87 protein-coding genes, 2 tRNA genes and 2 pseudogenes (2 of these 91 cut by a window edge) are annotated in these 115,343 nt (G+C 70.5%); 56 read left to right on the top strand and 35 right to left on the bottom strand.

The genetic code is table 11. The features are described from left to right. The 8 genes from OG562_RS14770 to OG562_RS14735 form a co-directional block, all read right to left on the bottom strand. Positions 1-604: the 5' portion of an N-acetylglucosamine kinase gene (locus OG562_RS14770; RefSeq protein WP_266397516.1), read on the bottom strand. The gene continues 371 nt to the left of window position 1, outside the view; 604 of the gene's 975 nt are visible here — the first part of the coding sequence; it begins with the start codon at positions 602-604; its stop codon lies beyond the left edge, outside the window. Continuing rightward, positions 595-1,860, bottom strand: a complete 1,266-nt coding sequence (locus OG562_RS14765; RefSeq protein ID WP_266409267.1) for a 6-phospho-beta-glucosidase — start codon at positions 1,858-1,860, stop codon at positions 595-597. The genes OG562_RS14770 and OG562_RS14765 overlap by 10 nt, the downstream gene beginning before the upstream one ends. A 16-nt stretch (positions 1,861-1,876) precedes the next feature. Next, complete coding sequence (locus OG562_RS14760) at positions 1,877-2,782, bottom strand: carbohydrate ABC transporter permease (protein ID WP_266397514.1); 906 nt, start codon at positions 2,780-2,782, stop codon at positions 1,877-1,879. Further along, positions 2,782-3,723, bottom strand: coding sequence for a carbohydrate ABC transporter permease (locus OG562_RS14755; protein ID WP_266397512.1), 942 nt, complete (start codon positions 3,721-3,723; stop codon positions 2,782-2,784). The genes OG562_RS14760 and OG562_RS14755 overlap by 1 nt, the downstream gene beginning before the upstream one ends. Before the next feature lie 2 nt (positions 3,724-3,725). Beyond that, entirely contained in the window at positions 3,726-5,075 is a 1,350-nt protein-coding gene (locus tag OG562_RS14750; RefSeq protein WP_266397511.1) for an ABC transporter substrate-binding protein, read from the bottom strand. 162 nt (positions 5,076-5,237) lie between these two features. Beyond that, positions 5,238-6,404 carry an ROK family transcriptional regulator gene (locus OG562_RS14745; protein WP_266397509.1) on the bottom strand — a complete coding sequence of 389 codons (1,167 nt, stop codon included), beginning with the start codon at positions 6,402-6,404 and terminating at the stop codon, positions 5,238-5,240. A 360-nt stretch (positions 6,405-6,764) separates the two neighbouring features. Continuing rightward, positions 6,765-7,616 carry a hypothetical protein gene (locus OG562_RS14740; RefSeq protein ID WP_266397507.1) on the bottom strand — a complete coding sequence of 284 codons (852 nt, stop codon included), beginning with the start codon at positions 7,614-7,616 and terminating at the stop codon, positions 6,765-6,767. A 165-nt stretch (positions 7,617-7,781) separates the two neighbouring features. After that, complete coding sequence (locus OG562_RS14735; RefSeq protein ID WP_266397505.1) at positions 7,782-8,879, bottom strand: mechanosensitive ion channel family protein; 1,098 nt, start codon at positions 8,877-8,879, stop codon at positions 7,782-7,784. Between the two features lie 376 nt (positions 8,880-9,255). Here OG562_RS14735 and OG562_RS14730 point away from each other — a divergent pair, with 376 nt between their 5' ends. Further along, the gene (locus OG562_RS14730) at positions 9,256-9,792 is read left to right on the top strand and encodes an HNH endonuclease (protein ID WP_266397502.1); all 537 of its coding nucleotides are present in this window, start codon (positions 9,256-9,258) and stop codon (positions 9,790-9,792) included. 135 nt (positions 9,793-9,927) lie between these two features. On the opposite strand, the gene OG562_RS14725 is transcribed toward OG562_RS14730, so the two are convergent. The 5 genes from OG562_RS14725 to OG562_RS14705 form a co-directional block, all read right to left on the bottom strand. Then, complete coding sequence (locus tag OG562_RS14725; RefSeq protein WP_266397500.1) at positions 9,928-10,554, bottom strand: hypothetical protein; 627 nt, start codon at positions 10,552-10,554, stop codon at positions 9,928-9,930. Next, a complete protein-coding gene (locus OG562_RS14720; protein WP_266397498.1) occupies positions 10,551-11,882 on the bottom strand; it encodes a hypothetical protein in 1,332 nt (443 codons plus the stop codon). Before OG562_RS14720 ends, OG562_RS14725 begins: the two co-directional genes overlap by 4 nt. Then, entirely contained in the window at positions 11,879-12,649 is a 771-nt protein-coding gene (locus OG562_RS14715; protein ID WP_266409266.1) for an ABC transporter ATP-binding protein, read from the bottom strand. The genes OG562_RS14720 and OG562_RS14715 overlap by 4 nt, the downstream gene beginning before the upstream one ends. Before the next feature lie 86 nt (positions 12,650-12,735). Further along, positions 12,736-13,704, bottom strand: a complete 969-nt coding sequence (locus tag OG562_RS14710) for a zf-HC2 domain-containing protein (RefSeq protein ID WP_266397495.1) — start codon at positions 13,702-13,704, stop codon at positions 12,736-12,738. Further along, positions 13,701-14,306 carry an RNA polymerase sigma factor gene (locus tag OG562_RS14705; protein ID WP_266397492.1) on the bottom strand — a complete coding sequence of 202 codons (606 nt, stop codon included), beginning with the start codon at positions 14,304-14,306 and terminating at the stop codon, positions 13,701-13,703. Before OG562_RS14705 ends, OG562_RS14710 begins: the two co-directional genes overlap by 4 nt. Positions 14,307-14,522: 216 nt before the next feature. Between OG562_RS14705 and OG562_RS14700 the strand changes: the two genes are divergently transcribed. Next, positions 14,523-15,440, top strand: a complete 918-nt coding sequence (locus tag OG562_RS14700) for a phosphoribosylaminoimidazolesuccinocarboxamide synthase (protein ID WP_266397489.1) — start codon at positions 14,523-14,525, stop codon at positions 15,438-15,440. 35 nt (positions 15,441-15,475) lie between these two features. After that, complete coding sequence (locus OG562_RS14695; RefSeq protein ID WP_266397487.1) at positions 15,476-16,183, top strand: HAD family phosphatase; 708 nt, start codon at positions 15,476-15,478, stop codon at positions 16,181-16,183. 473 nt (positions 16,184-16,656) lie between these two features. Here OG562_RS14695 and OG562_RS14690 read toward each other — a convergent pair whose 3' ends face one another. Beyond that, on the bottom strand, positions 16,657-17,229 hold the full coding sequence (locus tag OG562_RS14690; RefSeq protein WP_266397486.1) for a transcriptional regulator: 573 nt from the start codon (positions 17,227-17,229) through the stop codon (positions 16,657-16,659). A 134-nt stretch (positions 17,230-17,363) separates the two neighbouring features. Between OG562_RS14690 and OG562_RS14685 the strand changes: the two genes are divergently transcribed. Then, positions 17,364-18,041: a hypothetical protein gene (locus OG562_RS14685; RefSeq protein ID WP_266397484.1), complete on the top strand. Its 678-nt coding sequence runs from the start codon at positions 17,364-17,366 to the stop codon at positions 18,039-18,041. A 49-nt stretch (positions 18,042-18,090) separates the two neighbouring features. On the opposite strand, the pseudogene OG562_RS14680 reads toward OG562_RS14685, so the two are convergent. Continuing rightward, a pseudogene (locus tag OG562_RS14680) lies at positions 18,091-18,294 on the bottom strand (IS256 family transposase); the annotation flags it as partial. Positions 18,295-18,497: 203 nt separating this feature from the next. Between OG562_RS14680 and OG562_RS14675 the strand changes: the two are divergent. From OG562_RS14675 to OG562_RS14650, 6 genes are all read left to right on the top strand, one after another. Continuing rightward, entirely contained in the window at positions 18,498-18,860 is a 363-nt protein-coding gene (locus tag OG562_RS14675; protein WP_266397482.1) for a hypothetical protein, read from the top strand. A gap of 840 nt (positions 18,861-19,700) precedes the next feature. Then, positions 19,701-20,036: an immunity 53 family protein gene (locus OG562_RS14670; RefSeq protein WP_266397480.1), complete on the top strand. Its 336-nt coding sequence runs from the start codon at positions 19,701-19,703 to the stop codon at positions 20,034-20,036. 249 nt (positions 20,037-20,285) lie between these two features. Then, positions 20,286-20,465 carry a hypothetical protein gene (locus OG562_RS14665; RefSeq protein ID WP_266409265.1) on the top strand — a complete coding sequence of 60 codons (180 nt, stop codon included), beginning with the start codon at positions 20,286-20,288 and terminating at the stop codon, positions 20,463-20,465. After that, positions 20,466-22,592, top strand: coding sequence for a 4-alpha-glucanotransferase (malQ, locus tag OG562_RS14660; protein ID WP_266397478.1), 2,127 nt, complete (start codon positions 20,466-20,468; stop codon positions 22,590-22,592). It abuts the gene before it with no gap. A gap of 69 nt (positions 22,593-22,661) precedes the next feature. Next, complete coding sequence (locus tag OG562_RS14655) at positions 22,662-22,916, top strand: hypothetical protein (protein WP_266397476.1); 255 nt, start codon at positions 22,662-22,664, stop codon at positions 22,914-22,916. Positions 22,917-23,436: 520 nt separating this feature from the next. Continuing rightward, positions 23,437-23,691 (top strand): hypothetical protein, encoded by a 255-nt coding sequence (locus OG562_RS14650; protein WP_266397474.1) that lies wholly within the window; start codon positions 23,437-23,439, stop codon positions 23,689-23,691. Here OG562_RS14650 and OG562_RS14645 read toward each other — a convergent pair whose 3' ends face one another. Beyond that, positions 23,692-24,303: a MarR family winged helix-turn-helix transcriptional regulator gene (locus OG562_RS14645; RefSeq protein WP_266397472.1), complete on the bottom strand. Its 612-nt coding sequence runs from the start codon at positions 24,301-24,303 to the stop codon at positions 23,692-23,694. 78 nt (positions 24,304-24,381) lie between these two features. Here OG562_RS14645 and OG562_RS14640 point away from each other — a divergent pair, with 78 nt between their 5' ends. Then, positions 24,382-25,341 (top strand): EamA family transporter, encoded by a 960-nt coding sequence (locus tag OG562_RS14640; RefSeq protein ID WP_266397470.1) that lies wholly within the window; start codon positions 24,382-24,384, stop codon positions 25,339-25,341. 128 nt (positions 25,342-25,469) lie between these two features. On the opposite strand, the gene pepN (OG562_RS14635) is transcribed toward OG562_RS14640, so the two are convergent. Then, the gene (pepN, locus tag OG562_RS14635; RefSeq protein WP_266397468.1) at positions 25,470-28,037 is read right to left on the bottom strand and encodes an aminopeptidase N; all 2,568 of its coding nucleotides are present in this window, start codon (positions 28,035-28,037) and stop codon (positions 25,470-25,472) included. A 112-nt stretch (positions 28,038-28,149) separates the two neighbouring features. On the opposite strand from pepN (OG562_RS14635), the gene OG562_RS14630 reads away from it, so the two are divergent. Further along, on the top strand, positions 28,150-28,644 hold the full coding sequence (locus OG562_RS14630) for a DUF1203 domain-containing protein (protein WP_266397466.1): 495 nt from the start codon (positions 28,150-28,152) through the stop codon (positions 28,642-28,644). On the opposite strand, the gene OG562_RS14625 is transcribed toward OG562_RS14630, so the two are convergent. Further along, positions 28,641-29,657 (bottom strand): aspartate-semialdehyde dehydrogenase, encoded by a 1,017-nt coding sequence (locus tag OG562_RS14625; protein ID WP_266397463.1) that lies wholly within the window; start codon positions 29,655-29,657, stop codon positions 28,641-28,643. The two genes, OG562_RS14630 and OG562_RS14625, sit on opposite strands and share 4 nt — an antisense overlap. Positions 29,658-29,866: 209 nt before the next feature. Here OG562_RS14625 and OG562_RS14620 point away from each other — a divergent pair, with 209 nt between their 5' ends. Continuing rightward, positions 29,867-30,388, top strand: coding sequence for an RNA polymerase sigma factor (locus OG562_RS14620; RefSeq protein WP_266397461.1), 522 nt, complete (start codon positions 29,867-29,869; stop codon positions 30,386-30,388). Between the two features lies 1 nt (position 30,389). After that, positions 30,390-31,199 carry a hypothetical protein gene (locus OG562_RS14615; protein WP_266397458.1) on the top strand — a complete coding sequence of 270 codons (810 nt, stop codon included), beginning with the start codon at positions 30,390-30,392 and terminating at the stop codon, positions 31,197-31,199. Positions 31,200-31,335: 136 nt separating this feature from the next. Here the strand turns inward: OG562_RS14615 and OG562_RS14610 are convergent, their stop codons facing one another. Further along, positions 31,336-34,647 carry a S8 family serine peptidase gene (locus OG562_RS14610; protein WP_266397455.1) on the bottom strand — a complete coding sequence of 1,104 codons (3,312 nt, stop codon included), beginning with the start codon at positions 34,645-34,647 and terminating at the stop codon, positions 31,336-31,338. 312 nt (positions 34,648-34,959) lie between these two features. On the opposite strand from OG562_RS14610, the gene OG562_RS14605 reads away from it, so the two are divergent. From OG562_RS14605 to OG562_RS14595, 3 genes are all read left to right on the top strand, one after another. Then, a complete protein-coding gene (locus OG562_RS14605) occupies positions 34,960-35,424 on the top strand; it encodes an NUDIX hydrolase (protein ID WP_266397452.1) in 465 nt (154 codons plus the stop codon). 286 nt (positions 35,425-35,710) lie between these two features. Beyond that, positions 35,711-37,492, top strand: coding sequence for a TIGR03767 family metallophosphoesterase (locus tag OG562_RS14600; protein WP_266397449.1), 1,782 nt, complete (start codon positions 35,711-35,713; stop codon positions 37,490-37,492). 181 nt (positions 37,493-37,673) lie between these two features. Then, positions 37,674-38,858 carry a glycosyltransferase gene (locus OG562_RS14595; RefSeq protein WP_266409264.1) on the top strand — a complete coding sequence of 395 codons (1,185 nt, stop codon included), beginning with the start codon at positions 37,674-37,676 and terminating at the stop codon, positions 38,856-38,858. 19 nt (positions 38,859-38,877) lie between these two features. Here OG562_RS14595 and OG562_RS14590 read toward each other — a convergent pair whose 3' ends face one another. After that, the gene (locus OG562_RS14590) at positions 38,878-39,336 is read right to left on the bottom strand and encodes a hypothetical protein (RefSeq protein ID WP_266397446.1); all 459 of its coding nucleotides are present in this window, start codon (positions 39,334-39,336) and stop codon (positions 38,878-38,880) included. Between the two features lie 92 nt (positions 39,337-39,428). Here OG562_RS14590 and OG562_RS14585 point away from each other — a divergent pair, with 92 nt between their 5' ends. Further along, positions 39,429-39,788, top strand: coding sequence for a MerR family transcriptional regulator (locus OG562_RS14585; RefSeq protein WP_266397444.1), 360 nt, complete (start codon positions 39,429-39,431; stop codon positions 39,786-39,788). Between the two features lie 167 nt (positions 39,789-39,955). Here OG562_RS14585 and OG562_RS14580 read toward each other — a convergent pair whose 3' ends face one another. Together OG562_RS14580 and pepN (OG562_RS14575) are read right to left on the bottom strand one after the other, a co-directional pair. After that, positions 39,956-41,017, bottom strand: a complete 1,062-nt coding sequence (locus OG562_RS14580; RefSeq protein ID WP_266397442.1) for a hypothetical protein — start codon at positions 41,015-41,017, stop codon at positions 39,956-39,958. Positions 41,018-41,286: 269 nt separating this feature from the next. After that, positions 41,287-43,890, bottom strand: a complete 2,604-nt coding sequence (gene pepN, locus OG562_RS14575) for an aminopeptidase N (protein WP_266397441.1) — start codon at positions 43,888-43,890, stop codon at positions 41,287-41,289. A gap of 137 nt (positions 43,891-44,027) precedes the next feature. On the opposite strand from pepN (OG562_RS14575), the gene OG562_RS14570 reads away from it, so the two are divergent. Together OG562_RS14570 and OG562_RS14565 are read left to right on the top strand one after the other, a co-directional pair. Continuing rightward, positions 44,028-44,690 carry a DsbA family protein gene (locus OG562_RS14570; RefSeq protein WP_266397440.1) on the top strand — a complete coding sequence of 221 codons (663 nt, stop codon included), beginning with the start codon at positions 44,028-44,030 and terminating at the stop codon, positions 44,688-44,690. A gap of 57 nt (positions 44,691-44,747) precedes the next feature. Further along, positions 44,748-45,524 (top strand): SAM-dependent methyltransferase, encoded by a 777-nt coding sequence (locus OG562_RS14565; protein ID WP_266397437.1) that lies wholly within the window; start codon positions 44,748-44,750, stop codon positions 45,522-45,524. A gap of 261 nt (positions 45,525-45,785) precedes the next feature. On the opposite strand, the gene OG562_RS14560 is transcribed toward OG562_RS14565, so the two are convergent. The 6 genes from OG562_RS14560 to OG562_RS14535 all read right to left on the bottom strand — a co-directional run bounded on the left by OG562_RS14560 (position 45,786) and on the right by OG562_RS14535 (position 52,368). Further along, positions 45,786-46,676, bottom strand: a complete 891-nt coding sequence (locus OG562_RS14560) for a TauD/TfdA family dioxygenase (RefSeq protein WP_266397435.1) — start codon at positions 46,674-46,676, stop codon at positions 45,786-45,788. Positions 46,677-46,690: 14 nt separating this feature from the next. After that, entirely contained in the window at positions 46,691-48,031 is a 1,341-nt protein-coding gene (locus OG562_RS14555) for an LLM class flavin-dependent oxidoreductase (RefSeq protein ID WP_266397433.1), read from the bottom strand. A 115-nt stretch (positions 48,032-48,146) separates the two neighbouring features. Then, a complete protein-coding gene (locus tag OG562_RS14550; protein ID WP_266397432.1) occupies positions 48,147-48,881 on the bottom strand; it encodes an ABC transporter ATP-binding protein in 735 nt (244 codons plus the stop codon). After that, positions 48,857-49,765 carry an ABC transporter permease gene (locus OG562_RS14545; protein WP_266397431.1) on the bottom strand — a complete coding sequence of 303 codons (909 nt, stop codon included), beginning with the start codon at positions 49,763-49,765 and terminating at the stop codon, positions 48,857-48,859. The genes OG562_RS14550 and OG562_RS14545 overlap by 25 nt, the downstream gene beginning before the upstream one ends. Before the next feature lie 5 nt (positions 49,766-49,770). Continuing rightward, on the bottom strand, positions 49,771-50,844 hold the full coding sequence (locus OG562_RS14540) for an ABC transporter substrate-binding protein (RefSeq protein WP_266397429.1): 1,074 nt from the start codon (positions 50,842-50,844) through the stop codon (positions 49,771-49,773). Positions 50,845-51,105: 261 nt separating this feature from the next. Beyond that, on the bottom strand, positions 51,106-52,368 hold the full coding sequence (locus tag OG562_RS14535; protein WP_266397426.1) for an ROK family protein: 1,263 nt from the start codon (positions 52,366-52,368) through the stop codon (positions 51,106-51,108). A 511-nt stretch (positions 52,369-52,879) separates the two neighbouring features. Between OG562_RS14535 and OG562_RS14530 the strand changes: the two genes are divergently transcribed. After that, complete coding sequence (locus tag OG562_RS14530; protein WP_266397424.1) at positions 52,880-53,461, top strand: biotin transporter BioY; 582 nt, start codon at positions 52,880-52,882, stop codon at positions 53,459-53,461. Between the two features lie 100 nt (positions 53,462-53,561). Here OG562_RS14530 and OG562_RS14525 read toward each other — a convergent pair whose 3' ends face one another. Then, on the bottom strand, positions 53,562-54,290 hold the full coding sequence (locus OG562_RS14525; protein ID WP_266397421.1) for an LPXTG cell wall anchor domain-containing protein: 729 nt from the start codon (positions 54,288-54,290) through the stop codon (positions 53,562-53,564). 179 nt (positions 54,291-54,469) lie between these two features. Here OG562_RS14525 and OG562_RS14520 point away from each other — a divergent pair, with 179 nt between their 5' ends. Next, the gene (locus OG562_RS14520; protein ID WP_266397418.1) at positions 54,470-56,161 is read left to right on the top strand and encodes a serine/threonine-protein kinase; all 1,692 of its coding nucleotides are present in this window, start codon (positions 54,470-54,472) and stop codon (positions 56,159-56,161) included. Here OG562_RS14520 and OG562_RS14515 read toward each other — a convergent pair. Beyond that, positions 56,148-57,632 carry an amino acid permease gene (locus OG562_RS14515; RefSeq protein ID WP_266397415.1) on the bottom strand — a complete coding sequence of 495 codons (1,485 nt, stop codon included), beginning with the start codon at positions 57,630-57,632 and terminating at the stop codon, positions 56,148-56,150. The two genes, OG562_RS14520 and OG562_RS14515, sit on opposite strands and share 14 nt — an antisense overlap. 218 nt (positions 57,633-57,850) lie before the next feature. On the opposite strand from OG562_RS14515, the gene OG562_RS14510 reads away from it, so the two are divergent. Next, positions 57,851-58,339: a ribose-5-phosphate isomerase gene (locus OG562_RS14510; protein ID WP_266397413.1), complete on the top strand. Its 489-nt coding sequence runs from the start codon at positions 57,851-57,853 to the stop codon at positions 58,337-58,339. A gap of 34 nt (positions 58,340-58,373) precedes the next feature. Next, positions 58,374-59,183: an Fpg/Nei family DNA glycosylase gene (locus tag OG562_RS14505; protein WP_266397409.1), complete on the top strand. Its 810-nt coding sequence runs from the start codon at positions 58,374-58,376 to the stop codon at positions 59,181-59,183. 7 nt (positions 59,184-59,190) lie between these two features. Here OG562_RS14505 and OG562_RS14500 read toward each other — a convergent pair whose 3' ends face one another. After that, the gene (locus OG562_RS14500; RefSeq protein ID WP_266397407.1) at positions 59,191-60,453 is read right to left on the bottom strand and encodes a GNAT family N-acetyltransferase; all 1,263 of its coding nucleotides are present in this window, start codon (positions 60,451-60,453) and stop codon (positions 59,191-59,193) included. Positions 60,454-60,616: 163 nt separating this feature from the next. Between OG562_RS14500 and OG562_RS14495 the strand changes: the two genes are divergently transcribed. Together OG562_RS14495 and OG562_RS14490 are read left to right on the top strand one after the other, a co-directional pair. Continuing rightward, positions 60,617-61,801 carry a PP2C family protein-serine/threonine phosphatase gene (locus OG562_RS14495; RefSeq protein WP_266397404.1) on the top strand — a complete coding sequence of 395 codons (1,185 nt, stop codon included), beginning with the start codon at positions 60,617-60,619 and terminating at the stop codon, positions 61,799-61,801. Positions 61,802-61,834: 33 nt separating this feature from the next. Beyond that, positions 61,835-62,269: pseudogene (locus OG562_RS14490) on the top strand (HD domain-containing protein); the annotation flags it as partial. Between the two features lie 111 nt (positions 62,270-62,380). Here OG562_RS14490 and OG562_RS14485 read toward each other — a convergent pair. Next, positions 62,381-63,601, bottom strand: a complete 1,221-nt coding sequence (locus tag OG562_RS14485) for an acyltransferase family protein (protein WP_266397401.1) — start codon at positions 63,599-63,601, stop codon at positions 62,381-62,383. 412 nt (positions 63,602-64,013) lie between these two features. On the opposite strand from OG562_RS14485, the gene OG562_RS14480 reads away from it, so the two are divergent. After that, positions 64,014-64,208: a hypothetical protein gene (locus OG562_RS14480; RefSeq protein WP_030779494.1), complete on the top strand. Its 195-nt coding sequence runs from the start codon at positions 64,014-64,016 to the stop codon at positions 64,206-64,208. A gap of 162 nt (positions 64,209-64,370) precedes the next feature. On the opposite strand, the gene OG562_RS14475 is transcribed toward OG562_RS14480, so the two are convergent. Continuing rightward, positions 64,371-64,441 (bottom strand) — tRNA-Gly (locus OG562_RS14475). A gap of 177 nt (positions 64,442-64,618) precedes the next feature. Between OG562_RS14475 and OG562_RS14470 the strand changes: the two genes are divergently transcribed. The 5 genes from OG562_RS14470 (at position 64,619) to clpX (ending at position 69,554) form a co-directional block, all read left to right on the top strand. After that, positions 64,619-64,695: transfer RNA gene (locus OG562_RS14470), tRNA-Pro, on the top strand. A gap of 212 nt (positions 64,696-64,907) precedes the next feature. Then, on the top strand, positions 64,908-66,311 hold the full coding sequence (tig, locus tag OG562_RS14465; protein ID WP_266397398.1) for a trigger factor: 1,404 nt from the start codon (positions 64,908-64,910) through the stop codon (positions 66,309-66,311). A gap of 352 nt (positions 66,312-66,663) precedes the next feature. Then, complete coding sequence (locus tag OG562_RS14460) at positions 66,664-67,269, top strand: ATP-dependent Clp protease proteolytic subunit (RefSeq protein ID WP_266409263.1); 606 nt, start codon at positions 66,664-66,666, stop codon at positions 67,267-67,269. A gap of 143 nt (positions 67,270-67,412) precedes the next feature. Continuing rightward, positions 67,413-68,093 (top strand): ATP-dependent Clp protease proteolytic subunit, encoded by a 681-nt coding sequence (locus tag OG562_RS14455; protein ID WP_266397397.1) that lies wholly within the window; start codon positions 67,413-67,415, stop codon positions 68,091-68,093. Between the two features lie 171 nt (positions 68,094-68,264). Next, positions 68,265-69,554, top strand: a complete 1,290-nt coding sequence (gene clpX, locus OG562_RS14450) for an ATP-dependent Clp protease ATP-binding subunit ClpX (RefSeq protein ID WP_020127826.1) — start codon at positions 68,265-68,267, stop codon at positions 69,552-69,554. Between the two features lie 99 nt (positions 69,555-69,653). Here the strand turns inward: clpX and OG562_RS14445 are convergent, their stop codons facing one another. Then, positions 69,654-70,670 carry a hypothetical protein gene (locus OG562_RS14445; protein WP_266397393.1) on the bottom strand — a complete coding sequence of 339 codons (1,017 nt, stop codon included), beginning with the start codon at positions 70,668-70,670 and terminating at the stop codon, positions 69,654-69,656. 136 nt (positions 70,671-70,806) lie between these two features. Here OG562_RS14445 and OG562_RS14440 point away from each other — a divergent pair, with 136 nt between their 5' ends. The 21 genes from OG562_RS14440 (at position 70,807) to OG562_RS14340 (ending at position 103,127) form a co-directional block, all read left to right on the top strand. Further along, positions 70,807-73,431, top strand: a complete 2,625-nt coding sequence (locus tag OG562_RS14440; RefSeq protein ID WP_266397391.1) for a valine--tRNA ligase — start codon at positions 70,807-70,809, stop codon at positions 73,429-73,431. A gap of 93 nt (positions 73,432-73,524) precedes the next feature. Then, positions 73,525-75,039, top strand: coding sequence for a folylpolyglutamate synthase/dihydrofolate synthase family protein (locus OG562_RS14435; RefSeq protein ID WP_266397389.1), 1,515 nt, complete (start codon positions 73,525-73,527; stop codon positions 75,037-75,039). A gap of 9 nt (positions 75,040-75,048) precedes the next feature. Then, positions 75,049-75,435 carry a DUF4233 domain-containing protein gene (locus tag OG562_RS14430; RefSeq protein ID WP_266397388.1) on the top strand — a complete coding sequence of 129 codons (387 nt, stop codon included), beginning with the start codon at positions 75,049-75,051 and terminating at the stop codon, positions 75,433-75,435. A gap of 64 nt (positions 75,436-75,499) precedes the next feature. Further along, positions 75,500-75,913, top strand: a complete 414-nt coding sequence (gene ndk / locus OG562_RS14425) for a nucleoside-diphosphate kinase (protein ID WP_266397387.1) — start codon at positions 75,500-75,502, stop codon at positions 75,911-75,913. Positions 75,914-76,158: 245 nt separating this feature from the next. Beyond that, positions 76,159-77,178, top strand: a complete 1,020-nt coding sequence (locus OG562_RS14420; protein ID WP_266397385.1) for a rod shape-determining protein — start codon at positions 76,159-76,161, stop codon at positions 77,176-77,178. A gap of 145 nt (positions 77,179-77,323) precedes the next feature. Then, positions 77,324-78,262, top strand: coding sequence for a rod shape-determining protein MreC (gene mreC / locus OG562_RS14415; RefSeq protein WP_266397382.1), 939 nt, complete (start codon positions 77,324-77,326; stop codon positions 78,260-78,262). A gap of 15 nt (positions 78,263-78,277) precedes the next feature. After that, positions 78,278-78,949 (top strand): rod shape-determining protein MreD, encoded by a 672-nt coding sequence (gene mreD, locus OG562_RS14410; RefSeq protein ID WP_266397379.1) that lies wholly within the window; start codon positions 78,278-78,280, stop codon positions 78,947-78,949. Between the two features lie 161 nt (positions 78,950-79,110). Beyond that, the gene (gene mrdA, locus OG562_RS14405) at positions 79,111-81,405 is read left to right on the top strand and encodes a penicillin-binding protein 2 (protein WP_266397376.1); all 2,295 of its coding nucleotides are present in this window, start codon (positions 79,111-79,113) and stop codon (positions 81,403-81,405) included. Next, entirely contained in the window at positions 81,402-82,601 is a 1,200-nt protein-coding gene (gene rodA / locus OG562_RS14400) for a rod shape-determining protein RodA (protein ID WP_266397374.1), read from the top strand. Before mrdA ends, rodA begins: the two co-directional genes overlap by 4 nt. Positions 82,602-82,773: 172 nt before the next feature. After that, the gene (locus tag OG562_RS14395; RefSeq protein WP_266397372.1) at positions 82,774-84,279 is read left to right on the top strand and encodes a CYTH and CHAD domain-containing protein; all 1,506 of its coding nucleotides are present in this window, start codon (positions 82,774-82,776) and stop codon (positions 84,277-84,279) included. A 115-nt stretch (positions 84,280-84,394) separates the two neighbouring features. Continuing rightward, positions 84,395-86,335, top strand: coding sequence for a TIGR03960 family B12-binding radical SAM protein (locus OG562_RS14390; RefSeq protein WP_266397370.1), 1,941 nt, complete (start codon positions 84,395-84,397; stop codon positions 86,333-86,335). Between the two features lie 49 nt (positions 86,336-86,384). Continuing rightward, the gene (locus OG562_RS14385; RefSeq protein ID WP_266397368.1) at positions 86,385-87,200 is read left to right on the top strand and encodes a S1 RNA-binding domain-containing protein; all 816 of its coding nucleotides are present in this window, start codon (positions 86,385-86,387) and stop codon (positions 87,198-87,200) included. Positions 87,201-88,014: 814 nt separating this feature from the next. Continuing rightward, positions 88,015-89,073, top strand: a complete 1,059-nt coding sequence (locus tag OG562_RS14380; protein ID WP_266409262.1) for a hypothetical protein — start codon at positions 88,015-88,017, stop codon at positions 89,071-89,073. A gap of 48 nt (positions 89,074-89,121) precedes the next feature. Next, the gene (locus OG562_RS14375; protein ID WP_266397367.1) at positions 89,122-89,886 is read left to right on the top strand and encodes a TIGR03936 family radical SAM-associated protein; all 765 of its coding nucleotides are present in this window, start codon (positions 89,122-89,124) and stop codon (positions 89,884-89,886) included. Between the two features lie 278 nt (positions 89,887-90,164). Further along, the gene (locus tag OG562_RS14370) at positions 90,165-94,544 is read left to right on the top strand and encodes a ribonuclease E/G (protein WP_266397365.1); all 4,380 of its coding nucleotides are present in this window, start codon (positions 90,165-90,167) and stop codon (positions 94,542-94,544) included. 486 nt (positions 94,545-95,030) lie between these two features. Next, entirely contained in the window at positions 95,031-96,146 is a 1,116-nt protein-coding gene (locus OG562_RS14365; RefSeq protein WP_266397362.1) for a DegT/DnrJ/EryC1/StrS aminotransferase family protein, read from the top strand. Beyond that, a complete protein-coding gene (locus OG562_RS14360; protein WP_266397359.1) occupies positions 96,143-97,168 on the top strand; it encodes a Gfo/Idh/MocA family protein in 1,026 nt (341 codons plus the stop codon). The genes OG562_RS14365 and OG562_RS14360 overlap by 4 nt, the downstream gene beginning before the upstream one ends. Then, positions 97,158-98,738 (top strand): glycosyltransferase family 4 protein, encoded by a 1,581-nt coding sequence (locus OG562_RS14355; RefSeq protein ID WP_266397357.1) that lies wholly within the window; start codon positions 97,158-97,160, stop codon positions 98,736-98,738. The genes OG562_RS14360 and OG562_RS14355 overlap by 11 nt, the downstream gene beginning before the upstream one ends. Further along, positions 98,735-100,384, top strand: coding sequence for a glycosyltransferase (locus OG562_RS14350; protein WP_266397355.1), 1,650 nt, complete (start codon positions 98,735-98,737; stop codon positions 100,382-100,384). Before OG562_RS14355 ends, OG562_RS14350 begins: the two co-directional genes overlap by 4 nt. 9 nt (positions 100,385-100,393) lie before the next feature. Next, the gene (locus OG562_RS14345; protein ID WP_266397352.1) at positions 100,394-101,677 is read left to right on the top strand and encodes a nucleotide sugar dehydrogenase; all 1,284 of its coding nucleotides are present in this window, start codon (positions 100,394-100,396) and stop codon (positions 101,675-101,677) included. A 172-nt stretch (positions 101,678-101,849) separates the two neighbouring features. After that, positions 101,850-103,127 carry a hypothetical protein gene (locus OG562_RS14340; protein ID WP_266397350.1) on the top strand — a complete coding sequence of 426 codons (1,278 nt, stop codon included), beginning with the start codon at positions 101,850-101,852 and terminating at the stop codon, positions 103,125-103,127. 182 nt (positions 103,128-103,309) lie between these two features. Here the strand turns inward: OG562_RS14340 and OG562_RS14335 are convergent, their stop codons facing one another. Further along, positions 103,310-103,912 carry an acyltransferase gene (locus tag OG562_RS14335; protein WP_266397347.1) on the bottom strand — a complete coding sequence of 201 codons (603 nt, stop codon included), beginning with the start codon at positions 103,910-103,912 and terminating at the stop codon, positions 103,310-103,312. Between the two features lie 366 nt (positions 103,913-104,278). On the opposite strand from OG562_RS14335, the gene OG562_RS14330 reads away from it, so the two are divergent. The 3 genes from OG562_RS14330 to OG562_RS14320 form a co-directional block, all read left to right on the top strand. Then, the gene (locus OG562_RS14330; RefSeq protein ID WP_266397345.1) at positions 104,279-105,814 is read left to right on the top strand and encodes a VCBS repeat-containing protein; all 1,536 of its coding nucleotides are present in this window, start codon (positions 104,279-104,281) and stop codon (positions 105,812-105,814) included. Positions 105,815-105,880: 66 nt separating this feature from the next. Further along, the gene (locus OG562_RS14325; RefSeq protein ID WP_266397343.1) at positions 105,881-109,621 is read left to right on the top strand and encodes a LamG domain-containing protein; all 3,741 of its coding nucleotides are present in this window, start codon (positions 105,881-105,883) and stop codon (positions 109,619-109,621) included. 177 nt (positions 109,622-109,798) lie between these two features. Then, positions 109,799-115,343: the 5' portion of a polymorphic toxin-type HINT domain-containing protein gene (locus OG562_RS14320; RefSeq protein ID WP_266397342.1), read on the top strand. The gene runs 1,415 nt beyond the window's last position; 5,545 of the gene's 6,960 nt are visible here — the first part of the coding sequence; the start codon lies at positions 109,799-109,801; its stop codon lies off the right edge, out of view.

Genomic DNA, 115,343 nt, shown 5'->3' with positions numbered 1-115,343 from the left:
GCTCGAAGTGCAGGGCTTCTATCAGGGCGTACATGGTGGGGAGGCCGAAGTGGGCCGGGAGGGTGTGGGAGAGGGCGGTCGGGCCGCCTCTGCCGTCGGCCGCTCGTGCCGCGTGCCAGATCGCCTCCTCGGCCAGGCCCCAGCCGCCGCCCCAGTCGCCGGAGAGGCGGCCCAGGGCCGGGAAGCGGGCGGTGCGGCCGTCGGGGCGCATGCCGACGCAGTTGATGCCCGCCCCGCAGACGACGGCCACGCCCCGGGGGTCGGCGACGCCGGCCCGCAGGATCGCGAAGGTGTCGTTGCGGACGTCCACGGACGTGCCCCACGCGCGTGTGTGCAGGGCCGCCGCCAGTTGTTCCTCCTCCACGGGCAGGTCGGCGTTGGCGAGGCAGGCCGAGACATGGGCCACCGAGGTGACGCCGGCCGCGGTGTACGCGCGCGTGACGGTGTCCGCGAGGTCGTCCACCGCCGCCTCGACCCCCACGGCCGGCGGGCGGAAGCCGCCGCCGCGGGCGGTCGCCAGGACCTCCCCGTCGGCGGCCACCACGGCGACGTCGGTCTTGCTGTTGCCCGCGTCGATGGCGAGGACACTTGCCGTCAGGCCCACGCGAGATGCTCCCGGTTGTGTGCGATCAGTCGGTCGGTCAGCTGCTCGGCGTATTCGTACTGGCCGATCAGGGGGTGGGCGAGGAGGGCCTTGTAGACCCGGTCGCGGCCGCCGTGCAGCGCCGCCGCCAGGGCGAGGTCCTCGTACGCCGTCACGTTGGCCATCAGGCCCGAGTACAGGGGGTCTACGGGCTCGACGGGCAGCGGGGTGGGGCCCTTCGGGCCGACGGCCGCCTGGACCTCGATCACCGCGTCGTCGGGGAGGAAGGGAAGCGTGCCGCTGTTCCGCGTGTTCACGACCTGGTACGGGCTGCCGGAGCCGGTCAGCAGGGCCGCCGCCAGGTCCACGGCCGCCTCCGAGTAGTACGCGCCGCCGCGCTTGGCGAGCAGCGCGGGCTTCTCGTCCAGCGTCGGATCGCCGTACATGGTCAGCAGTTCGCGTTCCATGGCGGCCACTTCGGCGGCCCGTGACGGCTTGGTCCGCAGTTCCCGTACGACCTCGTCGTGGGCGTAGTAGTAGCGCAGGTAGTACGACGGGACCACGCCCAGGCGGTCCAGGAGCGGGCGGGGCAGACGTAGGTCGGCGGCGACGGCGTCGCCGTGGTCGGCCAGCAGGCGGGGCAGGACGTCCTCGCCCTCGGGGCCGCCCAGCCGTACCGCGGTCTCCCAGGTGAGGTGGTTGAGGCCCACGTGGTCCAGGTGGACGTCGGCGGGTGTGACGCCCAGCAGGCCGGCGAACTTCCGCTGGAGGCCGATCGCCACGTTGCACAGGCCGACCGCCTTGTGGCCGTGTTGCAGCAGGGCGCGGGTGACGATGCCGACCGGGTTGGTGAAGTCGACGATCCAGGCGTCGGGGTTGGCGCGGCGGACGCGTTCGGCGATGTCCAGGACCACCGGGACCGTGCGCAGGGCCTTGGCCAGGCCGCCCGCGCCGGTGGTCTCCTGGCCGACGCAGCCGCACTCCAGCGGCCAGGTCTCGTCCTGTTGGCGTGCCGTCTGGCCGCCGATGCGGAGTTGGAGCAGGACGGCGTCGGCGCCGTCCACGGCCGCGTCCAGGTCGGAGGTCGTGACGATGCGGCCGGGGTGGTCCTGCTTGGCGAAGATGCGTCGGGCCAGGCCGCCGACCAGCTCCAGGCGTTCGGCCGCCGGGTCGACGAGGACGAGCTCCTCCACCGGGAGCGTGTCCCGCAGCCGGGCGAAGCCGTCGATGAGTTCGGGGGTGTAGGTCGATCCTCCGCCGACCACGGTGAGTTTCATTGACTGCATGTCTGGTTCAACCCTTCACGCCGGTCAGGGTGACGCCTTCGACGAACGCCTTCTGGGCGAAGAAGAACACGAGGATCACGGGGGCCAGGACCAGCACGGTGGCGGCCATGGTGAGGTTCCAGTCGGTGTGGTGCGCGCCCTTGAAGGACTCCAGGCCGTAGGAGAGCGTCCACGCGGCCGGGTTGTCGGACGTGTAGATCTGCGGGCCGAAGTAGTCGTTCCAGGCGTTGAAGAACTGGAAGAGGGCGATGGCGGCGATGCCCGGCTTGGCCATCGGCAGCACGACCTTCAGCAGGGTGCGCAGATCGCCGCAGCCGTCCACCTTCGCCGCGTCCACGTACTCGTTGGGGATGGTCATCAGGAACTGGCGGAGCAGGAAGATCGAGAACGCGTCGCCGAACGCCATCGGCACGATCAGCGGCCACAGCGTGCCCGTCAGGTCCAGCTGCTTCGCCCAGAACAGGTACATCGGGATGACGACCACCTGCGGCGGCAGCATCATCATCGAGATCACCAGCATGAGCGTCAGATTCCGGCCCCGGAAGCGGAACTTGGCGAGCGCGTACGCCACCGGCACCGACGACACGACCGTCAGGACGGTGCCGAGGCCGGCGTAGATCAGGGTGTTCTTCCACCAGGTGAGGAAGCCCGGGGTATCGAAGACCTTCCGGTAGTTGGCCCACTCCCAGGTGTGCGGGATCAGGTCCCGGCTGAGGGCCTGGGAGTCGCTCATCAGCGAGGTCAGGAACACGAACACGAAGGGGAGCGTGAAGAAGAGGGCGACGGCGATCCCGAGGGAGTGGACCGCGATCCACTCCAGGAGCGCCTTGCGGCGGGCGGTCCGTTCGGCGGGCGAGTCGGGGGCCTTCGGCTCCGCGGCGCTGTCCGTCGACCGGTGCAGTACTTGGGTCATCAGTCACCTGCCTGGATGAGACCGCCCCGGCGCCGCATCAGGAACGCGGTGAACGCCATCGACAGGGCGAAGAGGAGCAGAGCGACGACACACGCCGAGCCGTAGTCGAAGCGCTGGAAGCCGAGGTTGTAGATGAGCTGGGGGAGGGTCAGGGTGGAGTGCTCCGGGTAGCCGGGCTCGAACATGGTGCCCGCGCCCTGGATCACCCCCGAGGCGACCTTCCCGGCGATCAGCGGCTGCGTGTAGTACTGCATCGCCTGGATCACCCCGGTGACGACCGCGAACATGATGATCGGCGAGATGTTCGGGAGCGTGACGTAGCGGAAGCGCTGCCACGCCGACGCCCCGTCCAGCTCCGACGCCTCGTACTGCTCCTTGGGCACGTCGAGCAGCGCGGCCATGAAGATGACCATCAGGTCGCCGACGCCCCACAGGGCGAGCAGGGTGAGGGCCGGCTTGGACCAGGTGGGGTCGTTGAACCAGCCCGGCGCCGGGATGCCGATCTTCTCCAGGATCGAGTTGACCGGGCCCGTGCCGGGGTTGAGGAGGAAGGCGAAGGCCATGGTGGCGGCCACGGGCGGGGCCAGGTAGGGCAGGTAGAAGAGGGTGCGGAAGACGCCCGTGCCCGTCTTGATCTTCGTGATGAGCAGACCGACGCCCAGTCCGAACAGGACCCGCAGGCTCACCATGATGACGACCAGCCACAGGGTGTTGCGCAGGGCGGGCCAGAAGAAGGGGTAGTGCTCGAAGACGTACGTCCAGTTCTTCGTCCCGCTCCACGTCGGCGGCTTGAAGCCGTCGTAGTGCATGAACGAGAAGTAGACCGTCGAGATCATCGGGTACGCGAAGAAGACCGCGAAGCCGATCAGCCAGGGGGAGAGGAAGGCGAGGTTACGAAGCACCGAGCGCCGGTGCTTCGCCCGCAACGTGTGGGTGGCCATGGCTACTTCGCCTGCGCGATGTCCGTGTCGATCTGCGCGGCCGCCTTCTTCAGACCGGCCGTCAGGTCGCTGGTCGCGCCGCTCTCGTAGTCGTAGCCGAGCTGCTGGATCGTCGTCAGGTACACGCCGCCGTTGATCGACGCGGGGGACGAGGTCGAGTGCGGGTTCGACGCGATGTCCAGGAAGGTCTTGAAGCGCGGGTCGTACTTCAGGTCCGGCGACTTCAGGGCGGCCAGCGTCGAGGGCACGTTGTGGATGGCGTTGGAGAAGGCGACGACCGCGTCCGTGTTCGTCGTCATGTACTTCACCAGCTCCCAGGCCGCGTTCTGCTTCTTGCTGGTCGCGGCGATGCCGGCGATGGTGCCGGTGATGTAGCCCTTGCCGTACTGGTCCGCCTGGTCGTCCGGGACGGGCAGGGGCGCCACGCCGATCTCGAAGTCCGGCTTGGCGTCCAGGGCCATGCCCAGCCGCCACTCGCCGTCGAGCTGCATGGCCACCTGGCCGGTCTGGAACGGGTGCTTGGGGCCCCACTCGTCGCCGAGCGTGGAGCGGAAGGTCTCCAGCTTCTTGAAGCCGCCGAGCTCGTCGACGAGCTTCTTCTGGAGGGTGAACGCGTCCGCGACGGCCGGGTCCGTCGCGACGGTCGACTTGCCGCTCTTGTCGAAGTACGTCGGCCCGAACTGCCCCATGTAGTGCTCGGTCGTGGTCTCCCACCCGTGGTAGTTCGGCATGAAGCCGAGCTGCTTGTACGAGTTCCCCTGGGCGATCGTCAGCTTCTTGGCGTCGGCCTCGAACTCGGACCAGGTCTTGGGCGGAGCGGTGATGCCCGCGGCCTTGAACGCCGTCTTGTTGTAGTAGAGGCCGTACGCGTCGCCGAGCAGCGGTACGGCGCACCGGTCGCCGTCGAACTGGGTGTACTCGTTCATGGCCTTGGGGAAGGTCGTCGCCGGGTCGATGTCCGACTTCTTGAAGAACGGGTTGAGGTCGACCAGGGCCCCCGACGAGCAGAACTTGCCGACGTTGTTGGTGGTGAACGACGAGATCACGTCGGGCGCCTTGCTGCCGCCCGCCCGCAGGGCCTGGTTGATCTTGTCGTCGGTCATGTTGCCGACGACGTTCACATGGATGTTGGGGTGCGCCTTCTCGAAGCCGGCGACCAGGGCCTTGACGCCCTTCACCTCGTTCGGCGCGCTCCAGGCGTGCCAGAAGGTGAGGGTCGTCTCCTTGGACGCGTCGTCGGAGGAACCGGACGCGGACTGGCCGGTACAGGCGGTCGTGCTCAGGAGCAGAGCGGTGGAGACCGTGAGGGCAAAAGCCGCTTTTCGGGCTACTTCGGGTATGCGTGTGGGCATGACGGAGCCTTCCGGGAACGGGACGGTGAGGTGAAGGAAGGAGAGCGTGACGGGAGGAGAGCGTGAGGGGTGGGGCGTGACGGGAGGGGGCGGCGTGGAGGGGCGCCGTGAAGGGGTGGCGCCCAGGAGGTGGTGCGGAGGGGGAGGTCGGGGCGGGTGGGGTCAGCGGGAGGTGTCGAAGACCTCGTCGCGGGTGGCGGCCAGCGCGCTCTCCAACGCGCCGCGCAGCACGGGCCGTTCGATGACGTCGCCCATGACCAGCTTCGGCCGGGAGGCCGCCAGCTCCTCCAGCTCGGCCTGGACGAGTGCGCGCAGCACCTCGCCGCCGGCGGTCAGGGAGGCGCCGCTGAGGACGACGAGTTCGGGGTCGAGGACGGAGACGAGGGAGGCGAGACCGGTCGCGAGCCGGGTCGCGTAGGTGCGCAGCAACTCCCGGTGGGGGCCGGATTCCTGGTCGCCCGCCGCCCGCTCCACGAGGGCCGCGGCCACGTCGGCGTACGGTCCGGTCGGGAGGTCGGCGATGCCCAGCTCGCGGGCCAGCCGGGGGATCGCCTGCGAACCGGCGAGTTCCTGGTAGCCGCCGCTGTTGGCCTTGGTGACCTGGCGGACCAGGGGAGCGCCCGGCACGGGCAGGAAGCCCACCTCGCCCGCGCCGCCGGTCCAGCCGCGGTGCAGCCGCCCGCCGAGGACGAGCGCGGCGCCCAGGCCGCCCTCGTTCCACAGCAGCACGAAGTCCTCGTGTCCGCGGGCCGCGCCGAGCCGTTGTTCGGCCACGGCGGCGAGGTTGACGTCGTTCTCGTACTCGACGGGCATCGGCAGGGCTGCGGCGAGGTCGTCGAGCAGCGCCGGGGAGTGCCAGCCGGGCAGGTGGGAGGCGTAGCGCAGGCGGCCCGTGGTGGGGTCGAACGCGCCGGGGGTGGCGACGACGAGCCGGTGCACGTCGTCCCGGGTCAGCCCCGCGGCCTTCACCGCGCCGTCCAGGGCCTCGGTGACCTGTCGTACGACGGCCCCGGCGGTGTTCCTGCCGGGTGTGGGCACCTCGTAAGCGCCCACGGTCCGGCCGGTGACGTCGGCGACGGCGGCGAGGACGCGTTCGGGGGTGACGTCGAGGCCGGCGGCGTGGGCGGCGGTCGGGTTGACCTCGTAGAGCTGGGCGTTGGGGCCGGGGCGGCCCTCGGTGGTGCCGGTCGCCAGGACCAGGCCCGCCGCCTCCAGCCGGGCCAGCAGCTGGGAGGCGGTCGGCTTGGACAGGCCGGTGAGCTTGCCGATGCGGGTGCGGGACAGGGGGCCGTGCGCCAGCAGGAGGTCGAGGGCGGCGCGGTCGTTCATGGCGCGCAGGACGCGGGGGGTGCCCGGAGTGCCGGCGGGTCCTGTGGAACCTGCGGGTCCTGGGGTTCCCGGGGTTCCGCTGGTCCCTGCGGTTCCTCTGGTCCCTGCGGGTCCTGCCATGGGTTCGACACCTGCCTTTCTGAACTGCACAGCTTCTCAGTGACGTCGGACGCAAGTCCACATCCGGCCACTGTTAGGAAACTTTCCTATCGGCTGGAAGGGAACGTAAGCCCGGTACGAAGCGGGCGTCAAGGTGTGAAAAGAGAAACCGCCCTCCCGGCAACAGAGTCGTTACCTGGAGGGCGGTTCGGGTGCTGCTCAGATGCGGTGCGGGTACTGCGCGGGACTGCCGGCGGTCGGTCAGCCGGTGTAGGCCGGGGGGTCCACCTGGACGTAGTCGCCCGCGGTCGTCTTGGCCGCGGTGGTGGAGGTGCCGGCGAAGACGAAGCGGTAGTAACCGCTCTTGGTCGCCTTCGTGGTGGTGGAGAGGGCGCCGCCGGCGGCGGAGGTGATCCCCTTGACGTTCTTGTAGCTGCTGGTCCCCTTGGCCCGGAACTGCAGGGTCACCTTCTGGCCCTTGTACCCGGAGTACTTGCCGATGTCCCAGTTGGCGCGGGTCAGGCTGCCCTTGACGGTGAGCGTCTTTCCGGCGACCGCGGGCTCGGGGGTGGCGTTGACGGTGAGGTGGGCGGCGCGCTGCACCTTCGCCGTCGCCGAGTTGGCCCACAGGTCGTAGCCGAGCTCGAAGCTGATGTGACCGTCGGAGTCGTCGTCGTCCTGGTCGATACGGGTGTAGAAGCCCGCGGCCTTCCAGGTGCCGGCGTCGGCGGCCTCGTACAGGTTGTCCCACGGGTCGACGACCAGCGTCTGCGTGCACGACTGGGTCACCGTGGTGTCGGTGGTGGCCGTCGTGGCGCAGGTGGGCGCGGCGCTCGGCTCCAGGGAGTTGTCCTGGTCCTTGAGGGTGCCGCGGTAGAGCAGGACGCCCGCGAAGTTCGTCTTGTAGTCGATCGTCAGGTCGGACGGGCGGGTCACCGTGTACGTCACCGGCACCTTCACCTTGGCGGTGGTGCCGACGACGATCGCCTTGCCCTTGTTGACCGTCACCCCCGAGAAGGTCAGTGCCGGCGAGGCCGCCGACGCGGCGGGCGCGACCAGGACGCCCAGAGCCAGGGCGCCGGTCACACCGACGCCTATGGCGAGCTTTCTCATGTATCCCCTATCCCCACATTCGAGTCGGCCCCCCGGGCGACGTCGCGCTCCAGAACAAGGGACCGATGTGGGAGTGACGATAGGCGGTGCCGTGACGTGGGTGATAGGCGGGTGACCTGTGCAGGTGCTGAGCGAATGTCAGCGGCCGCCCTCGAGGAAGGGGGCCTACTTCGCCGGGGTGGCCCGCGGCTGCGCGATCGGTGTCGTCGCCGCCACCTGCGGCGAGTCCGCGTTGGCGAAGACCGACGGGGCCGCGACCGAGGCGGTCGGGTCGGCGAGGTCCTCCTCCGCGGTGGCGGTCGCGCCGCCGACGATGCGGATGTCGGCCGCGTCGAAGGCGCGCTTGACCCGCCAGCGCAGCTCGCGCTCGACCGAGAGGGACTTGCCGGGCATCGTCTTCGCGGAGACGCGCACGACCATCGAGTCCAGCAGCACGCTGTCCAGGCCGAGCACCTCGATCGGGCTCCACAGGAGCTCGTTCCAGGGCTCTTCCTTGCTCATCTTCTCGGCGACCTCGTCCAGTGTGGCCTTGACCCGGTCGAGGTCCTCGGCCGCCTTGACGGTGACGTCGACGCCGGCCGTCGCCCAGCCCTGGGAGAGGTTGCCGATCCGCTTGACCTCGCCGTTGCGGACGTACCAGATCTCGCCGTTGTCGCCGCGCAGCTTGGTCACGCGCAGGCCGACCTCGATGACCTCGCCGGAGGCGACCCCCGCGTCGATCTGGTCGCCGACGCCGTACTGGTCCTCCAGGATCATGAACACGCCGGAGAGGAAGTCCGTGACCAGGTTGCGCGCGCCGAAACCGATGGCCACGCCCGCGACGCCGGCGGAGGCCAGCAGCGGGGCGAGGTTGATCTCGAAGGTGCCCAGCACCATCAGCGCCGCGGTGCCGAGGATCAGGAAGCTCGCCACCGAACGCAGCACCGAGCCGATCGCCTGCGAGCGCTGAGCGCGACGCTCGTGGTTGACCAGCAGCCCGCCCAGGGTCGTGCCGTCGACCGACTCGACCGTCCGGTTCATCCGGTCGATCAGCTTGGTGATCGACCGCTGCACCACCACTCTGAGCACCGCCGCGACCACCAGGATCAGCAGCACCCGCAGCCCGATCGCGAGCCACGTCGACCAGTTCTGCTCGACCCAGCTGGCGGCGTTCGTCGCGCTCTCCTGGGCGTCCTGGAGGGACGGGACCGTCACGGTCGGCGACTCCGAGGGAGTCGGCGTCGGCGACGAACCGGCGGCCAGAAGGACGGCGGACAAGGACACGGCAGGTACCTCCAGGTGCTGCACTGCTCCGTCCGGTGCGGCGGGTCAAGGGCGACACGCGCTGCAAGGTCACGGAAAGGTCACCGGGCGGCCAGAACCACCACACTAACGGGGCATTGTGTGTGGTTCGGCGAGATGCGAGAAGGAGAGACAGGCCTCACTGAGTGTGCACAGGTCGCGCGGACACGCCGTGCGAGCAGGCCAGGTAAACAGGCCGTGTGAACAGGGTGTGATCCTGGGGATGCATCAGGGTGTGGTCGAAAACACTCCCAGCCCGTTACCGGGACATGGTGGCGCGTCCACCAGCCAAGAGGAGAGACTGACTGCAGATCGTCCCGGCGCGAGCCACGCGCCGCCGACGCCCAAGGAGGCATCCGTGCCGCATGTCCTGGTCCTCAACGCGTCGTACGAGCCGCTCGGCGTCGTACCGCTCCGCCGCGCGCTCGTCCTCGTCCTGGAGAACAAGGCAGTCTCCTTGGAGGAATCCGGCGCCTTCATGCACAGCGAGACCGTCACCCTCCCCGCACCCAGCGTGGTCCGGCTCAAGCGATTCGTCCGGGTTCCCTATCGGGGGCCCGTTCCTCTCACCCGTCGAGCGCTCTTCGCGCGGGACGGGGGCCGGTGCATGTACTGCGGTGGCGTCGCAACCAGCGTCGACCACGTCATCCCACGCAGCCGCGGGGGCCGACACGCGTGGGACAACGTGGTGGCGTCCTGCCGTCGCTGCAACCATGTCAAGGCAGACCGCCATCTCGTCGAGATCGGCTGGCGGCTGCGCCACAAACCCGCCCCTCCCTCTGGCCTGGCCTGGCGCATCATCGGCACCGGCCATAGGGACCCGCGCTGGCTGCCGTACTTGCAGCCGTTCGGCGCGGACGACGCCCTGGCCCGGATCGACGGCATCTCCGCCTGACGATCCGGGCTTCTTCATGCCCCGTGGCACCGCACCGGCCGGCACCGGCCCGCACCGGCCGGCACCGGCCCGCACCGGCCGGCACCGGAGGTACCGGAGGACCTGGCCACGGGGCCCTTCGGAGCGGGCGGCGTCTCACCGTCGCGGCCCTTCCGGGCGCGCTCCGCATACGGCGTACAGGGCCGTGCCCAGCACGAACGCCGTGCCGGCCGCCAGCCACGCGCCCTGCTGGTACCCCGGCTGCACGGGCCACGCCCACACCGTGACCGCCCGCCCGCGCACACCGTGCGACGCCAGGTACACCGCGCTGACGTAGCCGAACCCCGGCAGCCAGCTCAGCCGCGCGCCCACCAGGACCGCCGCGGCCGCCGTCACCCCGACACAGCCCAGCGTGTTGCGGATCATCGCCGGGGGCCCGAAGAGAAGATCGTCCCCGAGCACGGCGAGCGGCAGCAGCGCCGCCGCGAGCGCGGTCGGTCCGAGCAGCTGCGCCAGCCGCCGTCGCCACCACGGCCGTACCGCCGTACGATCCAACTCCTCGGACGCGGTGAACAGGCTCGCGCCGATCACCGCGGCGGCCAGCAGCGGGGCCAGCGCCACGATCGGCACCCGCCGGTACGGATCCAGATAGGCGTCCAGCCGACCCGCCGCCCACACGGCGAACACGGCCGTCCCGGCGAGCGCGGCGAGCGTGAGAGGAACGGCGCGGGAGCGGGCGTAGAGCCACGTGCCCGTGCCCGTCAGGGGGCGGGCAGCGCTCACAGTGCGGGCACCCCCTTCGCGTCGCAGTCGCGCGCCGTCGCGAAGTACGCCGACAACCAGGTCCGGCGCTCGTCCGCGCCCATCGCGGCCAGCCGCGCGCGGGCCGCCCGCCGTTGCGCCAGCTCGGCGCGGTCGGCCTTGTCGCCCTCGGCCGCCAGCTCGTCGAAGGTCGTCTGCGCGGGACTGGGCGCGAGGTAGTTCTCCACCGCGTCGTCCGCCCGGCTCACGCGCGCGTCCGGGGCCTTCGCGCAGTCGGCCCGGTTCTGCAAGGCCATCACGGCCTCCCACGCGTACCGCTCCGGGTTCGTCAGCCGCCCCCGGACGAACGACCAGCCCATCGGCGTCAGCATCGGCAGCTCCGCCTCGCCACGACGTGGCGACCCCGGGCGGTCCTCGAACCGCACCGGAAGGTTCCGTACGCCGTCCAGTCGGCCGGTGACTCCCGACAGGGCGGCCGTGACCTGCGGCAACAGTCCGCGGTAGCGGGCGTTCACACAGACCTGGGGCGTGGTCGACGTATCGCACACCTGACCGCGCCCGGCCGGGTTCGGCTGCCACAGCCCGTCCCCGGTCTGCACCAGCAGCACGCCCGCGGCCGTCGCCGCGGCGAGCGGCAACAGGGCGGTGTACCGACGCCGGGCCGCGTACGCCAGCACCGCGGCCGCCGCCAGCCCGCCCGTCCACACCGCCATGGCCCCCGGCTGCCACCCGACCGGAACGGTCCCCACCCCGACCGAAAAGGCAGGATCGAGCAGCCGCCCGGACCCACTGCGCGCAGACCCCACCACGCCCAGAACCACGAACCCGGCCATCGCCAGCACCGGCGCGGCCAGCCGCCACGGCACCAACCGCCCCACCACCTGCCCGGCCACCGCACCGCCCACGAGCGTCACCGCGTCCGCCGCGAGCAGCCCGACGTACGGCTGATCCCCGCGCGCATACGCCCAGGTCGCGACCATCGCCCCACCCGCCGCGACCAGATACCCCCCGGCCGCCCACAACCCCACCGGCAGCGCCGACACCAGAAACCGAGCCAACGGCCCCCGTACGGCCGTCCCCCACAGCTCCTCCGTACGACGCCGACGCTCCCGCCCGCCCTGCCAGCAGCCCGCGGCCGCCGCGAGGGGCAGGACGATCAGCAGCGCGTCGTGCAACTCCGAACGCGTCTCCGCCCAACCGCCCTGCCACCGGTCCGCCGACCCGCCCAGCAGCACGGCCACCGTCAGCAGGACGGCGAACCCGGCCCAGGGAGCGAAGCCGCGCAGGGCTTCGGCACGCAGTGCTTCGGCTCGCACCGGGACTGGCGCGACATCCGCTACGAGGGTCATCGCGCCGCCTTTGCGGTGGTGCTGGTGGTGCCGTGGGCGCGGTGGGCACGCAGGGCTGCCGTGTATCCGCGCTCGATGGGGTTGTCGCCGACGTCCTCGCCGGGCGTGCTGAGCGCGCTGAGGGAGGCGGGGGTGCCCTGGTAGGCGACCCGGCCCCCGTCGAGCAGGGTGACCTCCGTGCAGGCGGCGGCCACGTCCTCCACCAGGTGCGTCGAGACGATGACCGTGGCGTCGCCGCCCAGCTCGCGCAGCAGCTCGCGGAACTCCACCCGCTGCTCGGGGTCGAGGCCCGCGGTGGGTTCGTCGAGGAGCAGCACGGCGGGCTCGTTGACGATGGCCTGGGCGATGCCGACCCGGCGGATCATGCCCCCGGACAGCGTCTTCACCTTCGCGTCGATCCGGTCGCCGAGGCCGACGCGTTCGACGGCGCGCTCGACGGCGGCCGGGGTGTCCGCGGCGGGCATCTCCTTAAGCCAGGCCACGTACGCGACGAACTCCCGCACCGTGAAGCCCGGGTAGTAGCCGAACTCCTGCGGCAGATAACCGAGTCGAGCCCGCACCGTGCCACGCCGCCGCGCGTCGCCGACGTCCTCGCCGAGGATCTCCACCCGCCCGGCGGACGGCTGCGCGACGGTGGCCAGGACCCGGATCAGGGAGGTCTTCCCGGCCCCGTTCGGGCCGAGCAGCCCGTGCACGCCCCGGCCGAGGGTCAGGTCCACGGTGTCGAGGGCGAGGGTCTTGCGATGCCGGACGCGCAGTCCGGTCACTCGTATCGAACTCACGTCTGCTCCAGCCCTTCCAGGCCTTTGGATCTTCTGGATCTTTTCGGAGTCGCTCTGTGGAGTACGGCTCATCACCGGTCCAGCAGGCGGTCGTAGGCGGAACGGCGGGCGGCCAGCAGCACGGCGCACAGCACGGCCGCGGCAGCCCACGACGACTGGACGAGGGGCCCGTCGAGACACCGGTCGAGCTGATCGGCCAGCTGGACGAGCGGCCGGTCGCCGCGTGCGGTCAGCGCGGGGACGAGGACGACCCCCAGCCAGCCCCCGCCGATCACCGCCGTGGCGGCACGGCAGCCGACGTAACCGGCCAGGGCCAGCGAGCCCAGCGTCAACGCGAGCCCCGGCAACAGCCAGGCGGCCGCACCCGGAGCCCCGGATGCGGGCAGCAGCAGGCCGGCGAGGGTGAGCGACGGCAGACTGACCGCCAGAACGGCGGCCGTCCGCGTCAACATCAGCCGCAGCCCCCCGGCGGGCGTGGCCGCGGCGATCTCGTACAGCGGATCGGCGTACCGCCCGTAGGACAAGGCGACCCCGGCGACGGGCACGACCGGCGCGAACGCCAACAGCAAGGGCCGCACCCCGTCGACCCCGGCGACATGAGCCAGGCCGACGGCCCCGAGGGCGACGAACAGCACGGCGGGCAACCAGGCTCCACGAACGGCGGGGCCGGCGGCCCAGAGGAGGCGGGGGAGGCGGGGGAGGAGGGGGGAGGCGGTCGCCGGGGCTGAGGCTGGGCCGGTTGCCGGGGCCGCGGATGAGGATGTCGACGCGGCTGTCGACGTGGATGCCGACACGGATGCCGACACGGCTGTCGACGCGGCTGTTGGCACCAGCACCTCCGCCAGTACGGCCCCCCGCACCTCCGCCAGCACCACCCCCACCGCGCTGTTCTCCCGTACCGCCCGCGAGACGCGCTCCGCGCACCCGCCGCACCGCTCCAGATGCTTCTCCAGGGACCAGGCGTCCGCCTCGGGCAGGGAGCCGTCGGCGTAACGGGCGGCGAGGTCGTAGGAAGCGTGCCAGTTCTCGCCGGAACTCATGCCGGACCTCCCGTAGGGGTGGGGATGGGAGTGGACAGGGGGCTCGGGTTCAGGTGGGCGAGGGCGGCGCGGAGTTCGGCGCGGGCGCGCATCGCGCGGGTCTTGACGGTGCCCTCGGGGATGCCGAGCAGACGGGCCGCCTCCCGAGTGGTCAGCCCGTCGACGACGGTCGCGCGCAGCACGTCCCGCAACTCGGGCGAGATCCGGTCGAGAGCGGTGCCGACGTCGCCGAACTCCAGCCCGGCCAGCACCCGTTCCTCGGCGGAAGCGGCGACCGGCGAAGGCCAGTCCTCGACCGGGGCCGTCTCGACCCGCGCGGTCCGCTCCTGCACCCGCCGCGCATCGACGAGCCGCCGAGCGGCGATGGTCCACAACCACCCGCCGGCCTCCCCGCCCCCATGCCCACCCGCCGACCGCCACACGGTCACAAAGGTGTCCTGCAAAACCTCCCGAACCACCTCGCCGTCGGCACAACGCCGACTCAACCGCGCATGCAGCCACCCCGCATGCCGGTCGTACAACACCCCCAACGCCCCCGCGTCGCCACCCGCCACGGCCCGCAACAGCACCGCATCCGTATCACCCTCCCGGCGGCCCCTCATGGGGCGGAACAGTCTCACAACCTGTCTATCGACGGGTCGGGCGCAGACGGTTCACGCCCGCGCCGCGAGCACTGTACGGCGGTGCCCTCACGCACGGCGGGCCAGCGTATGAGGTCAGGCTTCGCATCATCCACTTGCCGTTTATGATCATCTCCGTCCGCACAGTCGATTCCCGCGAGGGCGCGGCAGCAGTCCTGGGAGAGGGGAAAAGCCACAATGGAAAAGAATGCGCTTCGATACCGCTTAGCAGGGTCCGGGAAGGTTCGCGACATCTACGACGTCGAAGGTGCGGACCCGGCCATGCCGCCTTGTCTTCTCCTTGTTGCGACCGATCGAATGTCGGCTTTTGACAACGTTCTCCAGGATGAGATTCCCGGGAAGGCGACCGTTCTCACAGCCTTGACACAGTTCTGGCTGGATCATCTTGATGATATATCTCCACACCATTTGCTGGCATGGCGCGCCTCTGATCTCCCGGAGGGAGCGTCTGGATTGGCCGGTCGAGCCATGTTGGTGAGAAAGCTCAAGATGATACCGCTGGAGTGTGTTGTCCGCGGATATCTCACAGGGTCGGCCTGGGACGAGTATCGACGGGTCGGCACTATCGCTGGTATCCCCATGCCGACGCACTTCCGGCCGAGCGATCGTCTGCCGACACCCTTGTTCACGCCTGCCATCAAGCGGGACAAGGGCCCCGACGAGAATATTTCGGAGGCGGAGGCAGTCGAACTTGTAGGTGATGCCGTTCTCCGTCGCGTCCGGGAACTCGGCATCGAGATCTATTGCAGAGCTGCCGAGTATGCGCGTGAGCGAGGAATACTGATCGCCGACACAAAGCTGGAGTTCGGCATCAGCGAGGACGGGTCTGTTGTGCTCGCAGATGAAGTGATCACCCCGGACTCGAGCAGACTCTGGCTGGAGCGAACCTGGAAGCCGGGTGAGGCAGCTCCGCATTCACTCGGCAGAAGTCGCCTGAAACGGTGGCTGCACCAGCAGGGCTGGGACGGGAGAAATGGCCCTTCACCGCGGCTCCCGGACGGGCTGATACGTGAGACCGCCGCGCTGTACCAGGAGGCCTATGAGCGCTTGGCGGGACAGTCGATCGACACGTGGGTCAAGGCGGCCAAGGGCTGACCAAGAGTGAAGCCGAGAGTGAGAGGTGGTTGTGGATGATGCGCTCAGCCTATCCTTGGCCGGTTAGGAAATTTCAGGCGATCGTCTTTGACTTCGATGGCGTAATCCTCGACACCGAGACGACACTGTTTCAATCATGGGTCGCGCTTTTCGAGTACTACGGCTGCCCGCCGCCGTCGCTCACGGAGTGGGCGAGACAACTCGGAACCTCTGAGCGGCCGAATCTGCTCGCCGAGCTTGCAGGGAGTTCGAAGGTCCGGATAGACGAGCAGGAGGCCACTCGTAGGCGAGTGGCGCTCAGTAAGGAATTAATCCGGAGACAGAGCGTCCAACCGGGAATCGCTGAATGGCTCAACGAGGCCCGGCGTCACAGATATCCGGTGGCCGTGGCATCCAGCTCGCCGATCTCTTGGGTGTCCGGTCACCTTCAGCGCCTCGACCTGGCGGATTACTTCAGCACCTTGGTCTGTTGTGATGCCGACATCAGAAGTAAGCCGACTCCGGATTCCTATCTCAGGGCATGCCGCGACCTGGGGGTCGATCCGATGCATGCCCTGGCGGTGGAGGATTCGCCCAACGGTATCGCGGCCGCCAAGACCGCCGGCCTGTCCTGTATAGCCGTACCGAACTCAATGACCGCTGGACTGGATCTGGCCGAGGCTGATCTCGTGGTGCCGTCCCTGGCCGACTTATCGATATCCGACGTGGTGAAGCAGCTGGAGGAGAGGCGGGCGAAGCCTTGATGCGACTCTAATCAAAACTTCTGGTCAGTGGGTTGTGATCCGCCGTTCGCCGCAACTGAAGTGATCCCTCGTGTCGGCCAGGCTGGAAGCTCCAGCTGTTGGCCTGGAACAAAAATGTCGGCTGCTGAGGCTTGTCCTGACTCACGATGAACGGGGCCGGATCGGCAGACCATCGATACGAAATGAATTCGGCAGCTGGGTCAAAATCCCACGTACCGACTTCTTTCGCGCCCCCACCCAAGTTGCTTCGGGACGAAGGGGTCGCGCCGCCAGAGAGCAATTGTCGAGACCTGTGGATCGATCTTGGTCGGGCCGCAGTCTCGATGGGCGGTGTGACTGATTGTTGATCTTCTGCTCGTTCGGATCTTCTTCTCGTTCGAGGTCCGGGCAAAGCCTCGCTCGAATGAGGAGGCCGTGGTTGCCCGTGAAGACGTCGGCCCGACCTGGTCCCTTCCCTCAGCTCACCCGTACGGTCAGTCAGCGGGCAGGCCGAACCAGCGGAGAAGTACGGGTCGCGCGTCGTCGGGGGCGTCCTCGGGCCCGCGGGCATAGCGCGCGAGCAGGGCCAGATAGTCGTCATGGAACGCGTCCAGCTCACCCTTCGTGAGGTGGATGAGGCTGCGTGAACCCCGCATCCAGCCTTCGGACTCCGCCTGTCCGGCAGTGAACTGCCGGGCGAGCTCGACGTCCTCCTCCATCCTCATCCGGTCCAGCTCGGCCGACATGGCACGCTCGGCCTCCGTCAGCTCACCCTGCGGCGGTCTGCGGATGTCGAGGCCGCGCACCCCGCGCCACCAGCGCTCACGCCCGGTGGAGCGCTCGGGGATGTCCTCGATGAGGCCGCTACGCTCCAGCATGCGCAGGTGGTAGCTGAGCGTCCCGGTGTTCTCGCCGAGGGCGGCGGCCAGCGTGGTCGAGGTGGCCGGGCCCGCCGCGCCGAGGTGGCGCAGGATACGCAGGCGCAGAGGGTGCGAGAGGGCCTTGAGCACCTTGGGGCTGTCGACCGTGCGCCGCCCTGCGGCTTCCGCTCTCCGCTCTTTCGTCATGGCGGCAGTCTATCCAGATGGCAGCGATTCCTCTGCAGACCTTCCTCTGCAGAGAAACCTCTGCAATGCTGGGGCGTATGACGCCGAACCGAGTGACCTTGAACCGCACAGCCCGACGCTTCACAAGTGCTGCTGTGGGGGCCCTGCTTGTCGGACTCGCCCTGGGCGCCGCACCCGCGCATGGAGCTGAACGGGCCGCGGATCTACCCGAGTTCGACTTCTCCGCCTGTCCGACCGTCGATGAGCTGCCCGCGGGTGCGGATCCCGGGACCTGGCGCTGCGAGGTCATGCACGCCACGGGGCATCTGCGCATGGGCGCCGTCGACGAGCCGCTCACCGAACCTATGAAGATCACCTTTGCGGAAGGCCGTGTGGACGGTGAATTCCGGCAGGTCTTCGGGGAGATGACCGCTGCGCCAATCCGGGTGGGAGGCACCCCGTTGACCCTGACTCCGCTGTACGGCGGCTACTCGGACTTCCTGTCCGACGACACCCGGCGCGGCGAGTTCGACATCAAGTTCGCCATAGGCTCGGCGCACGGGCTGCCGGCCCTGCCGTCGTCGGGCTGCTCGGTGGGCAGCGATGAGGACGCGGTCCACCTGGTGCTCAAGGACACCGATCCCACCCGGGTGATATCCAAGGACCCCCTGGTCGCCGCCTTCGGTACCCAGGACGCGGAGTTCGCCGCCCCGGCCACCAGTGGCTGCGGCCCCCTGGGCCGCGCGCTCGACCGGGCCCTGGGCCTGCCGTCCGGGGCAGGGGCAAACGCCTTCGACATGGATGTCACGGTGGCCATCCGGTCCTACATGTAGACCGGTTCGGTTGAGTAATTGTCAATATCTGTGGGCCAGTTGACGTGGTTCATACCGCGTGAGCCTCGGAGCGTTCTACGAGGTGGCGGCGCTCGAAGCGGGCTCCGGCCCGGACGAGGGCGACAAGGGGAGGTGCGTTCACGGCCCGCCAACGGACTTGGGCGGACTCGACGAGCTTGAAGACCATCGCGAGGGCCGCCGCGCGGGAGCCGGCGTCCTTCGTGACCTCCGTCCGTAGCCGCACCGTCGCGAAGTCCCAAGCTCGGGGCCGATCGATGCCATTAGCCTGGGCCTGTGTCGATGGATCAAGGGTCAGCCGGCGCCCTTCAGCTGAAGTGGGAACTCGTAGGCCATGGTTGGGCGAGATGCCATCTATCCGATGACTCTCAGACGGCATCGTTGATCGCCAGCTACTGCACTGACGCGTTGGCGGACCTTGTAGCGGGAGCAGGTGAGATGTACGGGCGGCGGCGCTCAGCCCGGTTCTTCTTCGACGCCGAGCCGCAGGAGCTTCGCTGGGTGCTCCGCACGACGGATGACGCGGTCAGCGTGACTGTCTACAAGTTCCCCGACGTCGCCGTCAGCCCCGACCTTCCGGACTCCCACGGCACGGTGATCTGGCAGGCGACCTATCCGCGTCCGGCATTCGCTCACGCTGTCTTGGCAGCGGCCCGGACTGTGCTCACGGAGCATGGCGAGGCCGGCTATCTCGCCAAGTGGGCAATGCATCCCTACCCCGTCGCACTGGTCCAGGACCTCCGCAGGCTGCACATGCGCGACGACGTCTGCGATCTGCCCCACGACCTGTCGTGCCCGTAGGCGGCCCGCGCCGCCATCTCGGTTTCCGTCTCGCGGATTCCTTACTCGATGAGGTCAACGCTCTTGCCAGGGCGCGCAGAGCTCAACTCGAAGACGGCAGAGCGCGGACCCGTATCGAATACCTGTGAGGATCGGCTAGAGCCTATGACGGCCGGCGGGCTATAGTCTGGGCTTAAGAGTCACAGGCCCAACTTTGAGTTTCGACTTCGATAGTCGAGACGTCACAGCGAGCGGGCTCCAGGCAGAGGGGCCCGGCTCCGGTCTAGTCCACCAGAGCCGGGTCGATGCGTGGAGTCGTTGAGCGGGTCCGGCCGACTAGCTAACGGCCGGGCCCGTTTTTTGGCCCTGCCGTCGTCCGGCTCACATTTCAACGTTCTGGCGCTAGCGCGTCAGCTGCTCCACACATCCTGCGAGTGCCGCAATCGCCGAGAGGATCGCGATCAAGATGTCGGCCTTTGTGGGGCCCCGTTCGTGATCACTGTCCGGCTCGTCGGGATTTCGCAGATCTGCCATGTCACACCCCCGGTCCGGTCTTGCTAAACCCCTGACGTACGTGGGGTCTTCGGCTCTCGAGTCCGAAGATCTGATTGGACTGGAAGTGGACAGTAGAAGCATAGCGGTCGGTATGCGTATTGAAGGTACGGGTGTGCCGGGGTAATGATGGAGATCAGGTACGGAAATCGAATGGAGTAAAATTCGATTTTGTCGAACTTCACAATGGGATGACAAGGTTCCCCTTTTCGGAGATCGTTGTCTCCCGGGGCCGGGTTGGCCGTGAACCAGATTTCCGCAGCGAGCAGCGCAACCCCACCCCATCGCCCCCTCATAAGATCACCAGCCATGACGGACGCAACGCATGCAACAGACGCAACGGACTCAGGCGGAGAGCTCGGCTGGCTGCAACGGTGGTACGAGGCTCAGTGCGACGGTGATTGGGAGCATGAGTGGGGTGTTCGGATCGACACGCTGGACAACCCGGGCTGGTCCGTGCGGATCGATCTGGAAGAGACCTTGCTGGCTGGTCGGCCGTATGAGGGGACGGAATTTCGGCGCAGTGGCTCGGACTGGGGGATGGCGAGGGTGTCGGACGATGTCTTCGAGGCTTCGTGCGGTCCGCTCAATCTGGGGGAAGTGCTGGGTCTGTTCCGGGTGTGGGCCACCTCGGTGGAGCGGTAGCAGTTCTCCTCGCTTCCGACCGCGAGGAGAACGCCGTGTTGCATCCGCCGGCGTGGATTGCCTCAAGAAGCGAGTTGCCCGCGGCGCACGGGGTAGGGCTGCGATAGCCCCTTCGGGGGCTGCACCCGACGTCGTACCGATGCCGTACCCGACAAGGAGGCCACCGTGGTCGCACCGGCTTACCCCCTGATTCCGGCCCAGTCCAAACGGTCGGCGGAGATCTCCGCCCGATCCTCTGAGGAGGAGCCGTTGGTCGAGCCCTTTGCCGAGTTCTCCGCCTGTGCCGAAGAGTCCGGGGTCTGTGTCTTCGGTGCCGAGAGTGCTCGGGCCGAGGCCCCGCTGACCAGTGAACCCCCGTTGCCCGATGCCGAGCCCCTTACGAGCGAGCCGCCGCTTGCCGCCCTGGACTCCGACTTCGCGAGGCCGTAGATGACCGCACCCCTCGGCGAGGAGCTCGTCCGGCTGGCAGGGCTGTACGGTGTCGCCGCTTCGTTTCAGCCGTCGCCGGACCGTACGGTCATGGCGTCGGGCGCCGCCGTCGTCCGTGCCCTCGCGGCTCTCGGCGTCGACGCGGGCGACCCGGCGGCCGTGCGGGACGCTCTCGCCGCAAAAGAGGGGGAGCTGAGCACGCGGCTGCTGCCGCCGACAGTGGTGTGCTGGAGCGGGAGTCCGGTGACGGCGCTCGACGCCCTTCCCGCCGGCAGCCGGCTGCACATCGACACCGAACAGGGTGAGAGTCGTGCCTCCGTCGAGGAGCTGCCGCCAGGGGTGCATCGGTTGACTGCCAGTGCGCCCGACGGTCGTACCGGGCACGCCCACCTCGTCGTCGCCCCGCCCCGCCTGCCCACGCCCGCGTCCACATCCCCGTCCGCCTTCACCGGACGGTCGTACGGGCTTCTCGTTCAGCTCTACTCCCTCCTCTCCCGTCGTTCGTGGGGCATGGGCGATCTCGGGGATCTGGGGGAGCTCGCCGCTTGGGCGGGGCGGGCGCTGGGGGCCGGGTTCGTGCAGGTCAATCCGTTGCATGCGGGGGTGCCGGGGGCGCCTACCGATCCGTCCCCCTATCGGCCGTCCTCGCGTCGTTTCCCCGACCCGGTGCATCTGCGGGTCGAGGACGTTCCCGAGTTCGCGTACGTCGACGATCCGGACGGGATGCGGGCGCTGCTCGAACGCGGTGGGCGGTTGCGTGAAGCGGTGCTGGAGAAGGGGGCGTTGATCGATCGGGACGCCGTGTGGGAGGTCAAGCGGGAGGCCCTCGAAGCGGTCGTCCGGGTGCCGCTCGGGCCCGGTCGGCGGGCCGCCTACTGCGACTTCCTCGCCGAACAGGGGCAGGCCCTGGAGGACCACGCCACCTGGTGCGCGCTCGCGGAGGTGCACGGTTCGGAGTGGCAGCGTTGGCCGGACGGACTGAGGGATCCCCGGTCCGCCGAGACCGGTCGCGTCCGCGGCGAGTTGATGGACCGCGTCGATTTCTGGTCGCGCCTCGCCTGGCTCACCGACGCCCAGCTCACCGCCGCTCAGCGCGCCGCGCGCGAGGCCGGCATGCCGGTCGGGATCGTGCACGATCTGGCGGTCGGCGTGCACCCCGAGGGCGCGGACGCCTGGGCCCAGCAGGAGTACTTCGCCGCCGGCATGTCCGTGGGCGCCCCGCCCGACGCCTTCAACGCGCGCGGCCAGGACTGGGGCCTGCCGCCCTGGCGACCCGACCGGCTCGCCGAGTCCGGGTACGCCCCGTACCGCAGGCTGCTGCGCGCACTGTTCCGCTACGCCGGCGCCCTGCGCATCGACCACGTCATGGGCCTGTTCCGCCTGTGGTGGGTCCCGCAGGGCGAACCGCCCACCGAGGGTGCGTATGTTCGATACGACGCCGAGGCCATGCTTGCGATCCTGGTACTGGAGGCCTCTCGCGCCGGCGCGACGGTGATCGGCGAGGACCTGGGCACGGTGGAGCCGGGCGTGCGCGAGGCGCTGCGCGAGCGGGGGGTGCTCGGCACCTCCGTGCTGTGGTTCGAGCGGGACTGGGACGGCGACGGCCGTCCGCTGCCCCCGGACCGCTGGCGTGCCGACAGTCTCGCCACCGCCACCACCCACGACCTGCCGTCCACCGCCGCCCGGCTCACCGGCGAACACGTCGAACTCCGCGACCGGCTCGGCCTGTTGACCCATCCTCTGGAGGAGGAGCGCGCGGCCGCCGCCGCCGACGCCGGGGAGTGGCTGAACCTGCTCACCCGGCTCGGACTCCTCGCGGGCGCGGGCGGCGGAAGCGACCCCTCCTCGGAGGAGGCACAGGTCCAGGCCGTTCACCGCTTCCTGCTGCGCACCCCCGCCCGCATGATCGGCGTCTGGCTCCCCGACGGCGTCGGCGACCGCCGCCCGCAGAACCTCCCCGGCACCTGGAACCAGTACCCGAACTGGCGGCTGCCCATCGCCGACGCGGAGGGCCGCCCGGTGACCCTGGAGGAACTGGCGGCCTCCCCGCGCCTCCATGCACTCATCGACGTACTGAAAGAGGGACGGGAAGAGGGAGTGCGGGAGGGGCTGCGGGAGGGGGGCTGAGGGGCGCGGGCGTCCCCGTACGGCACCCCGGGCGCGCGGGCCTTTCGGGCGTTCGCTAACTTGGGGACCGTGGACAAGAAGAACGCCCTGCGCGCCGGCGCCCTGGCTGCCGGTACGACGCTGATGATGCTGCTCATGTCGTCCCCCGCGCTCGCGCTGACCCGCGACGACGGCGACGACCCCGGCCCGGGCCTCAGCGTCATCGACACGCTGGGTCTCTACGTCGTGGCTCCCCTCGCCCTGTTCGGGGCCATCTTCGGACTCGTATGGGTCCTCGACAAGTCCAAGGACCGTCAGCCGAAGCCGGCCAAGGCGAAGGCCTGACGACTCCGCCGTAAGCCGTTCCACGGTTTTCCCGAGGGCGCCGTCCCCGCCGTCCGTACGCGCACACCGCCGTACGCCGACGCCGGAGGCGGTGCCTTCGGTCGTCTGTGCGGGGTACGGCAGCGCGCGCGGAAATTCCTTCGACAGGCCCTCGACCGGGCTGGCAGGCTGTCGCGCATGACCTACGGAATCGAGTCCCACACCGCTCGGTGAGCGCCCAGGAAGAGCGCGTCGCGCTCACCCTCCCGCCCGCCCTGGACCTGAGCAGCGGCGCCGCCCTGCTGATGGACTGGCCGTCGGGCTACCGCGAGGCGCGCTGCTGGACTCCCTCGGACGGCTCCTGGCGGAGCCCCGCTCGGACTCCTTGGCCGACCCGAACTCTGCCGCCCCGGATTCTGCCGCGCCGGACGCCCGCCACGACCTCGAGGTCAGGCACGACCTCGACGCCCGCCACGACCTCGACGCCAGGCGCAACCGCCGCCCTCCCCGCCCTCCGCCCGGAGGTCGGCGTAGGCGACCCGTGGACCGGGAGCCGGTCGAGACCCGCATCCTCGTCGACGGGCGGCCCCTCGTTCCGGCGCTCCTCACGCGTGGCCCCGCGCACCCGCCCGCCCGCGCAGGGTTCCCGGGGGCCGCGCCCGAGTCGCCCGGGGCACGGGCCGCCGCCCTGCGACGGCTGGCCGAGGAGGACCCGAAGACCTGCGGTCGGGTGAGCGTCGGCTCCCGCGAACGCGCCGAGGAGCTCGGCTTCCCCTGGCCGCCCGACGCCGACTGATCAGTTCCCCGGGGCCTCGGTCGCGAACAGCAACTCCCTCAGCAGGTCGGCCAGTCGGTCGGTCTGCTCGGGGGGCAGGGCGGACAGGGTCGCCGTCTGGACGGCGAGGCCCGCGCCGACCGCCCGGTCGACCAGGTCCAGCCCCTTCTCGGTCAGCGTCACCTGCAGGGCCCGGCGGTCGTGCGGGTCGGGGGAGCGGCGCAGCAGTGCGGCCCGTTCCAGCTTGTCGAGGCGGCCGGTCATCCCGCCGGTGGTGAGCATGAGCGTCGCCGACAGCTGACGGGGCGAGAGGGTGTACGGCTCGCCGGAGCGGCGCAGGGTGGCCAGGACGTCGAACTCCCCACGGGCGATGCCGAGGGGGGCGTACGCCTTCTCCATCCGGTCGCCCATCGCGCGCGAGAGCCGGAAGATCCGGCCGAAGACCTCCATGGCGGTGGTGTCGAGGTCCGGCCGGACCGTCGCCCACTGCTCGACGATCGCGTCGACGGGGTCCTTGCGCCGAGACGACGGCGTCGGCGGGGGTGACGGCGACGGCGACGGCGTCGGCGGGGGTGACGGCGTCTGCGTCGGCGAGGGTGACATCGGCGGGGGGTGCGGCTGTGAGCTGCTCATTCCGTGAGTATCCGCCCGGTTTCGATCACCCGCAAGAAAGTGGCTTGACGGTAAGTTGCTTAGCGCTAAGCTATCTATATGAAGAGGCCCCGGACCGTCCTGTTCACCGCTCTCACCGCCCTCGCCCCCATCTCCTGGGGCACCACCTACGCGGTCACCACCGAGTTCCTCCCGCCCGACCGCCCCCTGTTCACCGGCCTGATGCGCGCCCTGCCCGCCGGGCTGCTGCTGCTCGCCCTCGGGCGCGTGCTGCCTCGGGGCGTCTGGTGGGCGAAGGCGGCGGTGCTCGGCGCGCTGAACATCGGCGCCTTCTTCCCGCTTCTCTTCCTCTCCGCCTACCGGCTCCCCGGCGGCATGGCGGCGGTCGTGGGCTCGGTCGGGCCGCTGTTCGTCGTCGGGCTCTCGGCGCTGCTGCTGGGGCAGCGGCCGACCGCCCGGACCGTGCTGACCGGACTGGCGGCCGCCTTCGGCGTCAGCCTGGTCGTGCTGAAGGCGGCGGGGGCGCTGGACACGCTCGGCGTGCTGGCCGCGCTCGCCTCCACCGCCTCGATGTCGGCAGGCACGGTCCTCACCAAGAAGTGGGGCCGCCCCGACGGCGTCGGCCCGCTCGCCCTCACCGGCTGGCAGCTCACCGCCGGCGGTCTGCTCATCGCGCCCGTCGCCCTCCTCGTCGAGGGCGCACCGCCCGCCCTGGACGGCCGGGCGATCGGCGGCTACCTCTACCTCGCCCTGGCCAACACGGCGGTCTCGTACTGGCTCTGGTTCCGTGGCATCGGCCGCCTCACCGCCACCCAGGTCACCTTCCTCGGCCCGCTCTCCCCGCTGACCGCCGCCGTGGTCGGCTGGGCCGCCCTCGGCCAGGCGCTGACGCCGGTGCAACTGACGGGCATGGCACTGGCGTTCGGCGCGACGGTGGCGGGACAGCTGGGGTCGCGGACCCCTCGCGTTGTGGCACACCGCTCACCGCAAGGGCGGGCCGGATCGGCCGCCGTTCCGTGTGCTGCTCCGTCTTCCGCTCCGCCCAGGAAGCCGGGCTGAGCACGAAGCGGGGCGCCCGGCACAGTGCCGGGCGCCCCCATCGACGTACCGCTCACGGCGTGTCGCTCACGACGTACCGCCTACGACGTACCGCCTACGACGTACCGCCTACGACGTACCGCTGACGACTACTGCGCGTCCGCCGCCTGGGCGCGCAGCGCTCGCTCCACGCCCGAGCGGGACTCCGAGACCAGGCGGCGCAGGGCCGCGTTGGGCTCGGCGGAGGCCAGCCAGGCGTCGGTCTTGGCCAGGGTCTCCTCGGAGACCTGGATCGTCGGGTAGAGGCCGACCGCGATCTGCTGGGCGATCTCGTGCGAACGGGTGTCCCAGATCGCCTTGACGACCTCGAAGTACTTGTCCGTGTACGGCGCGAGCAGCTCACGCTGGTCGGTGTCGACGAAGCCGCCGATGACCGCCTCCTGAAGGGCGTTGGGGAGCTTGTCGTCCTCGACGACCAGCGCCCACGCCTCCGCCTTGGCCTCCGGCGTCGGACGGGCGGCCCGGGCGGTCGCCGCATGACGCTCGCCGGCGGCCGTCTTGTCGCGCTCGTACTCGCCGGCGATCTCCGTCTCGTCGAACCGGCCGACCGCCGCGAGGCGCTGCACGAACGCCCAGCGCAGCTCGGTGTCGACGGCCAGGCCCTCGATCGTCTGCGAACCCTCCAGCAGGCCGTCCAGGAGGTCCAGCTGCTCCGGCGTACGGGCCGTGGCGGCGAACGCCCGTGCCCACGCCAGCTGGTGGTCGCCGCCCGCCTCGGCGGACCGCAGATGGGCCAGCGTGGCGTCGGTCCAACGGGTCAGCAGGGCCTCGCGGGTCGCCGGGGCCGCGTACAGGTCGATGGCGAGCTTGACCTGGCGGTGCAGGGACTGCACCACACCGATGTCCGACTCCTTGCCGATGCCGGACAGCACCAGGGACAGGTAGTCGCGGGTGGGCAGTTCGGCGTCCCGGGTCATGTCCCAGGCCGACGCCCAGCACAGGGCGCGCGGCAGCGAGGACTCGAAGTCGCCCAGGTGCTCCGTCACGAACGCCAGGGACTGCTCGTCGAGGCGGACCTTCGCGTACGACAGGTCGTCGTCGTTGAGCAGGATGACGTCCGGACGGCGCTTGCCGGCCAGCTGCGGTACGGCCGTCAGCTCGCCGTCGACGTCCAGCTCGATGCGCTCGTCGCGCACCAGCTTGCCGGAGTCGGCGTCCAGGACGTACAGGCCGACGGCGATGCGGTGCGGGCGCAGCGTCGGCTCGCCCTTCGCGCCCGCCGGGAGCGCCGGGGCCTCCTGGCGGATGGCGAAGGACGTGATGACGCCGTCGGAGTCCGTCTCGATCTCCGGACGCAGGACGTTGATGCCGGCCGTCTCCAGCCACAGCTTCGACCAGGTCTTCAGATCACGCCCGGAGGTCTCCTCCAGCGCGCCCAGCAGGTCCGACAGCCGGGTGTTGCCGAACGCGTGGCGCTTGAAGTACGCCTGCACGCCCGCGAAGAACTCGTCCATGCCGACGTACGCCACGAGCTGCTTCAGCACGCTCGCGCCCTTGGCGTACGTGATGCCGTCGAAGTTGACGAGCACGTCGTCCAGGTCGCGGATGTCCGCCATGATCGGGTGCGTGGACGGCAGCTGGTCCTGGCGGTAGGCCCACGTCTTCATGGAGTTGGCGAAGGTGGTCCAGGAGTGCGGCCAGCGCGACTGCGGGGAGTAGGCCTGGCAGGCCGCCTCCGCGTAGGTGGCGAACGACTCGTTCAGCCACAGGTCGTTCCACCACTCCATGGTGACCAGGTCGCCGAACCACATGTGGGCCAGCTCGTGCAGGATCGTGGCGGCCCGCACCTCGTACGCCGCGTCCGTCACCTTCGACCGGAACACGTACTGGTCGCGGATGGTCACCGCGCCCGCGTTCTCCATCGCGCCCGCGTTGAACTCCGGCACGAACAGCTGGTCGTACTTCCCGAACGGGTACGCGTAGTCGAACTTCTCCTGGAACCACTCGAAGCCCTGCCGGGTGACCTCGAAGATCGCGTCCGAGTCGAGGAACTCCGCGAGCGACGGCCGGCAGTAGATGCCCAGCGGCACCGACTGCCCGTCCTTCTCGTACACGCTGTGCACCGAGTGGTACGGCCCGACGATCAGCGCGGTGATGTACGTCGAGATCCTCGGCGTCGGCTCGAAGACCCAGACGTCGTCCTTGGGCTCGGGCGTCGGGGAGTTGGAGACGACGGTCCAGCCGCTCGGGGCCTTCACCGTGAACTGGAAGGTGGCCTTGAGGTCCGGCTGCTCGAACGAGGCGAACACGCGACGCGCGTCCGGCACCTCGAACTGCGTGTACAGATAGGCCTGTTCGTCCACCGGGTCGACGAACCGGTGCAGACCCTCGCCGGTGTTGGTGTAGGCGCAGTCGGCGACGACCCGCAGGACGTTACGGCCCTGCAGCAGCCCGGACAGCGCGATCCGGGAGTCCTTGAACACCTCGGCCGCGTCCAGCGGGTCCCCGTTCAGCGTCACCTCGTGGACGGCCGGGGCCACCAGGTCGATGAAGGACTCCGCGCCCCCTTCGGCGACGTCGAAGCGCACGGTGGTCAGGGACCGGTAGGTGCCGCCCTCCTGCGCTCCGGAGAGGTCGAGATCGATCTCGTACGAGTCAACGGTGAGCAGCTTCGCCCGCTGCTGCGCCTCTTCGCGAGTCAGGTTTGTGCCAGGCACGCGGTCATCTCCTCGTTATGTGTGGGTTGCGCCATCCTTCCACGTGATCTGCGCGGAACGCGATGTCCATTTCCCGCCGGTGGGCGGCTCGCAGGAGCGCGAGGCTGGGCGTATGACGACATACATCGCACGACCCGTCGACTCGTGGGTCCTGAAGGAACTGCGCTCCGCCGACGACGCGGGACGCCGCATGGTTCCCGTGATCGATGAGGAGGGCGGGGATCCGCTCCGCTGCTGTCTGCGCCGCAGCGAGCCAGGGGAGCGGATCGCCCTCGTCTCGTACGCCCCGCTGCGCCGCTGGGCCGCGGAAACGGGGGCCGAGCCGAGGGCGTACGACGAGCAGGGGCCGGTCTTCATCCACGCGGAGGAGTGTGCGGGGCCGCAGGACGGGGGCGGACATCCGTTCGCGGACGACCATCGCGTGGTGCGGCGTTACTCGGCCGAGGGACGCATCCTCGGCGGACGACTCGTCGCGGACCCGGACGGCGGCGACGGCGACGGCTTCGACGAGGCTTTCCGGAACGCGTTCGACGACCCGTCCGTGGCACTGGTCCACGTCCGGGCCGTCGAGTACGGCTGCTTCCTCTACGAGGTCAGAAGGAGTTAGCCCTTCAGCTCCGCCGTCACCAGCTCCGCGATCTGCACCGCGTTCAGGGCCGCGCCCTTGCGGAGGTTGTCGTTGGAGACGAAGAGGGCGAGGCCGTGCTCCACGGTCTCGTCCTCGCGGATGCGGCCCACGAACGACGGGTCCTTGCCGGCCGCCTGAAGGGGGGTCGGGATGTCGGTGAGGACGACGCCCTCGGCGTCCGCCAGCAGCTCCGTCGCGCGCGCGGCGCTGATCGGGCGGGCGAAACGGGCGTTGACCTGGAGGGAGTGGCCGGAGAAGACCGGGACGCGCACACAGGTGCCGGAGACCTTCAGGTCGGGGATCTCCAGGATCTTGCGGGACTCGTTGCGGAGCTTCTGCTCCTCGTCCGTCTCGTTCAGACCGTCGTCGACGATCGAGCCCGCGAGCGGGATGACGTTGAAGGCGATGGGGCGCTTGTAGACCTGCGGCTCGGGGTAGTCGACCGACTCGCCGTCGTGGGCCAGCTTGTCGGCGTCGGCCACGACCTTCAGCGCCTGGCCGTGCAGCTCCGCCACGCCCGCGACGCCCGAGCCGGACACCGCCTGGTAGGTGGCGACGACCAGCGCCTCGAGGCCGGCCTCGGCGTGCAGCGGCTTCAGGACCGGCATCGCGGCCATCGTCGTGCAGTTCGGGTTGGCGATGATGCCCTTGGGGCGGCGGGCGATCGCGTGCGGGTTCACCTCGGAGACGACCAGGGGCACGTCCGGGTCCCTGCGCCACGCCGAGGAGTTGTCGATCACCACCGCGCCCTGCGAGGCGACCTTCTCGGCCAGCGCCTTGGAGGTCGCGCCGCCCGCGGAGAAGAGGACGATGTCGAGGCCGGTGTAGTCGGCGGCCGCCGCGTCCTCCACCGTCACGCCGTCCAGGACCGTCCCCGCGGAGCGGGCCGAGGCGAACAGACGCAGCTCGGTGACGGGGAAGTCCCGCTCCTCGAGGATCCTGCGCATGACCGTGCCGACCTGACCGGTGGCTCCGACGATTCCGACCCTCACGGCGACTCCTCTGTGTCTTTCGTGTCTCTTTACGTGCGTGTTGCCTGGCCGAGGCCTTTCCATCATGCGGCCGACCCCGGCCCACCTGTCCAATTCTTTGCCGTGCATGCCCGAGGAATGGGACACGACCCGGGCCGGTGTGACGTACGCCTCCGAACGTTTCCGTGCGCTGTGGCGTCGTAGAAGAAACGCGGTGAGGGGGGTGGCTTGTGCTGCGCAGAAAGGCCCGCCGTGTCCAGGAGGACGACGATCCTCTGGACACGGCCCAGGAACGGCGGGTACGGGCGGTGCTCGCGCTCGGCGGGGTGCCGCAGGCGGATCTGCCGGACGGGGTCCAGCAGGTGCGGCTGCGGCTGCTGGAGCGCACCGCGAAGGGGTACGAGGCACCGCGCGACGTCTCCGCGTGGGCGGCGGTCGTCGCCTCCAACCTCGCCATGGACTGGCACCGCGCCAAGCGCCGCCAGGAACGGCTGGGGGAGCGGCTGGCCTCGCTGCGCCAGCACGAGCACCCCTCCGGCGAGGACGCCAGCGTGCTCTCCCTCGCCGTCGCCCAGGGCCTGGACGACCTGCCCGACGCCCAGCGTCAGGTCGTCGTCCTGCGGTTCTACGCCGATCTGCCGGTGCGCTCGATAGCCGAGGAGCTCGGCGTCCCGGAGGGCACGGTCAAGAGCCGGCTGCACACGGCGGTCCGGGCCCTGCGCGCCCGCCTGCACGAGGACGAGGTGGTGTGACATGCCCGGACAGGACCACGAGACGACGCCCGAGACCCCCGAGGCACCGGAGGGCGGCTACCACGGCATGGACGCGCTGATGGCCGCGATCCTGGACGTCCCCCTCTCCGAGCTCTCCGAGGAGGCCCGCGCCGACCCCGCCTACCTGGCCGCGCGCCGCTCGGCGAGGACCGACGTGGCGCTGCTGCGCGCCCAGCTGGGCGTCGTCGCGGACGCCCTGACAGGGGAGCCCGCGGCGGAACCCGCCGCGCGGCCGGCGCCCGCCCCGGTCGTACGGCTGCGCCCGCCCCGGGGCCGCCTGCGTCCGTTCGCCCTGCGCGCGGTGGGCGTCGCCGCGGCCGGCGCCCTGGTGCTCGGGGGCGGATGGGTGGTGGTCCAGGTCGGCCGGGGAGCGGCGGACATCTCCTCGGACAAGAGCGCCGCCAGCGGGGCGGGCGACGAGAAGGCCTCGTCCACCGCCGCCGCCGGCGGCGACGGGGCCCTCCTCGGCGACCCCGGCTATCTGGCCTGCGCGAGGCTCGTCGTCGAGGGCGACGTCACGGAGGTGGCACGGGTGCCGGGCACGACCCGCGAGCGTGTCACGCTGCACGTCACCCGCGCCTACAAGCCGGCGAAGAGCGCGGCCGAGGTCGACTTCGAGATGGAGCGGGACATGGACCCGCTGGTGGGCGAGGGCGACCATGTCCTGGTCGGCTTCGCGAAGGGGGCCGCCGTCCCCGACGTCTGGGCGGTCGGCGAGACCGACATCGCCGCCGAGCGGACGGCGATGGACCAGGCGCTGCCCGAGTCGGCCGACGTCGCCTGCGAGTGACGTGGCTGGACATGATGCGGCCTGCGCATGACGTGGCCTGCGCACGACGAAGGGCGGGCGCCCGTACGGACGCCCGCCCCACGCTCTTGCACGGTGTTACTAGGTGTTACTAGGTGTTACTAGGTGCTGTTGGGTGCTACGGGGTGACCTTCTCGATCGCCACACTGCCGGTGCCCGCGACGGTGCCCCGCGCGTTCACCAGCTGGACCTGGCCGAAGAAGGCCCGGCCGGCCGGCGCGGCGGCCGCCGCGGTGACGGTCGCGGAGACCGACGCCGTCGCGCCCGTGGCCAGCTTCACCGGCGTCGACGCGTCGACGGTGACGGTGCCGAGGGAGGACGAGAAGAACACGTCCCGGTAGTCGTACGCGGTGGTCCCGGCCGGGACCGCGTAGCCGACGACCTCGATGGTGTAGGTGCCGGCGGCGGGCGACGGGATGGAGACCGACTCCTCGGAGTCGCCGTCCGCGGACTGCGCGACCTGCGTGCCACTGGCGTCGTAGACCGTCAGGTCCAGGTCGGCGGAGGCGTCGGAGACGTCGCCGATGGCGACGTCGAGCGACTTGGCGCCGGCCGGGACCTCGACCGTGGTGGTCTGGGTCTCGCCGTTGGCGATGGTCGGGCGGTCCGTCTTGGCCGAGCCGAGCGGGCCGCCGGCCAGGGCGCCGTCGAACGCGGCGAACTTGTTCGTGACCTTCCAGGCGACGGCGGCCGGGGTGCCGACCTTGGCCTCGGGCACGGTCACGGTCGCCGGGTCGAACACCGCGCCGTAGACGGTGACGTCCAGCTTGTACGGGTTGTCGAGCAGCGGCGAGGTGCGACGCGACTCGACCTCGATCTCCCAGACGCCGGGCTGCGGGTCGGCGTAGGAACGCGCGTCCGGCTTGCAGCCGTTGCCGGCGAGGTAGTTGTTGTAGCAGTAGATCGTGGAGCTGTCCTCGACCGCGACGCCGTACGGGTGGATCGAGATGAACCGGGTCTGGCTCTTGTCCTTCAGCCCGCCGATCGCGACCTCCAGCGACTTGGCGCCCTCGGGCACGGTCAGGAAGTAGGACTGCGAGCTGTTGCGCTGGACGGTGGCCTTCTTGGAGAAGGTGTAGTTCACCGGGGTCGAGACGACGACCGTGTTGAGGATCTGCTTGTCGACGCCCTCGGTCTTCGGGTCGTCGACCTCGAGGATCGCGCTCTTGAGGCCCACGGACTCCGGCTTGGCCTGGATCTTGACCGTCACCGGCTTGTTCAGCGACAGCTTGACCTCGTCCGAGCCGAGGATCTTGAAGGTGCCCGCCGCGTTGTTCTCCAGGCGGAGCTCGTGGCGGATCGCCTTGTCGGCGCCGGTCGTACGGGTGATCGTGACGTCGTACGTCTTCTTCTGGCCGGCCTTGAGGCCGCCCTCACGGTCGTAGACGCCGGTGCCGAAGCCCGGAGTCTTCAGCGCGAAGTCGAGCGCGGTGTCGACCGGGGCCTTGACCGTGTACTCGTGGGCGGTGGCGCCCTTCTTGATGGACTTCCAGGCGTCCACGATGTCGATGGCGCCCGCGCCCTCCTCGTACGCCTGCAGACCCTTGATGTGGTCGGCGGTCGAGGTCAGCGCCGTGCGCAGGGTCGCCGGGGTGAGGGCGATGCCCTTCTCCTTGGCGGCGCTCAGCAGCAGCGCCGAGGCGCCCGCGGCCTGCGGGGAGGCCATCGAGGTGCCCTGGAGCATCGAGTAGCCGGCCGGCAGCGTGTAGCCCGACTCGGCGACCGGGGCGCCCGGCAGCCAGGTCTGGGTGGTGTTGATCGCGGCGCCGGGCGCGACGAGCGTCGGCGTGAAGCCGCCGTCCTCACGCGGGCCGCGCGAGGAGAAGGGCAGCAGCGCGTACTTCTTCTCCACCTGCGAGCCGTAGTTGGAGGCCCACGTCTCCTTGGAGATGGCCGCGCCGACCGAGATCACCTTGTCGGCCAGACCGGGGTCGCCGATGGTGTTCGCGCCGGGGCCCTCGTTGCCCGCGGAGATCACGAGCTGGACGCCGTAGGTGTCGATCAGGCGCGTGTACAGCTCGGCGCGCGCGTTGTTGCCGTCGTTCAGGCCCGGCAGACCACCGATCGACATGTTGACGATGTCGACGCCGCGGTTGACGACCAGGTCGATCATGCCCTCGGTGAGCGCGACGTTGGTGCAGCCCGGGCCGAAGATGCAGGCGCGGGCGGAGACGATCTTCGCGCCGGGGGCGGCGCCGTTCATCTTGCCGCCGAACAGGCCGTTGGCGGCGGTGATGCCGGCGACGTGGGTGCCGTGCTCGCTGGCGATGAGACCGATGTTGGCGAAGTCGGCGGTCTTGCCGACCCAGTCGCCGCCGTACGGGTCCATCGGCACGTCCTTGCGGATCTGCACGACGAACGGCTGGCGCTCGGCGACGTCGGTCGTCGGGTCGTCGGTGCCGAAGTACCCGATCTGGTAGCCGTCCTTGTACGGCTTCATCGCGGTGTCGTCGGTGAAGTCGCCGTTGTTGTTGACGTCGACGGTGACCGTGCCGGCCGCGGCGTCGTACAGCACGCCCCACGCGTCGGTCTTGTCGCCGTCCCGGTTGACGTCGCCCGCGGCGTCGCCGCCCGCGGTGGCCGACTCGCGGAAGAGGTTGATCTGGTAGGAGCCCGCCGGCGCCGTCCAGGTCCGGCCGCCGTAGGCGAACGTCGGCCCGGAGACCGAGGTCAGCATGGGGCGCCAGCTCAGGTCGTTGTCGACGATCGGGTCGGTCTCGGTGACCCAGTCGACGATCTTGCGCTCACCGGTGGTGGTCTTCTGCAGCGCGGGGTGCGCCAGGTCCACGCCGGAGTCGAGGATGCCGATGGTGACCCCGCGGCCGTCCGCCTTCGGGTTCTTCTTCACGAAGTCGACGGCGCCCGTCTCGAAGGACGGGTTGTACGGGTTCTCGGCGGGGGTGGACTTGCTCGGACCGGAGTAGGTCTTGGCCGTCGCCGAGGACTTGGCGCCCTTGACGGTGTCGGCGCTCGGCGTCGGGTCGTCGAGGGCGATGTCCTGCCGCAGGTCGATGGCGTGCACCGAGGACAGCTTGGCCGCGGCCGCGATGGCCGAGTCGGCCTTGCCCGTCGGGACGGTGGCGCGGACGTAGCCCAGCTTGTCGTAGGTGCGGCCCACGGAGCCGCCCTTGACCGCGTCCAGCTGCTCGGCGACCTGCTCGGTCCGGCCGGGCGCGGTGGCGACCATCATCGTGACGTTCTTGTCGCCGTCGGCCTTGGCCGCGGCGAGCAGGTCGGCGTCGTCGGAGCCGAGCTTGTCGGGGGCGGACTTCACGCCCGGGTCGGCGGCCGGAGCCTGGCCGGCGTCCGCGGAGAACGCCATGGGTATCGGTCCGGCCGCGGACAGCGCGGCCACCAGGCCCGCGGCCACGGCTATCCGGACCACGCGTCTGGCGCCCGATATCGGTTCGCGCTGGGGGGTGAAGGTCATCGGCATCCCTTGGAGGTGAACCTTGTGAGTAAAGGAGCGAGCGTCTCGTGATCAAGCCGTTCCTGCCTGATCACGGTCGTCCGGAAGGCGGTCCCGGATGACCGCAAAGCTTTACGCAAGGGACAGATGTTTGGGGATAGTTGACCGAATCGATATGGATCTATGGGGAAAACCCTCTACGAGACAGCTGTGCGAGGGTTGTTCGAGGGTTGTGCGCTTTCTATGCCGTCTATGCCGTTGCGGCCTCTGGAACGCTCCCGCGCCCCGGAATACCCGCTGCGCATCCGGGCCCGACCGGTTAACGTCCCTTGGATGCACAAGAAGTTGAGGGTGGCGGCCTACGCCGTCTGCGTCCGCGACGGCCAGCTCCTGCTCGCCCGGTCGCCGGCCCCCGACGGCACCCCCGAGTGGGTGCTGCCCGGCGGCGGCATGGAGCACGGCGAGGACCCCCTCGACACCGTCGTGCGCGAGCTGGACGAGGAGACCGGCTACCGCGTCGAGGTGACCGGCCTGCTCGGCCTGGACTCCTCCCACCACGTCTTCCCTCGCGAGGGCCTGCACGGCCCCGTGGACCACCACGGCCTCCGCATCGTCTACGAGGGCCGGGTCGTCGGCGGCGAGCTGCGCAACGAGGTGAACGGCTCCACCGACCTGGCCGCCTGGCACGACCTGGACGCGGTGCCCGACCTCGTCCGGGTACGTCTGGTCGACATCGCGCTGAAGCTGTGGCGGGAACGGCCGGTGGACGGACGGGTGTTCGTGTCCGAGAAGGCGTGACCTCCGAGGACGTGCCTCCCCGAGGACATGACCTCCGGAGAGCCGACCCCTACCCCGACGGATGAACGCTGAGTGACGGGCTCCCGGCCGTAGGGGGAGCAGTGGACGAGCAGCCGAGGGCGGCCCAGGGGGCCCGTGATCCACGTACGCGATCGGTGTGGTGCGTTGCCGAGGCGTTCACGCACAGGTCATTCCCGGTGTCGAGCATCCGGTGAGAGCGGGGTGTTCGCTGCTGCGATCGCCCCGCGTCCACTGCCGACGCGTTCGCACTCGGGGAGACCGCGCCATGTCGCGCACACGCTCTGTCACGTCCTCGTCCTCCATCCTGGGCCGCCGTACCGTCCTCGCCGCCACCGCGGCCGTCTCCGTCTCCGCGGGCGTCGGCTACGCCCTGCGGCCCACCGACAGCCAGGCGGCGCCCGCCTCCGCCACTCCGGAGACGACGAGCGCTCCGGAGGCGACGAGATCGCCCGCCCCGGTCCGGGAAGCCGCCGCCACCCGCCCTCTCGCCCCGTACACCAAGGGCACCACCCTCGCCTCCGTCGCCGCCCCGGGAACGGGTTCCGGCTACCACCGCATGGGCAGCGCCGCCGGCTGGCGCCGCGTCGTCCGGGACGATCTGGCCGCCGCCAAGACCGGCCGAGCGGGCCGCCGTACGACGCTCACCTCCTTCGTGCAGCTCACCGACCTGCACCTCATCGACAGCCAGCACCCGCTGCGCCTGGAGTACTTCCGGGCCGCCAGCGAGATCGCCTGGCGGCCGCACGAGGCGCTCACCGTGCAGGGCGCGGTGTCGCTGATCGAGCGGGTCAACTCGCTGCGGGCCGCCCCCGTCACCGGCGCCCCGCTGGACTTCGTCATCACCACCGGCGACAACACCGACAACAACGCCCACACCGAGCTGGACTGGTACCTGACGGTGATGAGCGGCGGCCGCATCACCCCCAACTCCGGGGATCCGCGCCACTACGAGGGCGTCCAGAACAGCGGGATCAACCTGTACTGGCAGCCCGACTCCACCACCCGCGACCTCTACAAGCAGCGCGGCTTCCCGCACATGGACGGCTTCCTCGCCGCCGCTCTGCGCGAGGTGCGCAGCCCCGGACTCGCCCTGCCCTGGTACTCCACCGTCGGCAACCACGACGCGATGCCGCTCGGCTGCTACGCGCACGGCGACAGCTACCTCGCCGAGTACGCCGTGGGCGGCCGCAAGCTGATGGAACTCAGCCCCGCCGAGGCCACCAGGGTCCAGCAGAGCATCAGCCAGGACCGCGACCCCAGAGGCACGGTCCTGCGCGACCTGCTGAAGTCCAAGACCCGTGCCATGCGCTCGGTCACCCCCGACGAGCGCCGGGCCCCCTACACCCCGGTCCAGCACGTCAAGGCGCACCTGGACCCGACGTACCAGGGGGCGGGCCCGGTCGGCCACGGCTACACCGCCGCCAACCTCGCGGCCGGCACCCAGTACTACACGTTCCCGATGGGCGAGAACGTCATAGGGATCAGCCTCGACACCACCGACCCCGGCGGCCACTACAACGGCTCCATCGGCACCGCCCAGCTGAAGTGGCTGGACGCGACCCTGCGCGCCCACAAGGACGTCTACGCCGTCGTCTTCAGCCACCACACCAGCGAGAGCATGTCCAACACCCGCCCCGACCCCGCGCACCCCGCCGAGCGCCGCCACGACGGCGCCGAGCTGACGGCCCTGCTCGGCCGCCACCGCAACGTGGTCGCCTGGGTGAACGGCCACATCCACCGCAACGACATCACCCCGCACCGAGGCTCCGCGGGCGGGAGCTTCTGGGAGGTCTCCACCGCCTCCCACGTGGAGTTCCCGCAGCTGGCCCGCGTGATCGAGCTGGTCGACAACAAGGACGGCACCCTCTCGATCCACACCACCCTGATCGAGTCCGCCGCCCCCCACCGCACCGACTTCACCGACCTCTCCCAGACCGGCCTGGCCGCCCTCTACCGGGAGCTTTCGGCGAACGCCCGTTCCGACGGAGCCCGCCTCGGCGGGGAGCCGCAGGACCGCAACACGGAGCTGGTGCTGAAGAAGAGCTGATCGTCCGGTGGCCGGTGGCTGTCACTTCGGTGGCGTCACCGACCGTACGAGGACATGTGACGCCACGTTCACGCATCCGAAACGTCTGTACCGCCTCATATCGGCTAACCCGCACTTCACGGGGATGGCTGGATATCGGTGCAAGGCGGGTGATCGTGTGCGCAGAGGAAACGGACTGCGGGTGCTCTCGGTCTACGAGGGGTTCTTCTCCGGAGGAGCCCGGATCGTGCACAGCGACGTGGTGCTGGGACTACGGGAAGGCGGCCAGCACCACAGGGTCCTGAGCATCCACGGCGAGGTGCACCGCGAGGCCACCCGCCAGCGGATGGAGGACGACGCCTGCTACCGCAAGCTGACGGCGGCCGACGTCGACGTCACCTCCCTCGGCCGTACGTTCGGAACCGGGGGCACGGATCCGGCCGTCTTCACCGGCCCAGAACTGGCCGACACCGCTCGGGCGACGGCCGACGCGGACGTCATCCTCTCCCTCAAGGAACAGCCCCTCGCCCTCCTCGCCCAGGCGGGCCTCCCGCGCCGCCCGGTCGTGGTCTGCCTGCACCGCTCCGACCCCGAGAACCAGGGCCGTGCCCTGGACGACCTCAAGTCCGCGATCGCCGACGGCACGGTCGCGGCGGCGGTGTGCTGCGCGGAGTCGACGAGAGCGGCGTACGAGGCGGCGGGCGTCCCGTCGGCCCTCCTCCACGTGATCCCCAACGGCGTCGACCTGATCCGCTTCCGCCCGGACGCGCCGAGAAGGCTGGCTCTCCGCACCTCCCTCGACATCCCGTCCACCGCCCCGGTGATCGTCTTCGCCGCCCGCTACGACGGCATGAAGAACGTCCCCCTGTTCCTGGCGGCGGCAAAGGCATGGCTGGCCTCGACCCCCGACGGCCACGTCCTGATGTGCGGCGCGGGCATGACGACGACCAACCCGGGCCTGGCGGGGGACATCGCGGACACGTTCGGCGACGCGGACCTGAGCGGCCTGCACCTCCTCGGCGTACGCCACGACATGGAGACGGTCTACGCCGCTTCCGACGTCGTCTCCCTCACCTCCTCCTGGGGCGAGGCGGCCCCCCTCTGCCTCATCGAGGGCATGATGTGCGGAGCCGTCCCGGTGACCACCGACGTAGGCGACAGCGCGGCGATCGTGGCAGGCCACGGGCTGGTGACCCCGCCCGACCCGGAGGCGATCGCCGGCGCGTGGCAGGAGGCGCTGGCGAACCGTTCGGGGTACGCCCCCACCCTGGCCGCCAGCCGCGAACGCTTCAGCCGCACACGCATGATCGCGTCCTACGCCGAACTGATCGACCGCGTCTATGCGGCGGGCGCGGCCCTGAGCGTCACGTCCCAGGAGGAGAGCTGAGAAACGGGCGGCCCCGCGGTCACTCTTCAGCCGACGGGTGGGCAGCCGGCCTCGCTGTCCCCCGCCGTGCCCACGGTGCCAACTGCGCCACCCCCCACGCCGCTTCCACGCCGAGGAAGAGCCACAGCACGCCCGTGGCTCCGTGGGCCAGGGCGTAGGCCATCCATGTGGTGAAGAGGGCGCGGGCCGTGCCGTCCAGGAGGCCGTGAACGGGGAGGGGGCGGGTCAGGCGGAGCAGGGCCCAGATGATCACCACCGAGCCCATCAGGTTCGCGTACAGGGTCTGGATCGGGTCGGTTTCCGGGAAGGCGCCCAGTCCCCAGGCCCGGCCCGCCGAGGACAGCAGGTCGTGCACCGTCGCGTAGGTCCACGGTGTCGCGAAACCGGAGGTGACGACGAGGTCGTACCAGGCGCTCGCGCGGACGACGCGGAGGTAGGCGGGGCGGCGGTGGGCGGGGGCGAGGAGAACGGCTGTCATGGGGCTGACGCTAAACAGTGGACTACGCTCCAAGGTCAAGCGTCACATCGAGCACCAATATCGAGAGTCACCACGACACTTGACGGAGTCTCATGCGCATCGGAGAGCTGGCCGCCCGCACGAACATGACCCGGGACACCATTCGTTTCTACGAGAAGGTCGGTCTCGTCGAGGGGCGTCGGTCGGCCAACGGTTACCGTGACTTCGCGCCGGAGACGGTGGAGTGGCTGGCCTATGTCCGCACCGCGCAGACCCTCGGCTTCTCGCTCGCGGAGATCGCGCGGCACGGTGCGGAGCTGCGCGAGGAGCCGGACTCCGCGCAGGCGCTGTCCGCGCTGTTCGAGGAGAAGATCCAGATCATCGATGCGCGTGTGGCCGAGCTCGCCGCCCTGCGCGCCGAGCTCGTCGACCGTGTCGGAACGGGATGTCCCTTGCGGGCGGCCGCGATGTGAGGAGGGGCCGCCGGGTCGGTCGACCCCGCGGCCCCTCCTCTCCCCTCCTGGTGCTGGCCCCCGGTCCCCGGGCTCCCAGCCCCCGGTCCCCGGGCTCCCAGCCCCCGGTCCCCGGGCTCCCAGCCCCCGGTCCCCGGCCCCCAGCCCTTGCCGGTCCTCGCCGGTCCTTACCGGGGCAGCACCACGACATACGCGGCCGGGTCCCGGTCGCCCGAGGCCATCAGGGCTGTGCGGACCACCGCCGCCTGCTGGTCCATCGCGTCCCTCAGCTTCTTCGGGGTGATGTGGACGACCGTGATGCCCAGGCGCTCCAGGTGCTCGCGCTTGCGGGCGTACTCCGACCACAACGCGTCCTCGTCCTGACGAGGGGCCCGAGTGTCCAGTTCCACGGCGACCGCCTGCTCCGGCCAGTAGGCGTCGAGGCCGCCCAGGTGGGGGCCGCCCGGCAGACGGAGGTCGACGTTCCATACCGGGTCGGGGAGGCCGTACTCGCTCACCATCGTGTACAGGCGGTCCTCCGCGATCGCGCGGCCCTCGGCCAGCAGGGAGTCCACCGCGTCCACCACGTGCGGGCGGTTCAGCAGCTTCGCGTTGTTCAACTCCCGTACGACCGCGGCCGGTTCACAGTGGCCGCCGCGCACCGCCTCCGACAGCAGCCGCCGAACCGTTCCCGCTTCGGTCAGCTGGGACACCGCGTCGGCCAGGGCGCGCGGCACGGGGGCGACCGGAACTCCCGTCGCCTGCTCGGGAGTCGGCAGGCTCGCCGCGCGGACGACGTGTGCGCAGCCCGCCGAGCGCAGCCGGCGCAGCCGCGGCACCAGGACGTCGATGTGCTCCAGGGACAGGAGCGGGGGCGCGGAGGTGAGGCCGTGGAGGGTGAGGGCCGCCAGGCCGGTGATCATCGCTTCCTTGTACACCGGGCGGTGCGGTCCGTCGGACTCCGGCTGGACGGGCACCCCGGCCGGTGCGGACGTCTCGCGGGCGGCGTACATCAGCACCGCGTGCAGCCGCTCCTCGCTGGTCGGCGGGCCGGCGTGGAGCAGGAACACGCCCGGGAGGAGCTGCTGCCACGGACCGCCGGGACGGCACTGCTCGCTTGCCTCGGCCGCGGAGACGCCGCGGGAGCGGAGTCGGGCCGCCGTGGTGACGCGGCGCTGTACGTCCGAGAGGTGGCGGACGGTGCGGGGGGAGGTCGGGGAGGGCGAGGGGCACGGGGTGTTGTGGGTCATGCAACGGGGATTCCGCGTCGGATCCGCCCTCTAACCGCTGTTACACGCCCGTCGACAAATCGGGACAAGCTCGCCCTAAAGGACGGTTGTTCGGATGCCGAGTAGGGGCGGAAAACCCCTGGTCCCGGAGAGGGGCGCCAGGGGTTACGGTTCCGATTGCCTGAATTGCGTAACGGTGACCGTCGGCCCAATCCATGGCCAAAGATCGGCCAAAGATCGGCTGATGAGCGGCTGGTGAACGGCCAGGGATCTCGGCCTGCCGCCGCCTCCTACTCGCCCGCCGCCTCGCCCGCCTCCCCGTCGCACGACTGTCCACGCAACCCCCGTGCCAGGTCGTCCCGCGCCTCCAGCACCAGCCGCCTCAGCGCCGGGGCCGCCGACTCGTGTGCCGCGAGCCAGGCGTCCGTCGCCGCCAGAGTGTCGGGGGAGTCCTGGAGGGACGGGAAGAGGCCCTTGACCACGTGCATCGCGATCTGGATGGACCGCTCGGCCCAGATGCGCTCGATCGACCCGAAGTACCTCTCCGCGTACGGCGCGAGCAGCTCCCGCTGGGAGGGCTGGGCGAAGCCCGCGATCGTCGCCTCCACCAGCGCGTTGGACAGCGCGTCCGACTCGACGAGCTGGGCCCACGCCTGTGCCTTGACCGCCGCCGAGGGGCGGGCGGCGAGGCAGCGGACCTGGTGGCGCTTGCCGGACGCGGTGTCGTCGCGGGCCAGTTCGGCGGCGAGCACGGCCTCGTCCGCGACCCCGTGCGCGGCCAGCGGCGACAGGAACGCCCAGCGCAGCTCCTGGTCCACCGTCAGCCCGTCGATCTTCGCCGTGCCGTCCAGCAGCCCCCGCAGCAGGTCGAAGTCGGACCCGCGCGCGGCCGCCGACGCGAAGAACCGCGCCCACGCCAGCTGGTGCTCGCTGCCCGGCTCGGCCGCCCGCAGCTCGGTCAGCGCGCCCTCGGCCAGCAGCCGGTCGCCCGTCTCCCGCCACTGCGGGGCCGCGTAGTGCACCAGCGCCGACTCCGCCCACGCGTGCAGCATCTGCAGCACGCCGATGTCGGACTCGCGCCCCGCGAACCGCAGCACCAGGTCCACGAAGTCCCGGGCCGGCAGCAGCGCGTCGCGGGTCATGTTCCACAGCGCCGACCAGCACAGGGCGCGGGCCAGCGGGTCGGTGACGTCGCCCAGGGACGAGCGCAGCGTCTCCAGGGACGTTCCGTCGAAGCGGATCTTGCAGTACGTGAGGTCGTCGTCGTTGACCAGCACCAGCTCGGGCGCCTGCGCTCCGGCCAGCTCCGTCACGACCGTACGCGCCCCGTCGACGTCCGTCTCGGCCCGCGCGTACCGCACCAGGCGGCCCTTCTCGGACCGGTACAGCCCGATCGCCACGCGGTGCGGACGCAGCTCCGGATGCGAGGCGGCCGCGTCCTGGAGCACCGCCAGCTCGCTGACCCTGCCCTCCGGGTCCAGCAGCACCTGCGGGGTCAGCGAGTTCACGCCCGCGGTCTGCAGCCATGCCCGCGCCCAGGCGCCCATGTCCCGCCCGCTGGTCTCCGCGAGGACCGCCAGCAGATCGCCGAGCCGGGTGTTGCCGTACGCGTGCCGCTTGAAGTAGCGGCGGGCGCCTTCGAGGAACGCGTCCTGGCCGACGTAGGCCACCAGCTGCTTCAGCACCGACGCGCCCTTGGCGTAGGTGATGCCGTCGAAGTTGAGCTTGGCGTCCTGGAGGTCGCGGATGTCGGCGGTGACCGGGTGGGTGGAGGGGAGCTGGTCGGCGCGGTAGGCCCAGGCCTTGCGGCGGTTGGCGAAGGTGATCCAGCCGTCGGTGAAACGGGTCGCCCCGACGAGGGAGAAGGCGCCCATGAAGTCGGCGAAGGACTCCTTCAGCCACAGGTCGTCCCACCACTCCATGGTGACCAGGTCGCCGAACCACATGTGCGCCATCTCGTGCAGGATGACGTTCGCCCGGCCCTCGTACGACGACCGCGTCACCTTGCCCCGGAAGATGTACTCCTCGCGGAAGGTCACCAGCCCCGGGTTCTCCATCGCCCCCAGGTTGTACTCGGGCACGAACGCCTGGTCGTACTTCCCGAAGGGGTACGGGTAGTCGAAGTGGTCGTGGAAGAAGTCCAGGCCCTGCTTGGTGATCAGGAAGACGTCGTCGGCCTCGAAGTAGGGCGCCAGACCCTTGCGGCACATCGCGCCGAGGGGGATCTCCAGCGTCGTGCCGTCGCCGAGGTCGCGGGAGTAGGAGTCCGTGACGTAGTGGTACGGGCCCGCGACCACGCACGTGATGTACGTCGAGATGGGCTTCGTCTCGGCGAACCGCCACACCCCGTCGGCCTGCGAGCCGACCCCGTTGCTCCACACCGTCCAGCCCTCCGGCGCCCGCACCTCGAAGCGGAACGGGGCCTTGAGGTCGGGCTGCTCGAAGTTCGCGAAGACCCGCCGGGCGTCGGCCGGCTCGTACTGCGTGTAGAGGTAGACCTCGCCGTCCTCCGGGTCGACGAAGCGGTGCAGGCCCTCGCCGGTGCGGGAGTAGGCGCACCGGGCGTCGACGATCAGCTCGTTCTCGGCGGCCAGGTCCTCCAGGAGGATCCGGGAGCCGTCGAAGACCTCGCTCGGGTCGAGGTCCCTGCCGTTGAGCGACACGGCCGTGACGCTCGGCGCGATCAGGTCCGCGAAGCTCGACGCGCCCGGCTCGGCGCAGCGGAACCGGAGCGTGGTGACCGAGCGGAAGGTGCGCGTCCCCTCAGCCGTGCCCTCGCCCGCGGCGGGCTCGCCCACGGCGGAGCGCAGGTCGAGGGACACGTCGTACCCGTCTACGGAGAGCAGGGCGGCCCGCTCCCGGGCCTCGTCGCGGGACAGGTTCTCACCGGGCACGGAGCAGCTCCCTCGGATGGTGAATCGGCATGTGGACAGGCCCGATCCTGCCATGTGCCCCTGACACCGGGCAGTCGGGAATGGGGTGGGGAGGGCCGGTGTTGCCACCGGGAAACGGCCGTATTCCGAGGAGAGTCATGTCCGAGACCGCGACCACGCCCGCCAAGACCCCCGTGGACTTCTGGTTCGACCCGCTTTGCCCCTGGGCCTGGATGACGTCCCGGTGGGTGCTGGAAGTGGAGAAGGTCCGGGACATCGAGATCCGCTGGCACGTCATGAGCCTGGCGGTGCTCAACGAGCCCAAGATCGACGAGCTGCCCGAGGAGTACCGCGAGCTGCTCGCGACCAAGGCCTGGAAGCCGGTCCGCGTGGTGACCGCGGCCTGGCAGAAGCACGGCGCCGAGGTCCTGGGCCCGCTCTACACCGCGCTCGGCACCCGCTTCCACAACAACGGCGAGGGCCCGACCCTGGAGGCCATCGCCGGCGCGCTCGCGGACGCCGGGCTGCCCGCCGACCTGATCGACTACGCCGAGCAGGAGGACTTCGAGTTCGACGCCGAGCTGCGCGCCTCCCACAAGGAGGGCATCGAGAAGGTCGGCCAGGACGTCGGCACCCCGGTCATCGCCGTGCCCGGCCCCGACGGCGAGCAGATCGCCTTCTTCGGACCCGTCGTCACCCCCGCCCCGAAGGGCGAGGAGGCCGCGCGGCTGTGGGACGGCACCCTGGCGGTCGCCTCCGTCCCGGGCTTCTACGAGATCAAGCGCACCCGCACCAAGGGCCCGGACTTCAGCAACCTGTAACACTCGCTGCGCCGAAACGCCCCCGCGAGCCGCGCTCGCGGGGGCACCATGGATGCCATGACCAAGATCGACACCTCGGTGCCGCACTCGGCGAGGATCTGGAACTACTGGCTCGGCGGCAAGGACAACTACCCGGTGGACGAGGCGGCCGGCGACGCCTACACCGACGTCTTCCCCGGCATCGTCACCATCGCCCGCAGCAGCCGCGCCTTCCTCGGCCGCAGCATCCGCCACCTGGTCCAGGAGGCGGGCGTCCGCCAGTTCCTGGACGTCGGCACGGGCCTGCCCACCGTCGACAACACCCACGAGGTCGCCCAGCGGTACGCGCCCGACGCGCGCATCGTCTACGTCGACAACGACCCTCTGGTCCTCGCCCACGCCCGCGCCCTGCTCTACTCCAGCCCGGAGGGCAGGACGGCGTACGAGGACCTCAACCTCTACGACCCCGAGAGCATCCTCGAGGCGGCCGGCCGGACGCTGGACCTCACCCGGCCCACCGCCCTGATCCTCAGCGGCATCCTCGGCCACGTCGACGGCTACGACCGCGCCCGCGACCTGGTCCGCGCCCTCCTGGCCTGCCTCCCCTCGGGCAGCTACCTCTCGGTCAACGACGGCTCCCGAGGCACCGACCCCGTCTACGAAGCGGCCCAGGACGCCTACAACGAGACCGGCGCGGTCCCGTACTTCCTGCGCCCCATCGAGCAGATCGAGGGCTACTTCGAGGGGCTGGAGCTGGTGGACCCGGGCGTGGTGTCCGTACCGCTGTGGCGCCCCGAGCCGGGCACGGACCCGGTCCCGATCGGGCAGCACGGGGGGCTGGGGCGCAAGCCCTGACATACGGGCGTGCCGGCGGACGGGCGTAGAGGTGCACGGGCGTAGAGGTGCACGGTCGTAGAGGTGCACGGTCGTAGAGGTGCACGGTCGTAGAGGTGCACGGTCGTAGAGGGACACGGGCTTAGAGGTGCACCCAGGCCCTCGCCGCCGTGGGGGAGGGGCGTGACGGGGGCGGACGGCGGCAAAACGCCGACAGTCTGGGCAGCCTCTCCGGCCCGGGGAGAGGCTGCCCATCATGCGGACGCCCGTCACGGAGTGTGCTTACACGGCCACCGGGGTGTAGTGGGACGCGTCGCCCTCGATGGAGTAGCTCTCCTTGCCCTCGATGCCGGCCGGCACGTCACCGGCGACGGTCACCCGGTTCAGACGGCGCGGCTGACCGTCGTAGTTGTCGATGGCGTAGTGCTGGGTGATGCGGTTGTCGAACAGGACCAGCTGGTTCGGGGACCAGCGCCAGCGCAGGACGTTCTCCGGGCGGGTCACGTACGCCTGGAGCAGGTCCAGGATCTTGCGGGACTCGCCCGGCGACAGACCGACGATCCGCTGCGCGAACCCGCCGATGAACAGGCCGCGTTCACCGGTCAGCGGGTGGACGCGGACGACCGGGTGGACCGTGCGGTACTTGATCGACGTGAACTGGGCGCGCTGCGCGGCCCGTTCGTCGTCGACGTCCTCCTCCGGCACGGCGTAGTCGTAGTCGTTGGTGTGCTCCGCCCACAGGGTGTCGGCGAGGGCGCGCAGCGGCTCGGGCAGATCGCGGTAGGCGGCTGCCGAACTGGCGATCAGGGTCTCGCCGCCGTACGGCGGGATCGTGATGCTGCGCAGGGTGCTGGCCTGGGGCGGGTTGAGGACGAAGGTCACGTCGGTGTGCCAGTGGTTGGCGCGGCCCCGTTCGCTGTCGACCGGGAGCACGTTGGGGGCGTCGGCGACGGCGGGCACCGTCGGGTGGGCGGTGGTGAGGTCGCCGAAGTGCCGGGCGAAGGCCTGCTGGCCCTCGTCGTCGAGGTGCACGTCGTCGAAGACCAGCGCCTTGTGGACGTTGAGGGCCTCGCGGATCGCGGCGATCTGCTCCTCGTCGAGCGGCTTGGAGATGTCCACGCCCAGGACCTGGGCGCCTATGTTCGCGGTGACCTTGCGGATCTCGATGGACATGCGGGGTCGTCCTTTCAGACCGTGGCGAGTGCGGGAATGAGGTACTGGTTGGCGGGGCGGGGGAGGCCGTAGCGCTCCCGGAGGGTCTGGCGGGGGCCGTACTCGCTGCGGAGCAGGCCGCGGCTGCGCAGGATCGGGACGACGTGGTCGACGAAGGCGTCGAGGCCGGAGGGCAGCACCGCGGGCATGATGTTGAAGCCGTCGGCGGCGCCCTGGGTGAACCAGGTCTCGATCGCGTCGGCGACCTGCTCGGGCGTGCCCGCGAACGTGAGGTGTCCGCGCCCGCCGCCGAGCCGTCCGATCAGCTCGCGCACGGTGAGGCGTTCGCGCCGGGCCAGCTCCACCACGAGCGTGTAGCGGCTCTTGGCGCCCTCGACGGCGCTCTCCGGGGGCAGGTCGGCGGGGAGCTGTGCGTCCAACTCCAGTACGCCGGGCTCCAGTTGCAGCAGCTGTTCCAGGCGCTGGATGCCGTGGGCGTACACGATGTGGTCCTCCAGGACCCGCTCGCTCGCCCGCGCCTCGGCCTCCGTGGAGCCGATCACCGGGACGATCCCGGGCAGCACCTTGATGTGGTCCGGGTCCCGGCCCGCCGCCGCGGTACGGGACTTGAGGTCGGCGTAGAAGTCCTGCGCGTCCGCCAGCGTCTGCTGCGCGGTGAACACCGCCTCCGCGTACCGGGCCGCGAACCCCTTGCCGTCCTCCGAGGAGCCCGCCTGCACGAGCAGCGGGTAACCCTGCGGCGAACGGGGGACGTTGAGAGCGCCCTCGACGCTGAAGTACGTCCCCTGGTGCCGGGGCGGGTGGATCTTCTCGTCGTCGCCCCAGACGCCGGACGCCTTGTCCGCGACGATCGCGTCGTCCTCCCAGCTGTCCCAGAGCTTCAGGGCCACGTCGAGGAACTCGGCGGCACGGGCGTACCGCTCGGCGTGCGCGGGCTCCGCGTCGAGCCCGAAGTTGCGGGCGGCCTCGGCGCCGGCCGTGGTCACGATGTTCCAGCCCGCCCGGCCCCCGCTGATGATGTCCAGCGAGGCGAACTTGCGGGCCAGGTTGTAGGGGGAGTTGTAGGACGTGGACGCGGTTGCGATCAGGCCGATGCGCTCGGTGGCCGTCGCCAGCGCGGTGAGCAGCGTCAGCGGCTCCAGGGCGCCGGCCGGCCGCTGGGCGATGTTGCCCCACAGCTGCGGTCCGTCGGCGAGGAACAGCGAGTCGAAGGTGCCGCGTTCGGCGATCCGGGCCAGATGGACGTAGTGGGCCAGCTCGACATGGGCGTACGGGTCGCTCTCCGGCAGTCGCCAGGAGGCTTCGTGGTGGCCGGTGTTCATCAGGAAGGCGTTCAGGTGGAGTTGCCGGGTCATGGGTGTCCTTGGTGTTTGTTCTCAGCCTGTCCGGCGTTTGAGTTCGAGGCCCTTTCGGGGCCGAAGCGGGGGTCTGGGAGCGGCGGCCCCCAGGGACGGTCACGACAGCCGACGTTCACCCGGTGTCCGACGTCACGCCCAGCGCCGCCAGCAGCTGCTCGCGGTACTCGCCGAGCAGCGGGTCGCGGTACGAGCGGGGGTGCGGGATGTCGATGGTCAGGTCGAGGCCGATCCGGCCGTGGTCGAGGACGAGGACCCGGTCGGCGAGCACGATCGCCTCGTCCACGTCGTGGGTGACGAGCAGCACGGAGGGCCGGTGGCGCTCCCACAGCTCGCGCAGCAGGGCGTGCATCCTGATCCGGGTCAGGGCGTCCAGGGCGCCGAACGGCTCGTCGGCGAGGAGGAGTTCGGGTTCGCGGACCAGGGAGCGGGCCAGGGCGGCGCGCTGGGCCTCGCCGCCGGACAGTTCGTTGGGCCAGGCCCGCTCGCGGCCGGCGAGCCCGACCTCGGCGAGTGCGGCACGGCCCCGTTCGGCCGCCTCCTTGCCGTTCGTGCCGAGGAGCACGTTGTCGAGGACGCGCCGCCAGGGCAGCAGCCGCGAGTCCTGGAAGACGACCGACACCCTTTCGGGAGCTTCCAGCCGCCCACTGCCGACGACCTCGTGGTCGAGGCCCGCGATGGCCCGCAGCAGGGTGCTCTTGCCGGAGCCGCTGTGCCCGAGCAGGGCGGTGAACTGCCCGGCGGGGAGGTCGAGGTCGATGCCGTCGAGGACCGTACGGCCGTCGAACGACCGGGTCAGGTCCTGGAGTCGGACGGTCGGTCGGGTCAGCTGCTCAGTGTGCGGCGCCATGACAGCACCCTCCGTTCGATGAGCCGGACCGCGCTGTCGGAGGCGAGGCCGAAGACGCCGTAGATGAGGAGGCCGACGAGGATGACGTCCGACTGGCCGTAGTTCTGGGCCTGGAACATCAGATAGCCGAGGCCGCTGGTGGCGTTGATCTGCTCCAGGACCACCAGGCCGAGCCAGGAGCCGGTCACCCCGAGCCGCAGCCCGACGAAGAAGCCGGGCAGCGCGCCGGGGATCACGATCTGCCGGACGAACTGGAGCCGGGACAGCCCCTGCACCTCGGCGAGTTCGACGAACCGGTGGTCGATGCCGGAGAGCGCGGCATGCGTGTTGAGGTAGATCGGGATGTAGACGACGATGGCGATGATCGCGATCTTGAACGTCTCGCCGATGCCCAGCCAGAGGATGAACAGCGGGATCAGACCGAGGGTCGGGATCGCCCGGTTGAGCTGCACCGTCCCGTCGATCAGCGCCTCCCCGGTCCGGGTGAGCCCGGACGCCAGCGCGAGCACCACTCCGGCGGTCAGGCCGATCGCGAAGCCGTACGCGGCACGCTCCAGCGAGGTGAGGACGTCGGTCGGCAGCGTTCCGTCGGTCCACAGATGGACGCCGGTCCGCGCCACCGTCCAGGGGGCGGGGATCGCGCCGGGGTCCAGCCGTCCGGCGGCGGAGGCGGCGGCCCACAGGGCGATCAGCACCAGCGGTCCGACGAGCCGGGCGGCGGGCAGCCGCCGGCCGGGGGCGAGACCGCGACGCCTGCGCCGTACGTCCCGGGGCGCGTCCCGCGTTCCGTCCCGCGTTCCGTCCTGCTTCTCTCCGGCGACGGCGGGCGTGGCCGTGGTCGAGGTCGAGGTCGAGGTCGCGGCGGAGGTCGAGGTCGTGGTCACGGCGGTCACTTCCGGTACTCCGCCGGCACGGCCTTCGCGGCGATGCCCTCGAAGCGCCGGTCGAAGAGCGAGTCGACCGTGAACTTCTTCACGAAGCCGCCCTCCGCGAGCAGATCGGCGGTCTCCTGCTCCCACTGCACCGCCTCGTCCCAACTGGGCGGGAACAAAGGCTTGTTGGCGAGCGCGGTGATCGACTCGGCCTGGGCGAGGGTCAGGTTCTGCGTCTTGACGTAGAACTCCTCGTTCCAGACGTCCGGGTTCTCGTACTGCCACACCTGGCCCTGCGCCCACTGCGGGATGTACGCGGCGATCGCGGCCGCCTTCGCGCCGTCGTTGAGCACCGACACCGGCGCCCACAGCAGGTTGAGCAGGTCGACGACGTCGGTGGTGATGGCGCGGGCGCCCTGGGACGCGTACTGCTTCAGGTACGCCGGCGACTGGCTGTTGGCCAGCGGGGCGATGTCCACCTGGCCGGACTGCAGGGCGGTGAGGAACTGGTTGCTGGTCAGCGGGACGAGCTTCACGTCGTCGTACTTCAGCCCGGCCTCCTTCAACGCCCGCAGCAGGACGACGCCCTGTGCCTGGCCCTGCGAGAACGCCAGCTTCTTTCCACGGAAGTCCTGGACGCTGTGGATGTCGCTGCCGGGCTTGGTGGCGAACAGGTAGTTCGGCTTGCGCGTCACGTTGATCGCGACGATTTTCGCGGCGAAGCCCTGGTAGTGCGCCTGGATCGGCGGAATGCCCGCGTTGTTGGCGAGGTCCAGGGATTTCGCGCGGAAGGCGTTGATGACATCGGGACCGGCCCCGATGTTCACCCAACTCGAGACCGTGAACGGCAACTTGGGCAGCTTCGCCAGCTTGAACTCCAACTGCTGCACATTCAGATAGGAGGAGATCTTCAGGCTCGTGCCGGCGGGCACCTTGTCGGCGAGCGGAGCCGCCGAGGCGCCCCCGCTTCCGGTGGCGGCACTGCTCTCGGCGCAGCCGCTGAGCCCGGCGACACCGGCGGCGGCGCCGAGCAGGGAGGCGAGGAAGAGGCGCCGGTCGACACCGGAACCGGACGCAACGGAAACGGGCATGGGAGAACCCCCAGGGGGAAACGGAGAAATGCAGACGGAAGGCAGATGGAAACGACGCAGAGAATTCCGGGCACGGCAAGGCCGGAGAAAGGAATTCACACAGGGGAAGACAGGAGGAAGTGCGACGCGCGCCCGGTGCGCCGGGGCGTCGGCAACAGCGTCAGCAACAGAGAGTGCGACAGCTCACGAGAAGGATGTTCCTGTCCATAGAAGAATGTTCCCGTCCCCGCGCAAGGGCTGTCAACATTCGGAGTTTCTGAATTAAGTCAGCGCGGGTGACACGTCCAGCGGATCCCGGTAGAGCACGTCCAGGGCGACCGCCCCGCCCGCCATCGCCAGCACGGAGTCGGGGAAACTGCTCGGTGAGACGGCGGCCGAGCGCCCCGCCCCGACCTCCTCCCGCAACGCGGCCAGGCAGTCCTCCCGGTACATCACCCCGACCTCGGTGACGACGACGCTCTCCGGGTTGAGCACGTCCAGCAGCAGCCCGGCCGCCCGCCCCACCATCCGCGCCCGTTCCCGCAGCAGCCCCGCGGCCACCGCGTTACCGGCCTTCGCGGCGGCGACCACGTGCATCGGGTTCACCCCGTCGATCACCCCGGCCTCCCGGGCCCGCCGGCACAGCGTCCGCTCGCTCAGCTCCACCTGGAGGCAGCCCACCCGCCCGCAGGCGCAGGGCTCGACGCCGCCGGCCAACGGCAGATGCGCGATCGCGCCCGCCTGCGAACGCGGCCCGTGATGCACCTCGTCATGGGTGGCGAACGCGGCGTCGACCACGTTCCCGACGAACAGATGCAGCACGCTGCGGCTGCCGCGCGCCCGCCCGAACAGCCGCTCCGCGTTGACCAGCGCCCGCGCGTGCCCGTCCACCTGGACCGGCAGGCCCGTGCGCGCGCCGACCGTCTCCCGCACCGGCACGTCCCGCCAGCCCAGCAGCGGATGCTCGACCACGGTCCCCGAATCCCGGTCCACCCAGCCGCCCACGGCCACGCCCACCCCCAGGGCCCGGCAGCCGCGGGCCTCGCCCAGCAGCGCGCCCAGCCCGTCGGCGGCCCGCGCCAGCACCTCGGCCGGCTCGACGGACCCGTGCGCGAGCCGCCGCTCCGCCACCACCCGCCCGCGCAGATCCAGCAACGCGACCGTCGTGTACGGCACGGCCACATGCACCCCGCCCACCACGAACCGCGAGTCGTCCAGATCCACCGGGACGTGCGGCCGGCCCACCCCGTTGCTGCGCCGGGGCACGGCCGCCTCCCGGATCAGCCCGAGCCCGGCCAGCCGGGCGCAGTGGTCGGTGACGGAGGCCGGGGACAGCCCGGTCAGCCGGGCGATGGTGGAGCGCGCGACCGGCCCGTGCTCCAGCACGGACCGCAGGATCACACTCGCGCTGGTGCGCCGCCGGTCGCTGTCGGCGACCCGGGAGATGGGAGATCCGGCGGATCCGGCGGATCCGGCGGAGACAGGGGAGACAGGGGAGGTCAGAAGGGGAGGAGCCGCGGTACGAGCAATCGCGGTACGGGGCATGGGGAACTTCCTCGGAAGTCGGGAGCCGGTCCGACACTGCGCCGTCTGTGGAGCGCGGCGCGCCGGATGATCGGCTCCGCCCGCCTCACACCGGAGGGCGACAGGCGGCCGCGCCCACGCGTCGCAGGTCGACATGGCGACGCGACGAGAAGTTCAGGGCCTGGGCAACCATGGCTCGAAGCTAGCAAAGCGGCCCGCCGCTGCCCAGACGGCGACCGACGGGCGAGACGGCCCCCAGGGCGGCCGGAGCGGCGATTGGCGAAACCCTACAGAAGGGGACCTGTCCCGGCCGGACATAAGGGGTGTCCGGTCGAACCCGCCCCGCCCGGGTATCCGGAACCACCCCGCCTCCGTGACCAGGGTCACTTCGTACCGCGTGTAACCGCCACTCTTTGTCCGGAGCCCACCAACTCCCCGTTCGACCGTTTGTCGACCACTGACGGTGATCGGGCCGAGCCCCCTGGGATAGCGTCACCGTGTTCCGAACCGCCCCGACCCTCGCGGAGTCCCCATGAGCACCGCCGTCGCCACTCCCGCACGCACCGGACAGGTCCTCGCCGACCTGCTTCCCGCCTCCCGAGTCCGGGACGTCGCGCTCGTGCTCGGCGGCGCCGCGCTCACGGGTCTCGCGGCCCAGATCGCGGTCCCGGTCCCCGGCTCCCCGGTGCCGGTGACCGGCCAGACCTTCGCCGCCCTGCTCGTCGGCACGACCCTCGGCGCCCGGCGCGGCTTCCTCTCGCTCGCCCTGTACGCGCTGGCCGGCATCGCCGGGATGCCGTGGTTCGCCGAGGGCGGCTCGGGCGCGTCCGCCGTCTCCTTCGGCTACGTCCTCGGCATGATCCTCGCCTCCACCGTCGTCGGCGCCCTGGCCCGCCGCGGCGCCGACCGCGACGTCTGGCGCATGGCGGGCGCGATGCTGCTGGGCGAGGCGATCATCTACGCCGTCGGCGTCCCGTACCTGGCCGCGGCGGCCGGCATGTCCGCGTCGGCGGCGATCGCGGCCGGCCTCACCCCGTTCCTGATCGGCGACGCCCTCAAGGCGGCCCTGGCGATGGGCCTGCTGCCGACGGCCTGGAAGTTCGCCAAGCGCTGAGGCAGGTCGGTCGTACCGTTGCGTAAGAGGCTCGCCGAGTTCACCTCGGCGAGCCTCTTACGCGTCTTGCCTGCTCGTACGTCCGCGCCCGCCGGAACGTCTACGACTGCGGCCGCCGCCGCTGGGACCACCACAGCCCGGCCGCACCGGCCGCGAGCAGCGAGGCCCCGGCCGCGCCGAGCGGCAGTACGTCGCGGCCGACGCCCGTCTTGGGCAGCTCGCCGGGGGCCGCGGGGGCCGCGGGGGTCACCGGGGCGTTGTCGGTGCCGAGGAGCAGTGGGGTGGCGGGCGCGTTCGGCGACGGGTTCGTCGTGCCGAAGGGCACCGGGCCCTGCTGCCAGAACGTCTTCTTGCCGTCGCGGGTCTGGACGGGCAGGCAGATCTTCCCGGTCTTGTCCAGATCGAAGGTCGCGTCGACGGCGTAGGACTTCGACGCCCCTGCGGCGAGCCGGTCGACGGGGCAGGCGAAACCGCTGTTGGAGCCTTCGGGGAGGTCTTTCTCCGCGATCGCCGTGCACCCCTCGACGTTTTTGACCGTCAGTCCGTCGAACCCGACGACCAAAAGCCTGATGTCTTCGCTGTCCTTGGTCCCCTCATTCTTCACCGTGGCGGTGATCGCCGTCTCCTGTGAACCGTTGTCGACCGAGATCCTCTCGGGCAGCAGCGTGGTCAGCCGCACGCCCGCCGGCGCCTTGTCGACGGCCTTTCCCCCCTTGCCGCTGCCGGGTCCCTGATCGTCCGCCCCGGCCGGGACGGAAAGGATCAACACCGCCGAGAAAGATGCCAGGACCAGCGATCCGGCGATGGTCGTCGAACGACGAGAACTCATGTTCGTCCCCCTTGGCTGCGCCTGAATTCGCAGTACTTGAAGAGGTACCACAAGATTTTCCGCACTATGCTGGTACCGCGCTAATTGGTGGGGCAGGGCAATGGAGGGGGTGCATTGAATTGCCGGTCAATTCGGGGAGCGGGGGAATTCCGGGTCTGCTGGTGACAAGGCGCTATCGATTGGTCGAGAGTATCGGCCAGGGGGGAATGGGGCGGGTGTGGCGGGCCGCCGACGAGATGCTCGACCGGCCGGTGGCGGTGAAGGAGATGCGTATCGACGACTTCGACCCGGAGGACGGCCGCACCCGCCGGGAACGCACCCTGCGCGAGGCCCGGGCCACCGCCCGCATCGACCATCCCAACGTCGTCCGCGTCTATGACGTCGTCGACGAGGGGGAACGCCTGTGGATCGTCATGGAGTTGGTCGCCGGGCGCTCGCTGGAACGCATCCTGGCCGAGGAGGGGCCACTGGACCCGCGTGAGGCGGCCCGGATCGGGCTGGGGCTGATCGCCGCGCTGCGTCAGGTGCACGCGGGGGGCGTTCTGCACCGGGACATCAAACCGGGGAACGTGCTCGTGGAGAGCGGCGGGCGGGTCGTCCTGACCGACTTCGGGATCGCCGCGATCCAGGACGCGAAGGCGCTCACCATGGTCGGCATGCTGGTCGGCTCGCCCGACTACATGGCCCCCGAGCGCATCTCCGGCCGCCCGCAGGGCCCGCCGTCCGACGTCTGGTCCCTGGGCGCCACCCTGTGCGCGGCCCTGGCCGGCCACTCCCCGTTCTCCCGCGACACGACCCTGGCGACCCTGCACGCCGTCCTCTACGAGGAGCCCCGACTCCCGGCCGCGGCGGGCCCGTTGCGCGGGATCCTCGCCAACCTCCTGGCGAAGGAGCCGACGGTCCGAAGCTCCCTGACCGACCTGGAGTCCACGCTCCACCCGATCGCCTTCCCGCCCCCGACGCCCGGACCCCACGATCCCCGGCGGCGTCCGGAAGCCGAGCAGGGAGCCCCGCCCCGCCGCCCCGGCGTCTCCCTCGCCCGATCCGAGGCGGCGACCGAACTCAGGCCGGTCCCGGACACCGCCCCGGACCCGGCCCCCGTCCCGGACCCGTACCCAGGCCCGGACCCGTACCCAGGCCCGGAGCCGTCGCAGCCCGTCCCCGACCCGCGGACCCGCCCCGCGGGGAGGAGGGGGAGGGGAGGCCGCCGGGCGGCCGGATGGACAGGCCGCCGTACCGGCTTGGCCGCCGCCGCCGGTGTGGTGGCCGTGGGGACGGTCGTCGCGATCGTGCTGGCGCTGGCGCCCGGCTCGCAGGACGACGACAAGGCGTCCGGCGGCGGCTCCTCGCCCACTTCGTCGGTCACCGCCACGGGCACGGGCACAGGCACAGGCACAGGCGTCGCCTCGCCCTCGCCCACGGTCGAGGGGACCTTCAGGCCGCCGAGCCTGCCCCCGGGCGCGCATCAGGAGGCCGGCGGGTTCGCGTGGGCGACGCCCCGGGGGTGGCGGCGGGACGTGAAGACGGGGGCGGAGGTGCACTACACCGCGCCCGACGGAACGCAGGAGCTCGTCGCCAAGTCCGCCCTGGCCCGCGGCGACCTGATGGAGACCTGGCGGACCTCCGAGCAGAACGCCCACCAGGGCCAGGACTACCGCAAGATCCGCTTGGAGAGGACGACGTTCAGGGGCCGGTCGGCGGTCGTCTGGGAGTACACGTTCACCCTCCAGGGCACCTCCTGGCACGCCCGGCTGCTCGGATTCGACGAGGAGGGGAAGTCGTACCAGATCAACACCTGGTACCAGCCGGGCGTGGAGGCGGATGCCCTGAAGACCTACGACAAGGTGAAGAAGAGCTTCACGGTGTTGTGAGCTCCTTGTCGCCCGGTGAGGTCCCGCCCTGGGACGGCTCGTCCCGGGGCGTCCTCAGCTTCTCCTTCACCAAGGCGACCGCGACGACCGCCGCGGCCACGAGCAGCGACAGCAGCACCGTCGTACGTCCGCTGCTCTCGCCCTCGGTGTCGGTCAGCATGTAGCCGAGCACGAAGACGATCAGCGCGGCCGTCGCCCAGGTCAGATACGGGTACAGCCACATCCTCACGACGAGCTTCTCCGGCGCCTCGCGCTGGATGATCTTCCGCATGCGCAGCTGCGAGAAACAGATCGCCAGCCAGACGAACAGGGCCACCGCGCCGCTGGAGTTGACCAGGAAGAGGAAGACCGAGTCCGGGAACCTGTAGTTGAAGAACACGGCGACGAAGCCGAAGACGACCGACGAGACGATCGCGGCGAGCGGCACGCCACGGGACGTGGTCCGTGCGAACGCCTTCGGCGCGTCGCCCCGCTCGCCGAGCGAGAAGGCCATGCGGGAGGCCGTGTAGAGCCCGGAGTTGAGGCAGGACAGCACCGAGGTCAGCACGATGAAGTTCATGATCTGACCGGCGTGCGCGATGCCGAGGGAGTCGAGGGCGGCCACGTAGGAGCCCTGCGCCTTGATGGCGGGGTCGTTCCAGGGCAGCAGCGTGACCACGATGAAGATCGACCCGAGGTAGAAGACGCCGATGCGCCAGATGATGCTGTTGGTGGACTTGGTGACGGCCCGCTGCGGGTCCTCGGACTCGCCGGCCGCGAGGGTCGCGATCTCGCTGCCCATGAAGGAGAAGACGACGAGCAGCACGCCGGTGAGGACCGCTCCGGGTCCGTGGGGCAGGAAGCCGCCGTGGTCGGCGAGGTTCCCGAGTCCCGCCTTGTCGCTGTCGACGCCCGGCAGCACGCCGAACACCGCGAGTCCGCCCACGACGATGAACGCGCCGATCGCCACGACCTTGATCCCGGCGAACCAGAACTCGAACTCGCCGTAGGAGCCCACGGAGACGAGGTTGGTGGCGGTCAGCACCACCATCACGATGAGCGCCCAGCCCCACTGCGGTACGGCGGGGATCCACCCTTCGAGGATCTTGGCGCCGGCGGTCGCCTCGACGGCGAGCACCACCACCCAGAAGAACCAGTACAGCCAGCCGATGGAGAAGCCGGCCCAGCGGCCGAGCGCCCGGTCGGCGTGTGCGGAGAACGAGCCCGAGGTCGGATTCGCGGCGGACATCTCGCCCAGCATCCGCATCACCAGCACCACGAGCGTGCCGACGAGGGCGTAGGAGAGAAGAATGCCGGGCCCGGCGGTGGCGATACCGGAACTGGAACCGACGAACAGTCCGGCGCCGATGACACCGCCGATGGCGATCATCGACAGATGACGGTTCTTGAGACCTGCCTGGAGACCGGAACCGGGTTCTCCGGCGGCTCCGGGGCCGCTGTCGGCCTGGGTGAGGGTCGGCTGCGAAGTCATGGGGATGGATTTCCTTTGCGCCGCGTGAGGTGATTCCTGTGGGGGGCTCATACGAGCGGTGTACGAGTCGGTCCAGTGAAACGGAGGCAAAGGAATTCGTGAACCTTTGATTCCTGATTGTTACTTGAGGTTTTCTTGAGGTTCTATTGGACTGCTCACGGTTTCCCGACGCGACACCCGGAGCTGCTGCCCCGCAACACGCATGTCACACTCATCCCATGCGCGTGTATCTCGGCTCGGACCATGCCGGCTTCGAACTCAAGAACCACCTCGTCGAATGGCTGAAGGCGGCGGGTCACGACCCGGTCGACTGCGGCCCGCACATCTACGACGCCCAGGACGACTACCCGCCCTTCTGCCTCCGCGCCGCGGAGCAGGCGGCCGCGGACCCCGAGTCCCTCGGCATCGTGATCGGCGGCTCCGGCAACGGCGAGCAGATCGCGGCGAACAAGGTCAAGGGCGTCCGTGCCGCCCTCGCCTGGAGCGAGGAGACCGCCTCCCTCGGCCGCCAGCACAACAACGCCAACGTCATGGCGGTCGGCGCCCGGATGCACACCCAGGACGAGGCGGCGAAGTTCGTCGAGACCTTCCTGGCCACCCCGTTCTCCGAGGACGAGCGGCACATCCGCCGCATCGACATGCTCGCGGCCTACGAGACGACGGGCGACCTCCCCCCGATCCCGGCACACCATCCGCAGCAGGGCTGAGCGCCCCGGCGGGGGGCTGGAAGGAACGCACACCGTGCCAGAGGGGCACACGATCCACCGGCTGGCGTCGGACTACGCCGACCGCTTCTCCGGCACGGCACCGCGGGTGACCAGTCCCCAGGGCAAGTTCTCCGACGCCGCCGCACTCCTGGACGGCGTCGGACTCACCCGCACCGAGGCCCACGGAAAACACCTCTTCCTGGGCTTCCGGGACGGCGAGTGGATCCACATCCACCTCGGCCTCTTCGGCAAGGTCGCCTTCGGGGACGCCCCCGCACCCCCGCCCACCGACACCGTCCGCCTGCGCCTGGCCCACAGCGCCGCCTACGTCGACCTCCGCGGCCCCACCACCTGCGCCCTGATCACGGATGGCGAGAAGCAGGCCGTACACGCCCGCCTCGGCCCCGACCCCCTGCGCGCCGACGCCGACCCCGCGGCCGCCCACGCCCGCGTCTCCCGCAGCCGTACGACGATCGCCGCCCTGCTCCTGGACCAGAAGGTCATCGCCGGCGTCGGCAACGTCTACCGCGCCGAGGTCCTCTTCCGGCACGGCATCGACCCCTACCGCGCGGGCAGGGACATCAGCCGCGCCGAGTGGGACGCGATCTGGGCCGACCTCGTCGCCCTCATGCGCGAAGGCGTCCGCGACAACCGCATCGACACCGTCCGCCCGGAGCACACCCCACAGGCCATGGGCCGCCCGCCCCGCGTCGACGACCACGGCGGCGAGGTCTACGTCTACCGCCGCACCCACCAGCCCTGTCACCTCTGCGGCGACGAGATCCGCACCGCCGACCTCGCCGCCCGCAACCTCTTCTGGTGCCCGACCTGCCAGAAGAACTGACGTCGGCCTAGAACCCGTGGGGCAGCCACGGCGCCGCCGGTGAGCCGAAGCCCACGGCCGCCTCCGCCAGCGCCCCCTGCCGCAGCTCCCGCACCAGCCCGGCCCCGGCCAACGAGAGCAGGCTCACCCCGCCCAGGTACGCCGCCCCCAACTCCCGTACGGACAGAGCGAGATCGGCGGCATCCGTCGTAGGCTCGCAGACCGCGCCCTTCGCGTCGCCGCTCAGTCGCAGGCGGCCGGAGTTCCACGGGCAGAAGGCGTCCTCGACGTCCAGGACCACGTCCACCGGCGCCTGATACGTCCGCGCCGCCAGCGCCGCCCCGACGTCCACCAGCCGTACGTGCAACGAGTCCCGCACCCGCAGCCGGCACCGGCGGATGTCGGACACCAGGTGCTGCCACGCCTCGTCCATCGGCCGCCCCCGCACCTTCAGTGAGGACGTGAGGTCGATCCCGAACAGGAACCTCCACAGCGCCGCCTCCGAGACCGGGTCCACCGCGGCGAGGTCCTGCAACCGCACCTGCCCGTCGTGCCCGCTGTCCGTCCACTCCGGCTTGACCCGGAACCGGGCGTACCCGGTGACCTCCCCGTCCCGCTCGGCCAGCACGCACTGCAACGCGGACGCCCCCTCCCGCTCGCCCTCCGGGTCCAGCAGCCACACCCGCTCCCAGCCCGGCCGCCGCGCCAGCATCCCGGCCCGCCCCGGCACCGTCCGCGCGTACACCGCCTCACACGCCTCGAGCGCCTCGGCGGGCGCGGCGTACCGCAGCCGTACGTCCTCCGCGCCGGCCGGCACGGACAGCCGTACCCGGGCGGTGTCGATCTCGGCGTGCAGACCGAAGGTCGCCGCCGCGTACCCGAACCGGCCGTAGATCTCCGGCTCGGACGCGGTCAGCACCGCCAGCGGCCGGCCCCAGGCCCGTACGTCGTCCAACTGCCGCCGCATCAACGACGTCAGCACCCCGCGCCGCCGGTGCGTCGCGCTCACGCCGACCATCGTCACGCCCGCCGCCGGCGCCGACGCCCCGCCCGGCACCGTCAGCCGGAAGTCGAACGCCCCCGCGGTCCCCACGCACACGCCGTCGTCCCACACGCCGAGGGAGCGCTCGCACAGGGTGAGCTCCCGCCACAGCTCCCGCTCCTCGGCGGACTCCGCGACCCCGCCGAAGGCCCGGATCAGGGTGTCGTACCACATGTCCCATTCGTCCTGCCGCAGCACCCGCAGCTCGGCCGCGGGCAGCCCCGAGGGGCCGGTCGCCTCAGTCGTCATGTATCCATGCCTAGCAGCCCAATGCGGGACGAGCCAGGGAATTTCTCCCTCCTGGCGGCGCGAGCGCTTTCGGTGAAGTTCACTGTGAAGTTGAACCTCGGACGGGGGACAAGTGGGACCTCCCGTGCCAAGCGGCGGGTTGGATGGATAGGGTCCCGAACTAATGGCAGAAGGACGACAGCGGCGCGCGGAAGCCGAGACGTTGACGGCCCGGTTGAAGCACTTGATGCACCGGGTCCGCACCGGCGTGCGCAGAAGCGCCGTGGACTACTTCCGCGGCGACGGCTCCGACTGGATCGCGCTGGCCTTCCTGCTGCTCACCGTCCCACTGATCGCGATCACCACGCTCGCCAACTCGGTGTGGTGCTCACCCGCCGCCCTCGTCCTGCCGATCGTCGCCGGCGGCCTGCTGCTGCGCCCCGCCAGCCTGCTCGGCCTGTACGCCGCCGCGGCCACCGCCCTGATCGTGGAGTCGGTGCAGCTGGGCCCCTACACGGAGGGCCCCTCCCGGGTCACCCCGGGCGTGGTCCTCGTCGTGGCCGCATGCGGTTTCTTCGGGCTGCTCATCGCCCAGTTCCGCAGCCGCGTCGGCGTGCCCTGGCGGCGCGGCGGCACCATGCTCTTCGACCTGCGCGAACGCATCCGGGTACAGAGCAAGCTGCCGAAGCTGCCGCCGGGCTGGCACCGTGAGATGGCGCTGCGGCCCGCCGGAGGCCAGTCCTTCTCCGGCGACTTCGTCGTCGCGGCCCGCACCAACGGCGGCCGCACCATGGAGGTCGTCCTCACCGACGTCTCCGGCAAGGGCATGGACGCGGGTTCGCGGGCGCTGCTGCTGTCCGGCGCGTTCGGCGGCCTGCTCGGCTCGCTGCCCCCGCACGCCTTCCTCCCCGCCGCCAACGGCTACCTGCTCCGCCAGGACTGGGACGAGGGCTTCGCGACCTCCATCCACCTCGTCCTCGACCTCGACTCCGGCGACTACGAGCTGTACTCCGCCGGCCACCCGCCGGGCCTCCAGCTCAGCGCGGGCAGCGGCCGCTGGGAGGAGAAGGCCGCGGAGGGCCCGCTGCTGGGCGTGTACGAGGGCGCGCAGTTCGACCCGGTGAAGGGCTCGTTGCGCCCGGGCGATGTGCTGATGCTGTTCACCGACGGCCTGGTGGAGACCTCCGACCGCGACATCGTCGAGGGCATCGACCGCCTCACCGGCGAGGCCGACCGCTATGTCGCCGGCGGCTTCCAGGGCGCCGCCTGGCATCTGATCGAGGCGGTCGCCAAGGACGTCAACGACGACCGGGCCCTGCTGCTGGTCTGCCGCGAGGGGCCTACGGCCCAGGCGTCGGTGCTGCTCTGAGCCTCCGGAACCGGAAGGAAGGCAGGACGTCAGATGCTCACCCTGGCCGAGGTCGAGGCCCTCGCCCGTGCCGCCCACGAGGGCCAGACCGACAAGGCGGGCCGCCCCTACGCCGAGCACCTGGAGGCGGTCGCGGAAGGCGTACGCGCGCGTGGCGGGGACGACGAGCAGATCGCGGCGGCCTGGCTGCACGACGCCGTCGAGGACGACGCTCTCAGCGAGGCCCGGCTGCGCGGGGCCGCGCTCACCGACCGCACCAAGGCGATCGTCCTCGCCCTCACCAAGCGCCCCGGCGAGCCCCCGGAGACGTATGCGAGCCGCGTTCTCGCCACCCCCGGCGCGCTGCTGGTCAAGGAGTCGGACCTGGCCCACAACGCGAACCCGGCGCGGCTGGCGGTCCTGGACGCGGCGACCCGGATGCGCCTGACCGAGAAGTACGCACGGATGCGCGCACTTCTCGGTCTCAGCGTGCCGCCGGACTCGCCGGACTCGCCGGACTCGCCGGACTCGCCGGACTCGCCGGACTCGCTGGACTCGCCGGACTTGCCGGACTCGCGGAACTTGCTGGACGAGTAGCGGCTAGGCGTCGGCCTTCTCGCGCTCCTGCCGCTTCTCGCGCTCCTGCTGCTTCTCGCGCTCACGGGCCAGTTCGGCCGGGTCCCGCTTGAAGGCCCAGTCCATGGTGGGCTCCGTCGCGAACCGGAACACACGCCGTACGGGCCGGGTGCACAGCAGGGTGACGGCCACCGCCACGGTCACGCTGACCGCGATCTCGCCGAGCGGCCGGTGCAGCCAGGCGTGGTCGAACCAGCCGCGGTAGTCGGCGCCCTTGATCAGGAAGCCGTGCAGCAGATAGCCGCACAGGGTGCCCGCGCCGAGCGTCGTGAACCACATCGTGCGGCCCGGCACCCAGGAGAAGAAGCAGGCCGTCAGCACCAGCGAGCAGCCGAACAGGGCGAGCTGCATGACGGGCCCTGCCCACCAGGGGGCGGCCAGTTCCTGCGCGGAGGCGCGGTGGTAGAGCCAGGCGGTGTTCATGTGCGTCACCGCCCACCAGGCGAAGACGAGCGCGCCCGCGAACACCGGCACGGCCGCGATCCGCACCGAGCGGCGGCGTACCAGCCGGAAGTGCTCGGCCTTCAGGCACAGGCCCAGCACGAAGAACGGCAGGAACTGCAGGACCCGCTGGAGGTCCAGGTCGTCGCCGACGTCCGGGGTGACGGACGCCAGCATCGCGATGCCCAGCGCGACCGGCAGCGGATGGCGGACCGTCTTCCAGATCGGCGTGGTGAGCCGCCAGATGAACAGCGCGCACAGGAACCAGGTCAGGTAGTACGGGTCGAGGAGGCTGATCTCCTGCTGGGGCGAGTGGTCGACGTAGCGCTTGAAGAGCGGGTACGCCGTCTCGAAGACGACGTACGGCACGGCCACGCCGGTGATCAGCCGCTTCAGCCGGCTGGGGCTCGCGTCGAAGCTGCGTGAGAAGAAGCCGGAGACGACGATGAACGCGGGCATGTGGAAGGCGTACACGAGCAGGTACGCGGCCTGGAGGACCCGGCTGTCGCCCTTGAGCGGCTCCCAGGAGTGGGCCACGGCCACCAGCACGATCGCCAGGTACTTCGCGTTGTCGAAGAACGCGTCGCGCTGCTTGGCGGGCTGCCCTGAAGAGCGCCTGTCCGGCTCCCCGGACGTCCGTGCGGACGTCCCTGCGGACGGTCTGTCCCGGGACTGGTCGTGCTGGTCGTTCTGGTTCTGGGGCGAGCGGGGGCTCGGAACGAGAGACGAGACGGCGTGGAACATTTGAGGCACCCTAGCGTCGTCTGTGGCTATGCGTAAAACGATCGACGTCATTCCTGGTTAATGCCTTGCGGGTACCCCGGGATTTACCGAACACGACCGTCCCGTCGATGTCTTGTAGGACACACAGTCGCCCTTGATGTCGCGATTCATCCCGACTAAAAGGTACATAACGTCGGTTGTGGGTGTGTGGTTGACGTGCCTGTGCCCACAATTCGAATTACCTGCAAGGGCGTTGTGTGGAGACGGCAACGATCAGTCTCAATTCCCTGTGCGGGTACGCTCTCGAATTGCTGTACGGCGTACTTCCGCTCGGCCGGCCGCAGCGATGATGTGTCACCGGCCGCATGGGGAGGCCCGGTTGGTGGCACGATGGTCTCGGGAGAGCGGACCGACCGAGGGTGTGTGATCAGTTGTGGCCATTTCACTGTCAGTGGTGCTGCTGTTGGCGATCATCCTGGTAGTGCTGATCCGGGGAGGGTCGATCAAGGCGGGCCCCGCCATAGTCGCCATCCTGTTCGGCTTCTTCCTCGCCTCCACCGGCATGGCGCCGTCGATCAACCGTTTCCTCGACTCCCTTGCGGACACGATCAACTCGATCAGCTTCTGATCGACCGGCGTCCGACTCGACCGGCGTCCGACTCGACCGGCGTCCGACTCGGCCGGCGCGGGACTCGACCGACGGCTGAGCGACCGACTGCTGATCGGCGCGCACAAACGACCCTGGCCGGGTCGGAGGACTGTGCCTCCGACCCGGCCAGGGTCGTACCAGAGCGGGCGACGGGAATCGAACCCGCGTAGCTAGTTTGGAAGACTAGTGCTCTACCATTGAGCTACGCCCGCACACGACGCGCCGCAGGTCAGCCGACCGCGGCACTGCAGGCATCGTAGCGGGTCGTCGCCCTCGGCCGCACACCCGGTTTCCGGCCCGCGCCGCCGCCCGCCCCCGGACCGGGCGCGGACTCGGCAAATGCGGCGGTCAGAGGGCCTGCGGGCATGTACCCTACGTCTCGCACCAGACGGGGTGTGGCGCAGCTTGGTAGCGCGTCCGCTTTGGGAGCGGAAGGCCGTGGGTTCAAATCCCGCCACCCCGACCACCTGGCCGACCACCTGCGCGATCATGCTGTGCACCTGGCCGGCGATCGTCTTTTGGGCCGTCCAGCGGCTGCGGCTACTATGCAAGCTGCACGCCCGTGTGTCTGTGTCCGTGTAGGCCTGTCCGGCCCACGAACCTCCTTCGGGCGACGAATCGCCGGTCCTGTCAGGTTCCGGCGAAAACCAAGAAGTCAGCCCCCAAGGAGACCGAACCGTGAAGAGCGCCGTGGAGACCCTGAACCCGACTCGGGTTCGGCTCAGCATCGAGGTGCCCTTCGAGGAGCTCAAGGACAGCCTCGACGCGGCGTACAAGAAGATCAACCAGCAGGTCACGGTGAAGGGCTTCCGCAAGGGCAAGATCCCCGCCCGGGTCATCGACCAGCGGTTCGGCCGCGGCGCCGTGCTGGAGGAGGCCGTCAACGACGCGCTTCCGAAGTTCTACACCGAGGCGGTCAACGGAGCCGAGCTCGACGTCCTCGGCCAGCCCGAGGTCGACATCACCGAGCTGAAGGACGGCGAGACGCTGAACTTCACCGCCGAGGTCGACATCCGCCCCGCCCTGGAGCTCCCCGAGGACTTCTCCTCCATCGAGGTCGAGGTCGACGCCGTCGAGGTGAGCGACGAGGACATCGACAAGTCGGTCGAGCAGCTCCGTGAGCGCTTCGCCGCCACCTCCCCGGTCGAGCGCGCCGCCGAGGACGGCGACGTGGTCACCGTGGACCTGGAGGCCAAGGTCGACGGCGAGGTGCTGGAGGACGGCGTCGCCAGCGGCGTCTCCTACACCATCGGCTCCGGCGAGCTGCTGGACGGCATCGACGACGCCGTGAAGGGCCTGGAGGCCGGTGGCGAGGCCACCTTCGCCTCCGAGCTCAAGGGCGGCTCGGCGGCCGGCAAGGAGGCCGAGGTCACCGTCAAGGTCACCCAGGTCGCCGCCCGTGAACTGCCCGAGCTGGACGACGAGTTCGCGCAGCTCGCCTCCGAGTTCGACACCCTGGAGGAGCTGCGGGCGGACAGCCGCAAGCGCCTCGAGAACATGAAGCAGTACGACCAGGCCACGCAGGCCCAGGAGCGCGTCCTGGAGAAGCTGCTGGAGCTCGTCGAGGTGCCCGTCCCCGAGAAGCTGCTCACGGACGAGATCAACACCCGCAAGCACAACCTGGAGCACCACCAGCTCGGCCAGATGGGCCTCGACCTCCCGAAGTACCTGGAGATCCAGGGCAAGACCGAGGAGGAGTTCGAGACCGAGACCCGTGAGGCCGCGGTCAAGGGCATCAAGACCCAGTTCGTGCTCGACGAGCTCGTCAAGCGCGAGAAGCTGAACGTCAACCAGGAGGAGCTCACCGAGCACCTCATGCGCCGTGCCGCCTCCTCCGGCATGTCCCCCGACCAGTTCGCCCAGGCGGTCGTCGAGGGCGGTCAGGTCCCGCTCCTGGTCGGCGAGGTCGCCCGCGGCAAGGCCCTGGCCACGGTTGTGGAGGCCGCCACGGTCAAGGACACCAACGGCGAGGTCATCGACCTGGACGACGAGGACGAGGCCGAGGCCGCCATCGAGACGGTCGAGGCCGTCGAGGCTGCCGCCGAGGCCGCGGAGAAGCCCGAGGAGAAGCCCGAGGCCTGAGCCTCGTGGCACCTCTGAAGTGCTGACGCGGGAGGGCCCCGGAGCGTGATCATCGCTCCGGGGCCCTCCCGTCGTCGTAGGCCGGGACGGCCCGCCGCACCCACCCGCGCACCCGTCCCCGCCCAGCCGCGGACCCGTGCCCGCCCCACCCGCGCACCCGCCCCCGCCCCACCGCCCGAGGCGGCCCCCGGCTACGCCCCCGGCGAACACTCACCTCTCCGGGATTCTCCGAAGGGACCCGCGCGTTAGGGTCCATGAGTACGAGGGCAGGGGAGTCCCCGAGCCCCAGGCAGTACACGTGAGACGGCCCGGCGCCGTCGTAAGACGAGCAGGTGGATACGTGACGAATCTGATGCCCTACGCCGCCGGCGAGCCTTCCATCGGTGGCCTCGGCGACCAGGTCTACAACCGGCTGCTCGGCGAGCGGATCATCTTCCTCGGCCAGGCGGTCGACGACGACATCGCCAACAAGATCACCGCACAGCTGCTGCTCCTTGCCGCCGACCCGGACAAGGACATCTTCCTTTACATCAACAGCCCCGGCGGCTCGATCACGGCTGGCATGGCGATCTACGACACCATGCAGTTCATCAAGAACGACGTGGTGACCATCGCCATGGGCCTCGCGGCCTCCATGGGCCAGTTCCTGCTCAGCGCCGGCACCCCCGGCAAGCGCTTCGCGCTGCCTAACGCCGAGATCCTGATCCACCAGCCCTCCGCCGGCCTGGCCGGCTCGGCCTCGGACATCAAGATCCACGCCGAGCGGCTGCTGCACACCAAGAGGCGCATGGCCGAGCTGACCTCCCAGCACACCGGCCAGACGGTCGAGCAGGTCACCCGCGACTCGGACCGCGACCGCTGGTTCGACGCCTTCGAGGCCAAGGAGTACGGCCTCATCGACGACGTCATCCCCACGGCCGCCGGCATGCCGGGCGGCGGCGGCACCGGGGCGGCCTGAGGGCCCGTGACGGCGCCTGGACCGCTCAAGGAGCTCCCCGGAGCCCCTTGAGGCATCCCGGGAGCTCCTGAGGCTCCCGCGACCGTCAGCACCCCTTCCAGCCCCTCCAGCCCACCGCCCCAGCCCTCTCTCCAGGAGACACCGTGAACGACTTCCCCGGCAGCGGCCTCTACGCCCGCACCGAGGCCGAATACACCGGCCCCCGCGCCGAGTCCCGCTACGTCATCCCGCGCTTCGTCGAGCGCACCTCCCAGGGCGTCCGCGAGTACGACCCGTACGCGAAGCTCTTCGAGGAGCGCGTGATCTTCCTGGGCGTCCAGATCGACGACGCCTCCGCCAACGACGTCATGGCGCAGCTGCTGTGCCTGGAGTCCATGGACCCCGACCGGGACATCTCGGTCTACATCAACAGCCCCGGCGGCTCCTTCACGGCGCTGACTGCGATCTACGACACGATGCAGTTCGTGAAGCCCGACGTCCAGACGGTCTGCATGGGCCAGGCGGCCTCCGCCGCCGCGATCCTGCTGGCCGCCGGCACCCCGGGCAAGCGCATGGCGCTTCCGAACGCGCGCGTGCTGATCCACCAGCCCTACAGCGAGACCGGCCGCGGTCAGGTCTCCGACCTGGAGATCGCCGCCAACGAGATCCTCCGGATGCGCGCCCAGCTGGAGGACATGCTGGCCAAGCACTCCACCACGCCGATCGAGAAGATCCGCGAGGACATCGAGCGCGACAAGATCCTCACGGCCGAGGACGCGCTGGCGTACGGCCTGATCGACCAGATCATCTCCACCCGGAAGATGAACAACAACTCTCTGCGTTGACGCGCGAGGTCGTCCCGTCGAGCCCCTCCCGGCACGGTGTGACACGGTCCACGTCGAAGTGAACCGTGCCAAGGGGGGCCCGAACGGGGGGCCCGGCAAGGTACCGTCGGACTAAGGCAGCACCAGGAGCCGCTGGACCTAGGCGTCTCCCAGGCGAAGGGGAAGCACACCGTGGCACGCATCGGTGACGGCGGCGATCTGCTCAAGTGCTCGTTCTGCGGCAAGAGCCAGAAGCAGGTCAAGAAGCTCATCGCAGGGCCCGGTGTCTACATCTGCGACGAGTGCATCGATCTCTGCAACGAGATCATCGAGGAAGAGCTCGCTGAGACGAGCGAGGTCCGCTGGGAGGAACTCCCGAAGCCGCGCGAGATCTACGAGTTCCTCGAGGGCTATGTGGTGGGCCAGGAGCCCGCCAAGAAGGCCCTGTCGGTCGCGGTGTACAACCACTACAAGCGCGTCCAGGCCGGGGAGAACGGCGGCGGCCAAAGCCGCGAGGACGCCATCGAGTTGGCGAAGTCCAACATTCTTCTGCTCGGCCCCACGGGTTCGGGCAAGACCCTCCTCGCCCAGACCCTGGCGCGCATGCTGAACGTGCCGTTCGCGATCGCGGACGCCACGGCGCTGACCGAGGCGGGCTATGTCGGCGAGGACGTCGAGAACATCCTGCTGAAGCTGATCCAGGCGGCCGACTACGACGTCAAGAAGGCCGAGACCGGGATCATCTACATCGACGAGATCGACAAGGTCGCGAGGAAGAGTGAAAACCCCTCCATCACGCGTGACGTGTCGGGCGAGGGCGTCCAGCAGGCCCTTCTGAAGATCCTGGAAGGCACCACCGCCTCGGTCCCGCCGCAGGGCGGCCGCAAGCACCCGCACCAGGAGTTCATCCAGATCGACACGACGAACGTGCTGTTCATCGTGGGCGGCGCCTTCTCGGGCCTGGAGAAGATCATCGAGACCCGGGCCGGCGCCAAGGGCATCGGCTTCGGCGCGACGATCCGCTCCAAGCGCGAGCTGGAGTCCAAGGACCAGTTCGAGGCCGTCATGCCCGAGGACCTGGTCAAGTTCGGGATGATCCCGGAGTTCATCGGCCGTCTGCCGGTCATCACCTCGGTCCACAACCTGGACCGCGAGGCGCTCCTGCAGATCCTGATCGAGCCGCGCAACGCGCTGGTGAAGCAGTACCAGCGCCTCTTCGAACTCGACGGCGTGGAGCTGGACTTCGAGCGCGAGGCCCTGGAGGCCATCGCCGACCAGGCCATCCTCCGCCAGACCGGCGCCCGCGGCCTGCGCGCCATCATGGAGGAGGTCCTCCAGGCGGTCATGTACGAGGTCCCGTCCCGCAAGGACGTGGCCCGCGTGGTCATCACCGCCGACGTCGTCCTCTCCAACGTCAACCCGACCCTGATCCCCCGCGACGCGCGCGGCGGCCGGGGACCGGGCGAGCAGAAGACGGCGTAACCGCCGCCGCGGACATCCGGATACACGGACATCACGAAGGGGCCCCGGTCAACCGACCGGGGCCCCTTCGTCAGTTGAGCACTCAGCTCCGGCGTGCCGTCACGCCTTGACGCGGACCTGCTCGCGCAGCTTCGTGGTGATGTCGACCGCCACGTCCTTGGTGATGCCCTTCGTGACGTCACCCGGCGAGACCATGGCGATGGTGCTGTAGTCGGCCCACGCGCAGAACCAGTCGGTCTTCTCCTGCTTGGTGGTGACGTCCGTGCCCTTGGCCGCCTGGCACTTCATGACCGCCCCGTCGAGGTCGACCGCCACGGGGTCCCCGATCAGCTCGGTCTTGGCGGTGGTGGAGCTGCTGCTGGAGGACTTGTCCTCGGACGACTTCTTCAGGTTGACGAAGAACGCGTCCAGCACCTTCTCCGGGTCGGCGATGGTGCCGTAGGCGCCGAAGTACGTGATGCCCTTGGCCGTGGCGAGCTCGCTCTCGTCGGGCGCGGTGCTCGGGTCCGAGGGGTCGTACCCGGTCAGGTCCGCGGTGGAGTAGATGCCGATCACGGACTTGCCGTTCTTGACGCCGCTCTTCTCCAGGTCGGCCGCGGAGTCGTCGTCGGCGGTCGCGCCCTCGTCGGAGGCCCGCTTGTACTCGGTGAGCACGGTCGCCGGCGTCGACAGCTTGTGCGCGCCGTCGTCCTCGAGGCCTCCTCCGGCCGCGCCGCCCCCGCCGATGACGAAGTACGCGCCCACGCCGATCGCGGCGACGACCGCGACCGCGCCGAGGATGATGCCGGTCTTCTTCTTGCCGCCGCCCGGCGCCGGGGGCTGGGGCACCCCGTAGGGCGCCTGGCCGTAGGGCGGCTGTTGGCCGTACGGCGGCTGCTGGCCGTAAGGGGGCTGCTGGCCGTACTGCGGCGGCTGGCCGTAGGGCGGGGTCTGCGGCGGGACGCCCTGCGGGGGCTGCTGCGGGTAGCCGTAGCCGGGCTGCGGGGCGGGGGGCTGCTGGGGGTAGCCGTAGCCGGGCTGCGGGGCCTGCGGCGGCTGGCCGTACGGGCCTGGCTGGCCGTACGGTCCGGGCTGCTGGGGCTGGCCGCCGTACGGGCCCGGCTGGTTGTGACTCATTTCTGGGTTCCCCTCCAGATGCTTATGTGATTTTCACATCCTGGCTCAAACCCAGCGGGTCCACGTCAGCGGGGCCCCTACCGTTACAGAGCAAACACGTTTCGGGACGGCCCGGTGACACCCCTAAACTGGCCCCGTGACCGAGAACGCTCATCAGCAGCCATCAGCGCCCCCCACCGAACTGCCGACCCAGTACGCGCCGGCCGACGTAGAGGGGCCGCTGTACGAGCGCTGGGTGGAGCGGGGTTACTTCGAGGCCGACGCCAAGAGCGAGAAGCCGCCGTACACCGTCGTCATCCCGCCGCCGAACGTCACGGGCAGCCTGCACCTGGGGCACGCCTTCGAGCACACCCTCATCGACGCCCTGACCCGCCGTAAGCGCATGCAGGGCTTCGAGACGCTGTGGCAGCCCGGCATGGACCACGCCGGCATCGCCACGCAGAACGTCGTCGAGCGCGAGCTCGGCAAGGAGGGCAAGTCCCGCCACGACCTCGGCCGTGAGGCGTTCGTCGAGCGCGTCTGGCAGTGGAAGGGCGAGTCCGGCGGCCAGATCAGCGGCCAGATGCGCCGCCTCGGCGACGGCGTCGCCTGGTCGCGCGAGCGCTTCACCATGGACGAGGGCCTGTCCCAGGCCGTCCAGACCATCTTCAAGCGGCTCTACGACGACGAGCTGATCTATCGCGCCGAGCGCATCATCAACTGGTGTCCGCGTTGTCTGACCGCGATCTCCGACATCGAGGTCGAGTACCAGGACGACGACGGCGAACTCGTCTCCATGAAGTACGGGGACGGGGACGACGCCATCGTCGTCGCCACCACCCGCGCCGAGACCATGCTCGGTGACACCGCCGTCGCCGTCCACCCGGACGACGAGCGGTACAAGCACCTCGTCGGCAAGCTCATCAAGCTGCCGCTGACCGACCGTTCCATCCCGGTCGTCGCCGACGAGCACGTCGACCCCGAGTTCGGCACGGGCGCCGTCAAGGTCACCCCGGCCCACGACCCGAACGACTTCGAGATCGGCCAGCGTCACGACCTGCCGTCCATCACGATCATGGACGAGCACGCCGTCATCACCGCCCACGGCCCCTTCCAGGGCCAGGACCGGCTCGAGGCCCGCTCCGCCATCGTCGCCGCCCTGCGCGCCGAGGGCCGGATCGTCGCCGAGAAGCGCCCGTACGTCCACTCCGTCGGCCACTGCTCGCGCTGCAAGACCACCATCGAACCGCGCCTGTCCATGCAGTGGTGGGTCAAGGTCGGCCCGCTGGCCAAGGCGGCCGGCGACGCCGTCCGCGACGGCCGGGTCAAGATCCACCCGCAGGAGATGGAGAAGCGGTACTTCGACTGGGTCGACAACCTCCACGACTGGTGCATCTCACGGCAGTTGTGGTGGGGCCACCGCATCCCGGTCTGGTACGGCCCGGACGGCGAGGTCGTCTGCGTCGGCCCCGACGAGGAGCCGCCGACGGGCGAGGGCTGGCGTCAGGACACCGACGTCCTCGACACCTGGTTCTCCTCCGGCCTCTGGCCCTTCTCCACCCTCGGCTGGCCCGAACAGACCGAGTCGCTTGCGAAGTTCTACCCGAACTCCGTCCTGGTCACCGGCTACGACATCCTCTTCTTCTGGGTCGCCCGGATGATGATGTTCGGCCTCTACGCGATGGACGGCACGCCGCCGTTCCACACCATCGCCCTGCACGGCATGGTCCGTGACCAGTTCGGCAAGAAGATGTCCAAGTCCTTCGGCAACGCGGTCAACCCGCTGGACTGGATGGACAAGTACGGCTCCGACGCGCTGCGGTTCACGCTCGCTCGCGGCGCCAACCCCGGCGTCGACGTTCCCATCGGCGAGGACTGGGTCCAGGGCTCCCGCAACTTCGCCAACAAGATCTGGAACGCCACCCGCTTCGCGCTGATGAACGGCGCGACGGTCGAGGGCCCGCTGCCGGACGCCTCGCGGCTGTCGGCGACGGACCGCTGGATCCTCTCCCGGCTGAACGAGACGGTCGCCGAAGTCGACGCGTTCTACGAGGACTTCCAGTTCGCGAAGCTCTCCGACGCGCTGTTCCACTTCGCCTGGGACGAGGTCTTCGACTGGTACGTCGAGCTGTCCAAGACCGTCTTCCAGGCGGGCGGCGAGCCGGCGAAGGTCTCCCAGCGCGTCCTGGGCGAGGTCCTCGACGTCACCCTGAGGCTGCTGCACCCCGTCGTCCCGTTCGTCACCGAGACGCTGTGGACCACGCTGACCGGCGGCGAGACCCTCGTCACCGCCGAGTGGCCCGCCGACAGCGGCTTCCGGGACACGGCCGCCGAGCAGGAGATCGAGAGCCTCCAGTCCGTCATCACCGAGGTCCGCCGCTTCCGCGCCGACCAGGGCCTCCAGCCCGGCCAGCGCGTCCCGGCCCGCCTCACGCTGGACGGCGCCGCGCTCGCCCCGCACGAGGCGGCCATCCGCCAGCTGCTCCGCCTCCAGCCGGAGGGCGAGGCCTTCTCGGCGACGGCGACCCTGCCGGTCGCGGGCGCCACGGTCGCGCTGGACCTCTCCGGCACGATCGACGTGGCCGCGGAGCGCAAGCGCCTGGCCAAGGACCTCGCGGCGGCCGAGAAGGAGAAGACCCAGGCCAACGCCAAGCTCGGCAACGAGGCGTTCCTGGCGAAGGCCCCGGACAACGTGGTCGAGAAGATCCGCGCCCGCCTCACCAAGGCGGACGAGGACATCGAGCGCATCACGGCCCAGCTGGACCGCCTGCCGCAGGCGTGACCCGCTGTCGTACGTAGACGAAGGCCCCCGGGACCGGCACGGTCCCGGGGGCCTTCGTCCACCTCTGTCAGCGGCCGTCCGTAGACTGGCCCCGTGAGCGAGCTCCCCCCGAACGGCAACGACGACGACCAGCCCGATCCCTTCGACGAGATCATCGCGGAAGCGACCGACCGCGACCCCGACCTCGCGGTCATCGAGGCCGGCAGCCGCACCCTCCGTACCCAGGGCGCAGCGCCGCAGGCAGACGTGCCCGGGCGTCCCCAGGATCCCGAGGTCGACAAGGCCCTGCGCGAGGTCGAGGCGGAGCTGGCCACCCGCTGGGGCGAGACCAAGCTGGATCCCTCCGTCGGCCGCATCGCCGCGCTGGTGGACGTCCTGGGCGACCCGCAGCGGTCGTACCCCTCGATCCACATCACGGGGACGAACGGCAAGACGTCCACCGCCCGGATGATCGAGGCCCTGCTGGGCGCGTTCGACCTGCGTACCGGGCGGTACACGTCCCCGCACGTCCAGTCGATCACCGAGCGGATCAGCCTCGACGGGGCCCCGATCTCCGCCGAGCGGTTCGTCGAGACGTACCAGGACGTCAAGCCGTACGTCGAGATGGTCGACGCGCAGCAGGAGTACCGGCTGTCCTTCTTCGAGGTGCTCACGGGCATGGCGTACGCCGCCTTCGCGGACGCGCCCGTCGACGTGGCCGTCGTCGAGGTGGGGATGGGCGGCTCCTGGGACGCCACCAACGTCATCGACGCCGACGTCGCCGTCGTCACGCCCATCGACCTCGACCACACCGACCGGCTGGGCGAGACGCCCGGCGCGATCGCGGAGGAGAAGGGCGGGATCATCAAGCAGGACGCGACGGTGATCCTGGCGCAGCAGCCCGTCGACGCCGCCCAGGTCCTGCTGAAGAGGGCCGTCGAGGTCGACGCGACGGTGGCCCGGGAGGGGCTGGAGTTCGGGGTCGTCGCACGGCAGGTCGCCGTCGGCGGCCAGGTGGTCACCCTGCGCGGGCTGGGCGGAGAGTACCCCGAGGTGTATCTCCCGCTGCACGGCGCCTACCAGGCCCACAACGCGGCCGTGGCGCTCGCCGCCGTCGAGGCGTTCTTCGGCGTCGGCTCCCAGCGGCCCGAGCCGCTCGCCGTCGACACGGTCCGCAAGGCCTTCGCCGCCGTGTCCTCGCCGGGCCGCCTCGAGGTCGTACGGCGCTCGCCCACCGTCGTGCTGGACGCGGCCCACAACCCGGCGGGAGCCCGCGCCACCGCCGAGGCCGTCGGCGAGGCCTTCGACTTCAGCCGGCTCATCGGGGTCGTGGGCGCGAGCGGCGACAAGGACGTCAGAGGCCTGCTGGAGGCCTTCGAGCCGCTCTTCGCCGAGGTCGTCGTCACCCAGAACTCCACCCCGCGCGCGATGGACGCCGACGAGCTCGCCGCGATCGCCGTCGAGGTGTTCGGCGACGACCGCGTCCAGGTCGAGCCGCGGCTGCCGGACGCCCTGGAGGCGGCGATCACGCTCGCCGAGGAGGACGGGGAGTTCACCGGCGGCGGCGTGCTGGTCACCGGTTCCGTCATCACCGTCGGCGAGGCCCGACTTCTCCTCGGGAAGGGCTGAGGTCTCCCCATGCGTACGCTCTGCTCCTCGACCCTGATCGGCGAGTTCTTCGTCATCGGCTTCGCCGGTCTGGTCGCCATGAAGGACCCCGACCTGTCCACGTCCACGGTGTGGACGGTGTGCGGCGTCGCGATGTTCCTCAGCGTGCTGCTGTGCGGCGTGGTCACCCGGCCCGGGGGCGTCGCCCTCGGCTGGGCCCTGCAGATCGCCCTCGTCGCGTCCGGCTTCTTCGTCCCGACCATGTTCTTCATGGGGGTCCTCTTCGGGGCCCTGTGGTGGGCGTCGGTGCACTACGGCAAGAAGATCGACGAGGCGAAGGCCCGTTTCGCCGCACAGGCCGCCGCGTCCCCCGCGTCTCCCGCGGGGTCGTCCGCCGATACTGCTGACGCTGTGTGACAAGTGCCGGGACGGGCCCTGTAATCTCGTCCCACCGCACACCGGCAGTTGAAGGAGTCCCCTCGTGAGCCAGCGCACCCTCGTCCTGCTCAAGCCCGACGCCGTCCGTCGCGGCCTGACCGGCGAGATCATCAGCCGTATCGAGCGCAAGGCCGGCTGGCAGATCACCGCGCTGGAGCTGCGCACCCTGGACCAGGACACGCTGGAGCAGCACTACGGCGAGCACAAGGGCAAGGTCTTCTACGAGCCGCTGGTGGAGTTCATGGCCTCCGGTCCCGTCGTCGCGCTGATCGTCGAGGGCGACCGGGTCATCGAGGGCGTACGCGCGCTGGCCGGTCCGACCGACCCGATCGCCGCCGCCCCCGGCTCGATCCGCGGCGACTTCGGCGTGATCGTCCGCGAGAACCTGATCCACGCTTCCGACTCCGAGGAGTCCGCCGACCGCGAGGTGAAGATCTTCTTCCCCGGCCGCGCGTAGCGCCTGTCCGGCGCCGGCGGCGCCCGAGGCGGCTGAAGAGGGCGATCGAGGGAACGAGATTCCCCGAACGCCCCTCTCCAGAAGCGAACCCACACAGCATCTGCAAACAATGACGGAGACCGCTCCGCAGTGTTCGTGCAGGCGCGTTTACGATGGAAGCCTTCACGTCACAGCACCCACCTCGCCGTTCCTGAAAAGCCCTCAAAAGCTCATGGAAGGCCAGTCGAATCCTGATGGGGAACTCAATGTCGTTCATCGGCCGTGACATGGCTGTCGACCTCGGGACCGCCAACACGCTGGTGTACGTCAGGGGTCGCGGGATCGTACTCAACGAGCCGTCCGTCGTCGCGATCAACACCAACACCGGTGGCATCCTCGCGGTCGGCTCCGAAGCCAAGAAGATGATCGGGCGGACGCCGGGCAACATCGTCGCCGTGCGTCCGCTGAAGGACGGTGTCATCGCCGACTTCGAGATCACCGAGCGGATGCTCCGCTACTTCATCCTGAAGATCCACAAGCGGCGGTATCTGGCCAGGCCGCGGGTCGTCGTCTGCGTGCCCTCGGGCATCACGGGCGTCGAGCGCCGCGCCGTCATCGAGGCGTCGACCCAGGCCGGCGCTCGTCAGGTGCACATCATCGAGGAGCCCATGGCCGCGGCCATCGGCTCCGGCCTGCCGGTCCACGAGGCCACGGGCAACATGGTGGTGGACATCGGCGGCGGCACGACGGAGGTAGCGGTCATCTCGCTCGGCGGCATCGTCACCGCCCAGTCCATCCGCGTCGCGGGCGACGAACTGGACAGTTCGATCATCCAGCACATCAAGAAGGAGTACTCGCTCCTCCTCGGTGAGCGCACGGCTGAGCAGATCAAGATCACGATCGGTTCCGCTTACGACCTCGACGACGACCAGCACACCGAAATCCGCGGTCGGGACCTGGTCTCCGGACTGCCCAAGACCGTGGTCATCTCGGCCGCCGAAGTGCGCAAGGCGATCGAGGAACCGGTCAACGCGATCGTCGACGCGGTGAAGACCACGCTCGACAAGTGCCCGCCGGAGCTGTCCGGCGACATCATGGACCGCGGAATCGTTCTGACCGGCGGCGGAGCACTGCTGCGCGGCCTGGACGAGCGGCTGCGCCGGGAGACCGGCATGCCCATCCACATCGCCGAGGACCCGCTGGACAGCGTGGCGCTCGGCTCCGGCAAGTGCGTCGAGGAGTTCGAGGCGCTCCAGCAGGTCCTGGACGCCGCGCCCCGCAGATGACGTAACGCTTCGATTCCGCCGTACGAGATGACCTCCTCTCGTGCGGCGGATCGTTGATATTGAGGCATAAGCTCCGAAAAACGCCCTTGGTCAATTTGGCCAGGGGCTACCCGAATTCCTATGAGGAAGGGCACGGCCGCCGCACGTGAGGGACACACGAGAGAGCCGGCTGCTCCTGGTGCTGCTGATCGCCGTCGCGTTCGCGCTGATCACGGTGGACATCCGCGGCGGGGAGGACTCTCCGGTCGACGGAGCCCGGCAGGCCGCGGCCGCGGTCTTCGGTCCGATCGAGAACGGGGTGTCGTCGGCGGTCGATCCCGTCGGCAACGCCGTCTCCGCAGTCCGCGACTCCGGTGAGCGCCACGACCGGCTCGCCGCGCTGGAGAAGGACAACGCGGCCCTCAAGGCGAAGCTCGGCAGCGACGACCGCAACCGCAGCCGTCTCGCGCAGCTCGACAAGATGCTGAAGATCGCCGGCCAGGGCCAGTACGGCATCAAGGGCGCGGAGGTCATCGCGATAGGAGCGGCCCAGGGCTTCTCCTGGACCGTCACCCTCGACATCGGGGCGAACGACGGCGTCAAGCGCGACATGACGGTCCTCAACGGGGACGGCCTGGTCGGCCGGGTCACCACCGTCGGCCCGAGCACCTCCACCGTCCTGCTCGCCAACGACCCCGACTTCACCGTCGGCACCCGTATGGAGGCCTCCGACGAGCTGGGCTTCGCGTCCGGGCAGGGCGACCGCCCGCTGCGCGTCGAGCTGCTCAACGGCAAGGCCGACGTGAAGAAGGGCGACCGGCTGGTCACCTTCGGCTCGCAGGCCGACAAGCCCTTCGTGCCGGGCGTGCCGGTCGGCGTGGTCTCCCGCGTCGACCCCTCCGGCGGCGACCTCACCCGCACCCTCTACGTCACGCCGTACGTCAGCTTCACCAAGCTCGACATCGTCGGCGTCGTCGTCGAGGCACCGAAGAAGGACCCGCGCGACACCGTGCTCCCCTCCAAGCCCAAGCCGGTGCCCACCCCGACGGTCACCGTCACGGTGACCCCGACCGCGAACGCACCCGTCGACGGCCAGCAGCAGTAGGAGCTGACAACCCCCATGCGCGTCAACCGGATCCTGCTCTCCGTCCCGCTGGTCGTCGTCGCCCTGGTGATCCAGGTGAGCGTCTTCGCCCGCCTCCACCTCCCGGGAGCCGTCCCCGACCTCCTCCTGCTCACCGTCCTCGGCCTCGCCATGGTCTACGGCCATGTCGGCGGCGCGCTCATCGGCTTCGGCGCCGGTCTCCTCGCCGACCTCGCCCCGCCCGCCGACCACGCGGCCGGGCGCTACGCCCTCGTGCTGTGCGTCATCGGCTACCTCGCCGGCCTCGTCAAACCGGAGAGCGGGCAGATCAAGTCGGCCACCGGCCCGATGGTCGTGGTGGTCGCCGCCGCGGTCGGCTCCACCCTGCTGTACGCCGGTGTGGGGGCCCTCGTCGGCGACACCGCCGCCCGCCATGTCGGCCTCCCCGGGCTGCTGTTCTCGGCGGCCCTGTACGACCTGCTGCTCGCCCCGTTCGTCGTCCCCGGCGTGATGTTCCTGGCCCGGCGTGCGGACAACGACCCGCTCGCCGAGACCAACTCGGCCGGCAAGGCGTCGGACCTCTCCTCCGGCTGGCTGTCCTCGGGGACGGGGCTGCGGATCGGCGGTCAGCGGGGCGGTCTGAAGCTGAAGGCCGCCCGGGCGCGCACGGCCCGCGCCGGCCGCATCAAGGGGGTCAAGCGGCTGTGAGCGCACCCGAGTTCGCTCGAGGATTCGCTCGAGGGTTCACCCGAACGGGGAAGTTCCGGCGGAACGTGGCCTCACAGGCCGGTCGTTCATCATTCGTACGCGCACAGACGTCTGCACACCTGTCACACACGTCCGCGCACTGAGAGGGGGAGTCAGCCGCAGTGACCAACATTCCCGAGACCGGTCGGACCCCACGGGTCCAGATCCGTCTCGTCGTGATCCAGATCCTCGTCCTCTCCCTACTCGGCACCCTCGGCGGCCGCCTGTGGTACCTGCAGATCCGGGAGGGCGCGGCCTACGCCAAGGAGGCGTCGGGCAACCACGTCCAGCAGGTCGTCGAGCCAGCCGTGCGCGGTTCGATCCTGGACGCGCGGGGCGTGCCCCTCGCGGACAACGAGACGCGGCTGGTGGTCTCCGCCTCCCGCACCGACCTGCTGAAGCAGCGGGACGACGGCAAGGCCGTCCTGACCAAGCTCGCGGGCGTCCTCGGCATGAAGCCCGAGGAGATCATGCAGAAGGTCCGTCTGTGCGACGCGCAGACCCCGCAGCCGTGCTGGAACGGCTCGCCGTACCAGCCGATCCCCATCACCGACGAGGCCACCGCCAAGCAGGCCCTGCAGATCCGCGAGCGCGCCGAGGACTTCCCCGGCATCACCGCCGAGCCGGAGGCCGTGCGCCGCTACGCCGCCCCGGGCAACGCCAACACCGCACAGGTCCTCGGCTATCTCTCGCCGGTCACCGACGACGAGATCACCCAGGCCCAGGACACCGACTCGCCCTATCTGCGCTCCGACCAGGTCGGCCGCAGCGGCCTGGAGCGTCAGTACGACAAGGTGCTGCGCGGCAAGGCCGGCGTCACCCGCTACGAGGTCGACAACCTCGGCCGGGTCATCGGCCAGGCCGAGGCGGACGCGGCCCAGCCCGGCTCCAACCTCGTCACCAGCATCGACGCCCGAGTGCAGCGCGTCGCGGAGTACGAGCTGAACGACGCGATGAAGGTCGCCCGCCAGCAGTTCGACAAGATCACCGGCGAGAACTACAAGGCGGACTCCGGCGCGGTCGTGGTGATGGAGGCCAAGACCGGCCGGATCGTCGCGATGGCCTCCGCCCCGACCTACGACCCCAACGTCTGGGTCGGCGGCATCTCCGCCAAGGACTACAAGAAGCTCACCGGGAAGAACTCGGACTACCCGCTGCTCAACAGGGCCATACAGGGTCAGTCCGCGCCCGGTTCGACGTTCAAGGTGGTCTCCACGGCCGCCGCGGTCGAGGCGGGCTACGAGTGGGACGGCGGCTACCCGTGCACCAGCTCCTACTCGGTCGGCGGCCAGGTCTTCAAGAACTTCGAGGGGGAGAGCTTCGGCCCCATCTCCCTCGGCCGCGCCCTGGAGGTCTCCTGCGACACCGTCTTCTACGGCCTCGCGGACCGGGAGTGGAAGAAGGACGGCGGCATCAACCCGGACAAGGGTGAGCCCAAGGACTACTTCTACAAGACCGCCCACCAGTTCGGCCTCGGCCGGGAGACCGGCATCGACCTGCCCAACGAGGTCACCGGCCGCGTCCCGGACCGCCAGTGGAAGGAGTCCTACTGGAAGGCCAACAAGAGCGCCTGGTGCAAGTCCGGTAAGAAGGACGGCAGTTACGTCGAGAAGATCGCGTACGAGAACTGCCTCGAGGGCAACAAGATGCGCGAGGGCGACTCGATCAACTACTCCATCGGCCAGGGCGACACCCTCGTCACGCCGATCCAGGAGGCCGTGATCTACGGAGCGCTCGCCAACGGCGGCACCATGTACACGCCGACCATCGGCAAGGCGATCGTCAGCGCGGACGGCAGGACCGTCCAGGAGATCAAGCCCAAGGCCCAGGGCAAGCTGCCGGTCGACAAGGCGACGATCAAGGGCATGGACGCCGCCCTGGAGGGCGTGATCACCCGCGGTACCGCCGCCTGGAAGTTCGGCGGCTGGCCGCAGGACGAGATCCCGCTGCACGCCAAGACCGGCACCGCCGAGGTCTACGGCAAGCAGACGACGTCTTGGCTCGCCACATACAGCAAGGACTACACGGTCATCATGACCATCGCCCAGGCCGGTACCGGCTCGGGCGCGTCCGGTGAGGCCGTGCGCCACATCTACAACGCCCTCTACGGCGTCTCCGAGGACGGCAAGGTCGACAAGAAGAACGCCCTGCTGCCGACCCCGCAGAAGACCCTGCCGAAGATCCAGACGGACGGCACGATCAAGTACCCGAAGATCGCCAAGGACCCGGCCAAGGACCAGCGCCTCAGCCAGCAGTCCGCGCCCGAGCCGGACGAGTCGCAGCCGGCGGGCACCGTCCAGCAGAACACGGCGACCAACCGCGACACCCGCAGACGACGGCGCGGTCCCGGAGGCCGGGGAACCGGAAGCCATGGGACCGGACGCCGTAGGACCGCGAGCCGAAGGACGCTCACATGACCGGGGCCAACGGCTTCTCCGTCTCCGGATACGGGCCCGCACGGGCCGGCTGGACCCGGGTGTTCGCCCGGGACTCGCTGGCCCGCCGACTGGACTGGCCGATACTGCTCTCCGCGATCGCCCTGTCCCTGATCGGCTCGGTCCTGGTCTTCTCGGCGACCCGCAACCGCACCGAGATCAACCAGGGCGACCAGTACTACTTCCTGCTCCGGCACCTCATGAACACCGGCATCGGGCTCTGCCTGATGATGGGCACGGTCTGGCTCGGCCACCGCACTCTGCGCAACGCGGTGCCGGTCCTCTACGGCCTCTCGCTGCTGGGCATCCTGGCCGTGCTGACCCCGCTGGGCTCGACGGTCAACGGCGCGCACTCCTGGATCGTGCTCGGCGGCGGCTTCTCGCTCCAGCCCTCGGAGTTCGTGAAGATCACGATCATCCTGGGCATGGCGATGCTGCTCGCCGCCCGGGTCGACGCGGGCGACAAGCTCTACCCCGACCACCGCACGGTGATCCAGGCCCTCGGTCTCGCCGCGGTCCCCATGCTGATCGTGATGCTCATGCCCGACCTCGGGTCGGTCATGGTCATGGTGATGATCGTGCTGGGCGTGCTGCTGGCCTCCGGGGCCTCCAACCGCTGGGTCTTCGGCCTGCTCGGCGCGGGCGCGGCCGGCGCGGTCGCCGTCTGGCAGCTGCACATCCTCGACGAGTACCAGATCGCCCGCTTCGCGGCCTTCGCCAACCCCAGCCTCGACCCGGCCGGCGTCGGCTACAACACCAACCAGGCCCGGATCGCGATCGGCTCCGGCGGCCTCACGGGGGCGGGCCTGTTCCACGGCTCGCAGACGACGGGCCAGTTCGTCCCGGAGCAGCAGACCGACTTCGTCTTCACGGTGGCGGGCGAGGAACTGGGCTTCGTCGGCGCGGGCCTCATCGTCCTGCTGCTCGGCGTGGTCCTGTGGCGCGCCTGCCGCATCGCCCGCGAGACGACCGAGCTGTACGGCACGATCGTGGCCGCGGGGATCGTGGCGTGGTTCGCCTTCCAGTCGTTCGAGAACATCGGCATGACGCTCGGCATCATGCCGGTGACCGGTCTCCCCCTGCCGTTCGTGTCGTACGGAGGCACGTCGATGTTCGCGGTGTGGGTGGCGGTGGGGCTGTTGCAGTCCATTCGGGTGCAGCGGCCCATGTCGGCGTAGGCCTCCGGCGGTTGCGCCGTTCAGCGGCGACCGTCGGCGGGGGTGGCAGGCCGCGGGGCTGCCACCCCCAGACCCCCGATTCGGCCCTGGACGGGCCTCGTCCTCAAAGCCCGGACGGGCTGAGGTGTGGCTGCCTCTGCCATCGCGCCCCGAGTGCGACTAGATTCATTTCATGGCGGAGACGAAACGCGAGATCGAGCGCAAGTACGAATCCGACGACAGTGGGCTGCCCGACCTGACCGGCGTCGCCGGGGTCGCGTCCGTCCTGGACAAGGGGGCCGTGGAACTGGACGCGGTCTACTACGACACGTCCGATCTGCGGCTGGCCGCGGCCTCGATCACCCTGCGTCGCCGCACCGGCGGCTCCGACGCCGGCTGGCATCTGAAACTCCCGGTCGGCCCGGGCGTCCGGGACGAGATCCGGGCCCCGCTCTCCGACACCGTCCCCGAGGAGCTCGCCGGGCTGGTCCGCTCCCGGGTCCGTGAGGGCCGGCTGGTGGCCGTGGTCCGGCTGCGCTCCGCCCGGGACGTCCGCGACCTGCTCGACGCCGACGGCCGCCCCCTCGCCGAGGCCAGCGTGGACACCGTACGGGCGCAGCGGCTGTTCGGCGGGGAGGGGACCGCGCAGTGGACCGAGATCGAGGTGGAGCTGGCCGACGGCGGTGACCCGGCCTTCCTCGACACGGTGGAGAAGCGGTTGCGCAAGGCGGGCGTACAGCCGGCGAAGTCGGCGTCGAAGCTGGCGCGGGCGCTGGCGGAGACCAAGGGCGGACGTCCGCGGCCCAAGGACCGGGGTCCCGCCGAGCCCGTCACCGCAGGCGACCACGTGCTGGCGTATGTCCGCGCCCAGCGGGACGCGATCGTCGACCTCGACCCGGCCGTCCGGCAGGACGCCGAGGAGTCCGTGCACGACCTGCGCGTCGCCACCCGGCGGCTGCGCAGCACCTTCCGTTCCTTCGGCAAGGTCCTCGACCGAACCGTCACCGACCCGATCGGCGTCGAGCTGAAGTGGCTCGCCAGCGAGCTGGGCGTGGGCCGCGACCAGGAGGTGCTCAGCGAACGCCTGACGGCGGGTCTCGACGAGCTGCCCGGCAGGCTGGTATCCGGCCCGGTCCGCGAACGGCTGGGGACCTGGACGAAGGCCCAGTACCGGGGATCGCGCCGGCGGCTGCTCGGCGTACTGGACTCCGAGCGCCATCTGGCCCTGCTCGACGCCCTGGACGCCCTGGCCGCCGAACCGCCGCTGCTGAAGGCGGCCGCCGGGACGCCAGCCAAGGTGCTCGCCAAGGCCGTGCGCAAGGACTTCGGCAAGGTGTCCGCGCTGGTCGAGGAGGCCCTGGCGCAGCCGCCCGGGCCCGAGCGCGACCTCGCGCTGCACGACGCCCGCAAGAAGACCAAGCGCACCCGGTACGCGGCCGAGGCGGCCACCCCCGCGCTCGGCGACCCGGCCAAGGCCCTCGCCAAGTCCATGAAGTCGCTGCAGAGCCTGCTGGGCGAGCACCAGGACAGCGTCATGGCCCGCGAGACCCTGCGCGAGCTGTCCGCCGTGGCGCACGCGGCCGGGGAGAGCGCGTTCACGTACGGGCTGCTGTACGGGCACGAGGAGCGGCGGGCGGAGCTGGCGGAGGGCGCGCTGCCGCAGGCGTGGGAGAGGATCGGCGCGTCGATGGAGGTCTAGCGGCGCGAGACGGGGTTTCCGGGCCGTTTTTTCGCGGGCGGGGGAGTGCTCCGAGCGGGTTAGGCTTGATGGTCACTCCTGTCAGTCCAGCTCAGCTCACGAAGGTAACCCCGCGATGTCTGTCGAGTCGGTCTTCCCGCAGCTCGAAGCCTTGCTCCCGCATGTGCAGAAGCCGATCCAGTACGTCGGCGGCGAGCTCAACTCCACGGTCAAGCCGTGGGAGTCCTGTGACGTCCGCTGGGCGCTCATGTACCCCGACGCCTACGAGGTGGGTCTGCCCAACCAGGGCGTCATGATCCTCTACGAGGTGCTGAACGAGCAGGAGGGCGTCCTCGCCGAGCGCACGTACAGCGTGTGGCCGGACCTGGAGGCGCTGATGCGGGAGCACGCCGTCCCGCAGTTCACGGTCGACGGTCACCGTCCCGTGAAGGCCTTCGACGTGTTCGGCCTGTCCTTCTCCACGGAGCTGGGCTACACGAACATGCTGACCGCCCTCGACCTCGCCGGGATCCCGCTGGAGTCCAGGGACCGCACGATCGACGACCCGATCGTCCTCGCGGGCGGTCACGCGGCCTTCAACCCCGAGCCGATCGCCGACTTCATCGACGCGGCGATCATCGGCGACGGCGAGCAGGCCGTGCTCGACATGACGAAGATCATCCGGGAGTGGAAGGCGGAGGGCCGCCCGGGCGGTCGCGAGGAGGTCCTCTTCCGCCTCGCCAAGACGGGCTCGGTGTACATCCCGGCGTTCTACGACGTCGAGTACCTCCCCGACGGCCGTATCGCCCGGGTCGTACCGAACAAGAGCGGTGTGCCGTGGCGGGTGTCGAAGCACACCGTCATGGACCTGGACGAGTGGCCCTACCCCAAGCAGCCCCTGGTCCCGCTCGCCGAGACGGTCCACGAGCGGATGTCGGTGGAGATCTTCCGCGGCTGCACGCGCGGCTGCCGCTTCTGCCAGGCCGGCATGATCACGCGCCCGGTGCGCGAGCGCTCCATCACCGGCATCGGCGAGATGGTGGAGAGGGGCCTGAAGGCGACCGGCTTCGAGGAGGTCGGCCTGCTGTCGCTGTCGAGCGCCGACCACAGCGAGATCGGCGAGGTCGCGAAGGGGCTCGCGGACCGGTACGAGGCGGACAAGATCGGCCTCTCCCTGCCCTCCACCCGCGTGGACGCCTTCAACGTCGACCTGGCGAACGAGCTGACGCGCAACGGCCGCCGCTCCGGCCTGACCTTCGCGCCCGAGGGCGGCTCGGAGCGCATGCGCAAGGTCATCAACAAGATGGTCTCCGAAGAGGACCTGATCAGGACCGTCGCCACCGCCTACGGCAACGGCTGGCGGCAGGTGAAGCTGTACTTCATGTGCGGTCTGCCGACGGAGACCGACGACGACGTCCTGCAGATCGCCGACATGGCGATGAACGTCATCCAGAAGGGCCGCGAGGTCTCCGGCCAGGGCGACATCCGCTGCACGGTGTCGATCGGCGGTTTCGTGCCGAAGCCGCACACCCCGTTCCAGTGGGCCCCGCAGCTGAGCGCGCAGGAGACGGACGCGCGCCTGGAGAAGCTCCGCGACAAGATCCGCGGCGACAAGAAGTACGGCCGCTCGATCGGCTTCCGCTACCACGACGGCAAGCCCGGCATCGTCGAGGGCCTGCTCTCACGCGGCGACCGCCGCATCGGCGCGGTCATCCGCGCGGTCTACGAGGACGGCGGCCGCTTCGACGGCTGGCGCGAGCACTTCTCCTACGACCGCTGGATGAGCTGCGCCGACAAGACGCTGCCCGCCTTCGGCGTGGACGTCGACTGGTACACGACCCGCGAGAAGACCTACGAGGAGGTCCTGCCCTGGGACCACCTGGACTCCGGTCTCGACAAGGACTGGCTCTGGGAGGACTGGCAGGACGCCCTCGACGAGACCGAGGTCGAGGACTGCCGCTGGACGCCGTGCTTCGACTGCGGGGTGTGTCCTGCCATGGACACGACCATTCAGATCGGCCCCACCGGCAAGAAGTTGCTGCCGCTGGAGGTCAAGAAGTCGGCTCCGGCCAGCTGAAACGGGGCACGGGGCGGGTCTGGCGGCTTCTCGTGAGAGCCTGGGCGGCATGGGGGATGCGTCGGCTGATCAGGCTGTCATGAGGTTTCTGGCGGGGATCCAGGTCGGTGATCTCTGTTCCGGGACGGTCACGGCGGTCAGTCGGTCCGAGGTGTCGGTGACCGTGGACGGTTTCGCCGCGTACCCGCTCGGGGTGGTGGGGGCGTTGGACGGTTCCTGGCGTCGGCGCTTCGCTGACGTCGGGGTGGTCGGGCAGCGGATGTCCGCCGAGGTGATCGCCGTGGATCTGGATGCCGGCCGGGTGTGGCTGTCGATGGCGGCCACTGAGCACCCGGAGCTCTGGAAGTTCCTCAAGCGGCTTCGGCGTGGTGAGATCCTGGCCGGTGCGGTGGCGGCGGTCGAGCGGTTCGGCGTGTTCGTGGCGCTGGACGAGGGCCCCGACCATCCGGTTTATCCCGGCGTCGGCTTCATCTCGTATCCCGAGCTGTCCTGGCGGCGCTTCGAGGCGGCGTCCGAGGTCGTTGAGGTCGGACAGCGCGTGTCGTGCGAGTTCTTGCAGTTCGACACGACGAACGGAGAGGCCCGGCTGTCCTTGCGGGCGACACGGCCGGACCCCTTTCCGGGGTTCGTCGACGGCATCGCGGTCGGCCAGAGACTGCGTGGGCGGGTGGCCGAGCTGGTCCCGTTCGGCGTCTTCGTCCAGGTCGCGGATGAGGTCGAGGGCTTCGTCCCGCTGCGCGAGCTGGGTTCGGCGCCCGTGGCCGTTCCGGAGGACGTCGTGCAGATCGGTGACGAGGTCTCGGTCACCGTCATGGACATCGATCGAGAGCGACGCAGGCTGAGCCTTTCCTGCCGACCGGCCTGAGGACCGGGCCTGGAGAGACTCGGTGCAGATGGCGGCAAGGGCGAGACGCCTCAGCCGTGGGCACGTTCATTCCGGCGGCGCACCCGTGCCGTCCGAATGCGGCGACCCCATAGCAGCGGCTCTCCACCTGGCCGAGCGAGTACTCCGCCTCGCCCCGGGACACCGCAGAACCACAACACGACACTGCCCTCGACGTAGTGCCATCGGGTGTTGAGAGCCACTACGGACTGGACGAACACCAACTCGGAGCCGGCGGGGCGCAGCTGGACCACAGGGCCTCCCAGCCTTGCCGACAGGACGTTGACCGCGTACGACTTCCAGGGGTACCGGCGCAGTCGAGAGCGCATGCGTGCCGCATTGAACACCATGCAGACCCCGAGCAATGACGCGCTGATGGAGAACACCCAGAGAACAGCCATGACGGAGCCGATCCGGTTCAGGCCCGAGCCGTCGGCGGCAATGCCGATCGACAGGCTGCCGACGGTCCCTGCCGCACCGCCCCCCAACCACGACCAAGCGTGACGCCGGTAACGCTGAAAGCCGCGTTGTGTCTCAGGATGCTTCCAGGCAACGGACTCCATCCGTTCCGCTCCCCTACGGCTCGAGGGTCTGCGCCGCCGGCTGCTCACTCTCCGCCCTCCTCGACGCGGGCCTTTCCCTCCTCGCTACGAGATCACTCACAGAAGTCGTGGCGGTGTGGCTCTCCGAAGCCGTCGTGCCGGCGGAGAAGCAGCCCGCGGGGAACACGCACAGCCACTGAGTTCCGTCCGTGCCTTCGTGCATCCACCGGGACGGCTGGAGCGTCTACACCGACATGGACCTGCAGAAACAGCCCGTACAGCCGCCCGCCGCGCCGGCCCGGCCCGAGGGCTGTCTGGTCGTCGCGATCCGGTTGCCCGTGCGGATCGTCGTGCTCGTGCTGGTCGTGCCGGTGCGGATGGTGTGGGACGCGCTGGTCGTCGCCGGACGGTTCCTGAAGGACGCGGTGTTCCGGCCGCTCGGCCGGGCTCTGGTGTGGCTGGGCAGGGTCCTGTTCGTCCTGCCCCTGATCGGCCTGTGGCGCTACGTCGTCGTCCCGGCCGCCAAGGCCCTCGCCTGGCTGGGGAACGTCCTGCTCGTCATTCCCCTGGTGTGGCTCCACCAGTACCTCCTCACCCCCCTCGGCCACGCCCTCGCCCGGCTCGCGCGCGGGACCGGCGCCGTGCTGGCGTGGCTGTACGCGCGCGTGCTGACGCCCCTCGGACACGCGACCCTCTGGCTCCTCCGCCACCTCTTCGTCGTACCGGCCCGTTGGCTCTACGACGGGATCCTCGCGCCGGTCGGACGGGCGCTCGCCTGGTGTGCGCGAGGGGTGGGGCGGCTGCTCGGGCTGCTGGTCACGGGGCTCGGCACGGCTGCGTACTGGATCGTCCGGATCCTGCTCGTGCTGCCCGTGCTCGCCCTGTGGCGCTGGGTGCTCGCCCCCGTCGGCCGCTTCCTCGCCGTCCTCGCACGGGAGGTGGGGGAGGCTCTCGGGCACGCCTGGCGGATCGCGGGGCGGATCTCGCTCGCGGTCGGACGGTTCCTCGGGGCCCTCTTCCGGTGGATCTTCGTGGAGCCGGTGCGCTGGGTGTACCGGACGGTCCTCGCCCCGGTCGGGCGCCTGGTGCGCGACGCCGTCCTGCGGCCCGTCGCCGAAGCCGCGCGCAGCGTGGGCCGCACGGCCCGGCAGGCGCTGGCCGCCGCCCGCGAGACGGCCCGGCAGACCCGTGCCGACGTGCGGCGGATGCTCTTCGGGGAACCACGGAAGAGGGAGGCGGTCTCCCGAGGGGAACCGCAGGCGCTCGTCACACGTACTCTTGATAGCAGTACGACCGCTCTCACGAAGGACTGAACGACACTGGGCAAGCGACAGCCCGAAGGCCCGCCGCCCGCACCCGCGGTGCAGCGCATCCGACTGCGCTACACCAAGCGCGGCCGCCTCCGGTTCACCAGCCACCGTGACTTCCAGCGCGCCTTCGAGCGTGCGTTGCGCCGTGCCGAGGTGCCGATGGCGTACTCGGCGGGGTTCACGCCGCACCCGAAGGTGTCGTACGCCAATGCCGCACCCACCGGCACGGGCAGTGAGGCGGAGTATCTGGAGATCGCGCTCACCGCGGCGCGTGACCCGGAGAGACTGAGAGCCCTTCTCGACGAGTCGATGCCCGTCGGGCTCGACATCATCGATGCGGTCGAGGCCCGCACCTCGGGCCTGGCCGACCGGCTCACGGCTTCCGTGTGGGAGCTCAGGCTCGTCGGAGTGGACCCGGCCGACGCCGAACGCGCGGTCCTGGCCTTCAACTCCGCCGAGGTCGTCGAGGTCCAGCGCATGGCCAAGAACGGTCTGCGCACCTTCGACGCCCGCCCGGCAGTCGTACAACTTGAAACGCACAGTGAAGCGGCTGATAGGCCGACCGACCAGCCCTGTGCGATACTGCGGCTGGTTGTTCGGCACGTGACGCCTGCCGTACGACCCGACGACGTCCTGTCCGGTCTTCGCGCCGTGGCCGACCTGGCGCCGCCGGTCCCCGCAGCGGTGACCAGGCTGGCGCAGGGGCTGTTCGATGAAGAGACCGGCGCGGTGACCGACCCGCTCGCGCCCGACCGCGAGGCAGCCGAGGCCTTCACAACGGCCGATGCGACTGCCGCCGCGAAGGCGTCGGCGTAAGGAAGGTTCCGCACAGGGACGGACGTCGTAGCGCCGCCCTCGTACTCGGGAGCCACCTGGGTCGGGCAGCGCACCGACCACAAGACTTTCGCCAGGCCGTACGCATTCGGTGTACGGAACCGGCGAGACAGGACACAGAGAGCTCCCGTGCGGCGGCCGCGCCCCCGGACGGCGGCACCGCGCAACGCGCGAGCCGCGGACGTCAACGGCGATCGATCGACGATGATCGACGCCGGACCAGGTGCGGCGCCCGGGAGCCTGACGGGAGATACACCCGCATGCTCGAGCCGACCGAATCCGCAGAGTCCGTGCCGGACTCCGAATCGACCACCCCCAGCGACACCCTGCCGCCGCGCCGTCGGCGCCGTGCCGCTTCCCGACCGGCGGGTCCGCCGGTCGGTTCCGACGCCGAGACCCCGGCCGAGATCACCGCGCCGGCCATACCGGCCGTCGAGTCCGTCCAGCAGCTGGCGGACGAGGACGTCGACGACTCCGTCGACGACGACGTCAAGGCCGCCGAGGACACCGAGACCGAAGAGGCCGCGGTAGTCGAGGAGGCCGCGCCCGCGCCGCGTACGCGTCGTCGTGCGACCCGTCGTGCGTCCGCGCCCGCCGGAGCTCCGGCGGCGACCGAGGCCGACCAGGCCGTCGAGGCCGCTGAGACCGTCGTGCCCGTGGCCGCCGCAGCCGCCGTATCCGCCGTATCCGCTGTGGAGGAGAGCGCGCCGGCCGACGAGGCCGCTCCCGCGCCCCGCACCCGCCGCAGGGCCACCCGCCGTGCGACCGCGCCCGCCGGGAACCCGGCGCCGACCGAGGCCGTCGAGGCCGTCGAGGAGGCCGCCACCGTGAACACGTCCGACACGCCTGCGACTCCCGTCACGCCTGCTGCCGAGGCTGCCGCCGAGACGCCTGTCGAGCAGCCCGCGCCGCGTACGCGTCGTCGTGCCACCCGCCGTGTCTCCGCCCCCGCCGGCGCGCCGGAGGCCGCGGCGAGCGCCGAGGCTCCGGTGAGCGTCGAGACGCCTGCCGTTGTCGAGGCTCCTGCCGAGCCCGCTGCCGAGCCCGCGCCGCGCACCCGCCGTCGGGCCACGCGCCGGTCCGCCGCGCCCGCCGAGGCGGAGAGCGCCGCGCAGAGCACGGCCGAGGTGACCGAGGCTCCCGTGGAAACCTCCGCTCCGGTCGTTCCCGCCGCAGCCGAAGAGGTCAAGGCTCCCGAGGCCCCCGTCGAGGAGGACGGCGGTTCGCGTCGGCCGCGTCGGCGTGTGGTCCGTAGGGCCGCCGGCGGTTTCTCCGCGCCCGAGCCCCTGAAGGGCAACGGCGAGGGCGACGCGCCGCGTCGTCCGGCGCGGCCCGCGGTCGCCGTGTTCCAGGCGCCCGTGTTCGCCGAGCCGCAGTTCCAGACGCCGCAGCGGGCCGCCGCCGAGGCCGCTGCCGCCGGGGCGGAGTCCCCGGAGGCCGACGAGGTCGAGGAGACCGGCGAGATCCAGGCCGTCGAAACGGCCGGGACGGCTGAGACGGCCCGCGCGGTCGAAGCGGTCGAGGAGCTCCGGGAGGAGTCGGCCGGCTCGCGTCGCCGTCGCCGCCGTCGGGGCGCCGCCGGCGAGGAGGCCGAGGCCGCCCGCACCGTGGCGCCCGCCGCGCCCGCGCAGCCCGTCGCCCGGCCCGTCGCCGAGGACGAGCCGGAGCCGGAGGAGGCCGACGAGCTCGGCGAGGACGCCGTCGAGGGTGACGAGGACGCGGAGGAGACCGGTTCGCGCCGCCGTCGTCGCCGGGGCGGCCGTCGCCGTCGTCGGGGCGACTCCGCCGACGGCGAGGGCGAGTCCGGGGACGTCGAGTCCGACGACTTCGCCGCCGACCAGTCCGGGCAGGACGCCGAGGACGCCGAGCAGGACGACGAGGACGCGGACGACGCCGAGGACGTCGGCGGCTCCACCGCCGGCAGCCGTCGCCGCCGTCGCCGTCGTCGTCGCGCCGGGGACTCCTCCGGCGAGGCCGAGCAGCCGGGCGACGGCGACCCGGAGCGTACGGTCGTCAAGGTCCGTGAGCCCCGCAAGCCCTCCGAGCCGTCCGACGAGGTGCAGTCCATCAAGGGCTCGACCCGGCTCGAGGCGAAGAAGCAGCGTCGCCGGGAAGGCCGTGAGCAGGGCCGCCGTCGCGTCCCGATCATCACCGAGGCCGAGTTCCTGGCCCGCCGTGAGGCCGTCGAGCGCGTGATGGTCGTCCGCCAGGCGGGCGAGCGCACGCAGATCGGCGTCCTGGAGGACGGCGTGCTCGTCGAGCACTACGTCAACAAGGAGCAGGCCACCTCGTACGTCGGCAACGTCTACCTGGGCAAGGTCCAGAACGTGCTGCCGTCGATGGAGGCCGCCTTCATCGACATCGGCAAGGGCCGCAACGCCGTTCTCTACGCCGGCGAGGTCAACTTCGAGGCGCTCGGCATGGCCAACGGGCCGCGCCGGATCGAGGCCGCCCTCAAGTCCGGCCAGTCGGTCCTCGTCCAGGTGACGAAGGACCCGATCGGGCACAAGGGCGCACGTCTGACCAGCCAGGTCTCCCTCCCGGGCCGCTACCTCGTGTATGTGCCCGAGGGTTCGATGACCGGCATCAGCCGCAAGCTGCCCGACACCGAGCGGGCCCGGCTGAAGACCATCCTCAAGAAGATCGTCCCCGAGGACGCGGGCGTCATCGTGCGCACCGCCGCCGAGGGCGCGAGCGAGGACGAGCTGCGCCGCGACGTCGAGCGACTGCAGGCGCAGTGGGAGGACATCCAGAAGAAGGCGAAGAGCGGCAACGCCCCGACGCTGCTCTACGGCGAGCCGGACATGACCGTCCGGGTGGTCCGCGACATCTTCAACGAGGACTTCACCAAGGTCGTCGTCAGCGGCGACGAGGCGTGGTCGACCATCCACGGGTACGTCTCGCACGTCGCGCCCGACCTGGCCGACCGCCTGTCGCGGTGGACCTCCGAGGTCGACGTCTTCGCCACGTACCGGATCGACGAGCAGCTCTCCAAGGCGCTGGACCGCAAGGTCTGGCTGCCCAGCGGCGGTTCGCTGGTGATCGACCGGACCGAGGCGATGGTCGTGGTCGACGTCAACACCGGCAAGTTCACCGGTCAGGGCGGCAACCTCGAGGAGACGGTCACCAGGAACAACCTGGAGGCGGCCGAGGAGATCGTGCGTCAGCTGCGGCTGCGCGACCTCGGCGGCATCATCGTCATCGACTTCATCGACATGGTCCTGGAGTCCAACCGGGACCTGGTGCTGCGGCGCCTGCTGGAGTGCCTGGGCCGGGACCGTACGAAGCACCAGGTCGCCGAGGTCACGTCGCTGGGCCTGGTCCAGATGACCCGTAAGCGGGTGGGCCAGGGGCTGCTGGAGTCGTTCTCGGAGACCTGCGTCCACTGCAACGGACGCGGTGTCATCGTCCACATGGAGCAGCCGACCGCGGTCGGAGGCGGCGGCAAGCGCAAGAAGCGCGGTCGCGGCGGCGACGGTCAGGCCCATGACCACGAGCTCGGCCACGAGCACGAGGCGGTGGCGGCCGACGTCCTCGAGCCCGCCCTGGGCGGTGCGCAGGAGTCGGAGAGCGAGGCCGAGGTCGCGGCCGAGGCGGCCGAGCCGATCGCTCTTCCCGGGCCGGACTTCGCGCCCGACGAGGAGCTGTACAGCAGCGTCGCCGAGGCGGAGGCTGCGGCCACGCGTGGGCGGGGCCGTCGCCGGGCGAGCCGTCGGGCGTCCGCTCCGGCGGGCGCGCCGCGCAGCGGTGAGGCGCGGGGCGGTGCGTCGAGGCGGTCGGAATCGGAGTCCGTCGAGGCGCCGACCGCGCAGGACGTGACCGCCCAGGCGGCGGCCGAGCGTCCGGTGCAGCCGGTGGCGGCGGTCGCCGCGCAGGCCGAGCCGGTCGCCGTCGAGGACGCGGTCGTCGAGACGCCGGTCGTCGAGGCCCCGGCTGTGCAGACCCCGGTCGCCGAGGCGCCCGTCGTCGAGGCTCCGGTCGTCGACGAGGCCGCGCCCAAGGGACGTACGCGTCGTCGGGCCACCCGCAAGGTGTCCGCGCCGGCGGGTTCGCCCGCGGGGGCGGAGGCCGCTGTGGTGACGGTGGCCGAGTCGGCGCCGTCGGCGCAGTCGGAGGCTCCGGTCGCTGCGGTCACTCAGGTCGCCGCGGTCACTCCGGTGGAGCAGTCCGAGGCCGAGCCGGCCGCCGAGCCGGCCGCCGAGCCGGCCGCCGAGCCGGCCGCCGAGCCGGTGGTCGAGAGCGCGGCTCCGGCCCGTCCGCGGCGCCGTGCGGTGCGCAAGGCCACCGCGCCGACCGCGCCCGAGGAGACGGCCGTCGTGGTCGTCCCGTCGGCCGCGGCTCAGGCCCCGGCCGAAGAGCCGGCCGCGGCACAGGTCTCCGACGCCGAGGCGACCGCCGACGCGGACGTCGAGGAGACGGAGGCCGCTCCGGCCAAGAAGACGGCCGCGCGCAAGACGGCCAAGAAGGCCACGGCGAAGAAGGCCGCCACCAAGAAGACGGCGGCGGCCAAGAAGACGGCTGCGAAGAAGACCGTCGCGAAGAAGACGACGGCCAAGAAGGCGGCGACGAAGACGGTGTCGAAGAAGACCGCGGCGGCGCAGCAGAGCCAGCCGTCCGTCTCGGTCTCGACGCAGGACTGACCCGGCCGACGAGGCCGACGGCGAGGCTGAAGAGGCCGAAGAGTCGGCTGTGGCGCGGGCGTTCCGGATCGCACCGGGCGCCCGCGTCGCCGTTTCTCCCGACCCCCCACGTTCTCGCGTCGCAGTGTGTTCATCTGAGAGTTACTCTGTGTCTTGCTTGTGATGGAGCGCACCCGGCCCCGGGGTTTCTCTGTGGTAACACTGGGGAAAATTGCCGTCCCCGTGCTGGTAACGTGCACCTCGGTTCCGGTGGCCAAAGACATGCACACCGTGACCACAGCCGATGAGCACATCCGGTCGTCAGACCGGGTACGGCTGACTTCCCGCAAGGAACCCTCGGGGGGCGGGGTCCTGTGTACAAGCCGTCCATCCGCCCACAGGCGTCGGTGGACACGCTGGGATGCGGCCGTGCTGAACATCGACATGGCCCCTCCCGACCGCATGACGTGGTGCGCCTTAGAGGTCGCCGTAGAGGAGGGGATGTCGATGACCGACGCCCATGAGTTCATACCGGCCGCCAGACCTGTGATCGCCGAGGAGGAGATCGAGGCCGCGGTGCGCGTGCTGCGCAGCGGCCTGGTCGTCCAGGGGCCCGAGGTCGCCGCCTTCGAGGAGGAGTTCTCGGAGCTGGTCGACGGGCGTCACTGTGTGGCGGTGAACTCCGGCACCTCCGCGCTGCACCTGTCGCTGCTCGCCCTCGGCCTCGGCCCGGGCGACGAGGTCATCGTCCCGTCGTTCTCCTTCGCGGCCTCCGCCAACGCGGTCCGGCTGGTCGGCGCCGACGTGGTCTTCGTCGACATCGATGCCGACACCTTCTGTCTGGACCCCGCCGCGGTCGAGGCGGCCATCACCCCGCGCACGGCCGCGATCATGCCCGTCCACCTCTACGGCCACCCCGCCGCGATGGACCGGATCATGGCGATCGCCGAGCAGCACGGGCTCGCCGTCGTCGAGGACGCCTGCCAGGCGCACGCGGCCGCCCTGAACGGCACCCCGGTCGGCGCGTTCGGCGCCGCGGGAACGTTCAGCTTCTACCCGACGAAGAACATGCACAGCCTCGAGGGCGGCATGATCTCCACCGGGGACGCCGAGACCGCCCGCACCCTGCGCCTGCTGCGCAACCAGGGCATGGAGAAGCGCTACGCCAACGAGATCGTCGGCGCCAACGTGCGCATGACCGACGTCTCCGCCGCCATCGGCCGGGTGCAGCGCCGCAAGCTGGACGGCTGGACCGAGCAGCGCATCGCGAACGCCGCGTACCTCACCGAGCACATCAGCGCGCCGAACGTGCTCACGCCGAAGGTCGCCGAGGGCGCCCGGCACATCTACCACCAGTACACCGTGCGCATCCAGGGCGACCGGGACGCCGCCATGGCCCGCCTCACCGAGGCCGGCATCGGCAACGCCGTGTACTACCCGACCCCGATCCACCGGCTGAAGCCGTACTGGGAGCCGGACCAGAAGGCCGGCCGGAACTGGGACCTGCCCGAGACGGAGCGCGCCGCCGCCGAGGTCGTCTCGCTGCCGGTGCACCCCGCCCTGTCCGCCCAGGACCTCGAGCGCATCGTGGCCGCCGTGAACGCGCTGGGGGAGCAGCTGTGACCACCGCGAAGCCGCTGCGCGCGGGACTCGTCGGCCTCGGTTCCATGGGCCGCCACCACGCCCGCGTCCTGTCCGGTCTCGAGGGCGTCGACCTCGTCGCCGTCGTCGACCCGATGGGCGACAAGTTCGGCGCCGCGCAGGGCGCGCCCGTGCTGGACACCGTCGAGGAGCTCATCGCCCGAGGCGTGGACTACGCCGTCGTGGCCTGCCCCACCGGTCTGCACGAGGAGGTCGGTCTGGCGCTCGCCGAGGCCGGCGTGTGCGCGCTCGTCGAGAAGCCGCTCGCCGACACCATCGAGGGCGCCCGTCGTCTCGTCGAGGCGTTCGAGTCGCGTGGTCTGGTGGCCGGCGTGGGCCACATCGAGCGGTGCAACCCGGCGCTGCGCTCGCTGCGCACCCGGCTGGAGGCCGGCGAGCTCGGCGACGTCTACCAGGTCGTCACCCGCCGCCAGGGTCCCTTCCCGCACCGCATCGCGGACGTCGGCGTCGTCAAGGACCTCGCCACGCACGACATCGACCTCACCGGCTGGGTGACGGGCCGCCAGTACGTGTCCATCGCCGCGCACACCGTCTCCAAGAGCGGTCGCCAGCACGAGGACATGGTCTCGGCGGTCGGCCGCCTGGACGACGGCACCATGGTCAACCACCTGGTCAACTGGCTGAGCCCGCTCAAGGAGCGCTTCACCTCGGTCACCGGGGAGCGCGGCTGCTTCATCGCCGACACCCTCACCGCCGACCTGACCTTCCACTCCAACGCCTCGGTGACCACCGAGTGGGAGGCCCTGCAGGCCTTCCGCGGGGTATCCGAGGGCGACATGATCCGGTACGCCATTCCCAAGCGCGAGCCGCTGCAGGTCGAGCACGAACTGTTCCGCGACGCGGTCCTCGGCAAGGACGCGGACATCTGCACCCTGCGCCAGGGAATGCGTACGGTTCAGGTGGCGGCCGCGGTGCTGGAGTCGGCGACCGAGAACCGTAGCGTTTCCCTTCAGGCGGAGGACCTGGCAACTCATGGCAGCTGAAAACACGTCGACGGAGCGGACCGCGCGCGGTCGCATCGTGATGCTCGTCGACAACGGGGTGAACGGCGACTCGCGCGTGCAGAAGGAAGCACGTTCGGCCGCCGAGGCCGGGTGGGACGTCGTCCTGCTCGGCAAGGGCAGGGGGAAGCAGGAGCAGACCTGGGAGATCGGCAAGGCGCAGGTGCGTCTGCTGCCGGTGCCGGGTCCGATGCACCGCCGACGCCACGAGTACCGGCGGGCCGTGCTGCGTTCGCCGCTGGCCTACCGGCCCGGGCCGCTGGCGTCGTACCGCAGGCAGAAGATCAAGGCCTGGCGGGCCGATCTCAACATCCGGCTGATCCTGGCCCAGCAGGAGGGCTCGTTCCTGACCAAGCTGCGGCTGGTGCTGCCCCGGCTGGCCTCGCGGTTCGTGCAGTCCTGGGTGAACCTGCGGGCGCGCAAGACCGCCAAGCTGGAGAAGAGCCGCAAGGAGATGGAAGGACCGCTGGACCGGTTCACCACCGCCTTCTGGCACAAGACGATGGGCGCCCGCAGCTGGCGCCGGCTCGACCCGCACCTGTGGGACATGGAGCTGGCCTACGGCAAGGTCATCGACGAGCTCGACCCGGACCTGATCCACGCCAACGACTTCCGCATGCTGGGCGTCGGCGCGCGCGCCACGCTGCGCGCCCGCTCCCGCGGCCGCAAGACCAAGCTGGTCTGGGACGCCCATGAGTTCCTGCCCGGCATCAAGCCGTGGAACTCGCACCCGCGCTGGCACCTCGCGCAGTGCGCGCACGAGCTGGAGTACTCGCGCCACGCCGACGCCGTCACCACGGTGTCGGAGACCCTCGCCGAGATGCTCCAGGAGCGCCACAACCTCAAGGAGCGTCCCGGCGTCGTGCTGAACGCGCCCGACGCGGAGATCTCGCCGGAAGAGGCCGCCGAGCCGGTCCCGGACCTGCGCGAGCTGTGCGGCATAGGCCACGACGTGCCGCTGACCGTCTACAGCGGCGCGGCCGCCCCGCAGCGCGGCCTCGACATCATGGTCGAGTCGCTGCCGCAGCTGTCGGACGTGCACACCGCGTTCGTCGTGCTCAACACCGAGTCCGAGTACATGCGGACGCTGCGGGAGCGCGCCGAGGAGCTGGGCGTCTCGGAGCGGCTGCACATCCTGCCGTACGTGCCGCACTACCAGGTGGTGCGCTTCCTGGCGGCGGCGGACGTCGGGGTCATCCCGATCCACCACTGGCCGAACCACGAGATCGCGCTGATCACCAAGTTCTTCGAGTACTCCCACGCGCGGCTGCCGCTCATCGTCAGCGATGTGAAGACGATGGGCGAGATGGTCCAGCGCACCGGTCAGGGCGAGGTGTTCCGGGCCGAGGACGTCGAGGACTACGTACGCGCCGTGAAGTCGGTGCTCGGCGACGCGGACCGCTACCGGGGCGTGTACGACAAGGACGGCCTGCTCGAGGAGTGGACCTGGGAGGCCCAGGCCGAGCTGCTCGACAAGGTGTACACCCGGCTGGTGCCCGGCAGCGCGGTCCGCCCGGCGGCGGAGCGCAGACCGGTGGAGGCAGGGGCATGAGCGCCGCACCGGACGTCAGCGTCGTCGTCGCGGTGTACAACACGATGCCCTACCTCACGGAGTGCCTGAACTCCCTGATCGGGCAGAGCATCGGCCGGGAGCGTCTGGAGGTCGTGGCCGTCGACGACGGCTCCACCGACGACAGCGGCCGCGAGCTGGACCGGTTCGCGGCGCTGTACCCGGACACCGTCAAGGTGATCCACCAGGCCAACTCCGGCGGCCCGGCCGCGCCCAGCAACCGTGCGCTGGACGTGGCCACCGGCCGTTACGTCTACTTCATCGGCTCCGACGACCACCTCGGCGAGGAGGCGTTGGAGCGCATGGTGGCCTGCGCCGACGAGCACGGCTCGGACGTCGTCGTCGGCAAGATGGTCGGCACCAACGGCCGGTACGTGCACCAGGCGCTGTACAAGGAGAACGACCCGGACGTCAGCCTGTACGACTCCGCGCTGCCGTTCACCCTGGCCAACACCAAGCTGTTCCGGCGGGAGATGGTCGAGAAGTACAAGCTGCGCTTCCCCGAGCACCTGCCCGTGGGCAGCGACCAGCCGTTCACCATCGAGGCGTGCGTGCGCGCCCGGAAGATCTCGGTGGTGGCCGACTACACCTGCTACTACGCGGTCAAGCGGGGCGACGCCAGCAACATCACCTACCGCGCCGACCATCTGGCGCGGCTGCGGGCGGCCGCGGAGATCATGGACTTCACGGCGGGTCTCGTCGAGGCGGGCGCCGACCGCGACGCCCTGCTGCGCCGGCACTTCACGTGGGAGCTGGCCAAGCTCGTCCAGGACGACTTCCCGTCCCTGGAGCGGGAGTTGCAGCGGCAGATCTGCGCGGGCATCGCCCGGCTCGCCGACACGTACTTCACCGACGGCATCCGCGACGCCATGGACGTCAAGCGCCGGGTCCGCATCGCGCTGGCGCACGCCGGCGCGATCGACGAGCTGGCCGAGGCGATCACGTCGGAGAAGGAGCACGGGGCGCCTCCGTTCGTCGTCGAGGGCGAGTCCGCCTACGCCCGCTACCCCGGCTTCCGCGACCCGCGCATCGGTGTCTCCGACCGGGTCTACGAGCTGGTCGGGGAGGCGGTCCCGGGCCGGCTCGCCAAGGGCACGCAGCTGCTGGCCTCCGGCTGGGAGCAGCAGGGCGAGGCGCTCGCCTACACGGCGTCCGTACGGGTGCCGGTCCTCGGCGATGTCGAGGGGGCCGGCGCCGTACTGCGCCTGGTCAAGGGCGCGATGCCCAAGTCGGCGGACAAGCCGGGCGCGCGCCGGCTGAAGGCCGACCACGTCCTGCCCCCCCCGCGGGGCGAGATGACGCTGGAGACGGCCGAGGACGGCGCCGCGAGCGTGCTGAACGCCCGGGTCCCGCTGGAGCTCGCCACCGCCAAGCGCGGGGTGCGGATCTATCTGGACGTGGCCGGTTCGACGTACGAGATTCCCGTGCGCGGCAAGGATCTGCCGATGCCGTTGGCCCGGCTGTGGGGTCCGGACAAGGATCCGCACCGGGCGTCGGCGCTGGTCAACCCCAAGGGGCGTGTGGTGATCGACACCGCCCAGCTGTATCCACCGAAGCGGGCTGTGGTCCGGCGGGCGCTGGGGGGCCTTGTCCGGAAACTGAAGTTCCGTTCCAAGAGGAAGAAGTAGCGACCCTCCATGAACATCTGTGTAGTAGCGCTCGGCAAGATCGGGCTTCCGCTGGCGGTGCAGTTCGCCGCCAAGGGCCACCGGGTCATCGGCGCGGACGTCAACGAGAAGGTCGTCGAGCTGGTCAACGCCGGGGTCGAGCCGTTCCCCGGCGAGCACGACCTGGACGTCAAGCTGAAGCAGGCGGTCGACGCCGGTCTGCTGAGCGCGACCACGGACACCGCGTCCGCGGTCGCGCAGTCCGAGGCCGTCGTCGTGGTCGTCCCGCTGTTCGTGGACGCCGAGGGCACGCCGGACTTCGGCTGGATGGACTCCGCGACGAAGGCGATCGCCCAGGGCCTCAAGCCCGGCACGCTGGTGTCGTACGAGACGACCCTCCCGGTCGGCACCACCCGCACCCGCTGGGCGCCCATGCTGGCCGAGGGCTCGGGCCTGACCGCCGGCGAGGACTTCCACCTGGTGTTCTCCCCGGAGCGCGTGCTCACCGGCCGGGTCTTCGCCGACCTGCGCCGCTACCCCAAGCTGGTCGGCGGCATCGACGAGGCGTCGGCCGCCCGTGGCGTGGAGTTCTACGAGCAGGTCCTCGACTTCGACGAGCGCGCCGACCTGCCGCAGGCCAACGGCGTCTGGGACCTGGGCACCGCCGAGGCCTCCGAGCTGGCCAAGCTCGCCGAGACGACCTACCGGGACGTCAACATCGGCCTGGCGAACCAGTTCGCGCGCTTCGCCGACAGCAACGGCATCGACGTCAAGAAGGTCATCGAGGCCTGCAACTCGCAGCCGTACAGCCACATCCACCAGCCGGGCATCGCCGTCGGCGGCCACTGCATCCCGATCTACCCGCGGATGTACCTGTGGAACGACCCGGCCGCGACCGTCGTGCGCTCCGCGCGCGAGGCGAACGCCGCGATGCCGGAGTACGCCGTCGACCTGCTCGCCGCCGCCTACGGCGATCTGACCGGCGTCAACGTCCTGGTGCTCGGCGCGGCCTACCGCGGCGGCGTGAAGGAGACGGCCTTCTCGGGCGTCTTCCCGACCGTCGAGGCGCTGAAGGCGCGCGGCGCGACGCCGTTCGTCTCGGACCCGATGTACACGGCCGAGGAGCTCACCGCGCACGGCCTGACCCCGCACGCGGGCGAGAAGGTCACCGCGGCGATCCTCCAGGCCGACCACGCCGAGTACCGCACCCTGACCCCGGCCGACCTGCCGGACGTCACGGTCCTGGTCGACGGCCGTCGCACGACGGACCCGGAGGCCTGGAAGGGCGTACGCCGGGTGGTCATCGGCGGCTGACGGCGGCTGCGGCTGACGACGGCTGCGGTTGCGGCGGCCGACGGTGACTGACGGTGGGTGAGTAAGGACGGTTGACGGCGGCCGACCCAGCGGACCGTCGTAGGATGCGGCCCTGGCCAGTAGGCCGGGGCCGTTCTCCGGTCTGCCTCTCCTCTACGTCCGGGGACCCGCCGTGTCCGACGCCCGCACCACCCCCACCGCACCGGCCGCGGCGCGCACCGTCGCCCGCGTACGCCACGGGCGCGCCGTCCTCCCGCTGCTGGTCTGCGCTCTGTACGCCGTGCTGCAGTTGGCCGCCGGACCCCAGTGGACGCTCTTCCCCGACTCCTACCGGTACGCCCGCGCCGCCGAGCAGTACCTCGGCGCCTCCCGCGAGCAGGCGCACCGCACCGCGCTCGCCGCGTTCTGCACCAGCCGCGCCGAACGCACCGCCCACGAGGAGCGGCTGCGGCCGACGAACCGGCGCAGCGAACGCTCCCTGCAGGCCGCCGCCGACCGCACCTGCCTGAAGCGGTGGGCCAAGGCCAAGGACATCACGACGTCCGACCCGCGCTATCAGGCCATCTTCGCCAGCCGCCCCGGCTATCCGCTCCTCGCGGCGCCCTTCGTCGGCGCGTTCGGCGTGCTGGACGGCATGCGTCTGCTGGGGCTGCTCACGGCCGTGGGGTGCTCGTTGCTCGTGTGGGGTCTGCTGCGCGGCGCGGGGCTGTCACCGCCGGCCGCCGTCACCGGCCAGATCGCCTTCCTCGCCACCCCGCTCGGCTGGTGGAGCGACCAGGCCCTGGGCGAGGGCCTGTTCACGGCATGCACGCTCGGCGCGCTGTGGGGCGGCCTGGCGCTGCTGCGCCGCCGCTCCCTGCCGTGGGCGGCGACCGCCACGGCCCTCGCGTACACGGCGGGCGCGGTCACCCGCTACTCCTCGGCCCTGGTGCTGGCGGCGTTCACGACCGCTGCCGCCATGGGCGCGTGGTGCTTCTCCCGCCGACTGCGCCACCGCGGCACGGCGGTCCTGGCGGGTGTGTCGGCACTGGTCGCCGCCTCGGTCGCCGCGTCGATGAAGCTGCTCAGCCTGCCGTCCTCGCAGGTCACCCTCCAGGACACCTTCACCCACCACTTCACCGCCCCGAACGTCTCCGACCCCTGGGGCGACCTGCTCGGCCTCGCCGCCCGCTTCTGGCGCGACTGGGCCGCCCAGCAGACCGCCCTGCCCTACTTCCTCGTCCTCACGGCCCTCGCCACCTGGTCCCTGGCCCGCTACGGCGAAGGCCTCGGCTGGCTCGCCCTCGCGACCGCCCTCACCGGAGCCTTCATCGTCACCGACCACCCCCTGACCCAGGAGGCGAGCCGACTGGCGGTCCTGATGTGGATGCCGGTCGTTCTGGGCCTGCCGCTGGCGGTGGAACGGCATTGGAGTTGGCGGGGGGTGGGGGAGGTGCGAACGGTGGGGTAGGGAGGCGGGAGCGGCTCAGCGGTGCAATGGCGGCTTGACGCTCGGGCGGGCTGTCCGATGGTGATGGTGTGACGGCAGCGCTCCAAGGGACGTGCTGCGCACCGTGAGGCCCCGGGGCAGGTGCCGGGGCACACCGGTCCGGGGAGCCGACCGCGCCGCTCAGGCGCTTCTGACGTTGCCGCTCAGGCGTCCCGCTCCACCAGGGCGCCGTTCTTCTCCTCGTACACCGCGCCCGTCTGCGGGCACTGCCACACGCCGGTCTCGCCGTCGCGCTCGACGAGGCGGACGCCGGCGCGGCCGACCCAGCCGATCCGGCGGGCGGGGACGCCCACGACGAGGGCGAAGTCGGGGACGTCCTTGGTGACGACGGCGCCGGCGGCGACCATCGACCAGCGCCCGATGGTGATCGGCGCGACGCACACGGCGCGGGCTCCGATCGACGCGCCGTCGGCGATCTTCACGCCGACCGCCTCCCAGTCCCCGCCGCGCTTCTGCTTGCCGTCGGGGTCCACGGAGCGCGGGTTGTGGTCGTTGGTGAGGACCACGGCGGGGCCGATGAAGACGCCGTCGCCGAGTTCGGCGGGTTCGTATACAAGCGCGTAGTTCTGCAGCTTGCAGTTGTCGCCCATGCGGACGCCCGAGCCGACGTACGCACCCCGGCCGACCACGCAGCCCTCGCCGAGGCGAGCGCCCTCACGGATCTGCGCGAGGTCCCAGACGCTGCTGCCGGCGCCGATCTCGGCGCTCTCGTCGACCTGCGCACTGGGCTGGACCCTGTAGTTCACTTCTTCGCCTTCCGGTGTCTGGCTTGGTGCGGCGAGCATACGGGCCGAGGGGCGGGAGGCAGTGAGGGGCCATGTGGGGCCGTGAGGGGCACCGCTGGCGGGGCGTGACTTTACCCATGATGTTCCTTGGGGAAACGCGTGTGATTGCTGTGCGTGTTGTCACCTTGCGGGGCTGAAAAGTGTGTTGCATGTGCACGCCATGCGCAGAGATGATCTCTTGACTTTCTTTAGCTCGCCTTTACGTGAGCCTCCGGTGGTGGGGGCGGAGAAAGCGGGCTCGCGGGGGCGGGCTGGAGTTTTGCGATGTCAGGGGCATGGCAAAGCGGGCGGGATGCGCAAGTGACGAACCAAGGGGGAGGGGAACCCATGCCGGCGAAGAGGGCTTGGCGGCGCGGTGCGGCCGGGGCATTGGCAACGGCGTTGCTGGGGCTGGGACTTGGGGCGGGCGGCAGCCAGGCAGCGGCGGCGGTCGCCTGCACGGCCGGGACGCCGTCCGACTTCAACGGTGACGGGGTCCGGGACACCGCTGTCGCCGACCCCGACGCCACCGTGTCGGGCAAGGAACGGGCCGGGCTGGTCCACATCGTGCTGGGCGGCGGCAAGGGAGTCGTCGAGATCTCCCAGGACACGACGAACGTGGGCGACGCGCCAGAGGCCGGGGACCGCTTCGGCTTCTCGCTGGCGGTGTACGACGCCGACAAGGACGGCTGCAGCGACCTGGCCGTCGGCATCCCTTACGAGGACGTCGGCACAGTCAAGGACGCGGGCTATGTGCAAGTGATCTTCGGCTCCACCAGTGCTGTCGGGTCGGAGCTCCCCAGCAAGGACTTCGTTCAGGGCGCGACACAGCCGCTGGTCGATGCTCCAGAGGCCGATGACTGGTTCGGCTATGCGCTGGGCGCCGGCACGTCGACGACCGGTCACCCCTACCTGGCGATCGGCATTCCGGGGGAGGACGGCACCCCTGGCGTGGACATGGGCATGCTCGGCTATGTCTACGGGACCGCCTACAACGCGGTGAACGTGACCCAGGACAAGGTCGGGATGTGGGAGGACGCCGAGCCGTACGACCGGTTCGGCGCCTCGATCGCCGGTACGGACCGGTTCTTCGCGGTCGGTGTACCGGGCGAGAGCACCGGAACGACCGCCTTCGCCGGTGGTGTGCATGTGTTCCGGCCGTCGATCAACACGGACGGCATCCCCGACCAGTTCTTCGGCCTCAGACAGGACGTCACGGTGTCGGGTGACCCCGGAGAGGCGGACGACCAGTACGGCGCCGCCCTCGCGCTGGCTCCCTACCGCCCGTCGGGAGCCGCCACCTTCACCGACGCGATCCTCGCCGTGGGCGTGCCGGGGGAGGACGTGGAGAACGTCGCCGACGCAGGAGCGGTGCACGTCTACCACGTCAAGGCCGACGGCACGGTCGTACAGCTCAACCGGATCGACCAGAACGTAGAAGGCGTAGACGGCGACGCCGAACCCGGCGACTACTTCGGCCAGCGTCTGGCAGCCGCGAACACCGCCACCAATGTGGTGAGCACGGCGACCACCATGCGCCTCGCCGTGGGCGTGCCCGGCGAGGAGTCGTCGGCGGACGCGCCCGAGGCGGGCGGGGTCCAGCTCTTCTCGCTGCTCGGGGCGCCCGGCGCCGCGGACTCGTGGATCGAGCCCGGCAACGGCATCCCCTCCGGACCGGCGGCTCGAACGTACGCGGGCATCAGCCTCGGAGCCAGTCCGTCGCTGCTGTACGTGGGGCTCCCTTATGGACCGGCGGCGGGGCGTGCGGTGCACGGCTTCCCCTGGAACGCGGCCACAGGAAGCGCGCCGACACAGACATGGAAGCCCGGTGAGGGCGGGATCCCGGCAGCGGGGGCGGCTGCCTTCGGCGCGACGGTCCGCTGACGCGATGACGGGCCGGGACAGCAAGTCGACGAGTCGATGAGAAGACCAAGGGTGGGGAGTTCGAAGGTGTTCGCTTTCCAGCGACGCCGGAATCTGGCGCGCGGGGCGGTCGTGACCGTGACGGCAGGGGCCGTGTTCACAGCAGGACTGGTGGGGGTGCCCGCGAGCGGGCCGACGTCCGTCAAGGAGGCGGCCGCCGCCTCGGCCGAGGCGACCAGCGACGGCAAGGCCCTCTCGGAGGAATTGGCCCAGGCGGAGGCCGCCGCGGCCGGGAAACAGGTGGAGGCGGTCAACCTGCGCACCGAGCGCAGCGAGACGCTGGCCAACCCCGACGGCACGTTCACGCTCCGGGAGTACGTGCAGCCCGTACGGACGTTCAAGAACGGCACGTGGGCGTCGCTCGACACCACGCTCGTCCAGTCGCCCAACGGGTCGTGGACCCCCAGGGCGTCCACCGCCGACATGGCGTTCTCGGACGGCGGCAAGGGACCGTTCGCGACCCTGGACCGGGCCGGCAAGCAGATGTCCCTGAGCTGGCCGGGGCCCGGTGTGCTCCCCGAGCCGAAGGTCGAGGGCAGCACGGCGACCTACGCCGACGTGCTCCCCGGAGTGGATCTGACGGTCACCGCGGACACGGACGGCTTCTCCCACCTCCTCGTGGTCAAGACCGCGCAGGCGGCTAGGAATCCGCAGCTGGCCGAGATCGACCTGCCCGTCACGACCCGGGGAGTGGAGGTCCGTACCCAGGAGGGCGGCGGTCTCGTCGCCGTGGACGAGGGCGCGGACGGGCCGGTGTTCGAGGCCGCGCAGCCTCAGATGTGGGACTCGGCCGGGGCGGCCTCGGGCACACAGAGCAGCGCCACACAGAGCAGCGCCACACAGAGCAGCGGCACACAGAGCAGCGCCACACAGAGCAGCGGCACACAAAGCAGCTTGAGCGCGGGCGGGGGCAAGGCCGATCCGGTCCGCGGCCGTGGCGAGGACCTCAGGGAGGGGCCGGGCGAAGGATCCCGTGTCTCCCCGGTGAAGCTGGGCTTCCGCAAGGGCGCGATGGTGCTCACCCCGGACAGGAAGCTGCTGGAGTCGGCGACGTACCCGGTGTACATCGACCCGGTGACCAAGACGTACACCCGCTCCGGGTGGACGATGGTCTCGTCGTACTTCTCCAGCGCGGAGTTCTGGAAGTTCTCGGACCACGAAGGCGTCGGCGTCTGCCCGCGGGACGTCTCCGCGCTGTGTGCGAGCCAGACTGCCGACGACTTGAAGCGCCAGTTCTACGCGATTCCGACCGGGACACTGGCCGGCAAGGACATCATCGACGCCGACTTCGCGATCACCCTCGCGAACGCCTACAACGGCACCGCGCGCCCGGTCGTCCTGTCCCGGGTCAACAGCACCGGCGCGGCCGCGATCAGCTCCGCGACGAACTGGGGCAACCAGCCCTCGGTCAAGAAGACGATCACCAGCGCGTCCACGACCGCCAGGGCCGGCTCCTGCACGGCGACCAACCAGAACCTCCGCTTCGACGTGAAGTCCACGGTGCAGCAGGCCGCGGACAGCAGCTGGGCCACGACCACGTTCCGGCTGGCGGCCTCCAACGAGGACAGCTACGCCTACTGGAACCGCTTCTGCGGCAACGGTCAGCTGGAAGTGAAGTACAACCGTCTGCCTCCGCAGCCGTCCAAGGCCGAGATGAGCATCTCGCCCGGCGGTAAGTGCGTGACCGGGACGGGCCGTCCGTATGTGGACACTCCGCCGACCATGACCGCGGTCATCCGGGACTACGACCACAACGACGTCGCAGGCAAGGCCGAGACGCTGCGCGCCGAGTTCGTCCTGACGCGGTACGACTCCGCGACCGCGAAGTGGATCCAGGTGCCGTCGTTCGTGACGGCTCCGAAGAGCACGTACTCCGATTCGTCCAACAGCCAGACCGGAATGGCGAAGTTCTCCGCGAAGGCCGGGGTCACGGGGAATCCCGACAATCCCGGGGCCTACACGCTGTTGGAGAACGTCGTCTACGCCTGGCAGGTGCGGGGCAGCGACGGTCAGGGATGGGGGCCCTGGAGCAGCCCGCCCCCGCAGGCCTGCGAGTTCATCCTCGACAGGACGAAGCCCGCGGCGCCGACCGTGACCTCGACGGAATACCCGGACGACGACGCTCCCCATCCGGGAGTCGGCGACTACGGGACCTTCACGTTCAAGTCGACCTCGACCGACGTCGTGTCCTACCGCTACGAGTTCCAGGACGGCACCAACGGATCCGTTCCCGCGCAGACGGGTACGGGCCGGCCGGGAACGCTGCGGTGGGCGCCGACGGGCTCGGGCACGCAGACCCTGACGGTCACGGCGGTCGACGCGGCCGGCAAGTCCGCGGTGACCCCCGCCGGACACAGCTTCGTCGTCACTGACGGGCGGGCGCCGGCAGCCGCATGGAAGCTGGACGATCCGGCGACCGCCACGGCGGCGGCGGGACGAGCGGGCGACCCCTCGGCGGCGAAGGGCGCCGGAGTCACCTTCGGCGCGACGAACCTGGGCGACAAGAAGAGCAAGGTCGCGACCTCCTTCAACGGCTCGCAGAATGCGTATCTGTCCACGTCCACCCCGATCGTGGACACGGCCAAGTCCTTCTCGGTCTCGCTCTGGGCCTACCTCCCCGAACTCCCCACCCGGGACATGACGTTGGTCAGCCAGGACGGCACGGCCGAGCCCGGCTTCGTGCTGGGCTACGACGGAACCACCCAGAAGTGGGAGTTCCGCTTCCCCGACTCGGGCATGGACTCGCTCGGCGAGTGGCGGGTGCTGGACGACACGAAGGCGGTCGCCAACCTCTGGGTCCACCTGGCCGCCGTCTACGACGCCGACCAGCGCACCATGACCCTGTACAAGGGGGACAAGGCCGCGGCCGCGCCGGTGCAGCGCCGTACGTCGTGGGGCGCTGCCGGCGGGCTTCAGATGGGCAGGTCCCTCGCGCTGTCGGGCTACACGAACCACCTGAAGGGATCGCTGTCCGCCGTCCGGATGTACGACCGACTCCTGACCGCGTCCGAACTGGCGACCGTCAGCGAGTCCGACCCGGAGCAGGTCGGATACTGGCCGCTCGACGAGGAGGCGAACGGGGTCTCGCCCGAGACGGACGGCGGGGAAGGACTCGCGCTGTCCGGTGGCGCCTCCGTCTACCGCGTGGCGGACACCGTCTGCGACGAGCTCGACCCGACCTGCACGACCGTTCCCGCCGCGCCCCTGTGGGGCGACGGACATCTCCAGCTGGACGGCACGAGCGGCTTCGCCGAGCGGGGTTCCGGGCTGGTCGCGGCCCAGGGAAGCTTCGCGGTCGCGGCGCGAGCCCGGCTGGCCTCGGCTGATCCGGGCAAGGACCAGACGGTGTTCGCCCTGTCCGGCGCGAACGGCCAGGCGGCGGTGGTCCGTTACTCACAGGCCACGAAGCGCTGGCAGCTGACCGTGACCGACCGGGACGCCGGCGACGCGACGCCCGTCACTCCTGAGGGCCCGCCGTCGATGCCGACGCCGAGCTCGGAGAACTCGGGCGACCATCTGACGTTGGCCTACGACGCCGTCTTCGGCGAGGTGAAGCTGTACGTCAACGGTCAGGTGAGCGGGGTCGAGACCCTGTGGCCCAACACCTGGGATCTCTCCCGCGTCAGCATCCAGGTGGGCCGGTCCCTGACCGGCGCCACGGGCAGCGACTACTTCTCCGGCGCCCTCGACGAGGTCAGCGCCTACCAGGGCGTGGTCGACCAGTACCGAGCCGTGCGGATCGCCGCCGGCGTCGGTGACGCCACGTAGCCGCCGCCCAGCAGGACAGCGGTCGAGGCGGCGGAGCACGAGCACCTGCTCCGCCGCCTCCCCCGAAGCTTCGTCAGCCGCTCCCTCTGAAGTCTCGTCAGCCGCTACCTCTGAAGCCTCGCCCACGGCCGTCACCTTCTCCTTCTCCTTCTTCCTCCTTCTTCCACGGGAGTAGTCATGTCCACGCCCTCGTGGTTCCGCGCCCGTTCGGCGCTCTGGAACCGCACCGCACGGCGCAGAACGGCGGCCGCCGTAGGCATCGCCGTAGCGATCGGTCTGCTGCCGCAGTACGCGCCCCTGGCCGAGGCCAAGGACCTCGACCTGCCCGAACTGCAGCAGGACCGAGGTCCGGCACACGGCACGAACGCGAAGGCCGAGAAGCCGAGGAAGAACCCGGTCGACGCCGCCGTGGTCACCGACCCCGCGAAGGTGACCTGGCCGAAGGCGGGCCGTGCCGAGACGGCGGTCTCCCCGAAGCTCGCGAAGGTCAAGGGCCTGCCCCTGAAGGCGGCCGCTCCCACCACGACCGGCCCCGGCGAACTGGCCGTCGAGGTCGTCGACCACAGGAAGGCGCTCGCCGCGGGCGTGGACGGCGTGCTCCTGAAGGTGGCCCGCACCGACGGCGTGGACACGGCGGGCAAGGCCAGGGTCCAGCTCGACTACTCCGGCTTCGAGGACGCGTACGGCGGCGGCTACGGCTCCCGGCTGCGCTTCGTGCAGTACCCGGAGTGCCTGCTCACCACCCCGCAGAAGAAGGAGTGCTCCACCCCGAGTGAGCTGAAGAGCACCAACTCGGCAGCGGCTCGGACCCTCACGACCACGTTCGACGCGGCCCCCGACCTGACCGGCGTCACCACCCAGACGCTGAGGACGGCGTCCGGCGCCACCGGCGTCACCCTCCTCGCCGCCACCGCCGGCAGCTCCGGCGACCAGGGCGACTACAAGGCCACCTCGCTCCAGGCCTCCTCGGAGTGGAGCGTCTCCAACTCCTCCGGCGCCTTCAACTGGTCGTACCCGATGCGGACCCCGCCGGTCCCCGGCGGTCTCGCCCCTTCGGTCAGCCTCGGCTACAGCTCGCAGTCCGTCGACGGCCAGACGGCGGCCACCAACTCCCAGGGCTCCTGGGCCGGCCAGGGCTTCGGCTACGAGCCCGGATACATCGAGCGCCGCTACAAGGCCTGCGCCAAGGACGGGCAGGACAAGGCCAACGGCGACCAGTGCTGGGCGTACGACAACGCCACGGTCACCCTGGCCGGCGGCACGTCGGGCGAGATCGTCAAGGACGACGCCACCGGCAAGTGGCGGATCAGCAGCGACGACGACGCGAAGGTCGAGAAGCTCACCGGCACGACCAACGGCGACGACGACGGCGAGTACTGGCGTCTGACGACGACCGACGGCACCGAGTACTACTTCGGCCTGGACCGGCTCCCCGGCTGGCGCTCGGACGACCCGGCGACCACCGGCACGACCGACCCCGACCCGACGACCGACTCCGCCTGGACCGTCCCCGTCTACGGCGACGACAGCGGCGAGCCCTGCCACGCGTCGACGTTCGACGCCTCGTACTGCAACCAGGCCTGGCGCTGGAACCTGTCGTACGTGAAGGACACCCACGGCAACGTGATGTCCTACTACTACGGCAAGGAGACCAACTACTACTCCCAGAACCTCAAGTACACGGAGAACGGCAAGCCGTACGTCCGCGGCGGCTACCTCAAGCGGGCGGACTACGGCCAGCGCGACGGCGCGGTCTACACGACCGTCGCACCCGCCCGGGTGGTCTTCACGACCGACGAGCGCTGTGTCGCCGCGGCCGCCGACTGCGAGCCGGGCGACCTGACCGACGCGACCGCCACCCGCTGGCCCGACGTCCCCTGGGACCAGAACTGCGCGGCCGGCACGAAGTGCGCGAGCCAGAACTCCCCGACGTTCTGGACGCGCAAGAAGCTGGCGTCCGTCACCACGCAGATCCGCTCGGGAACCGGCTACTCCGACGTCGACCACTGGAAGCTGACGCACGTCTTCACCGACAACGGCGACGGCTCGAAGTCGCTGTGGCTGCAGAACATCGACCACGAGGGCCGGGTCGGCACGGCGACGTCGATGCCGGACGTCGAGCTCCTGGGCAACCAGTTCCCCAACCGCGTCGACGTCGCCGGCGACAACATCCAGGCGATGAACCGCTTCCGCCTCGTCGGCGTGCAGAACGAGTCAGGCGGCCAGCTCAGCGTCGACTACGCCGCCGCCGACTGCACGGCCTCCGCACTCCCGAAGGAGGGCGAGTCCGCCAAGCGCTGCTACCCGGTGAAGTGGAACCCGCCGGGCGTCGAGGAACCGATCACCGACTGGTTCCACAAGTACGTCGTCAGCTCCGTCACCCAGACCGACCTGGTCGGCGGCACCCCCGACATGACCACGTCGTACGACTACCTCGGCGACGCCGGCTGGCGGAAGACCCGCCCGGACGGCATCACCGAGTCCAAGTACCTGACGTGGGGCGACTGGCGGGGCTACGCCAAGGTCCGCGTCAGAGCGTCGGAAGGCGGTGTCGTCGCCGCGGACAACACCCGCACCGAGCACACGTTCTTCCGCGGCCTCGACGGTGACGAGACGCCGTCGGGCGCGAAGCGCACCGAGACGCTCAAGGACTCGGCGGGCGCCACGTACACGGACGCCGACCACCTCTCCGGCTTCGAGCTGGAGACGACCACGTACAACGGCTCCTTCAGCGCGGACGCGATCGTCTCCAAGAGCATCAGCACCCCGTGGACCCAGGTCACGGGCTCCCGCAAGCAGGACTGGGGCACGGACGAGTCCCGCTACCTGCGCTCGCAGACGACCGCGGGCTACACGGCGCTGGAGGGCCACACCGCGCAGAGCCCCAAGTGGCGCGTCACGAAGAGCACCAACACCTTCGACCCCGCGACCGGCCGGCCGACCAAGGTCGACGACTTCGGGGTCGACGGCGACGCCACCGACAACCAGTGCACCCTCACCTCCTACGCGGACAACGCCGACAAGCACCTGCTGGCGTTCCCCTACCGGGTGCGCACGACGGCGACGACCTGCTCCGACGAGGCGAACCACGACAAGGAGACCCTCTCCGACGACCTCACCTTCTACGACGGCCAGCCCCTCGGCACCGGCCCGACGAAGGGCGACACCACCAAGGTCCAGCGCCTCGCCTCGCTGACAGCCGCCAACGCCCCCGTCTACGAGACGATCACCGACCTCGCCACGACCGACTTCGACGCCTACGGCCGCCCGAAGACGGTGAAGGACGCGGCGGGCACCGCGACGACGATCACCTACACGGACACCAACGGTCTGGCCACCAAGAAGGTGGAGACGAACAAGCGGGGCTGGGAGACCGTCACGGAGTACAACCCCGCCTGGGGCACTCCCACGGCTCAGACCGACCCCAACCTCAGACGCACCGACCTCGCCTACGACGGGCTGGGCCGGCTCACCGACGTCTGGCTCCCGGGCGTGTCCAAGGCGAGCTCCGCGTCCAGCATCAAGTACGCCTACCAGGTCCGGCAGGACGCCCCGTCCGTCGTGACCACGCAGAAGACGCAGGTGGGCGGCGCCTACGGAACCCCCGAGTACACCCTGTACGACGGCAGCCTGCGCCCCTTCCAGGTCCAGACGGAAGGCCCGAACAGCGGGCGCATGATCGCCGACACCTTCTACGACGGCCTCGGGCGCGTCGTGAAGAGCAACACGGACTACTACACGACAGGCGCCCCCGGCGCCACGCCCTTCGCCGTCCGCAACGGCGACACCAACGCCCAGAACCTCACCGAGTACGACGGTGCGGGCCGCAAGACCGCCGACGTCTACGCGGTGGCCGGCGACGAGCAGTGGCGGACCACGTACGCCTACGGCGGCGACCGCGTCCACACCGACCCGCCGAACGGCCAGGCGCCGACCACGACCATCACCAACGGCCGTGACCAGACGGTGGAGATGCGCCAGTACAAGGGCGCCTCCCCGCTTCCCACGGGCACGTCCGCGGACTACGTCTCCACCAAGTACACCTACAACAAGGCCGGCCTGCTCGACACGGTGAAGGACGACAAGGGCAACCTCTGGTCCTACGGCTACGACAAGCGCGGCCGGAAGACCACCGCCCAGGACCCGGACGCCGGCTACACCAAGTACGACTACGACATCCTGGACCGCCTGACGGCGACCACCCAGCAGGCGTCGGCGACCGACACCCAGGGCAAGAAGGTCTCCACCTCCTACGACGAGTTCGGCCGCGTCCTGTCCACCTGGGAGGGCGAGCCGACCACGGGCAAGCAGCTGACCGCTCAGACGTACGACACGATCGCCAAGGGCGAGGCCTACGGCTCGTACACCTACGTCAACGGCTCGGTCTACGCCGCCAGCCTGGTCACGGAACTCGGCACCAACTACGAGCCCCTCACCACCCGTTACTCGGTGTCCAAGACGGCCGAGCCGGAACTGGGCGGCACGTACGACTACAAGACGACGTACGACGTCGACGGATCCGTCCTGACGTCGTCCATCCCGGCGGCGGGCGGCCTGTCCGCGGAGAAGCTCTTCCCCAAGTACGACGCTCTGCAGCGCCAGACGGAGCTGCGCAGCGTCTACGGCTCGACCGACTACACGTACGTCGACAAGGCGGAGTACTCCACCACCAGCCAACTCCGTCGGCTCCTCCTGACCAGCAAAGCGGAGAGCGCCAAGACGACGGAGCTGGGCTTCGAGTACGAGCGCGGCACGGACCGGCCCACTCACTCCTTCGTCAAGACCAACGACAGCGCATCAGTCGTCTCCGACGCCCGCTACACCTACGACCAGGTCGGCAACGTCACCTCCATCGCGGACAGTCCCGCCGGAGGCCAGGCGGACACCCAGTGCTTCCGGTACGACTGGCAGCGCAGGCTGACCGACGCGTGGACCAGCAGCACGACGCCGGACAGCGCGATCGGCACCGGCACGACGAACGCGGCCTGCACCGCGGCGCCCACGGCCGGCGCCGTCGGCGGCCCGGCCCCGTACTGGAACTCGTACGAGTTCGACGACGTGACGGGCAACCGCAGGACGGAGACCACCCACGGCTACGGCAGTGCGCCCACCCCGGACGTCACCCGTTCCTACCTCTACGGCGACGCCGACCAGGACGGCACGGCGGGCGAGACCGGCGACGGCGGCCCGCACGCCCTGACCAAGGTCGAGACCCTGACCCCGGCCTCCGGGGGCAACCCGGAGGTCAAGTCCCAGGACACGTACAAGTACGACAGCGCGGGCAACACGACCGAGCGCGTCCTGAACGGCGACACCCAGACCCTGGCCTGGAACTCCCAGAACAAACTGACCAAGGTCACCGGCGCCAAGACGACGAACTACGTCTACGACGCCTCGGGCCAGCGCCTGCTGCGCAACGTCGGCGGCGAGAAGACCCTGTACCTGCCGGGCATGGAACTGAGCCTGAATCCCACGACGAAGGCGGTCACGGCCACTCGGTACTACACCTTCGGCGGCTCCACCGTGGCCATGCGCACGGCAGGCGGCGTCCAGTTCCTGGCCGGCGACCAGCACGGCACCGCCGAGATCGCCGTCGACGCGACCACCGGCTCGGTCACCCGCCGCCGCATGGACCCGTACGGCGAAGAGCGGGGCAGCGACGGCAAGACCTGGGTCAACGACAAGGGCTTCCTGGGCAAGACGGTCGACGAGTCGACGGGCC

The sequence above is a fragment of the Streptomyces sp. NBC_01275 genome, from assembly GCF_026340655.1.
GTDB lineage: Bacteria > Actinomycetota > Actinomycetes > Streptomycetales > Streptomycetaceae > Streptomyces.
This window is presented reverse-complemented; position numbering and strand designations above follow the sequence as displayed.

Coding starts and splice junctions, on each gene's coding strand:
- OG562_RS14765 (WP_266409267.1), bottom strand. CDS start 1,860: ATGAAACTCACCGTGGTCGGCGGAGGATCGACCTACACCCCCGAACTC.
- OG562_RS14760 (WP_266397514.1), bottom strand. CDS start 2,782: ATGACCCAAGTACTGCACCGGTCGACGGACAGCGCCGCGGAGCCGAAG.
- OG562_RS14755 (WP_266397512.1), bottom strand. CDS start 3,723: ATGGCCACCCACACGTTGCGGGCGAAGCACCGGCGCTCGGTGCTTCGT.
- OG562_RS14750 (WP_266397511.1), bottom strand. CDS start 5,075: ATGCCCACACGCATACCCGAAGTAGCCCGAAAAGCGGCTTTTGCCCTC.
- OG562_RS14745 (WP_266397509.1), bottom strand. CDS start 6,404: ATGAACGACCGCGCCGCCCTCGACCTCCTGCTGGCGCACGGCCCCCTG.
- OG562_RS14740 (WP_266397507.1), bottom strand. CDS start 7,616: ATGAGAAAGCTCGCCATAGGCGTCGGTGTGACCGGCGCCCTGGCTCTG.
- OG562_RS14720 (WP_266397498.1), bottom strand. CDS start 11,882: ATGACCCTCGTAGCGGATGTCGCGCCAGTCCCGGTGCGAGCCGAAGCA.
- OG562_RS14710 (WP_266397495.1), bottom strand. CDS start 13,704: ATGAGTTCCGGCGAGAACTGGCACGCTTCCTACGACCTCGCCGCCCGT.
- OG562_RS14705 (WP_266397492.1), bottom strand. CDS start 14,306: ATGAGGGGCCGCCGGGAGGGTGATACGGATGCGGTGCTGTTGCGGGCC.
- OG562_RS14700 (WP_266397489.1), top strand. CDS start 14,523: ATGGAAAAGAATGCGCTTCGATACCGCTTAGCAGGGTCCGGGAAGGTT.
- OG562_RS14695 (WP_266397487.1), top strand. CDS start 15,476: ATGATGCGCTCAGCCTATCCTTGGCCGGTTAGGAAATTTCAGGCGATC.
- OG562_RS14690 (WP_266397486.1), bottom strand. CDS start 17,229: ATGACGAAAGAGCGGAGAGCGGAAGCCGCAGGGCGGCGCACGGTCGAC.
- OG562_RS14675 (WP_266397482.1), top strand. CDS start 18,498: ATGTACGGGCGGCGGCGCTCAGCCCGGTTCTTCTTCGACGCCGAGCCG.
- OG562_RS14670 (WP_266397480.1), top strand. CDS start 19,701: ATGACGGACGCAACGCATGCAACAGACGCAACGGACTCAGGCGGAGAG.
- malQ (WP_266397478.1), top strand. CDS start 20,466: ATGACCGCACCCCTCGGCGAGGAGCTCGTCCGGCTGGCAGGGCTGTAC.
- OG562_RS14645 (WP_266397472.1), bottom strand. CDS start 24,303: ATGAGCAGCTCACAGCCGCACCCCCCGCCGATGTCACCCTCGCCGACG.
- OG562_RS14640 (WP_266397470.1), top strand. CDS start 24,382: ATGAAGAGGCCCCGGACCGTCCTGTTCACCGCTCTCACCGCCCTCGCC.
- OG562_RS14630 (WP_266397466.1), top strand. CDS start 28,150: ATGACGACATACATCGCACGACCCGTCGACTCGTGGGTCCTGAAGGAA.
- OG562_RS14615 (WP_266397458.1), top strand. CDS start 30,390: ATGCCCGGACAGGACCACGAGACGACGCCCGAGACCCCCGAGGCACCG.
- OG562_RS14610 (WP_266397455.1), bottom strand. CDS start 34,647: ATGACCTTCACCCCCCAGCGCGAACCGATATCGGGCGCCAGACGCGTG.
- OG562_RS14605 (WP_266397452.1), top strand. CDS start 34,960: ATGCACAAGAAGTTGAGGGTGGCGGCCTACGCCGTCTGCGTCCGCGAC.
- OG562_RS14600 (WP_266397449.1), top strand. CDS start 35,711: ATGTCGCGCACACGCTCTGTCACGTCCTCGTCCTCCATCCTGGGCCGC.
- OG562_RS14590 (WP_266397446.1), bottom strand. CDS start 39,336: ATGACAGCCGTTCTCCTCGCCCCCGCCCACCGCCGCCCCGCCTACCTC.
- OG562_RS14585 (WP_266397444.1), top strand. CDS start 39,429: ATGCGCATCGGAGAGCTGGCCGCCCGCACGAACATGACCCGGGACACC.
- OG562_RS14580 (WP_266397442.1), bottom strand. CDS start 41,017: ATGACCCACAACACCCCGTGCCCCTCGCCCTCCCCGACCTCCCCCCGC.
- OG562_RS14570 (WP_266397440.1), top strand. CDS start 44,028: ATGTCCGAGACCGCGACCACGCCCGCCAAGACCCCCGTGGACTTCTGG.
- OG562_RS14565 (WP_266397437.1), top strand. CDS start 44,748: ATGACCAAGATCGACACCTCGGTGCCGCACTCGGCGAGGATCTGGAAC.
- OG562_RS14560 (WP_266397435.1), bottom strand. CDS start 46,676: ATGTCCATCGAGATCCGCAAGGTCACCGCGAACATAGGCGCCCAGGTC.
- OG562_RS14555 (WP_266397433.1), bottom strand. CDS start 48,031: ATGACCCGGCAACTCCACCTGAACGCCTTCCTGATGAACACCGGCCAC.
- OG562_RS14550 (WP_266397432.1), bottom strand. CDS start 48,881: ATGGCGCCGCACACTGAGCAGCTGACCCGACCGACCGTCCGACTCCAG.
- OG562_RS14540 (WP_266397429.1), bottom strand. CDS start 50,844: ATGCCCGTTTCCGTTGCGTCCGGTTCCGGTGTCGACCGGCGCCTCTTC.
- OG562_RS14535 (WP_266397426.1), bottom strand. CDS start 52,368: ATGCCCCGTACCGCGATTGCTCGTACCGCGGCTCCTCCCCTTCTGACC.
- OG562_RS14530 (WP_266397424.1), top strand. CDS start 52,880: ATGAGCACCGCCGTCGCCACTCCCGCACGCACCGGACAGGTCCTCGCC.
- OG562_RS14525 (WP_266397421.1), bottom strand. CDS start 54,290: ATGAGTTCTCGTCGTTCGACGACCATCGCCGGATCGCTGGTCCTGGCA.
- OG562_RS14515 (WP_266397415.1), bottom strand. CDS start 57,632: ATGACTTCGCAGCCGACCCTCACCCAGGCCGACAGCGGCCCCGGAGCC.
- OG562_RS14510 (WP_266397413.1), top strand. CDS start 57,851: ATGCGCGTGTATCTCGGCTCGGACCATGCCGGCTTCGAACTCAAGAAC.
- OG562_RS14500 (WP_266397407.1), bottom strand. CDS start 60,453: ATGACGACTGAGGCGACCGGCCCCTCGGGGCTGCCCGCGGCCGAGCTG.
- OG562_RS14495 (WP_266397404.1), top strand. CDS start 60,617: ATGGCAGAAGGACGACAGCGGCGCGCGGAAGCCGAGACGTTGACGGCC.
- OG562_RS14485 (WP_266397401.1), bottom strand. CDS start 63,601: ATGTTCCACGCCGTCTCGTCTCTCGTTCCGAGCCCCCGCTCGCCCCAG.
- OG562_RS14460 (WP_266409263.1), top strand. CDS start 66,664: ATGCCCTACGCCGCCGGCGAGCCTTCCATCGGTGGCCTCGGCGACCAG.
- OG562_RS14445 (WP_266397393.1), bottom strand. CDS start 70,670: ATGAGTCACAACCAGCCGGGCCCGTACGGCGGCCAGCCCCAGCAGCCC.
- OG562_RS14430 (WP_266397388.1), top strand. CDS start 75,049: ATGCGTACGCTCTGCTCCTCGACCCTGATCGGCGAGTTCTTCGTCATC.
- OG562_RS14420 (WP_266397385.1), top strand. CDS start 76,159: ATGTCGTTCATCGGCCGTGACATGGCTGTCGACCTCGGGACCGCCAAC.
- mreD (WP_266397379.1), top strand. CDS start 78,278: ATGCGCGTCAACCGGATCCTGCTCTCCGTCCCGCTGGTCGTCGTCGCC.
- rodA (WP_266397374.1), top strand. CDS start 81,402: ATGACCGGGGCCAACGGCTTCTCCGTCTCCGGATACGGGCCCGCACGG.
- OG562_RS14395 (WP_266397372.1), top strand. CDS start 82,774: ATGGCGGAGACGAAACGCGAGATCGAGCGCAAGTACGAATCCGACGAC.
- OG562_RS14390 (WP_266397370.1), top strand. CDS start 84,395: ATGTCTGTCGAGTCGGTCTTCCCGCAGCTCGAAGCCTTGCTCCCGCAT.
- OG562_RS14385 (WP_266397368.1), top strand. CDS start 86,385: ATGGGGGATGCGTCGGCTGATCAGGCTGTCATGAGGTTTCTGGCGGGG.
- OG562_RS14380 (WP_266409262.1), top strand. CDS start 88,015: ATGGACCTGCAGAAACAGCCCGTACAGCCGCCCGCCGCGCCGGCCCGG.
- OG562_RS14370 (WP_266397365.1), top strand. CDS start 90,165: ATGCTCGAGCCGACCGAATCCGCAGAGTCCGTGCCGGACTCCGAATCG.
- OG562_RS14365 (WP_266397362.1), top strand. CDS start 95,031: ATGACCGACGCCCATGAGTTCATACCGGCCGCCAGACCTGTGATCGCC.
- OG562_RS14355 (WP_266397357.1), top strand. CDS start 97,158: ATGGCAGCTGAAAACACGTCGACGGAGCGGACCGCGCGCGGTCGCATC.
- OG562_RS14350 (WP_266397355.1), top strand. CDS start 98,735: ATGAGCGCCGCACCGGACGTCAGCGTCGTCGTCGCGGTGTACAACACG.
- OG562_RS14345 (WP_266397352.1), top strand. CDS start 100,394: ATGAACATCTGTGTAGTAGCGCTCGGCAAGATCGGGCTTCCGCTGGCG.
- OG562_RS14330 (WP_266397345.1), top strand. CDS start 104,279: ATGCCGGCGAAGAGGGCTTGGCGGCGCGGTGCGGCCGGGGCATTGGCA.